At 62.5% G+C, this 110798-nt stretch carries 113 protein-coding genes, 1 tRNA gene, 4 pseudogenes and 1 riboswitch (2 of these 119 only partly in view); of the genes and pseudogenes, 48 read left to right on the forward strand and 70 right to left on the reverse strand.

What is annotated here, in order from left to right; all coding sequences use genetic code 11:
* Window positions 1–76 carry the 5' portion of a hemerythrin domain-containing protein gene (locus J2J99_RS13870; RefSeq protein WP_168300793.1) on the reverse strand. Its footprint begins 632 nt before the window's first position, so only the first 76 of its 708 coding nucleotides appear in the window; its start codon is at window positions 74–76; the stop codon falls past the left edge of the window.
* Window positions 77–284: 208 nt separating this feature from the next.
* Between J2J99_RS13870 and J2J99_RS13875 the strand changes: the two genes are divergently transcribed.
* Together J2J99_RS13875 and J2J99_RS13880 are read left to right on the forward strand one after the other, a co-directional pair.
* Window positions 285–719 carry a hypothetical protein gene (locus J2J99_RS13875; RefSeq protein WP_246735423.1) on the forward strand — a complete coding sequence of 145 codons (435 nt, stop codon included), beginning with the start codon at window positions 285–287 and terminating at the stop codon, window positions 717–719.
* Window positions 716–2062 carry a GAF domain-containing protein gene (locus J2J99_RS13880; RefSeq protein ID WP_168300791.1) on the forward strand — a complete coding sequence of 449 codons (1347 nt, stop codon included), beginning with the start codon at window positions 716–718 and terminating at the stop codon, window positions 2060–2062. Before J2J99_RS13875 ends, J2J99_RS13880 begins: the two co-directional genes overlap by 4 nt.
* Before the next feature lie 64 nt (window positions 2063–2126).
* Here J2J99_RS13880 and J2J99_RS13885 read toward each other — a convergent pair whose 3' ends face one another.
* The 21 genes from J2J99_RS13885 to J2J99_RS13985 form a co-directional block, all read right to left on the reverse strand.
* Window positions 2127–2468: an NIPSNAP family protein gene (locus tag J2J99_RS13885; RefSeq protein ID WP_168300790.1), complete on the reverse strand. Its 342-nt coding sequence runs from the start codon at window positions 2466–2468 to the stop codon at window positions 2127–2129.
* 83 nt (window positions 2469–2551) lie between these two features.
* On the reverse strand, window positions 2552–3334 hold the full coding sequence (gene fabI, locus J2J99_RS13890; protein WP_168300789.1) for an enoyl-ACP reductase FabI: 783 nt from the start codon (window positions 3332–3334) through the stop codon (window positions 2552–2554).
* A gap of 45 nt (window positions 3335–3379) precedes the next feature.
* A complete protein-coding gene (locus tag J2J99_RS13895; protein ID WP_168300788.1) occupies window positions 3380–4552 on the reverse strand; it encodes an acetate/propionate family kinase in 1173 nt (390 codons plus the stop codon).
* A 4-nt stretch (window positions 4553–4556) separates the two neighbouring features.
* The gene (locus tag J2J99_RS13900) at window positions 4557–5522 is read right to left on the reverse strand and encodes a phosphate acetyltransferase (RefSeq protein WP_205919114.1); all 966 of its coding nucleotides are present in this window, start codon (window positions 5520–5522) and stop codon (window positions 4557–4559) included.
* 47 nt (window positions 5523–5569) lie between these two features.
* Window positions 5570–7780: a DUF3141 domain-containing protein gene (locus J2J99_RS13905; protein WP_246638854.1), complete on the reverse strand. Its 2211-nt coding sequence runs from the start codon at window positions 7778–7780 to the stop codon at window positions 5570–5572.
* A 478-nt stretch (window positions 7781–8258) separates the two neighbouring features.
* Window positions 8259–9479, reverse strand: a complete 1221-nt coding sequence (locus tag J2J99_RS13910; RefSeq protein WP_168300786.1) for an ABC transporter permease — start codon at window positions 9477–9479, stop codon at window positions 8259–8261.
* Window positions 9480–9483: 4 nt separating this feature from the next.
* Window positions 9484–10623: an ABC transporter permease gene (locus tag J2J99_RS13915; protein WP_168300785.1), complete on the reverse strand. Its 1140-nt coding sequence runs from the start codon at window positions 10621–10623 to the stop codon at window positions 9484–9486.
* Window positions 10620–11324: an ABC transporter ATP-binding protein gene (locus J2J99_RS13920; protein ID WP_168300813.1), complete on the reverse strand. Its 705-nt coding sequence runs from the start codon at window positions 11322–11324 to the stop codon at window positions 10620–10622. The genes J2J99_RS13915 and J2J99_RS13920 overlap by 4 nt, the downstream gene beginning before the upstream one ends.
* Before the next feature lie 124 nt (window positions 11325–11448).
* A complete protein-coding gene (locus J2J99_RS13925) occupies window positions 11449–12672 on the reverse strand; it encodes an efflux RND transporter periplasmic adaptor subunit (RefSeq protein WP_168300784.1) in 1224 nt (407 codons plus the stop codon).
* Window positions 12673–12964: 292 nt separating this feature from the next.
* Window positions 12965–14017, reverse strand: a complete 1053-nt coding sequence (locus J2J99_RS13930; RefSeq protein WP_168300783.1) for a helix-turn-helix domain-containing protein — start codon at window positions 14015–14017, stop codon at window positions 12965–12967.
* Between the two features lie 106 nt (window positions 14018–14123).
* The gene (locus J2J99_RS13935) at window positions 14124–14705 is read right to left on the reverse strand and encodes a dienelactone hydrolase family protein (protein ID WP_168300782.1); all 582 of its coding nucleotides are present in this window, start codon (window positions 14703–14705) and stop codon (window positions 14124–14126) included.
* 105 nt (window positions 14706–14810) lie between these two features.
* Window positions 14811–15182 (reverse strand): cytochrome C oxidase subunit IV family protein, encoded by a 372-nt coding sequence (locus tag J2J99_RS13940; RefSeq protein WP_168300781.1) that lies wholly within the window; start codon window positions 15180–15182, stop codon window positions 14811–14813.
* 7 nt (window positions 15183–15189) lie between these two features.
* On the reverse strand, window positions 15190–15909 hold the full coding sequence (locus tag J2J99_RS13945; protein WP_168300780.1) for a heme-copper oxidase subunit III family protein: 720 nt from the start codon (window positions 15907–15909) through the stop codon (window positions 15190–15192).
* A gap of 11 nt (window positions 15910–15920) precedes the next feature.
* Window positions 15921–16634: a cytochrome c oxidase subunit 3 gene (locus J2J99_RS13950; protein WP_168300779.1), complete on the reverse strand. Its 714-nt coding sequence runs from the start codon at window positions 16632–16634 to the stop codon at window positions 15921–15923.
* Entirely contained in the window at window positions 16631–18400 is a 1770-nt protein-coding gene (gene ctaD / locus J2J99_RS13955) for a cytochrome c oxidase subunit I (protein ID WP_168300778.1), read from the reverse strand. Before ctaD ends, J2J99_RS13950 begins: the two co-directional genes overlap by 4 nt.
* 81 nt (window positions 18401–18481) lie before the next feature.
* Entirely contained in the window at window positions 18482–19300 is an 819-nt protein-coding gene (locus J2J99_RS13960) for a cytochrome c oxidase subunit II (protein ID WP_168300777.1), read from the reverse strand.
* 145 nt (window positions 19301–19445) lie between these two features.
* Window positions 19446–19841: a c-type cytochrome gene (locus tag J2J99_RS13965; RefSeq protein WP_168300776.1), complete on the reverse strand. Its 396-nt coding sequence runs from the start codon at window positions 19839–19841 to the stop codon at window positions 19446–19448.
* A 170-nt stretch (window positions 19842–20011) separates the two neighbouring features.
* Window positions 20012–20935 carry an MYG1 family protein gene (locus J2J99_RS13970; protein WP_168300775.1) on the reverse strand — a complete coding sequence of 308 codons (924 nt, stop codon included), beginning with the start codon at window positions 20933–20935 and terminating at the stop codon, window positions 20012–20014.
* 167 nt (window positions 20936–21102) lie between these two features.
* A complete protein-coding gene (locus tag J2J99_RS13975) occupies window positions 21103–21666 on the reverse strand; it encodes a hypothetical protein (protein ID WP_168300774.1) in 564 nt (187 codons plus the stop codon).
* Window positions 21667–21892: 226 nt separating this feature from the next.
* Entirely contained in the window at window positions 21893–23173 is a 1281-nt protein-coding gene (gene blh / locus J2J99_RS13980; protein ID WP_168300773.1) for a bifunctional sulfur transferase/dioxygenase Blh, read from the reverse strand.
* 347 nt (window positions 23174–23520) lie between these two features.
* Window positions 23521–23925, reverse strand: a complete 405-nt coding sequence (locus J2J99_RS13985; protein ID WP_168300772.1) for a hypothetical protein — start codon at window positions 23923–23925, stop codon at window positions 23521–23523.
* 247 nt (window positions 23926–24172) lie between these two features.
* On the opposite strand from J2J99_RS13985, the gene ftsZ reads away from it, so the two are divergent.
* Window positions 24173–25195 carry a cell division protein FtsZ gene (ftsZ, locus tag J2J99_RS13990; RefSeq protein WP_168300771.1) on the forward strand — a complete coding sequence of 341 codons (1023 nt, stop codon included), beginning with the start codon at window positions 24173–24175 and terminating at the stop codon, window positions 25193–25195.
* Between the two features lie 102 nt (window positions 25196–25297).
* Here the strand turns inward: ftsZ and J2J99_RS13995 are convergent, their stop codons facing one another.
* Together J2J99_RS13995 and J2J99_RS14000 are read right to left on the reverse strand one after the other, a co-directional pair.
* Complete coding sequence (locus J2J99_RS13995) at window positions 25298–26827, reverse strand: Ig-like domain-containing protein (protein WP_168300770.1); 1530 nt, start codon at window positions 26825–26827, stop codon at window positions 25298–25300.
* A gap of 422 nt (window positions 26828–27249) precedes the next feature.
* Entirely contained in the window at window positions 27250–28074 is an 825-nt protein-coding gene (locus tag J2J99_RS14000; RefSeq protein ID WP_168300769.1) for a helix-turn-helix transcriptional regulator, read from the reverse strand.
* Between the two features lie 91 nt (window positions 28075–28165).
* Here J2J99_RS14000 and J2J99_RS14005 point away from each other — a divergent pair, with 91 nt between their 5' ends.
* Entirely contained in the window at window positions 28166–29056 is an 891-nt protein-coding gene (locus J2J99_RS14005; protein WP_168300768.1) for an SDR family oxidoreductase, read from the forward strand.
* Between the two features lie 152 nt (window positions 29057–29208).
* Here J2J99_RS14005 and J2J99_RS14010 read toward each other — a convergent pair whose 3' ends face one another.
* From J2J99_RS14010 to J2J99_RS34015, 4 genes are read right to left on the reverse strand one after another with little or no spacing between them, the layout of a single operon-like run.
* Window positions 29209–29418, reverse strand: coding sequence for a hypothetical protein (locus J2J99_RS14010; protein WP_168300767.1), 210 nt, complete (start codon window positions 29416–29418; stop codon window positions 29209–29211).
* Window position 29419: 1 nt separating this feature from the next.
* Window positions 29420–29620 carry a hypothetical protein gene (locus J2J99_RS14015; protein WP_016733431.1) on the reverse strand — a complete coding sequence of 67 codons (201 nt, stop codon included), beginning with the start codon at window positions 29618–29620 and terminating at the stop codon, window positions 29420–29422.
* 57 nt (window positions 29621–29677) lie between these two features.
* Window positions 29678–29854, reverse strand: a complete 177-nt coding sequence (locus J2J99_RS34010; RefSeq protein WP_246735421.1) for a hypothetical protein — start codon at window positions 29852–29854, stop codon at window positions 29678–29680.
* Between the two features lie 21 nt (window positions 29855–29875).
* Window positions 29876–30070: a hypothetical protein gene (locus J2J99_RS34015; RefSeq protein ID WP_246735420.1), complete on the reverse strand. Its 195-nt coding sequence runs from the start codon at window positions 30068–30070 to the stop codon at window positions 29876–29878.
* Window positions 30071–30122: 52 nt separating this feature from the next.
* On the opposite strand from J2J99_RS34015, the gene J2J99_RS14025 reads away from it, so the two are divergent.
* A complete protein-coding gene (locus J2J99_RS14025) occupies window positions 30123–30296 on the forward strand; it encodes a hypothetical protein (RefSeq protein WP_020921649.1) in 174 nt (57 codons plus the stop codon).
* Window positions 30297–30522: 226 nt separating this feature from the next.
* Window positions 30523–30852 (forward strand): hypothetical protein, encoded by a 330-nt coding sequence (locus tag J2J99_RS14030; RefSeq protein ID WP_168300766.1) that lies wholly within the window; start codon window positions 30523–30525, stop codon window positions 30850–30852.
* 160 nt (window positions 30853–31012) lie between these two features.
* Here the strand turns inward: J2J99_RS14030 and J2J99_RS14035 are convergent, their stop codons facing one another.
* The 3 genes from J2J99_RS14035 to J2J99_RS14045 form a co-directional block, all read right to left on the reverse strand.
* Window positions 31013–31456, reverse strand: a complete 444-nt coding sequence (locus J2J99_RS14035; protein ID WP_168300765.1) for an SRPBCC family protein — start codon at window positions 31454–31456, stop codon at window positions 31013–31015.
* Window positions 31457–31569: 113 nt separating this feature from the next.
* The gene (locus J2J99_RS14040) at window positions 31570–31983 is read right to left on the reverse strand and encodes a GFA family protein (protein WP_168300764.1); all 414 of its coding nucleotides are present in this window, start codon (window positions 31981–31983) and stop codon (window positions 31570–31572) included.
* A 44-nt stretch (window positions 31984–32027) separates the two neighbouring features.
* Window positions 32028–32720 carry a type 1 glutamine amidotransferase domain-containing protein gene (locus J2J99_RS14045; RefSeq protein ID WP_168300763.1) on the reverse strand — a complete coding sequence of 231 codons (693 nt, stop codon included), beginning with the start codon at window positions 32718–32720 and terminating at the stop codon, window positions 32028–32030.
* Between the two features lie 279 nt (window positions 32721–32999).
* On the opposite strand from J2J99_RS14045, the gene J2J99_RS14050 reads away from it, so the two are divergent.
* The 8 genes from J2J99_RS14050 (at window position 33000) to J2J99_RS14085 (ending at window position 42552) form a co-directional block, all read left to right on the forward strand.
* Window positions 33000–34646, forward strand: a complete 1647-nt coding sequence (locus J2J99_RS14050; RefSeq protein ID WP_168300762.1) for a putative bifunctional diguanylate cyclase/phosphodiesterase — start codon at window positions 33000–33002, stop codon at window positions 34644–34646.
* Window positions 34647–34721: 75 nt separating this feature from the next.
* Window positions 34722–35228 (forward strand): hypothetical protein, encoded by a 507-nt coding sequence (locus tag J2J99_RS14055; protein WP_168300761.1) that lies wholly within the window; start codon window positions 34722–34724, stop codon window positions 35226–35228.
* Complete coding sequence (locus J2J99_RS14060) at window positions 35225–36391, forward strand: class I SAM-dependent methyltransferase (protein WP_168300760.1); 1167 nt, start codon at window positions 35225–35227, stop codon at window positions 36389–36391. The genes J2J99_RS14055 and J2J99_RS14060 overlap by 4 nt, the downstream gene beginning before the upstream one ends.
* The gene (locus tag J2J99_RS14065) at window positions 36388–38748 is read left to right on the forward strand and encodes a SpoIIE family protein phosphatase (protein ID WP_168300759.1); all 2361 of its coding nucleotides are present in this window, start codon (window positions 36388–36390) and stop codon (window positions 38746–38748) included. Before J2J99_RS14060 ends, J2J99_RS14065 begins: the two co-directional genes overlap by 4 nt.
* Before the next feature lie 3 nt (window positions 38749–38751).
* The gene (locus tag J2J99_RS14070) at window positions 38752–39312 is read left to right on the forward strand and encodes a slr1658 superfamily regulator (protein WP_168300758.1); all 561 of its coding nucleotides are present in this window, start codon (window positions 38752–38754) and stop codon (window positions 39310–39312) included.
* Between the two features lie 7 nt (window positions 39313–39319).
* Entirely contained in the window at window positions 39320–39658 is a 339-nt protein-coding gene (locus tag J2J99_RS14075; protein WP_168300757.1) for a slr1659 superfamily regulator, read from the forward strand.
* A 511-nt stretch (window positions 39659–40169) separates the two neighbouring features.
* A complete protein-coding gene (locus tag J2J99_RS14080; protein ID WP_168300812.1) occupies window positions 40170–41108 on the forward strand; it encodes a sialate O-acetylesterase in 939 nt (312 codons plus the stop codon).
* Between the two features lie 793 nt (window positions 41109–41901).
* Window positions 41902–42552: a hypothetical protein gene (locus J2J99_RS14085; RefSeq protein WP_168300811.1), complete on the forward strand. Its 651-nt coding sequence runs from the start codon at window positions 41902–41904 to the stop codon at window positions 42550–42552.
* A 243-nt stretch (window positions 42553–42795) separates the two neighbouring features.
* Here J2J99_RS14085 and J2J99_RS14090 read toward each other — a convergent pair whose 3' ends face one another.
* From J2J99_RS14090 to J2J99_RS34020, 3 genes and pseudogenes are all read right to left on the reverse strand, one after another.
* Window positions 42796–43200: a hypothetical protein gene (locus tag J2J99_RS14090; protein ID WP_168300756.1), complete on the reverse strand. Its 405-nt coding sequence runs from the start codon at window positions 43198–43200 to the stop codon at window positions 42796–42798.
* Window positions 43201–43305: 105 nt separating this feature from the next.
* Window positions 43306–46089: a bifunctional diguanylate cyclase/phosphodiesterase gene (locus J2J99_RS14095; RefSeq protein ID WP_168300755.1), complete on the reverse strand. Its 2784-nt coding sequence runs from the start codon at window positions 46087–46089 to the stop codon at window positions 43306–43308.
* A gap of 124 nt (window positions 46090–46213) precedes the next feature.
* Window positions 46214–46398: pseudogene (locus J2J99_RS34020) on the reverse strand (hypothetical protein); the annotation flags it as partial.
* Window positions 46399–46446: 48 nt separating this feature from the next.
* On the opposite strand from J2J99_RS34020, the gene J2J99_RS14100 reads away from it, so the two are divergent.
* Together J2J99_RS14100 and J2J99_RS14105 are read left to right on the forward strand one after the other, a co-directional pair.
* Entirely contained in the window at window positions 46447–47049 is a 603-nt protein-coding gene (locus tag J2J99_RS14100) for a hypothetical protein (RefSeq protein ID WP_168300315.1), read from the forward strand.
* A gap of 874 nt (window positions 47050–47923) precedes the next feature.
* On the forward strand, window positions 47924–48310 hold the full coding sequence (locus tag J2J99_RS14105; protein WP_168300308.1) for a cupin domain-containing protein: 387 nt from the start codon (window positions 47924–47926) through the stop codon (window positions 48308–48310).
* Between the two features lie 72 nt (window positions 48311–48382).
* On the opposite strand, the gene J2J99_RS14110 is transcribed toward J2J99_RS14105, so the two are convergent.
* Window positions 48383–48832, reverse strand: a complete 450-nt coding sequence (locus tag J2J99_RS14110) for a DUF4168 domain-containing protein (protein ID WP_168300335.1) — start codon at window positions 48830–48832, stop codon at window positions 48383–48385.
* A gap of 172 nt (window positions 48833–49004) precedes the next feature.
* Complete coding sequence (locus tag J2J99_RS14115) at window positions 49005–49868, reverse strand: DMT family transporter (RefSeq protein ID WP_168300306.1); 864 nt, start codon at window positions 49866–49868, stop codon at window positions 49005–49007.
* Between the two features lie 86 nt (window positions 49869–49954).
* Between J2J99_RS14115 and J2J99_RS14120 the strand changes: the two genes are divergently transcribed.
* A complete protein-coding gene (locus J2J99_RS14120) occupies window positions 49955–51379 on the forward strand; it encodes an aminotransferase-like domain-containing protein (protein WP_168300302.1) in 1425 nt (474 codons plus the stop codon).
* A gap of 276 nt (window positions 51380–51655) precedes the next feature.
* Here J2J99_RS14120 and J2J99_RS14125 read toward each other — a convergent pair whose 3' ends face one another.
* Both J2J99_RS14125 and J2J99_RS14130 read right to left on the reverse strand, forming a co-directional pair.
* Window positions 51656–52057, reverse strand: a complete 402-nt coding sequence (locus tag J2J99_RS14125; protein ID WP_168300297.1) for a response regulator — start codon at window positions 52055–52057, stop codon at window positions 51656–51658.
* Window positions 52058–52067: 10 nt separating this feature from the next.
* Window positions 52068–53759 (reverse strand): sensor histidine kinase, encoded by a 1692-nt coding sequence (locus J2J99_RS14130; protein WP_168300293.1) that lies wholly within the window; start codon window positions 53757–53759, stop codon window positions 52068–52070.
* A 173-nt stretch (window positions 53760–53932) separates the two neighbouring features.
* Here J2J99_RS14130 and J2J99_RS14135 point away from each other — a divergent pair, with 173 nt between their 5' ends.
* Together J2J99_RS14135 and J2J99_RS34710 are read left to right on the forward strand one after the other, a co-directional pair.
* Window positions 53933–54307, forward strand: a complete 375-nt coding sequence (locus J2J99_RS14135; protein WP_354565178.1) for a GNAT family N-acetyltransferase — start codon at window positions 53933–53935, stop codon at window positions 54305–54307.
* Window positions 54204–54464 carry a GNAT family N-acetyltransferase gene (locus J2J99_RS34710; RefSeq protein WP_425526063.1) on the forward strand — a complete coding sequence of 87 codons (261 nt, stop codon included), beginning with the start codon at window positions 54204–54206 and terminating at the stop codon, window positions 54462–54464. Before J2J99_RS14135 ends, J2J99_RS34710 begins: the two co-directional genes overlap by 104 nt.
* 14 nt (window positions 54465–54478) lie before the next feature.
* Here the strand turns inward: J2J99_RS34710 and J2J99_RS14140 are convergent, their stop codons facing one another.
* The gene (locus J2J99_RS14140; RefSeq protein ID WP_168300289.1) at window positions 54479–55111 is read right to left on the reverse strand and encodes a Vgb family protein; all 633 of its coding nucleotides are present in this window, start codon (window positions 55109–55111) and stop codon (window positions 54479–54481) included.
* Window positions 55112–55139: 28 nt separating this feature from the next.
* Window positions 55140–56360 carry a helix-turn-helix domain-containing protein gene (locus tag J2J99_RS14145; RefSeq protein ID WP_168300286.1) on the reverse strand — a complete coding sequence of 407 codons (1221 nt, stop codon included), beginning with the start codon at window positions 56358–56360 and terminating at the stop codon, window positions 55140–55142.
* 115 nt (window positions 56361–56475) lie between these two features.
* On the opposite strand from J2J99_RS14145, the pseudogene J2J99_RS14150 reads away from it, so the two are divergent.
* From J2J99_RS14150 to J2J99_RS14170, 5 genes and pseudogenes are all read left to right on the forward strand, one after another.
* Window positions 56476–57274 (forward strand): annotated as a pseudogene (locus J2J99_RS14150) (DUF899 domain-containing protein).
* A gap of 5 nt (window positions 57275–57279) precedes the next feature.
* Window positions 57280–57633, forward strand: coding sequence for a hypothetical protein (locus tag J2J99_RS14155; protein ID WP_168300276.1), 354 nt, complete (start codon window positions 57280–57282; stop codon window positions 57631–57633).
* Window positions 57634–57707: 74 nt separating this feature from the next.
* A pseudogene (locus tag J2J99_RS14160) lies at window positions 57708–57893 on the forward strand (DNA helicase); the annotation flags it as partial.
* Between the two features lie 333 nt (window positions 57894–58226).
* The gene (locus J2J99_RS14165; RefSeq protein WP_168300266.1) at window positions 58227–59249 is read left to right on the forward strand and encodes an LLM class flavin-dependent oxidoreductase; all 1023 of its coding nucleotides are present in this window, start codon (window positions 58227–58229) and stop codon (window positions 59247–59249) included.
* A gap of 106 nt (window positions 59250–59355) precedes the next feature.
* Window positions 59356–60261: a LysR family transcriptional regulator gene (locus J2J99_RS14170; protein ID WP_168300264.1), complete on the forward strand. Its 906-nt coding sequence runs from the start codon at window positions 59356–59358 to the stop codon at window positions 60259–60261.
* Here J2J99_RS14170 and J2J99_RS14175 read toward each other — a convergent pair.
* The 3 genes from J2J99_RS14175 to J2J99_RS14185 form a co-directional block, all read right to left on the reverse strand.
* Window positions 60224–61501: an MFS transporter gene (locus J2J99_RS14175; RefSeq protein ID WP_168300258.1), complete on the reverse strand. Its 1278-nt coding sequence runs from the start codon at window positions 61499–61501 to the stop codon at window positions 60224–60226. The two genes, J2J99_RS14170 and J2J99_RS14175, sit on opposite strands and share 38 nt — an antisense overlap.
* Window positions 61498–62148 (reverse strand): ArsR/SmtB family transcription factor, encoded by a 651-nt coding sequence (locus J2J99_RS14180; RefSeq protein WP_168300253.1) that lies wholly within the window; start codon window positions 62146–62148, stop codon window positions 61498–61500. The genes J2J99_RS14175 and J2J99_RS14180 overlap by 4 nt, the downstream gene beginning before the upstream one ends.
* 73 nt (window positions 62149–62221) lie before the next feature.
* The gene (locus J2J99_RS14185) at window positions 62222–63316 is read right to left on the reverse strand and encodes an adenylate/guanylate cyclase domain-containing protein (RefSeq protein WP_168300250.1); all 1095 of its coding nucleotides are present in this window, start codon (window positions 63314–63316) and stop codon (window positions 62222–62224) included.
* A gap of 187 nt (window positions 63317–63503) precedes the next feature.
* Here J2J99_RS14185 and J2J99_RS14190 point away from each other — a divergent pair, with 187 nt between their 5' ends.
* Window positions 63504–63728 (forward strand): hypothetical protein, encoded by a 225-nt coding sequence (locus J2J99_RS14190; protein WP_010004126.1) that lies wholly within the window; start codon window positions 63504–63506, stop codon window positions 63726–63728.
* An 81-nt stretch (window positions 63729–63809) separates the two neighbouring features.
* Here J2J99_RS14190 and J2J99_RS14195 read toward each other — a convergent pair whose 3' ends face one another.
* Both J2J99_RS14195 and J2J99_RS14200 read right to left on the reverse strand, forming a co-directional pair.
* Window positions 63810–64115 (reverse strand): GCG_CRPN prefix-to-repeats domain-containing protein, encoded by a 306-nt coding sequence (locus tag J2J99_RS14195; protein ID WP_168300248.1) that lies wholly within the window; start codon window positions 64113–64115, stop codon window positions 63810–63812.
* A 162-nt stretch (window positions 64116–64277) separates the two neighbouring features.
* Window positions 64278–64724, reverse strand: coding sequence for an SRPBCC family protein (locus tag J2J99_RS14200; protein ID WP_168300241.1), 447 nt, complete (start codon window positions 64722–64724; stop codon window positions 64278–64280).
* A 408-nt stretch (window positions 64725–65132) separates the two neighbouring features.
* Window positions 65133–65277, forward strand: a riboswitch (FMN riboswitch).
* An 80-nt stretch (window positions 65278–65357) separates the two neighbouring features.
* Between J2J99_RS14200 and J2J99_RS14205 the strand changes: the two genes are divergently transcribed.
* Together J2J99_RS14205 and J2J99_RS14210 are read left to right on the forward strand one after the other, a co-directional pair.
* Window positions 65358–65792, forward strand: a complete 435-nt coding sequence (locus J2J99_RS14205; RefSeq protein WP_168300239.1) for a 6,7-dimethyl-8-ribityllumazine synthase — start codon at window positions 65358–65360, stop codon at window positions 65790–65792.
* 170 nt (window positions 65793–65962) lie between these two features.
* Entirely contained in the window at window positions 65963–66652 is a 690-nt protein-coding gene (locus J2J99_RS14210; protein ID WP_168300237.1) for a VOC family protein, read from the forward strand.
* 272 nt (window positions 66653–66924) lie between these two features.
* Here J2J99_RS14210 and J2J99_RS14215 read toward each other — a convergent pair whose 3' ends face one another.
* Window positions 66925–67701 carry a DUF1194 domain-containing protein gene (locus J2J99_RS14215; protein ID WP_168300235.1) on the reverse strand — a complete coding sequence of 259 codons (777 nt, stop codon included), beginning with the start codon at window positions 67699–67701 and terminating at the stop codon, window positions 66925–66927.
* A 105-nt stretch (window positions 67702–67806) separates the two neighbouring features.
* Entirely contained in the window at window positions 67807–68709 is a 903-nt protein-coding gene (locus tag J2J99_RS14220; RefSeq protein WP_168300232.1) for a LysR family transcriptional regulator, read from the reverse strand.
* A gap of 186 nt (window positions 68710–68895) precedes the next feature.
* Between J2J99_RS14220 and J2J99_RS14225 the strand changes: the two genes are divergently transcribed.
* Complete coding sequence (locus J2J99_RS14225; RefSeq protein WP_168300230.1) at window positions 68896–69621, forward strand: SDR family NAD(P)-dependent oxidoreductase; 726 nt, start codon at window positions 68896–68898, stop codon at window positions 69619–69621.
* Window positions 69615–70103 (forward strand): RidA family protein, encoded by a 489-nt coding sequence (locus J2J99_RS14230; protein WP_168300226.1) that lies wholly within the window; start codon window positions 69615–69617, stop codon window positions 70101–70103. Before J2J99_RS14225 ends, J2J99_RS14230 begins: the two co-directional genes overlap by 7 nt.
* A gap of 52 nt (window positions 70104–70155) precedes the next feature.
* On the opposite strand, the gene J2J99_RS14235 is transcribed toward J2J99_RS14230, so the two are convergent.
* The gene (locus tag J2J99_RS14235) at window positions 70156–70695 is read right to left on the reverse strand and encodes a Pycsar system effector family protein (protein ID WP_168300222.1); all 540 of its coding nucleotides are present in this window, start codon (window positions 70693–70695) and stop codon (window positions 70156–70158) included.
* A gap of 127 nt (window positions 70696–70822) precedes the next feature.
* Here J2J99_RS14235 and J2J99_RS14240 point away from each other — a divergent pair, with 127 nt between their 5' ends.
* The gene (locus J2J99_RS14240; protein WP_168300220.1) at window positions 70823–74590 is read left to right on the forward strand and encodes a FecR domain-containing protein; all 3768 of its coding nucleotides are present in this window, start codon (window positions 70823–70825) and stop codon (window positions 74588–74590) included.
* On the forward strand, window positions 74590–76560 hold the full coding sequence (locus tag J2J99_RS14245) for an adenylate/guanylate cyclase domain-containing protein (protein ID WP_168300217.1): 1971 nt from the start codon (window positions 74590–74592) through the stop codon (window positions 76558–76560). The genes J2J99_RS14240 and J2J99_RS14245 overlap by 1 nt, the downstream gene beginning before the upstream one ends.
* Window positions 76561–76578: 18 nt before the next feature.
* Here J2J99_RS14245 and J2J99_RS14250 read toward each other — a convergent pair whose 3' ends face one another.
* Window positions 76579–77166 (reverse strand): TetR/AcrR family transcriptional regulator, encoded by a 588-nt coding sequence (locus tag J2J99_RS14250; protein WP_168300215.1) that lies wholly within the window; start codon window positions 77164–77166, stop codon window positions 76579–76581.
* A gap of 137 nt (window positions 77167–77303) precedes the next feature.
* On the opposite strand from J2J99_RS14250, the gene J2J99_RS14255 reads away from it, so the two are divergent.
* Both J2J99_RS14255 and J2J99_RS14260 read left to right on the forward strand, forming a co-directional pair.
* A complete protein-coding gene (locus tag J2J99_RS14255; protein WP_168300210.1) occupies window positions 77304–77861 on the forward strand; it encodes a DUF308 domain-containing protein in 558 nt (185 codons plus the stop codon).
* 161 nt (window positions 77862–78022) lie between these two features.
* A complete protein-coding gene (locus J2J99_RS14260; protein WP_168300200.1) occupies window positions 78023–79003 on the forward strand; it encodes an SDR family oxidoreductase in 981 nt (326 codons plus the stop codon).
* Here J2J99_RS14260 and J2J99_RS14265 read toward each other — a convergent pair.
* Window positions 79000–79812: a class I SAM-dependent methyltransferase gene (locus J2J99_RS14265; RefSeq protein WP_168300331.1), complete on the reverse strand. Its 813-nt coding sequence runs from the start codon at window positions 79810–79812 to the stop codon at window positions 79000–79002. The genes J2J99_RS14260 and J2J99_RS14265 overlap by 4 nt on opposite strands.
* A gap of 249 nt (window positions 79813–80061) precedes the next feature.
* On the reverse strand, window positions 80062–80814 hold the full coding sequence (locus J2J99_RS14270) for a nucleotidyltransferase domain-containing protein (RefSeq protein ID WP_168300199.1): 753 nt from the start codon (window positions 80812–80814) through the stop codon (window positions 80062–80064).
* A 273-nt stretch (window positions 80815–81087) separates the two neighbouring features.
* Between J2J99_RS14270 and J2J99_RS14275 the strand changes: the two genes are divergently transcribed.
* Entirely contained in the window at window positions 81088–81783 is a 696-nt protein-coding gene (locus tag J2J99_RS14275) for a fumarylacetoacetate hydrolase family protein (protein ID WP_168300195.1), read from the forward strand.
* A gap of 12 nt (window positions 81784–81795) precedes the next feature.
* Complete coding sequence (locus tag J2J99_RS14280) at window positions 81796–82326, forward strand: gamma carbonic anhydrase family protein (protein WP_168300193.1); 531 nt, start codon at window positions 81796–81798, stop codon at window positions 82324–82326.
* Between the two features lie 122 nt (window positions 82327–82448).
* On the opposite strand, the gene J2J99_RS14285 is transcribed toward J2J99_RS14280, so the two are convergent.
* From J2J99_RS14285 to J2J99_RS14295, 3 genes are all read right to left on the reverse strand, one after another.
* Window positions 82449–83156: a methyltransferase family protein gene (locus J2J99_RS14285; RefSeq protein WP_168300188.1), complete on the reverse strand. Its 708-nt coding sequence runs from the start codon at window positions 83154–83156 to the stop codon at window positions 82449–82451.
* Window positions 83157–83358: 202 nt separating this feature from the next.
* Window positions 83359–83760 (reverse strand): hypothetical protein, encoded by a 402-nt coding sequence (locus J2J99_RS14290; protein ID WP_010055797.1) that lies wholly within the window; start codon window positions 83758–83760, stop codon window positions 83359–83361.
* A 385-nt stretch (window positions 83761–84145) separates the two neighbouring features.
* Window positions 84146–84718 carry a transglutaminase-like cysteine peptidase gene (locus tag J2J99_RS14295; RefSeq protein WP_168300186.1) on the reverse strand — a complete coding sequence of 191 codons (573 nt, stop codon included), beginning with the start codon at window positions 84716–84718 and terminating at the stop codon, window positions 84146–84148.
* A gap of 191 nt (window positions 84719–84909) precedes the next feature.
* Between J2J99_RS14295 and J2J99_RS14300 the strand changes: the two genes are divergently transcribed.
* The gene (locus J2J99_RS14300; RefSeq protein WP_168300184.1) at window positions 84910–85953 is read left to right on the forward strand and encodes a putative sodium/potassium/calcium exchanger; all 1044 of its coding nucleotides are present in this window, start codon (window positions 84910–84912) and stop codon (window positions 85951–85953) included.
* A 269-nt stretch (window positions 85954–86222) separates the two neighbouring features.
* A complete protein-coding gene (locus J2J99_RS14305) occupies window positions 86223–86588 on the forward strand; it encodes a hypothetical protein (protein WP_168300180.1) in 366 nt (121 codons plus the stop codon).
* 195 nt (window positions 86589–86783) lie between these two features.
* Here the strand turns inward: J2J99_RS14305 and J2J99_RS14310 are convergent, their stop codons facing one another.
* The 3 genes from J2J99_RS14310 to J2J99_RS14320 are packed head-to-tail and all read right to left on the reverse strand — an operon-like array spanning window position 86784 to window position 88937.
* A complete protein-coding gene (locus J2J99_RS14310) occupies window positions 86784–87182 on the reverse strand; it encodes a Fur family transcriptional regulator (RefSeq protein ID WP_168300179.1) in 399 nt (132 codons plus the stop codon).
* Window positions 87179–87994 carry a zinc ABC transporter permease subunit ZnuB gene (znuB, locus tag J2J99_RS14315; RefSeq protein WP_168300175.1) on the reverse strand — a complete coding sequence of 272 codons (816 nt, stop codon included), beginning with the start codon at window positions 87992–87994 and terminating at the stop codon, window positions 87179–87181. Before znuB ends, J2J99_RS14310 begins: the two co-directional genes overlap by 4 nt.
* Window positions 87987–88937 carry an ATP-binding cassette domain-containing protein gene (locus J2J99_RS14320; protein WP_168300170.1) on the reverse strand — a complete coding sequence of 317 codons (951 nt, stop codon included), beginning with the start codon at window positions 88935–88937 and terminating at the stop codon, window positions 87987–87989. Before J2J99_RS14320 ends, znuB begins: the two co-directional genes overlap by 8 nt.
* A 101-nt stretch (window positions 88938–89038) precedes the next feature.
* Here J2J99_RS14320 and J2J99_RS14325 point away from each other — a divergent pair, with 101 nt between their 5' ends.
* The 5 genes and pseudogenes from J2J99_RS14325 to J2J99_RS14340 all read left to right on the forward strand — a co-directional run bounded on the left by J2J99_RS14325 (window position 89039) and on the right by J2J99_RS14340 (window position 93820).
* Window positions 89039–90067: a zinc ABC transporter substrate-binding protein gene (locus J2J99_RS14325; protein WP_168300168.1), complete on the forward strand. Its 1029-nt coding sequence runs from the start codon at window positions 89039–89041 to the stop codon at window positions 90065–90067.
* A 112-nt stretch (window positions 90068–90179) separates the two neighbouring features.
* Window positions 90180–91385 carry a zinc metallochaperone GTPase ZigA gene (gene zigA, locus J2J99_RS14330; protein ID WP_168300143.1) on the forward strand — a complete coding sequence of 402 codons (1206 nt, stop codon included), beginning with the start codon at window positions 90180–90182 and terminating at the stop codon, window positions 91383–91385.
* A pseudogene (locus J2J99_RS34025) lies at window positions 91382–91572 on the forward strand (hypothetical protein). The gene zigA and the pseudogene J2J99_RS34025 overlap by 4 nt, the downstream one beginning before the upstream one ends.
* 439 nt (window positions 91573–92011) lie before the next feature.
* The gene (locus J2J99_RS14335; protein ID WP_168300141.1) at window positions 92012–92395 is read left to right on the forward strand and encodes a VOC family protein; all 384 of its coding nucleotides are present in this window, start codon (window positions 92012–92014) and stop codon (window positions 92393–92395) included.
* A gap of 93 nt (window positions 92396–92488) precedes the next feature.
* The gene (locus J2J99_RS14340; protein WP_168300133.1) at window positions 92489–93820 is read left to right on the forward strand and encodes a hemolysin family protein; all 1332 of its coding nucleotides are present in this window, start codon (window positions 92489–92491) and stop codon (window positions 93818–93820) included.
* Here J2J99_RS14340 and chrA read toward each other — a convergent pair whose 3' ends face one another.
* Both chrA and J2J99_RS14350 read right to left on the reverse strand, forming a co-directional pair.
* Window positions 93821–95242 carry a chromate efflux transporter gene (chrA, locus tag J2J99_RS14345; RefSeq protein ID WP_168300131.1) on the reverse strand — a complete coding sequence of 474 codons (1422 nt, stop codon included), beginning with the start codon at window positions 95240–95242 and terminating at the stop codon, window positions 93821–93823.
* A gap of 1 nt (window position 95243) precedes the next feature.
* Window positions 95244–96059 carry a chromate resistance protein ChrB domain-containing protein gene (locus tag J2J99_RS14350; RefSeq protein ID WP_168300107.1) on the reverse strand — a complete coding sequence of 272 codons (816 nt, stop codon included), beginning with the start codon at window positions 96057–96059 and terminating at the stop codon, window positions 95244–95246.
* Window positions 96060–96372: 313 nt separating this feature from the next.
* On the opposite strand from J2J99_RS14350, the gene J2J99_RS14355 reads away from it, so the two are divergent.
* On the forward strand, window positions 96373–96690 hold the full coding sequence (locus tag J2J99_RS14355; protein WP_004670549.1) for a hypothetical protein: 318 nt from the start codon (window positions 96373–96375) through the stop codon (window positions 96688–96690).
* Window positions 96691–96949: 259 nt separating this feature from the next.
* Here J2J99_RS14355 and J2J99_RS14360 read toward each other — a convergent pair whose 3' ends face one another.
* The 6 genes from J2J99_RS14360 to J2J99_RS14385 all read right to left on the reverse strand — a co-directional run bounded on the left by J2J99_RS14360 (window position 96950) and on the right by J2J99_RS14385 (window position 100833).
* Complete coding sequence (locus tag J2J99_RS14360; protein WP_168300103.1) at window positions 96950–97252, reverse strand: hypothetical protein; 303 nt, start codon at window positions 97250–97252, stop codon at window positions 96950–96952.
* A gap of 100 nt (window positions 97253–97352) precedes the next feature.
* Window positions 97353–97649: a hypothetical protein gene (locus J2J99_RS14365; RefSeq protein ID WP_168300097.1), complete on the reverse strand. Its 297-nt coding sequence runs from the start codon at window positions 97647–97649 to the stop codon at window positions 97353–97355.
* Between the two features lie 127 nt (window positions 97650–97776).
* Window positions 97777–97852, reverse strand: a tRNA-Lys gene (locus tag J2J99_RS14370).
* Window positions 97853–97976: 124 nt separating this feature from the next.
* A complete protein-coding gene (locus J2J99_RS14375) occupies window positions 97977–98888 on the reverse strand; it encodes a PhzF family phenazine biosynthesis protein (RefSeq protein ID WP_168300090.1) in 912 nt (303 codons plus the stop codon).
* A gap of 65 nt (window positions 98889–98953) precedes the next feature.
* A complete protein-coding gene (locus J2J99_RS14380; RefSeq protein ID WP_168300085.1) occupies window positions 98954–99727 on the reverse strand; it encodes an NUDIX hydrolase in 774 nt (257 codons plus the stop codon).
* Complete coding sequence (locus J2J99_RS14385) at window positions 99724–100833, reverse strand: endonuclease/exonuclease/phosphatase family protein (protein ID WP_168300083.1); 1110 nt, start codon at window positions 100831–100833, stop codon at window positions 99724–99726. Before J2J99_RS14385 ends, J2J99_RS14380 begins: the two co-directional genes overlap by 4 nt.
* Before the next feature lie 196 nt (window positions 100834–101029).
* On the opposite strand from J2J99_RS14385, the gene J2J99_RS14390 reads away from it, so the two are divergent.
* Window positions 101030–101272: a hypothetical protein gene (locus J2J99_RS14390; protein WP_168300080.1), complete on the forward strand. Its 243-nt coding sequence runs from the start codon at window positions 101030–101032 to the stop codon at window positions 101270–101272.
* Window positions 101273–101279: 7 nt separating this feature from the next.
* On the opposite strand, the gene J2J99_RS14395 is transcribed toward J2J99_RS14390, so the two are convergent.
* From J2J99_RS14395 to J2J99_RS14410, 4 genes are all read right to left on the reverse strand, one after another.
* Window positions 101280–102299 (reverse strand): ABC transporter ATP-binding protein, encoded by a 1020-nt coding sequence (locus J2J99_RS14395; protein WP_168300076.1) that lies wholly within the window; start codon window positions 102297–102299, stop codon window positions 101280–101282.
* Window positions 102287–103981 carry an ABC transporter permease gene (locus J2J99_RS14400; protein WP_168300069.1) on the reverse strand — a complete coding sequence of 565 codons (1695 nt, stop codon included), beginning with the start codon at window positions 103979–103981 and terminating at the stop codon, window positions 102287–102289. Before J2J99_RS14400 ends, J2J99_RS14395 begins: the two co-directional genes overlap by 13 nt.
* A gap of 7 nt (window positions 103982–103988) precedes the next feature.
* Window positions 103989–104966 carry an ABC transporter substrate-binding protein gene (locus tag J2J99_RS14405; RefSeq protein WP_168300067.1) on the reverse strand — a complete coding sequence of 326 codons (978 nt, stop codon included), beginning with the start codon at window positions 104964–104966 and terminating at the stop codon, window positions 103989–103991.
* Between the two features lie 153 nt (window positions 104967–105119).
* Window positions 105120–105887 (reverse strand): alpha/beta fold hydrolase, encoded by a 768-nt coding sequence (locus tag J2J99_RS14410; RefSeq protein WP_168300065.1) that lies wholly within the window; start codon window positions 105885–105887, stop codon window positions 105120–105122.
* A gap of 190 nt (window positions 105888–106077) precedes the next feature.
* On the opposite strand from J2J99_RS14410, the gene J2J99_RS14415 reads away from it, so the two are divergent.
* The 3 genes from J2J99_RS14415 to J2J99_RS14425 all read left to right on the forward strand — a co-directional run bounded on the left by J2J99_RS14415 (window position 106078) and on the right by J2J99_RS14425 (window position 108977).
* Window positions 106078–106542, forward strand: coding sequence for a MarR family winged helix-turn-helix transcriptional regulator (locus tag J2J99_RS14415; protein WP_168300327.1), 465 nt, complete (start codon window positions 106078–106080; stop codon window positions 106540–106542).
* Between the two features lie 234 nt (window positions 106543–106776).
* The gene (locus J2J99_RS14420) at window positions 106777–107835 is read left to right on the forward strand and encodes an aldo/keto reductase (RefSeq protein ID WP_168300059.1); all 1059 of its coding nucleotides are present in this window, start codon (window positions 106777–106779) and stop codon (window positions 107833–107835) included.
* A gap of 98 nt (window positions 107836–107933) precedes the next feature.
* Window positions 107934–108977 carry a DUF2278 family protein gene (locus J2J99_RS14425; protein WP_168300057.1) on the forward strand — a complete coding sequence of 348 codons (1044 nt, stop codon included), beginning with the start codon at window positions 107934–107936 and terminating at the stop codon, window positions 108975–108977.
* Window positions 108978–109270: 293 nt separating this feature from the next.
* Here J2J99_RS14425 and J2J99_RS14430 read toward each other — a convergent pair whose 3' ends face one another.
* Complete coding sequence (locus tag J2J99_RS14430; protein WP_168300051.1) at window positions 109271–110491, reverse strand: aminotransferase-like domain-containing protein; 1221 nt, start codon at window positions 110489–110491, stop codon at window positions 109271–109273.
* Between the two features lie 292 nt (window positions 110492–110783).
* Between J2J99_RS14430 and J2J99_RS14435 the strand changes: the two genes are divergently transcribed.
* A protein-coding gene (locus J2J99_RS14435; protein ID WP_168300050.1) for a branched-chain amino acid aminotransferase crosses the window boundary here: on the forward strand, window positions 110784–110798 show its start. It continues 1086 nt past the right edge of the window; 15 of the gene's 1101 nt are visible here — the first part of the coding sequence; it begins with the start codon at window positions 110784–110786; its stop codon lies off the right edge, out of view.

The raw sequence follows: 110798 nt of genomic DNA on the forward strand, positions 1-110798 counted from the left end.
CCTTGTGTATGGCGCCGTAAATGTCGTAACGGCCGTTGAGATCGGGGATGCTGGTAAGTGAGAATTCATGGCTCATGATGGTTTTCCTCTCGTCGGCCGGCGCCTCCTTGTGTGCGCCGGGCTGATGAGCGGGAGATAGCCGAGGCCTTTGCGAGGCGCTTCCTAAAACCATCCTAAGCAATTGAGACGATTGCTAAGAATATCCTAAATAAATATCGTTGTCTGCCATTGGGGGAAAAGCATTGCTCGGGTCGGAACTCACAGCCTTCATAGAAAGTCCCGTCATGATATTGTTTGCGGCGCGCGACGAGGCCGGCCGGCCGATGATCGGGCGCGGTTCGGGCGTGCGCGTCGACCGGCAGAGCGGGCATCTGCATTTTCTCGCCTCCCGCAGCCAGTGGCCGAGAGCCGTTGGCGAGGCGCTGGCCGGCCGGCCGATTGCCACGACTTATGTGCGGGCGACCGACTACAAGGCCTGCCAGATCAAAGGCCGGATCTTGGAAGCGGGACCGGCGGATGAGGCCCAGCGTGCACGGGGGGAGGCCTATGTCGCAGAGCAGCTGGCGCGGATGATGGCGCTCGGGGTCACCCGTATGCAGCTCTCCAGCACGTTGTCGGACCAGGAGCTCGTCTGCCTGACGATCGAGCCGCAGGCTATCTTCGAGCAGACACCGGGGCCGGGCGCGGGGCGCAGGCTGACGCCGGAAGCCGCCAAATGATTCCGCTCGAAAGGCTGCGGGACAGTTTCGAAGGCGTCATTCCCTCCGTCATCGCCACCACCGATGCCGAGGGAATGCCCAATATTTCCTATCTCTCGCACGTGCATTACGTCGACGAGACGCATGTGGCGCTGTCTAATCAGTTCTTTTCCAAGACGGCCACCAATGTGGCGCGCAACGGGCTTGCGACTGTGATGGTGGTCGATGGCTATAGCGGCCAGCAACACGTGCTCGATCTGGTGTTCGAGCGCTCCGAGACGGAAGGTAAGACATTTGAGCGGGTGGCGATCCATCTGGCGATCCTGGAAAGCCGGATGAGCGGGATCATGAAGCTGCGTGCCGTCGATATCTACCGGGTGGAGGACTGCCGGGCCGTGCCGGCGGCCCATCACCTGGTCGAGCCTGAGCCGCTCTTTCTGCCCGACCTGATGGGCAAGGTGGCGCGGCTGACGGCACGCATGTCGGATTGCGGCGATGCGGAAACGCTGCTCGATGCCACGCTCGAAGGCCTGGGCGAGCTCTTCGGCTTCCGCCATTCGATGGTGCTGGTGCCGGACGGCGAACGCGGCGGGCTGACGACCATTGCCAGCCGAGGCTACGACCAGTTCGGTTTCGGCGCCGAGGTTCCGGCCGGGCTCGGCATTATCGGGCTTGCGGCCGAACGACGCGGAAACGTGCGGATCACCGACCTCAGCCGCGGCCAACGCTACATCGAGGCGGTGCGGGCCATGGCGGGCGTCGAGGATGCGGCGCCGATCCCGCTTCCGGCGCTAGACAGGCCGCTCAGCCAGATCGCTCTGCCGCTTGTCGCGCGAGGAAGGCTCGTCGGCGTGCTGTTTTCGGAATCGACCGAGCGCTTCACCTTCCGCCATCGCGACGAGGAGGCGCTGATCGTGATCGCAGCCCATCTCGCTACCGCGCTCTCCTTCCTGTCCGAGGAACGCGAGCGGCCGGAGACAAATGGGCGGGAAAAGGCCGACGCCCCGGCCGGCCGGGCCGGCAGCCTACCCGCTGGCGGGCGCATCGCCGTTCGCTTCTATCCGCGCGACGGCTCCCTGTTCGTCGACGACGACTATCTGATCCGCGGCGTGCCCGGGCGGCTGCTCCTGCATTTCCTCGAAGACTATGTCCGCACTGGCAAGCAGGACTTCCTGAACCGCGAGATCCGCCGCGACCGCCGCCTGCAGTTGCCCGACTTCAAGGACAACCTGGAAACCAGGCTGATCCTCCTGCGCCGGCGGCTGGAGGAAAAAGCCGGTCCGATCACCCTCGAACGCGCCGACCGCGGCCGCCTGCGGCTGACGCTCGCCGGGTGGCCGGAGATCGAGGTGGTGGAGGAGTGATGGGAGGGTGAGTTTCGGCGGTTCGCGGGCCCGACGCGAGCGCGCTCTTGGAGTTTCTGGCCCGTTATTTCGAAGGGTTGGAGAAGCCGCGGTAGAAGCGTGTCGGTTGCAGCAGCGAACTGGTGATGTTGGCGACGATCTGCCCATCCGCCTCGCTCTTCGCCTTCGCTTCCTGCCATTCGCGATCGGCCAAGAACTCGGCCCATTTCTGCTCGCGCTCCGCCAGCGACCGCCATTCGAGCAGATAGGTCAGATCGTTGCCGGAAGAACCGATCATCGTCGTCCAGAAGCCGAGCGGGCGGATGCCGAGGCGTTCCCAGATCACCAGCGTGGCGGTCTCGAAACGCTGATGCAGTGCCGGCAGCCTCCCCGGCAGACATGTATAGATGCGCAATTCGTGGATCATCGGATGCTCCTCGTGTTGGATCAGGCGAGATTGTGCATATCGTTCTGCGCCGGTAAAAGCGAGGGGCACCACCCATCAGGGACCTAATCGATAATGTGATATCCGCCATCGATATAGATGGTATCGCCGGTAATCAGCCGAGCGGCATCATGCGCAAGGAAGGCCGTTGCCATGCCGACATCGTCGATCGAGACGAGGCTGCGCGTCGGCGCCGTTTCCTGGGCCTTGTTCAACAGCTCGTCGAATTCGGGAATGCCGGAAGCCGCGCGTGTTGCGAGCGGGCCGGGAGAGATGGCGTGGACGCGGATGCCCTTGGGGCCGAGTTCGGCGGCAATGTAGCGCACTGCGCTTTCCAGCGCCGCCTTGGCCACCCCCATGACGTTATAGTTCTTCACCACCATCTGGCTGCCGTAATAGGTCATGGTGAAGAGCGTGCCGCCGCGTTTCATCAGCGGTTCGGCAAGATGGGCCATGCGGATGAACGACCAGCAGGAAATGTCCATCGTCTTCAGGAATCCGTCCTGCGGCACGTCGACGACGCGGCCCTGCAGCGTATCCTTCGGCGAGAAGGCGATCGAATGGACGAGGAAATCCAGTTCGCCCCAAAAGTCCGAGATGCTGTCGAACACGGCCTCCAGCTGACCCGGCACGGACACGTCGAGCGGCAGGAAGATCGGTGCTTCCAGCTCATCGGCGAGCGGCTCGACATAGGGTTTTGCCTTGTCGTTGAGATAGGTGACGGCGAGATCGGCGCCGAGCGCTCGGAAGGCCCTGGCGCAGCCCCAGGCGATCGACTGATCATTGGCGATGCCGACCACCAGCCCGCGCTTGCCTTCAAGAAGTTTGGCCTTCACTTCAGGAATCATCCTCAGCCCCTCTGTTCGGTCAAATGATTTCGACTGCGCAATCACTCACGCGGTAACCAGTGCGAATGTGTGCCGCGCAATCATCAGTTCCTCGTCGGTCGGCACGCAATAGACGGCGATCCTGCTGTCCTCGCTCGAGATCAGCAGCTCGCCGGCGGCGTTTCGCCCGGCATCGAGCTTCGCGCCCAGCCAGACGAGTTTCTTGGCGATGCGCTCGCGCATGACCGGCGAGTTTTCCCCGACGCCGGCGGTGAAGACGAAAGCGTCCAGACCGCCGAGCACCGCGGCGAGTGCACCGGTATTGAAGCCGATCCGATGGATGAAATGATCGAGCGCCAGGACGGCTCCCGGGGCGTCGCTGGCGAGCAGGTCGCGCACGTCGTTGCTTATACCCGACAGCCCCTTGAGACCGGACTCCTTGTAGAGCAGATCCTGCAGTTCGCCTGGCGTCATGCCGCGCTGCTGCAGGAGGTAGAGAAGGACGCCGGGATCGATCTGCCCGCAGCGCGTGCCCATCGGCAGGCCATCGAGCGCCGTGAAGCCCAATGTGCTCTCGATGCTCTTGCCTTGGTGGAGCGCGCAGAGGGAAGCGCCGCTGCCGAGATGGGCGACGATCACCCGGCCCATGCCGACCTCGGGCGCGATCGCGGCGAGCCGGCCGGCCACATATTCGTAGGAAAGGCCGTGGAAACCGTAGCGCCGCACGCCCTCGGCAAAATAATGGGCGGGGATGGCGTAATGATCCGCCATCGGATCATGGCCGCGATGGAAGGCGGTGTCGAAACAGGCGACCTGGGCAAGCTGCGGCTGGTGCTCCAAGATGGCGCGGATGGGCGCGAGATTGTTCGGCTGATGCAGCGGCGCAAGCGGCGTGTAACGCTCCAGCTCCCGCACCAGCGCCTCGTCGATCCGCACCGGGTGCATATGATCGGGTCCGCCATGGACCACGCGGTGGCCGATGGCGATCAGCCGTCCGTCATGCCGCTCCCGCAGCCATTGTCCCACCAGCCGCATCGCCGCCGGCAGATCGGGCACGGTCTCGCAAGGGTAGGATTCGTCTGCCAGCCGGTCGCCGCCGGCGCCCTTGATGGTCAGGTGCGGGGCGGTGCCGATGCCTTCCATCTTTCCCTTGACGAGCCGCGTCAGCTGCTTTGCTGCGGCGAAGACTTCGAATTTCAGGCTGGAAGAACCGGCATTGACGACGAGGATCGTATCCATGGCATCAACCACCCTGTATCGGCGCGTTGTTGCGGCGCGCTTCGGCAAAGAGCACGGCGACGGCGCAGGAGGCGAGCCGCGCCCGCACGCTGTCGGCCCGCGACGTCAGGATGATCGGCACGCGCGCGCCGAGCACGAGGCCGGCGGCATCTGCCCGCGCCAGGAAGGTCAGGTTCTTCGCCAGCATGTTGCCGGATTCGAGATTGGGGACGACGAGGATCTGGGCCCGGCCGGCGACCTCGGACTTGATGCCCTTGATGCGCGCGGCTTCCGGATCGATCGCATTGTCGAAGGCGAGCGGCCCGTCGAGAATGCCACCGGTTATCTGGCCACGTTCGGCCATCTTGCAGAGCGCAGCCGCCTCGATGGTCGAGGGGATCTTCGACGTCACCGTCTCGACCGCCGAAAGGATCGCCACGCGTGGCGTGCCGAGACCGATGGCCGTGAAGAGGTCGATGGCGTTCTGGATAATGTCGCGCTTGGCGTCGAGATCGGGGGCGATGTTTATGGCGGCGTCGGTGATGAACAGCGTTTCGGCATGGTGCGGCACGTCCATGACGAAGACGTGGCTGATCCGCCGCGCCGTCCGCAGCCCCGTCGCCGAGGAGGTCACGGCCCGCATAAGCTCGTCCGTGTGCAGGCTGCCCTTCATCAGGAGTTCGGCGCCGCCCGCGCGGATGATTTCGACGGCTTTGGCCGCCGAGGCATCGCTGTGGGAGGCATCTATGAGCTCGAATGGCGAGATGTCGATGCTGTGCGCCGTCGCGACCGCGCGTATCTTCTGCACCGGGCCGACGAGGACCGGGCGCATTAGCCCCGTCTCTGCCGCCTCGACGGCGCCGCGCAACGACGACTCGTCGCAGGGATGGGCGACGGCGGTCGTCATCTCGGGCGCAAGCTTGGCCCTGGCGATCAGCCGTTCATATTTCTCGTGGCGCCTGGTTTCGTCGGGGTTTTCCCAATCCGGCATCTGCTGTCCCCCCTGTTCCAAAGAAGCATCCAGCCGTTATCATCCGGCTATTTCGTGCGCCTGACAATCTTGAGCGGCGTGGCGCTCGGGTTGGGGCCGGCGCTTGGCCTTTCCGGTGCTGCCGGCTCTGCGACCGGCGCCTCGGGCACATCGAAGAGGTTGACGATCCTCCGCCAGCGTTCCTCCGCCTGACCGGCAAGTGCGCCGCGCACGCTCACGACAGAATGAAGCATTGACAGCGCGCGGCGGCGGGCATCCTCATCGGCCGGCAGGAGACGCGGGATCGCAGCCACAGCCGCCTGTTCATCGATGACGAGCATGAGGAACTGATCGCGGATCAGCGCCTTGAAGTCGGCAAGCGTCATCGCCGGCATAGCATCCTCGGCGCGGCGCATCCGGCGGATGGCGGCAAAGCCGCGTTCGTCGGCTGCGCCATTGGCCATAGCGACATAGAGCAGGCTGCGCGCCATGCCCTCCCGCAATCCGCCCTTGTCGATCCGGGCTCTCAGTTCTTCGATCCTGGTTTTCAGCACCTGCGCATGCAATGCCGTCTTGCTTGCGCGCCGATGCAGCTTCTCGCTCGCAGGATCGATGCCGACGGCTGCCTGCAGGAAGGGAGATCCGTAGACGGCGAGGAAAGTCGCCTCGCTCATCGCCTCGATCCCCTCGCGCCATGCGTCGAGCCCGGCGACGATCTGGCGCGAAACGATCTGCTCCAGAGCCAGGAAGGGATTGTCCTTAGCCGCGGGGCGGCGCTCTTCCTCGACATGGACAGCAAGATCGGCGATCGTCGCCGTCACAGGATTGAGGTCGGAGAGCAGCTCATATTGCAGCCTGAGCGGATGCATCTCGCGCAGCCGTTCGGCCGTCTGCTCCGTCACCATCGCGCGAACCCAGGGCTGAACGAAAGTACGGTAGAGCGACAGGTTGATTTCAGACACCTTTGCCGCTGTCGCGAAACGCCTGTCGTCGGCGGCATTGTTGCAGCCGAGTGCGCGGATATCGTCGAGCGTTCTCTGCTCGCAGCGCATGATCCAGTCGCCCTCGACGAGATCGCCACCCACGGTCGCATCGGTCTTGGCTTCGAAGATCGCCTCGTAGAGGCCGGGCGGCAGCGCATCGATCAGGTCGATATTGCTCGAAAATTCCCCATGTTCCTTGCGGGCGACGCCGGCCGACACGAAGATGCCGAGATGGCCGACAGTCTCATGCACTGTGTAGACGATCGTCTGTCCGTGCGAGCGGATTTCGTTGACGCTGTCATAGAGATCGGTAATCCAGCCGAGCGCCTGGGCCGGCGGCGTGATATTGTCGCCCTTCGAGCAGAAGACGACGATCGGCGCGCGAATGTTCCTCAGATCGACCGCCTCGCCTTTCGAGGTTTCGATGCGGCCGGCGGCGAGATTGTTGCCGACGAAGAGCTCATCGACGATGAACTGGATTTCCTCTGCATTGAGGTTGACGTGGTTGCCCCACCATTGCTCGAAGCCGAGATAGCGCGGCGCCTCGGTGTCGATCTTCGAATAGAGATTATATTGCTTGGTCCAGAGCGTATTGGCGGGGTTCTGGTTCTCGAAATTCTGCACCAGCCAGGCGCCATCGAACTTGCCTTGGCCGAGATCGCCGGCAAGCGCCGTCAGCCAGGAGCCGCCGAGCAGGCCGCCGGTATAACGCATCGGATATTTGCCGCGTTCGCCCGCCCAGTAGGAAAGCGGCGCGCCGGCAATGATGATCGAGCCAAAAAGCTCGGGGCGCATGGCAGCCAGCATCATGACGGCCCAGCCCGCCTGGCAGTTGCCGATGACGCAGGGTTTGGCATCGGCATCTGGATGCAGCGAAATGACCTTTTCCAGGAAGATCGCTTCCGACCGCGCAATGTCCTCGATCGTCTGGCCCGGAACCGGCTCCGGAAGGAACCCGATGAAATAGCAGGGGTGGCCGGCCGCGAGGGCCACGCCGATTTCGCTATCGGCCTTGAAGCCGCCGATCCCCGGCCCGTGACCGGCGCGCGGATCGACCACGACGAAGGGCCGGCGCGTCTCGTCGATCTGGATGCCTGCGGGCGGGACGATGCGCACCAGGGCATAGTTGACCGGCCGCTCCAGCGTGCGCCCGTCGAGCAGCACCTCCGGCGTGAAGCTCAGCACATGGGGTGCCGCCGCTTTGGCATGAAGCCGGTATTGATTGCCGCGTTTTCGCATCACGTCCCAGAAGAGGACACTGCGCTGGGTGGCGTCCCGGACATAATCCAGGGCCATGCCAGCCGGACCGAACTGCGTCGCAAGGTCGAACTTTGCGAGATTGGAAGGATACCACATGCCAAACATGTCAAACCTCCTGACTCACCGATCTCGACCGGGAGCTCAAAGACCTCATTGCTGAAAGCCGGTATTTTCGTTTTCGTCCGCATGAAATGCGTGGCAGCATTGCCGGCCATATGCGCTCTTAGCAGGTGCAGCATAAGCGGGGCGCGCCGCAGCGCCAACGTATTTTACGGTAGGTTACGCGCCGTTTTTAGCCCGCTTTCAAGCAGTTGCGTTCAAGGAATTGTCACAGAGGAAATGTGGTTTCCCGGGCAGCCCGACCTTTCGGAAACACAGGTCGTCCATTCTTGACGTAAGACAATTCCGATGGGACCGCAATCCTGCGCTCAGAGCCGGGTGACGCCGCGTTCGGCGCCGCCCGGGCCATCGCCGGCCGCGCTGCTTCCATGAGGCGGAGCCGATCCGGAGCGTGTCAGGCATTGGCCCGCAACGCGGCGCCGAGCGGCAGCCGCGCGGCCGCCAGCGCCGGCAGCGCGCCGCCGATCACCCCGACTGCCAGCCCGAGCAAACCCGCCACCAAGAGCACATCCGGCGTCACGACCAGCTGAAACGCCATCTTGGTGTTGTTGGCGCCCATCGTGCTCGCCTGCCAGCCGTCAAAGGCGAGCCGGGAGGCGATGGCACCGATTGCCGCTCCGACAGCCGAGAGCAGCACCGCCTCCGCCCAGGTGGCGGCAAAGGCCGGAAGGCGGGCAAAACCGAGGAGGCGCAACGTCGCGGTCTCGATGGCGCGGTCGGAAACCGAGCTCATCATCGTGTTCAGGGCGCCGGCGGTCGCGCCCACCGCCATCAGAAGCGCGATCGGCCAGCCGAAGAGGCGGATCAGGCTTTCCGTGCGTTCGGCCTGGCCCGCATAGAGATCGGCCTCGGAGACGGCAGCGAGCGGCGGACCCGGCAAGGTGGACAGCCGTTTCCGCAGCGCCGCCAGCGCCCTTTCCGGATCGCCGCCGGCAAGCCGCACCCGCAGACTCTGCACCTGCCCCTGCCGGTCGAAGGCCGATTGCACCGCCTCCATATCCGCCCAGATCTCGGATTCGAATGCGCTGCCGCCAGATGTGAAATGGCCAGCGACCCGCCAGTCGACCGCGCCGAGCCGCACCGTGTCGCCGACGGCAAGGCCCGGAAAGGCATCCGCGAGGGCCGCGCCGACGACGATCTCACGCCCGCCCGGCGCAAACAGCCGCCCCTCTGAAAGCCGGGCGCGTTCGCGCATGGCAGGTCCGCCCGGATCCATACCCCTCAGTGACAGCGTCTGCTCGACGCCGTCGGCGCCCTTAATATCGACGGCCACGACCACCTCGCGCGACATCGCCGATCCGCTCGCCCAATCGCCGGGATCGGCACGGGTAATCCCGGTGTCGCCACTCGCCGCCGCGAGGCTGCGGATCGCCTCGGCGGGCACGTCCGAGCCAGCCTCCTGGTTGGTGCCGCCGGCTAGGATGACGGCGATGTCAGGGGAGCCCGCCCCGGCAAGCGCTGCCTCGAAGCCGCGCGCCATCGCCAGAAATCCGGCGAGCACCGCCACGACGAGCACTACCGACAGCACCATCGACAGCGATATCGCGCGCCGCCTCGGCAGGCTGCCGAGATTGACTCTGATCATGAGAAAGATCTGCTTGAGCGTTGATGACATTGGATTATCTCGTTCTGAAGGCGTTGATGATGGGCAGCCGCATGGCGCTGAAAGCGGGCAACAGTCCGGTCAGCAGGCCGAGCCCAGCGATGATGGCGGCGGAGTTCAGCAGCACCGCCGCACTGAAGACGAGGCCGAATTCCGGCCCGATCAGAAATGTCGCGAGCTTGGCGAGGATGAGCCCGCCTGCGCCGCCGACAACGAAGATGAACAGCGTCTCGCCAGCGACAAGCGCCATGATCCGCTCGCGGGAAAAGCCGAGCACCTTCATGACGCCGATTTCGAAGCGACGTTCTCTCACCGCAAACATCATGGTGTTCACCGCAATCATCAGGATCGTCACAAAAGCGGCGCCGACGACGAGGCCAACGATCCGGCCGATATCGGCGAATTGCCGGAGGAACGCTTCGAGGAACTGCTTTTCCGATTGTGTCCTGGTCTCAGCAGTCGAATTGGCGAAGAGCGCATCGATGCGCGCCGCGAGCACGGCCGGCGAAACGCCCTGGCGCGGACGCACCACGAAGGCATCGACCGTGTCCCGGTCGCGGGCGCGGGCCTCATTGAGCGCATCATTGCGGGCGATGATGAAATAGGTATCGGTGGTGGCATCGGCGCCCTCGAAGATGCCCGTGATCGTAAAGCTCCAGTTGCGGCTGCCGTCGGCCCTGATCAGCTGGCTGGTGATGCCGATGCGCTGGCCGACAGACCAGCCCTGCGCCTCTGCGAGAGCCCGGCCGACCAGCACCCTGTCGCCGCCTTCTGCGAGCGCCGCGATCAAATCAGGCGTAAGTCCAAGTTCCCTCCCATTGGCCGCGGCGATCGCTTGCGGATCGACGGCGCTGACGGCAACCACGTTCTTTTCGACCTCGACGAAACCCCGCATCCGCGCCGTGTAGGCGACGGCGGCGACATCGCCCTCCGCGGCGATCCGGCTGAGATAGGCAAGCGGCAGCGGCAGCCCGCGGCCGGATTTGTTGAAGACGCCGAGCAGATTGTCGCTGGCGGCGGCCGCCCCCTGGCTGCCGGCAACGAAGCTCGCCGTCAGCCCATAGATCAGGAAGGCCGTGCCGACCGAAAACATCAGCAAGATGGCGCGCAGCCGCTTGCGCCAGGCATTACGCCGCATGAGCTGGAAGAAGGTCATCGGCCCGCCCTTTCGTCGCTGACGAATTCACCCTTGTTGAGATGCAGCGTGCGCCGGGCGAAGGCGGCGGCCTCGGGATCATGCGTGACCATGATGATGGTCTTCTGGAGGTCGCGATTGAGAAAGCGCAGCATCTCCAAGATATCATTGGCCGATTTTCGATCGAGATCGCCGGTCGGTTCGTCGCACAGAAGAAGTTCTGGATCGCCGACGATGGCGCGCGCGATGCCGACACGCTGCTGCTGCCCGCCGGACATGCTCGTGGGAAACTGCCGTTGTCGCCCGGCAAGCCCGACGAGCTCCATGACCGTATCGACGCGGGCCCGCCGCTCCCGTCGCCCCATCGGCTTCAGAAGCAGGGGCAGCTCGATATTCTCCGCCGCATTCAGCATCGGCAGCAGATTGTAGAACTGGAAGACGATGCCCATGCTGTGCGCCCGCCAGGCCGCCCTGGCGCCCTCGCCCATCTGCTCGAGATGGCTGCGTCCGATCCGGATCTCTCCGGCATCGGGGATGTCGATGCCGCCGAGCATGTTGAGCAGCGTCGATTTCCCCGAGCCGGACGGCCCCATCACCGCGACGAAGTCGCCGCGCGGAATGGAAAGGTCGAGGCCGGAAAAGATCGGGATGGTCTCCGTCCCGATCCTGAACGCCTTTCTGACGCCGGCAAGGGCGATAAAGTGGTCTTTCGTGTCGGTAATCGCATTGCTCCTTGGTGATGGAATATCGCTATCGTAGAGGGCGTCCTCGACCTTCGAGGCCCCTGCGGGGCACCTCAGGATGCGGCCGGAGAGAGGGCCAGCCATACGGCACTCCGGTCAGCCCTCATCCTGAGACGCCGAGCCCAACGGCCGGAGCCTCGAAAGACGGCGGCGGGTGATGATCGCCCGCGCTGCCCTCACCAACCACAAGCCGGATGCGCGCCGCCATCGCGGGCCGTATGCCGGAAGGCGGCGCCGTAAGCGACAGCCGCAGCGTCACCGTCCCCTTCTCCCGGGAAATGACGGGCGCGATCTTCGCCACTTCAACCGCGAATGGCCGATCGGGAAAACCGTCGAGCACCGCCTCACCTGCGAGCCCCGGCCGCATCAGCGCTATATTGGCCTCGGCCACATCCGCATCGATGACCAGGCTTGCCGTATCGGTAATCGCGAGTAGGCTTTCATTCTCCCGCACGCTGTCCTCGCGCGACAGCACGGTATCGCCGACATGGGCACCGAGCCGCGTCACGGTGCCTGAAATCGGCGCGGTCACGACAAGCGCCTCGACCTGCTCGCGCGCCCTGTCGATAGCCAGCATGGCCTTAACGAGATCCTGCCGGGCCTGCTCCGCGCCATTCTCGGCGGTGTCGAAAGCCGTTTTCGCCTCCTCCAGCGCCTGCGCCGACATCGCATCGCGCCCGGCAAGCCGCTCGATGCGCGTGAGAGAAGACCCCGCCTGCGCAAGCGTGATCTTCCTCGCCTCAAGCGCCAGCTCCGCCGCCCGCTCCGATATCTCCGCGCCCCGAAGCGCAAACCGAGCGCCCACATCGTCCAGCCGCACCAGCACCTGCCCCACCGCGACCTTGTCGCCCGTCTCGACCTCGACGGCGACGATCCGGCCCTCATATTTGGAAAAGACGATGGCGGTGTCGGGGGCCACGACGGTGCCGGAGCCGGTAACTTCACGGGTCGGCAACGTCATGCGGTTCGCCCCATCATTAACTGGAGCCGGCCTGCCCTCGACAGCGGCACCGCCTCCGGCCGGCGCCTCGCCTTCATGAGCGGATGTCGCAAGCTGGCCGCCCGAAAATGCCGCAATCGCGGCTTCGACACATTCCAGCGTCTGAGGTCCAGAGAGAGGAACCAGGGCCAGCGATGCCGCAGCAAGGAGGAGCATTGTCCAAGGGATGATGCGCCGCCGGGCAAGAGGCTCCGGCGGCTCGGTCTTGAAGGCCGCCGGCTCGGTCGAAAGCGATCTCAGCTTGGCGGCAAGGTCTCGGTCATGTTCTGATGTCGTGTTCATGCCGACAAACATCGCCGACGCGGCCGAAATCGCGACCTCGAACACGATCCGGGACGTCCTTGATCGCGATTGAGTACCCGGCAGTGCCCCCGTCCTTCGAGGCCCTGCGGGGCAGCTCAGGATGAGGGCGGAGAGAGGGCGGCTTGCCTCGTCGGAGGGAAGAACAGCATGCCAGCGGCCCAGACTGTGAAACACGGCACACCGATCACACCAGCGACGCGGCACCACGATCAGCCCTCATCCTGATGTGCGGGGGTCAGAGGCCGAAGCCTCGAAGGACGGCGGCGGGTGGCTGCGCACCACAGCCCGGCCATTCTCGATGAAACAGCGGTGGCCCCTACCCCTCCGCCTTCCTCTGCCGCCAGGCCACTGGCGTCATATCCGTCACCCGGCGGAATTCACGGTTGAAATTGGACTTGGTCTGGAAGCCGACCTCGAACATCACCTCGGTCACCGGTTTTTCGGTTCCGGCAAGCAGGCGGCAGGCCTCGCCGACCCTGTAATCATTGACATATTGCGAGACGTTCTTGTCCATCGCCCGATTGATCGCCGCCGAGATCTGGCGCGCGGGTATGCCGGCCTTGCGGGCCAGCCGGTCGAGATTGAGATTGGCGTCGCGATAGAGCTTCTTTGCCTCCATCAGCGCATCGACAGTTGCGATCGTCTCCCTGTCCTCGGTCGTTTCGGGCCTCGGCGCCGTATCCACCGTTTCAGCCGGCGCCCGGCTGCGGCTGGCCGCAGCCGCGGCAATACCGAGAATGACGAGGGCGACAAGATTGCCGATGCTGATTAGCGTCAGCGCGTGCTCGCCATACGCCCAGGTGAAGTCGAAGAAGACGAAAGCATCGACGGCGGCCGACAGGCACAGCGCCGCCGCCGCGAAAATGATCGCTCGATAGGCCGGCACCGCTCCCTCGAAAGGCGCAAGCCGGAGCGCATCCGCACCCGACCGCATCAGCAGCAGGATCGCCAGGGCGTAACCGACGAAGATGAGCACCAGCGTGATGTCGATCGCTTCCCGCCAGAATACCATCAGCAGCAGGATGACGGCGGCGGACACGGCATGCAGCACAATGCGCGCCGGCAATGACCGCCGGCTCGTCCTTACCAGCCTGGAAACGCCGGCATAGGCAAGCGGCGGCACCATCGCCGCAATGACCGGTGCGATCACGCCGACCGCCTGCACCCCATAGCCCCAGCGCAGACCGGAAAGGACGGATTGCAGCACGGAGAGCAGGATGAGCGCCAGAAACGGTCGGTTGGGCTCCCCCTCCTCGTCTCGTTTGAAGACGATGACGAAAAGGATAAGCAGCAGAACGGCAACGACGAAGGGGAGCGGAATGAACAGCATGGACCTGCGGGATCGGAAGGGCGAATGGATGGCCATCATCGCCGACATCGTCGTCCGGCGCGACCTCCATCATGTTTTAGGACCCGATTTTTTGCGCGCATTTTTGGATCGGAGTCCACCGAGTGAGCAAGCCGGGAACGCCGGATCAACGGCGATCCAGGAATTCAATGACGCGCGCGGTGAGGAGCGCGGTCGCATCCGCGTCATAGGACGGCAGCGAGCTGTCGGCGAAATAATGCTGGTCGCCAGGGTAAAGGAAAAGCTCGGCGTCCTCGACCGTCGCGACGATCTCGCGGGCGGCATCGATATCACCCTCCCCGACGAAGATCGGATCGTTGTCCATGCCGTGGATCTGGACCGCGACTCCGTCCGGCCAGGGTCCGAAGGCCCATTCGCCGCTGATCGGCAAGCAGGAATAGAAAAGCAGAGCTCCACAGGCCCCGGGCCGCGTTTGTGCCAGCTTCTGCGCCGGCAGCACGCCGAATGAGAAACCGGCATAGACAAGTTCGGCAGGCAATTCGTCAGCGACCCGGACGCCGCGCTCCCGGATGGCGTCGAATCCGATCTCGCCAATATAGGTAAGCCCCTCTTCGATACTCCTGAACGTGCGTCCGCCGAACAGGTCAGGCGTGTGCACGACATGGCCGGCCGCTCTGATATCGTTGGCGAAGGCGTGCACTCCAGGCGTCAGTCCCTGCGCGTGATGGAACAACAAGATTTCAGCCATAGGCGCCTCCGGCCGAGATCGGCACATCTGATAGGTTCTGAGCAGTCCGGATTTTGGCTCGCGGCGGTCGTCTCCGATGTCGTACCTCTGCCGCGATGACCGGTTCTATGGCGTCGCGCCGAAGAAGGCGAGCCGGGTGAAGATGGTATAGTTCGATTCCGATACCATCAGCGCGACGAAGACCAGCACCAGCACCGGCGGCAGCAGGATGGCGTAGACGAGCGCCAGCCGTTCCCATGCCATGTGCATGAACACGGCGACGATCAGTCCGGCCTTCAGCATCATGAACAGAAGAATCAGAAACCACCGGAGATAGCCCTGGATACCGAGATAATCGACCATGTAGGAAAAGGCGCTGAGGACGAAGAGCAGGCCCCAGACAACGAGATAGAGCCGGATCGGGTGCTGCTGTCCCTGGACTTGTGTATGCAGGGCTTCGGCCTGCGGGCTTTGCCCATGCGCCGTTGTCTCGCTCATGACGACCTCACCACAGATAGAAGAATGCGAAGATGAAGACCCAGACCAGATCGACGAAGTGCCAGTAGAGCCCCATGATCTCGACCGCCTCGTAGCGGCCTTTCCGGCTGGTGAAAAAACCGCGCCGCTCGACGTCGAAATCGCCTCGCCAGACCTTGCGGGCAATGATCAGCAGGAAGATGACGCCGATCGTGACGTGGGTGCCATGAAAGCCGGTGATCATGAAGAAGGTCGATCCGAATTGTGCTGCCCCCCATGGGTTCTCCCAGGGCCGTACGCCTTCGGTGATCAGCTTGGTCCATTCGAAGGCCTGCATGCTGACGAAGGTTGCGCCGAGAGCGGCCGTCAGAAGCATCAGTATCGCGGTCACGCGGCGATCGCGACGATAGCCGAAATTGACCGCCATCGCCATGGTGCCGCTGCTCGAGATCAGCACGAAGGTCATGATCGCGATCAGGATCAGCGGCACGTCCTCACCGCCGATATGCAGCGCGAAAACTTCGCTCGGATTGGGCCATGGAACGGGCGTCGACATCCGGGCGGTCATATAGGCGATAAGGAAACAGCCGAAGACGAAAGTGTCGCTCAGGAGAAAGATCCACATCATCGCCTTGCCCCAGGAGGCGGTCTTGAAGGCGCGCTGATCCGAGCTGAAATCGGCGGCGACGCCGCGAAGGCCCGCCGGCCTGACGTCTGCCCCGCCATGTGTCTCGATAGTCTGTGCCATCTGCAAACCCCTTAGTTCAGTAGTGTGCGGCAGAGATCGACGAAGTCGTTCGCCCAGCCGGCGAAGAGCGCGAAGAGCAGGAGCCAGACGGCGAGCATGAAATGCGAATAGATGGCGGAAAGATCGACGCTGAGGCGCAGCCTGTCCGATGCGACCTCCGTTGAGAATGCCCTGACCGTCGTGTGCGCGAGGACGGCAAGGCCGCCGAGAATATGCAGGCCATGCAGGCCGGTGAGCATATAGAAGAAGCTGTTGGCGGGATTGTCGGCCAGCACGTAGCCGGCCGCCGTCAGCTCCCGCCAGGCCTGGATCTGCCCCGCGAGAAAGAAGACTGCAAGAGCAAGCGCGGCGACAAGCGCCGGCCGCAGGGCCTCCATGCGGCCATGCCCCGCCTCACGTTTCGCCCATTGCAGCGAAGCACTGCTGAGCGCAAGCGCCGCGGTATTCACCCAGAGGAGGCGCGGAACCGGCATCCCCCACCAGTCCGTCGACGCTGCACGCATGAAGTAGGCGCTGACGGCAAGGCTGAAGAGCGCGCCGACAACGCCGAGAAACACGAAGAGGCCGATCTTCACTGCCGGTACCGGCGGCCGGTCGGCCCCGTCATGGGCCGGCAGCTGAACCGATCCCGTTTCGAGCCACGGCTTGGAGGCCAGCCGCTGCCCGGCCAGCCACCAGACGATGATGGCGGCGATGGCTGCCAGGAAAATCAGCGTGATGCTCATGCCGGAACCTCCCGGGTGGCGCCATCGCTTGCCGGAACATTCTGCGGAATGAAATCCTCGGCCGCCCCCGGCACGCTGTAATCATAGGCCCAGCGGTAGACAACCGGCAGATCCCTGCCCCAGTTGCCATGCGCGGGCGGCGTCTGCGGCGTCTGCCATTCGAGCGTGGTCGCCCGCCATGGATTGCCGCCCGCCTCCCTGCCCCGGAAAAGGCTCCAGACCAGATTGAACAGAAAAACCATCTGGCCGGCGCCGACGACGAGCGCCATGAGAGTGATGAAGACGTTCAGCGTATGGGCCGAAGGCGGAACGAAGGCGGTCTCTCCCATCTCGAAGTAACGGCGCGGCACGCCGAGCAGACCGAGATAATGCATTGGAAAGAAGATCGCATAGGTGCCGAGGAAGGTGATCCAGAAGTGGATCTGGCCCAGCGTCTCGTCCAGCATGCGCCCGGTCACCTTCGGATACCAGTGATAGATCGCCCCGAAGATGACGAGGATCGGCGCAACCCCCATGACCATGTGAAAATGCGCGACGACGAACATCGTATCCGACAGCGGCACGTCGACGACGACATTGCCGAGGAAGAGGCCCGTCAGCCCGCCGTTGACGAAGGTGACGATGAAGGCGAGCGCAAACAGCATCGGCAGCGTCAGGTGGATGTCGCCGCGCCAGAGCGTCAGCACCCAGTTGTAGACCTTGATCGCCGTCGGAATGGCAATGATCAGCGTCGTGGTGGCAAAGAAGAAGCCGAAGGCCGGGTGCATGCCGCTGACATACATGTGGTGCGCCCAGACGACGAAGCTCAAGCCCCCGATGATGACGATCGCCCAGACCATCATCCGGTAGCCGAAGATGTTCTTGCGCGCATGCGTGCTGATCAGATCCGAGACTATGCCGAAAGCCGGCAGCGCGACAATATAGACTTCCGGATGCCCGAAGAACCAGAACAGGTGCTGGAACAGGATCGGACTGCCGCCGCCGTGCTGCAGTTGCGTACCCATCTCGACGATGGCGGGCATGAAGAAGCTGGTGCCGAGCACGCGGTCGAAGAGCATCATGACGCAGGCGACGAAGAGTGCCGGAAAGGCAAGCAGCGCCATCACCGTCGCGGTGAAGATGCCCCAGACGGTGAGCGGCATCCGCATCAGCGTCATGCCGCGTGCTCGCCCCTGCAGCACCGTCACCACATAATTCAGCCCGCCCATGGTAAAGCCGATGATGAAGACGATCAGCGAGATAAGCATCAGCAGGATGCCCCAATCCTTGCCGCCCGGCGTGCCCGAAAGAACGGATTGCGGCGGATAAAGCGTCCAGCCGGCTCCCGTCGGTCCGCCCGGGGCGAAAAAGCCTGCGGCGAGGATCAGCACCGCGAGCAGATAGATCCAGTAGCTCAGCATGTTGGCGTAGGGAAATACCATGTCGCGCGCGCCGACCATCAGCGGAATGAGGTAATTGCCGAAGCCGCCGAGGAAGAGCGCCGTCAGGAGATAGATCACCATGATCATGCCGTGCATGGTGATGAACTGGTAATAGTGATCGGCATCGATGAAGGCGAAATAACCTGGAAACGCCAGTTGGATCCGCATCAGCCAGGAAAGCACCAGCGCCACCAGGCCGATCGAGATCGCGGTGATCGAATATTGCACGGCGATGATCTTGGCGTCCTGGCTGAATACATATTTTGTCCACCAGCTGTGGGGATGATAAAGCTCGACATCCTCGACTTCGGCGGAGGGGATGCTGCCGGATGGAATCTCGACCATGATCTCTCTTCCCTTTCCCGATGCGGCCTCCGGCCGTCTTCCCCCGGTTCCCTGAACCGGCCCTGCAACCACGTCGCCGCGTCAGTTTGCCGGCGGCGGCGCTCCCGATGACGCCGTCAGCTGGGTGAATGTCTGCTGCTGCCCGAGCCAGGTCTGGTAGTCCGCGTCGTTGTCGACCACGACGGTGCCGCGCATTTGCGGATGCCCGACGCCGCAGAGTTCGGCGCAGAGGATCTCGAAGGTGCCAGTCCGCGTCGGTGTCAACCAGAAATAGGTGACCATGCCAGGGATCATGTCCATCTTGGCGCGGAATTCCGGCACGTAGAAATCGTGAAGAACATCGATCGAACGCAGGAGGATATGCACCGGCTTCCCGATTGGGAGATGCAGCTCGCCGCCCTCGACGATCACGTCGTCGAGGCCGCTTGCGTCGTTCTTGTCGAGGCCGAGCGGGTTCTCGGGCGTGACGTCGCGCGTCTCGGCGCGGCCGAGTTTTCCGTCCGCCCCCGGCAGGCGGAAGCTCCACAGCCATTGCTGGCTGACGACCTCGACCGATGCAGCATCGGCCGGCACCGATATGAACTGGTTCCAGACGATAAGGCCGGGCGCCAGCATGGCGGCGACGCCGACCGCCGTTCCCGAGGCGAGCAGCACCTCCAACCTGCGGTTTTCAGGCTCGTAATGCGCGGTGTTGCCGGGCTTGTGGCGGAAGCGGTAGACGCAATAGGCCATGAACAAAATCACCGCCACGAAGACGATGCCGGTGATCCAGAATGTGATGACGAGGGTGCTGTCGATATAGGTCCAGTTGGACGCGATCGGCGTCCACCACCACGGGCTCAGCACATGAAACAACACGGAGCCGACGACAATCAGGACGAGGATCAGCACGACAGCCATTTCCGCTCCTCCCCGAGCAGGTTGACCGTGAAACCGCATTCCATAAAAAGTCCGCGTTTATTATCGCACAGATAGAAAATATCTGCAATTACGGCAATTTAGCCATCCGCCACCGGCCGCGACCCGTCATTTGGGGTATTGCCCGTCACTGCGAATATTGCTTGAGATAGGCAATGAGATCGGTGATCTCCTGATCGTCCTTCACCCCGACGAAGGCCATCTTCGTGCCCTTCACCTTGGCTTTCGGATTGTGCAGATAGTCCCGCAACGTTGCCTCGTCCCACACGAGACCGCCCTCGCCGGCTTCCTTCATCGCGCTGGAATAGGCAAAGTTGGGATGCGTTCCGGCTTTACGGCCGAACAGCTTGTTCAACGACGGACCGACTTTGTTCGTATCGGAATCGGCGACGTGACAGGTCGCGCATTTCTTGAAAACGGTGGCGCCAGCCGTCGCGTCCCCCTCCTGCGCCCCGGCGGGACCAGGGGAAAGGGCAGTGACGGATGTGGCGATCAGCAGAACAACACGATAAGTCCACGGCAAACCTTATCCTCCTCAAGGTCGCCAGCCACTCGCACCCTCCGCATCATTCGCGTTTGAGTGGTGGTTGTCATGCCTTAAAGATTAGTCCTTCGCCGGAGCAAGTCAATCGGTCTCACAATTCGAAGCATCTGAGCGCAGTCTGATATCGCGTCGATCCCAAGCCTATTGGCCTATACGCCGATCGAAACCGCCTCCTGCACCGCCAATTCGGCCATGGCAAGGGCCGCTTCCCGGGTCGCGGCGGCGGCGATGAAGCGGCCGTTGTGGCAGAAGCTCGCGCCCTCTACGCCGCAAACCTCCTCCAGCTCTCCATTGGCAAGACCGGCCCAGGCCTTAGGCAGGTCGGCCCTCAGCGCGAATCCCTCGTCGGCGCGGCGGATGCCGGTTACGCACCAATCCTTTTCGCGCGGATGGACGACGAACAGCAGGTGATCGGCACCGGCCTTGATGATGGCCGGACGGAAGGGCATCCCCCTCGGCAGTTCCAGAACACGCCCTTGCCCGGCAGTGTCGATTGCCTGACGCACGATCGCCTCGGCCCGCAATTTTGCACCACTCTGGGCGATCCTCGCCTCGACGAAACTGCGGGCGATGGCAAGAGCCGCGCCGAAAGCGCGATCGTCAGCCTCGGGCTCCGCTTCGTCGAAAACCGGTTTCAGGGTCTCGAGCAGCGCCGGCAGCGTCAAGTTCGCCAACGGCCCGGAGGGGCTGAGCGCACCATTGTCGGTCAGATCGATCGGCAGCACGAAGCTCGCATCGAAAGAGCTATGCATGGCTTCGAGATGGTCTGCGGGAAGGCCGCAAGCGGCGAGATACTCGCGGCCGTAATGTTTCCAGATCAGGCCGAAGGAGCTGTAGGGTTGGCCATCGTCGCGCAGCGGCGCGCCGCGCTGGTGATGATCGAATATGCCGGCATCAGCGTCATAAACGCCGCCGACATCATAGATGATCCGGTCCTGCCCTGGCGTGATCCACTCGGGCGCCCGGCTGCGGATCAGGCGCGCCTGCGGGAAAAGCCGCGTCAGGATAACGCTCGACAGCAGTTCGTCGGCATGGAAGCCACCGGAATGGGTGACGAGGAAATCGGGGATCATGGAAATTGTGCGCCTTGTCGTTCGCGGCAGGTCCGCTTGCGGGTCCGAACCAGATAGCCGTTGCCGGCCACGATCTCAACCCGTCTTTGCGCATTCCGAAGGACGCCGGCCCGTTGCCGGAAGGCGCGTGGTAGTCTTGGATCGACGACAAGTGTGGAGAGGAAAACCTAACGCAGCACCGGTGCCGGCTGTGCCGCGACAAACGCGCGGCTGGCCGCCGCGCCGGCATGAAGGCAGATGAGTCCGATCGCGGCCAGAGTATTGATCAACAGAACCTCGGCGACAACGGCTGCCGAAAACGCCGCGTCGCCTGACGGAAGCACCGCCGTCGCGGCAAAAAGCATGCCCTCATAGGCAACGAAGCCTGCGAGGAAGGCGCCGGTCATGGTGACGGCAAGGCCCGCCGCAAGGCGAAGCACCCCGAGCGCTGCCGCAAGCGATGCAAATGCAGCAACACCGATCGCCAGTCCCCAGGCAAAACTGCCGAAGGTCTCGGGATAGCCGAGGACGAGATATCCCACCGTCTGGTTGGCAAGCCAGGCCAGCAGCACCGCCATCAGCGCCATTCGCCGGGGAAGAACGACTGCCGAGACCGCCGTCAGCGCCACGAACGGCGTGACGCAGGCAAAAACGAGGCTAAGAGCGACGCTGGCTCCGGCAATGACAGCGACCCAGGCGGCGGCAAAACCCGGTGCGGCAGGGCGCAGGGGAAGCTGATTTCGTTCGAGCATCGCAGAACTCCCTTCGGATGCGCGCAAGCGCCTGATAAAAATGATAGCGAAATTGCTGAAAAAAACCAGCGAAGCCGTCGTGTCCACCAAGATCATCTTGGGCGCGGGATCCACCAACGTCCCTGATGCTGATGAGATGACCCGCAGGGGTCTCGAAGGGTCATGCTGAAGTGCGCAGTCCGGAGGCGGAGCCTCGAAGGACACGCACAACGCGCTCCTTGCGTTCCTACAACGCATCCAACGGGATCTTCAAATACCGTCTGCCGTTCTCCTCCGGCTCCGGCAACCTGCCCGCCCGAATATTCACCTGCAGCGCATGCAGCATCAGCTTCGGCTTCGGCAGTGTGCGGTCGCGCGCCTGCCTGAGTGCGACGTAGCCCGCCTCGTCCTTGCCTGATATGTGGGGATTGTCGCGTTTCTGGGCAGCGACCGTGCTCTCCCAGCGCGGGTGGCGGCCGTTCGGCTGGTAGTCGTGGCCGGAAAAGAGGCGGGTATCGCCGGGCAGCGACAGGATCGCCTGGATCGAACGCCACAGAGCAGCCGCGCTGCCGCCCGGAAAATCCGTGCGCGCCGTGCCGGAATCAGGCGTGAACACCGTGTCGTGCACGAAGGCGGCGTCGCCGATCAGATAGGTCACGGAAGCAAGCGTATGGCCGGGCGAAAACATCACCCGGGCCTCCAGCGCGCCGATCGCAAACGTGTCACCGTCGGCAAACAGCCGGTCCCATTGCGAGCCATCGGCGGCAAGGGCTTGCCAGTTGTAGATCTCCTTCCAGAGAGCCTGCACCTCGGTGACATGGGCGCCGATCGCCGTCGGCGCGCCGGTCCTGCCCTTCAGGTAATGGGCGGCGGAAAAATGATCGGCATGCGGATGGGTGTCGAGGATCCATTCGAGCGCCAGGTGCTCGGCCGCGATATAAGCGAGAATGGCATCGGCGCTTGCCGTACCCGTTGCCCCCGAAGTCTCGTCGAAATCGAGCACCGGGTCGATGATAACGCAGCGCTTCGTCGCCGGATCGGTCACGACATATTGCACGCTTGATGTGCCAGCATGGAAGAAGGCCTTCACCTGAGGCGCCTGCCCTGCCCACATCTTCAGAAAGCGGAGCGCATTGGAAAGATCGAAGCCGTACTCCTTGCCCAACGCTTCAATTTCCCCCGCACTCATCCGCCCGTCGAGCGCCTCGGCGAGCGCATAAAGGGTCAGCGCCCGCGCACCGCTCTTGCAATGCGCAAGCACAGGCCCCTTGGCATCCGCCATCGCCGCCCGGAAGGCGATAATATCGGCCTCGGTGATCTCGGCGCCCTTCACCGGCACGAAGCTGTAGGAAAGGCCGGCGGCCGCCGCGGCCGCCTTTTCCGCCGCATTGCCCGGCTGGCCGGGATCTTCGCCATCCGGCCGGGCATTGATGACGCCGGCAAAGCCACGCGCCGCGAAATCGGCAAAATCCGCGGGCTCCGGCTGACCTGCCACCGATATGAGCTCATTGACCTTCACGGCTGTCATCGAAGCCCCGCCCCGTCCGCATCAATCAGATCACATGTATATTAGCACGATCTCACGAGTGTATTGCCGAGCGCAAGAAGAGTTATCCGTCGCATGGCGCCGGCTAGGCCCGGGCTCGGCTCCCGCCTCAAAACGACAGTGCCGCAGGACCCGCTTGATGTCGGCTAGCACGTCGCCGAATGACGGCACGGCGGCTGCCCACCCGACAGCAAAAAAGCACCGCCAATCAAAACTGACGTGAACCGTGCGCGGTCAATCTATTTGAACCGCGGCTCAAAGTTCGCTGCCTCCGGTTCGAGCGTCGCCGATCGGCGGCCCTCGCCGGTCGCAACCGCGTCATAAAAAGACTAGTTCTGGCCCTGCAAGCGGTCCATGACCTCCAGCAGCAGGTCGGCACAAGCTTTCATCGGCTCGTCCTCTGCGCATCTCAGATCAATCCGGGTGTTTCCGTCCTCGATCTGGAAATGCGCAGCCTTGGACGGTGGCGGCATTCGATGCCCCCGGAAACCACGGAAACCCATGTCGCCCCTCGAACCATGCCATCGGTAATCGGGGCGATCTCTCGACCGTCCATCCGGTTCGCCCATCATCCGCTCGTCGTCGCCGGGAGCAGCCGGAGGCGGTGGCGGCGGCGCGCTGGGCTCAGCCGCTGCCGGCGGAGTTCCAGCAGATGACGGGGCTGGCGGTTGTTGTGCGAAGGCGGTGCCGGCGAGTGCGGCAAGAGCAAGGCTTGATAGCAAAAGTCTTTGCATGGGATCGATCCTTTCGGAGCCGTGGGCATGCCTATAAACACCGCGGCTGGCCTTTGGTTCACACACTCTTCCGCTGTGAGCGAAATCCGCAGAGGATGTGGCAGCGATCCCGACGGCAACAATCACAGGTGTGTCGCCGCCCCGGACTTCTTTCGCCTCGCCTCCGCCTTGTTGCGCGTTTATCCTCATCGTCGATTCGCTGTCCGCGACGAGGCGCGGGCGCAAGATTGCATCAAAGGAGAGTGCGATGACGGACGCCAAGAGCGGCATTTCGGGATTACGGCCGCATATTACGGTTATCGGCGTCGGCGGGGGCGGCGGCAACGCCATCAATAACATGATTGCGGAAAAGCTGGCGGGTGTCGAATTCGTCGCCGCAAACACGGACGCCCAGGTTCTCGCCACCTCAAAGGCGTCGCGCCGGATTCAGCTCGGGGCGAATGTGACGGAAGGCTTGGGTGCCGGTTCGCTGCCTGAGGTCGGTCACGCAGCCGCCGAGGAGTCGATCGACGAGATCATGGATCACCTGGCTGGCTCGCATATGTGTTTCGTCACCGCCGGCATGGGCGGCGGTACGGGCACCGGCGCGGCCCCGGTCATCGCGCGCGCCGCACGCGCGGCTGGCATCCTGACGGTTGGCGTCGTCACCAAGCCCTTCACGTTCGAGGGCAATCGCCGCATGCGGACGGCCGAAGTCGGCATCGAGGCGCTTCGTCAGGCCGCCGATACTGTCATCGTCATTCCCAATCAGAACCTCTTCCGCATCGCGGACGCGAAAACCACCTTCGCCGATGCCTTCATGACAGCCGACCGCGTGCTCTTTGCCGGCGTCGGCTGCATCACCGATCTCATCGTCAAGGAAGGCCTGATCAACCTCGATTTCGCCGATGTGAAGTCGGTCATGCAAGGCATGGGCCGCGCTATGATGGGCACCGGCGAAGCCGCCGGCGAAAGCCGGGCGATGAAGGCGGCGGAAGCGGCAATCGCCAACCCGCTGCTCGACGATATTTCCATGAAGGGAGCCAGGGGCGTGCTGATCTCGATCTCCGGCGGTTCGGATATGACGCTGTTCGAAGTCGACGAGGCGGCAAGCCGTATTCGCGACGAAGTGCAGGACGACGCCGATATCGTCGTCGGCGCGATCTTCGACCGCAGCCTGGACGGCAGGTTCCGCGTTTCCGTCGTGGCGACCGGCCTGGAAGCTAGCGCTCCCCCGCTATCGGCGCCCAATCACACGGCCGAACAAGTCCAGACGCGCACGTTGCAATAACACGCCCGCAGTATCCTGGCTTGCTCGCGGCTCCGGCCGGACAAACGTCGCTCCATCGCATAAAGTACGCGATAGGGCGACGTCACCGTTCGGGGGCCAAGGCTATCGGGCGAACAATATCTCCGAGATGTTGTGCACCACGGAGATTTCGTCGGTCATGGAGTTGGTGATGTAGATGGCATCCGCCGCCGCGTCATAGGACACGTTGGTGGTGGAGTCGTCTCCTGGTATGGCGATGTTGACATCGATTGCCGTCTTGATGCCGGTCTTGAAATCGAATGCCGTGCTCATGTGCTCGCTGCCGGACGAATCGCCGAAGAAGAACGTGCCGTCGACGGCAAAGCCGTAGCCGAGTGCGCCCGCCGCGAAGGTCTTGGATTCGATCGGGTTCAGCGTGTCGGGGTCGATCTTGGAGACCTGCCAGGTGGAATCATCGATCCGGCCGACGACGTAAATGCCGGTCGAATCCTGCATCGTGTTGACCGCAGTGAAGCCGTCCCAGTCGAACGTACCCGCTCCATTCTTGCCGATAAGGCCAGGGATCGGGTCGCCCTTCTGATCGAGCGATCCGTCTGCGGCATCCCACTTTGCGAGATAGGTCTGATCCGGGAAAGGATCCTCTTCCCCCCTCGCCTCGTTGGTTCTTCCGATGATTGCGCCGCCGCGGACCGTAAAATAGGTTCCGCCGATATCATATTGGCCAAGGTCATAGTCGCCAAGAGAGATGGCGCCGCTGGCGTTGTCGGCCTCGAATGCGGAGGCGTTGTCGTAGATGTAAACCATGGAATCGTCGGGGAAACCATGGCCGGAGCTGACGTAATACCTGCCCGTCAGCGGATCGATCGCAACCCCTTGGAGTTCGTAATGGTCGAGGAAAGGCCGCACCGCCTCCGCCTGCGCCTCGACATGATCCGTCTTGACCGACTTGCCATCCGTGACGCCGTTCACCGTCAGTGAGATCACGCCGGCATCCGTGTGTCCGGTGCCGTCGGAGACCTTGTAATATTCAAGCGTCTCCGTGACATGCGCGCCGTCGTTGAGCCCTGCTTTCACGGCCGGGTCGAGATCATAGGTGAAGCTTCCGTCGGCTGCGAAGTGGAAGGTACCGAACTCGCCGGAGACCTCGGTGCTGCGATCGGTGCTGACGCTGGCGCCGTCGACCGAGCGCAGAAAGAGATGGCCCGCCTCCCCGTCGAGGTCGTTGGCAAGCACGTTGCCTTCCATCGCGCTGCCTTCGCGGAAGGTGAAGCCATCGTCGACCGCGACCGGCGGGCTGGTCACGCCATGAATGTCGAGCGTGAAATGGCCGACATCGGTATTGCCGGCGCCATCGGACATCTTGTAGCCGATCGTCTCGCGCAGCGTCATCCCGTCCCGGAAATCCAGCTTGGCCGCCTCGTTCAGCGTATAGGTATAGGAACCGTCGGCCTTGACGTGAAACATGCCGTACTCGCCGGCGATATCGGTGACCTGCCCGCTCTGCTTGGCGACAATCCGCTCGCCGTCGAAGAAGCTGAGCGCCATGTGGCCGCTGGCGCCGGCCACGTCATTAGCCAGCAGATTGCCTGAGATTGCGTCGCTTTCGGAGACGCTGAGGTAATCGTCGATCGCTGTGGGTGCAGACACTGTCATGGATATCTCCTTCAAGATCCATTTCGCCGGTCAGCCGGAAGGAAAGCAGCCTACGCGGCGTGGGTCAAATGATTTTCTAGTGAAAGTAGTATTTTAGGCTTTCACAGCTTTATTGTGTTATGCATCTCGGCATGGGAAGCGGAGGGCCAGGAGGCGAGTTTGGCGACGAAGCGATAAGGCAGGCGGGGATTCTTTCACGCGTCCCCTCGCCTCACTTCCTCCACCAGACCCCTGATCTTCACCATATCCGTCGTCGCGAACCAAGCGGAGATCGGTCAACTTCAGGGTTTTCGCCGCCAGCAGCAGCTTGGCATTGGCTGATGCGGCAATCCGCAGGCTCATGCGCTCATCGTCTTCAACGGGCGCTCTCGGCATGGCACGCTCTGTGCTTATTCGAAGCGTAGGTATGATCCTGACGCATGTCACCCCAGCACCTGCCTGATCTTCTCTGCATCCTCCGCCGTCGCGGGATTATACACCACCATGCTGAGGTCGGGCCGGCCGTCGACTTGAAACGCCGAATATTCGAAGGAAAGCAGCCCCAGCACCGGGTGTTTGATGTGCTTGGCGCCCTCGCCGTGGGTGCGCACGTCGTTGTCGCGCCACATGGCCAAGAATTCCGGGCTCTTGCGGCAGAGTTCGTCGACCAGCGGCTCGACTTGCTCCGCAGCCCCCGCACGCGCCGCATCCACCCGGAAGGCGGCGACGACGAGGCGGGCCACACTTTCCCAATCATATTGGGCGGCGCGCACGCGCGGGTCGAGGAAGATAAAGCGCAGCACGTTGCGCTCTTCCGGCGGCAGCGCGCCGTAATCGGTGAGCAGCACGGTCGCCGCGCGGTTCCAGGCGACAACGTCCCAGATGGCGTTGCGGATCAGCGCCGGGCTCGGGTCCAGCGCATCGAGCACGCCCTGCAGGCGCGGCGTCACGCCTTCCTGCCTGCGATAGCGTACCTCCGGCGGCCGACCAAGGCCGATGAGGAAGAGATGCTCACGCTCGACATCGGTCAGCATCAAGGCGCGCGAAATCCGGTCGAGCACGTCGGCGGAGGGCGCGCCGCCGCGGCCCTGCTCCAGCCAGGTATACCAGGTGGGGCTGATATTGGCGCGGCTCGCCACCTCTTCACGGCGCAGGCCCGGCGTGCGCCGTCTCTCCCCCGCGAAACCGAAGGCGGCCGGATCGAGCTTGGCGCGAAGGCCCCTGAGATAGGAACCCAGCCGGTTTTCGGAGGTAACGAATTCGCTCATCCTGTTAGCCATTATACCATGATAAGGTCACTACTTTACCATGATAGCGCTCTCGCCGATACCTGTCTCCAGCCTACCAGGAGATATCGACATGCGCATATTCGTCACCGGAGCCACAGGCTGGGTCGGCTCGGCCGTCGTCAACGAACTGATCGCCGCCGGCCATCAGGTACTCGGCCTCACCCGCTCGGAAAAAGGCGCCAAAGAACTGGCGGCCGCCGGCGCTGCGATCCATCGTGGCACGCTGGAAGATCTGGAAAGCCTGAAGTGCGGCGCGGCCGAAACCGACGGCGTGATCCACACCGGCTTCAACCACGATTTCTCGAACTTTGCCGAAAACTGCGCGCTCGACCGGCACGCCATCGAGGCGATCGGCGAAGCCCTCCAGGGCTCCGACCGGCCGCTGCTGGTGACCGCAGGCCTCGGCCATGCATCCGGCCGTATCGCCACCGAGAACGACCCGCCGATGCCGACCACCGAGACCTATCCCCGCGCCTCGGAAATCACCGCCGTATCGCTTGCGGCGCGTGGGCTGCGCGCCTCCACCGTCCGGCTGCCGCCCTCCGTGCACGGCCATGGCGACCATGGCTTCGTGCCGATCCTGATCGAGACCGCCCGGCGCACGGGCATGTCCGCCTATATCGGTGAAGGCCAGAACCGCTGGCCGGCGGTGCACAGGCGCGATGCCGCCCGGGTCTATCGCCTGGCAATCGAGCGCGGAGCTGCTGGCGGGCCGTTCCTCGCCGTCGCCGAACAGGGCGTCGTCTTCAAGGAGATCGCCGAGCTGATCGGCCGTCGATTGAACGTGCCGGCCATCTCGCTCTCGCCGGACGAAGCAGCGCAGCACTTCGGCTGGTTCGGAATGTTCGCCGGCCTCGACGTGCCGACGTCGAGCGCGAACACCCGCGCATTGTTGGGCTGGGAGCCGGAACAGCCCGGGCTGCTCGCAGACATCGATCATCCGGCGTATTTCGGCGGATAGGCTACCGGTGATGGAACGCGGAAGCAGGCGAGACGTTGCCACGATTCCGCTTCTCCCTCGGGGGAGAAGATGCCGGCAGGCGATGAAGGGGCCACGCGGCACACCTTCCAATATGACAGCCGCGAAGCACGAGCCGGCGCGCCGCAAGCCTGCTACCGCATCCGCCCTTCATTCATGTCGGCCGGATCGTAATTGACATCCCAATCCTTCTTCGGCTTCTTCGTCCCCGGCGGATCCCTGTTCACCGTAGCGTCCTCCGAGCCGGTGATGACGGTCGGCTTGGCGCTGGCGACGCCGCTGGCTTTGCGGTCGGCGCGGGATTTGGCGAACTGGCCGGCGGCGTCTTTTTCGGGGTGGGTCATCTCATTCGCCTTTCTGCTTCATCGCGTCGCCCAGATCCTTCATCTCGGGGTCGCGGTTGTTTTCGCCTTTCGCGTCGCGGTTCTTATCGGGATCGTCTTTGGGTTTCAGGTAGCCGCGCGGGGTATTGCCCTTCGGGCCTTCCCAGCGTGGGGATTGATCGGTGGTGCCGGGCGCACCGTCTCTGGGGGTCGTCATGCCCATTGTCGTTTCTCCTTGGTTGAACAGGGAAAACCGCAAAGTGCGGCAACTGTTCCCGGCTTATCGAAGCGAGGCGAGCCTCGTGCAGCCAAAGGCAAGCAGCGCGACGGCGGCATTGACCGCATGCGAATATTCCCACTGGCGACGCAGCGTCTCCCAATCATCCGGCTGCAAGGTCGCTGCGTTCGCCGGCTGGGTGAAAAGCATGAAGATGACGAGGTTGAGCACGATCGGCACAGCGGCAGCGTCCGAGAGCGTCTAGGCCGGCGCATCGGCCTTGAGCACGATGGCATTGCCGATATTGGCGAGGAAGGCGAGCGCCAGCAGCAGGCCGACGATCCGCCAGTCGGCGCCGGCGCGATGAGCGCCAGGCAGGTAATGATGACGGCAAGGAATCTGATGAGGGCGGAACCGGCGCCGGCAGGCGAGCTTCCCCGAAAATATGGAACTCACTCCTGCCCGAACGGTTCCCCTGAAGTCCCCAACCCGAGACATGGAGCCCGACATGAGCAAGACGAACGTCCGCGAACTTCAGAAACGCGCCGAACAGCAGGTCAGAAATACCAGCGCCGGCGGCCACCTCGGTGGCACCTATTTCGGCCAGCAACCCGACGGAAAAACCGCCTCGGATACGACCAACGACAGCGCCAAGGCCCGGCCGAACGACGGCAGCAATTGAGCAGGCACGGCCTCAAGGACAAGATATCCGACCAGCTCATCGATCACTCACCGCGGGGCTGCGCGGTGAGTGATTCTTGGAACAGACGTGAGCGCGGCCGGCTTTCCTCCAACGTCTACCATCTTCAGCGCCTGTCATTGAACGGCGTCGACCATTTCGTCGAGATGTCGTGAAACTTCTTGTCCCCGATCGACTTTCTACAACGAGGCGAAACAAGGAGCTCCAAATGTCCGGCGAAGCCGAAAACAACGCTAAAACCGCCATCGTTCCGGTTCAGAGCGCGTCATTAGCCGAGCAAGCCGCCACCGCGGCGGCGCTTGAAGACATGCAAAAGGCAAGCCTCGAACCCCTTCAGGCCGCGCCGGCGCCGGCGCCGGCAGCGGCGCGATTTTCCTGGCACCTCGATCCGCAGGAAATGGCCAAGCTGATCTCTGATCTATGGACACTGCCAATGGTCTTCTGGTCGACGGGCCAATTCTTAGCCTATTCCCTCTGGCTGTCCTCGCTGCCTCCTGCGGCCGAAACGATGGATCCGATCGGTCAACGCATGGTTTAGCAAAGCGATCGATCGCCGGCCATCACTCCAGAGCTCTATGGAACGTCGCCTTTCCGCCCTCATTCCAGGCATATTTCCGGATGAGGGCCGGAGAGGCAAAGCGCCGGCGCCAGGAGCAGGCGCAGCCGGGTGGCCGCTTTTCAAGCCCAGCGCAGGCGGTTTATCCCTTGATATCCGGCTCGACGACCTTGGCGAGGTTGCGCAGCGATTCCTGCCAGCCGAGGTAGCAGGCCTCGGGCGGGATGACGTCGGGCACGCCGGCCTGGGTGATGTTCACTTCTGTGCCGACCGAGACTTTTTTCAGCGTCACGGTCACGTCCATTTCGCCCGGCAGGTTGGGGTCTTCGAACTTGTCGGTATAGCGAACCTTTTCGCCCGGGACGAGCTCGAGGAATTCGCCGCCGAAGGCGTGGCTGTTGCCGGTGGTGAAATTGCGGAAGGACATTCTGAAGGTGCCGCCGACTGCCGGTTCCAGATGATGCACGGTGCAGAGAAAACCGTTCGGCGGAAGCCATTTGGCGAGTGCGTCTGCCTCGATGAAGGCGCGATAGACCTTTTCCGGGCTGGTCGCGAGAACGCGGTGCAGGCGTATGGTGTTCGGCATGGTCGTGATCCTCTGATGGACGGAATGAACGAGCTAAGGACGGACAAGCCTCTGCCGATCCGACATGGGATCGATCTTTTCTTCGAGGAAAATCGCTCGGAGCCGTGCGGGTATCAGCTCGGCATGCCCTCGAACTGCGGAAGGTGCAGCGGCGTTGCCCAGGCCAACCGCCGTTTGGTGAACATCTCGACTCCCGGCTGTATCAGTTCTGGCCGGTCCAGACTGCCGAGGGTGATAAAGACCAGGCCGGGGAAACTTTCGAGGTTGCTGCTGAACAGCCTCGCCCCGCAATCGGGGCAAAAGTTGCGATCCAGCCCTTTGCCGGAATCGGCGATGTAGTGAAATGCTTTCGGGTTGCCGGCCACCAGGGTGAAATCATCCTGCGGCACGGCAAAGAAGGTGGCGGCCTCGCCGCCCGAGGCCTTCTTGCAATCCAGACAATGGCAGTCGGCGACAAAGGTCGGATCGGTATCGAAGGTAAACTGCACCGCGCCGCAGGCGCATTTCCCAGTATACTTCTTGCTCATGCCAAGCGCCTTTCCTCTGGTGTTGGAATGCCGACCCATTGGCCTCAGGCCGCAGCCTGCTCGCCCAGCGCATTGAGCAGCAGGCGAGCGGCCTGCTTCGAAGAAGCCGGGTTCTGTCCGGTGATCAACCGATCATCCTGGACGACATGCACGGCCCAGTCTTCCGTCGCCGAAAACTTCGCCCCCTGCGCTCTCAGCACGTCTTCGAGCAGATAGGGCACGACCTCGACGAGATGCACGGCGGCCTCCTCGGAATTGGTGAATCCGGTGACCGTCCGCCCCTTGGCGATCGGCCCGCCATCGGGCGCCTTCACCTTCGTCAGTATCCCCGGTGCGTGACAGACGAGCGCCAGCGGTTTTCCGGCCGCAAGCGTCTCCTCGATGAGGGCGTGGGCGTTGCCGTCGTTGGTCAGATCCCAGAGCGGGCCATGGCCGCCGGGAAAGAACACCGTGTCATAATCGGCCTGGTCGACGTCAGACAGCTTCAACGTGTTCGCGAGGGCGGCTGTGGCTTCCGGGTCGCGTTCAAACCGTCGCGTGTCTTCCGTCTGAAAGGCCGGCTCGTTGCTCTTCGGATCGAGCGGAGGCTGGCCTCCCGCCGGCGAAGCGAGCGCCACCTCGGCCCCGGCGTCACGGAAGACGAAATAAGGAGCGGCGAGTTCCTCGAGCCAGAAGCCTGTTTTCAGGCCGGTATTTCCCAGCCGATCATGCGATGTGAGAACCATGAGAACTTTCATTGCCCAGCTCCTTCGGCCCGACCCGCGGACAAAGCCGTCCGCGTCCGTTCAACGGTGACATACTGCCTGCAATCTCATGCTGAATGCCGAAATCATAGATCGGCCGCCCGCGCGACACAAGCCTCAGCCCTCGACTGGAACCCACCGCGATCAAAACCGCGCGGAGGTTAAGGATTGTTAATCGGAAATGCCTAATGTAAATCTTACCGAGCATAAGTTGTGTGGGAACGGAGTTGCTATATTATCTGGTAGGATATTCGATTAGGGAGAACCTCCTGCATGCGGAAAGTTCCTGCTGCCCGTTTAGCCCTCGGAAAGCCGGAGGCAGAGAGCTTGATCGACCGGCTGTTGTTCTTTGACCGCGATTTCAATCCCATCGAGGATCTGCACGGCAATGTGCTGCCCTCATCCGTCAAGCCAGCCGCGTCCTTCTGGGAGCATTTTCCGGAGCTGGACAAATCAGCAATTACGCTCGCTCTCCGTTCGCTGGATGATAATTCCCAGCCTTTGCGCATATCGGGCGATCTCGGCGCCCCCGGCGCAAACGGCTTGACGATATACCGGATCGGCGACCTGTTTGCCGTCGTCCGATCCGAGGAACGAATTGACGACGAACGCGCAACGCTTTTGCATCTGGCGACCCATGATCCGCTGACCGGACTGCCGAACCGGCGCCAGTTCAGCGAAGATCTGACCGCCCTGTTGCAGGAAACCCAAGGCGCGAGCGAGACTCTGTCGCTGATGCAGCTCGACCTTGACGATTTCAAACCCGTCAACGACACGCTCGGGCATGCCGTCGGCGATAAGCTTCTTCAATCGGCGGCAAGGCGTATTCTTGCCTGCCTTTCCAGCGATGACAGAGCCTATCGGCTGGCCGGTGATGAATTCACGGTGATATCGGTGGGCTCGGGACATCCCGCCAAAGCGCACCGTTTGGCGGACGATCTGGTTGCCGCGTTCAAAAAGCCCTTCATGCTCGATGGCATCGCCGTCTTTGTCGGCACCAGCATCGGCATATCCACGGCTCCACCGGACGGGACAACTCCGGAGGAGCTCATGAAGGCGTCCGACCTTGCGCTCTATACTGCCAAGAAAGAGGGGCGCGGTCGGGCAAAAGCCTTCGACCCGGCAATGCTTGAACTGCTGGAGCAGCGGGAACTGCTGCGCCGCAGCCTGCGCATGGCCCTGGTGCAACAGCAATTCTATGTCGAATACCAGCCCATCGCAGAGGGCGGGTGCATCGTCGGCTTCGAAGCATTGCTGAGATGGCACCATCCCCTGCTCGGAAAGATCCCGCCGGCGTCGTTCATTCCGATGGCCGAGGCGGATGGAATGATGCCCGAGATCGGCGCGTGGGTTTTGGAGCAGGCATGCCATGAGGCGATGAAGTGGCCCGAGAGCTGCATCGTCGCCGTCAATCTGTCAGCGGCGGAGTTCCTGACAAGCGGCCTCACCGACCGAATTTCCCAGACGCTGGACCTTGTCGGACTTCCGCCCGAACGCCTCGAGCTCGAAATAACCGAAAGCGTGCTGCTCGAGCGGACCGTCAACAACATCGACACCCTGAACACTCTCAATGTGCTGGGCATCCGGATTTCTCTTGATGATTTCGGGACGGAATATTCGTCCCTGAGCTATCTGAAAACATTCCCTTTCGATACGATCAAAATCGACAAATATTTTATCACCGATCTCGAAACCGACCTCAAAAGCCAGGCTATCGTCCGCTGCATCGTCAACCTTGCGCATGACCTCGGCATGCAGGTGACGGCCGAGGGGGTCGAGACGCCGGGTCAGGCGGAATGGTTGCACAGCGTCGGCTGCGACAGGCTGCAGGGCTATTTGTTGAGCAGGCCGCTTGCCGTGGAGGCAATTGACGAATTCATTACCCGCGCGGACGCATCCAAGATCCACGCTCGACGATAGTGCTTTACCGGCTTTTCGCCATGCTTATAGATCGCATGCAAATCTGACGCTCCAGACAGACGAAAGGAGGGTGTATTGGAAGAGGAAGCATCCCGCTTCGACGACCACGCATTTGTGCCGATGGTATCGCTGGAAATGAACGTTGCGATGTTCAAATCTCAATGGCAGTTTTGCGACGAGATCACCGAATATCTCTCCGACATTCTCGGCCAAGGTCACAGCGATCCCGCGCGCTACGGCAACTTTCTTTCAGTCGCGGCAAATGAACTCATCGAACTCGCTTTCCGTGCGACAAACGGACGCGGCAAGATAAGTTTCAACCTCGCTCGCAGCGCCACCTACAATCGGCTGCGAATTGCGTTCCCTTGCGATGAGGAGTTTCGCCGCAAGCACGTGGAGGCAGGATCCGGCGAAATCCAGCCTCGCCTCGACGACGGGTCCGGTCACCTGGTCACGACATCCGATGGTGCTTTGCTCAGCAATTTGGCGACTATATTCGGCGCCGCCATCCATATCGAGAAGGACGGCGCGGACAGGATCGGTATCATCGCCGATTTCCCCTCGGCCGAGGATTTTCAATGACCCTGCTGCCCTTCACCGTGCGGTTTGATCCGACAAATCAGGAGGTCGTTCTGTCCGGCAAGATGCGGCCCGAAAGTGCTGCCGAGATTGCCGATGCGCTCGAACTGGTCCGGCAGAGTTTGGAAAAATACAGCGGCATCGTCTACCTCAACGTCAAACGTCTGACGCATATCAACATGACGGCCTTCACCGCTCTGTGCGACATCCTCGCGGCCGGCTGCCGAACGAGGCCGGAACGGAACATCAAGATCGTTACCTCGAGCGTGATGGCATGGTCTGCCTCGCTGTTCGAAATGCTGGCGACATCGCTGCCGAACCTGTCGGTCGAGGTTTACGATTCGGCGTTTTATCCCGGCCAGAGTTTTGTCGAGGACGAGTCCTTCATTCCCATCCTGCGCACGCAGACGAAAATGACCTGGAGGCATGAGCGCGAACTCTTGCCGCGCCACGGTCTGCGCAGCGGACTTGCTATGGCGGATATCTGCTGCGGCATCGGTGATTTCGCGGCCCTGGTTCAGCGGGAATTCAAACCGGCGCGCCTTGTCGCACTGGATCATTCCGTGCGCAGTCTCGACTATGCCCGCAGGGTCGCAGCCGACTTCGATCTGCAAGGCATCGAATATACCTATGGCGACGCCTCCCAGATGCTTCTCAAAGACGATCAGTTCGACTTTGTCACCTGCCGGCACTCGCTGCAGATTTTCGACCGCCCCGAGATGCTGCTGCGGGAGCTTTATCGCATCTGCAAGCCCGGCGGCCGTGTTTACATCACGAACGAAAAGAATTCGCACTGCCTGGGCGAGCCGCACGCCGAATCGATAAAATGGACTTACGAGGAAGTCGCCAAGCTGTTCAGCCACTTCGCCATGGATGTCGAGATGGGACCGAAAAGCCGCCATCTTCTCCTCAACGCCGGCTTCGATGACATCAAGGTCGACTGCTTCATGGTGACGAATCTCGACGGCGATCCCCAGGACTTCGCAGACATCATCGAAGCCTGGGAAAATGTCTATGCAGGCGAGATGGCGGTGCGCCGCGGCGACTCGGCGGATTTCATTCGCCGTTTCCGGCAGGGATTCAAGGATCACGTCTTTGCCGCCCTTCACCCCAAGGGTTATGCCGGCTGGCCGATCTGGGCAGCCTCTGGTCGAAAGCCGCTATGATGGACGAGCACGTATCGAAGAGACCGGTGGGACTTGGCTCGTTTCGAGCAAAGTTCATCCTGGTCGTCGGCGGCGCCGTCCTCTTTGACCTGCTGGTCAGCGGTGGCCTGGCACTCTGGAACGTTCAGAGGCTGTCGCGCGATGCAACGCTCGAGGTTGGCCAGGGCCTTGAAGCCGCAAGTCAGGAATATATCCGCACCTATGCCGACTCCACTGCGGCCCAGGTGAATTTGCTGCTGCGGCAGGTTCACAATGACGTCGACACTCTTGCAGGCGTGCTGCAGTCGCAGATCGACAATCCCGCTCGCAATTCCGATGTCGGCACGGCGATCGCCCGCACATCTCCCGGCAGCGTCAGCCTGATTTACGACGAAAGGGGAAAATGGTCTCAGAACGCGCCCGGCTCCGCTTCGGTCGTCAGCGTCTGGGGTTACCTGCTCGGCGAGGACCACCAGCCGAGGCCCGACATTGCGCGCGATATAGAGACAAGCGCGGTGCTCGACCTCGTTGCGCCCAGCCTGCTGCAGCATGGCGCCTCAAAACTGCAGATGTATTACATCGGATCGAAAGAACGGCCGATCTTCAGGACCGCGCCCTACACCGACCAGGCCCAGACCTTCGACCGGCTCTATCCCGGCCACAACGACGCGAATTTCTGGGACTTCTTTTTCCCCGGGCTTTATGAGTCCTGGCAGAGCTGGGCCAAGAATGGGGAAAGCCGGCCGGTCGCCGAAGACATCACCCAGACGGCGCCTTATACGGATGCCATTACCGGCAAGCTGATCGTCAGTTTCTTTCATCCGCTCTGGACAGCCGACAGGAAGGATGTCGCCGGGACGGCCGGCGCCGATATTACGCTCGATCAACTCGCCCAGACCGTGGAAAACGTCAAAGTGGCACAGTCCGGCTTCGGATTCCTGGCAATGTCCGACGGAAACGTTGTGGCAATCAACGCCACGGGCGAAAAGACGCTCGGCCTGGTTTCTGCGAGCGATGCCAGCGGAACCGGCGTGACCGGGCTGGAGCGCTCCCTGAAAGGAAGCTCACAGCCGGCCATCGCGAAACTGGCGCTCGACCGCGAACAGGGCATTCAGCACCTGCTGTTGCAGCGAGACGGCAAAGAAGTTCCCTATATCGTCATCGTCAAGAAACTCCCTGCGACCAATCTCTGGTCTAGCGGCCCGGTTCGGCAAGAGGCGATGCTGCTTGGAGTGGTTGTGCCGGAACGGGAAATCGACGCCTCCCTCTATGCCGCCCAGGCCAAGATTTCCGAGGCCACCAACCGGATCGTGATCTACCAAATCCTGGCAATCCTGATGTCGCTGCTGATCGTGACGATCGCTGTGTTTGCGGCTTCGAAGCGCATCACGAGCGGGATCAGCGCCCTTGCCGGCGCCGCCAAGCGGATCCAGGCGCAGGACTATTCCGTCAGAGTGGCGATAACGAGCAAGGATGAGGTCGGTGCCGCCGGTGAAGCCTTCAATAGGATGGCCGAACAGATCAGCTATCACACCGAAAATCTCGAACAGCTGGTCGAGGAACGAACGGCCCAGATCGAAGATGCCAAGGAAGAGATCTCGGCGCTGAACGCACAGCTTCAGCGGGAAAACCGCCGGCTTGGAACGGAACTCGCCGTTGCTGAGCGAATCCAGCTCATGGTTCTGCCGCTGCAACAGGAACTGGAAGACTTTCAGGACATCGAGATCGCAGCCTATATGCGACCCGCGGAAGAAGTCGGCGGTGATTATTACGACGTCCTGAAGAACGGCAGGCGGTTGAAGATCGGCATCGGCGACGTCACCGGCCATGGGCTCGAAAGCGGCGTGCTGATGCTGATGGTCCAATCCGTCGCCCGCGCCCTGCAGGAAGCAGGAAACACCGACGCTGTCGAATTTCTGGCCAATCTGAACAGCGCCCTGTTCAAAAACATCGAGCGGACCAGGATCGACAAGCATCTGACCCTCGCCTTTCTCGACTATGACGGCAAAGACATGATCCTGTCAGGACAGCACGAGGAAGTCGTGATCGTGCGGGCGAACGGCGAGATTCAACGCATCGACACCATGGATCTCGGCATCCCGATCGGGTTGGAAGCCGATATTTCCGCTTTCATCAAAACCCGCGAAATCGCGTTCGAGAAAGGCGACCTGATACTCCTGCACACCGACGGCGTGACAGAAGCCGAAAACGATGCGGGAGAATTGTTCGGCATCGAACGCCTGTGCCGAGAAGCGCTCCGCTTGAAGGATCAGAGCGCTGAGAAAGTCGTTTCGGAAATTGTCGCGACTTTAATGCTCTTTATCGGATCACAGAAGATCTACGACGACATCACGCTTCTCGCAGTGCGGCATAGGTGAGACATGACGGCCAAAACATACGGTCTCGAATCTCTAGTGGACATCAGCTTGGATTCAGGCGCTCGCCTCACGCTGAGCGATGGGCCGCTTCAGCTTGGATGGCGGCATTCGGGAATGACGTCGGACTTCATCGCCGAGATCATGGCTATGCCCTATTCCCGTTCGCGGAAGGATTACCTGCAGGCGCATCATGACATCGGATATCTCAGTAACGAGCTGATCGAAAACGCAGTCAAATTTCGACAGCCCGGCGAGATCTTGATCGAAGCCGGCATGGTCGAGGGAAGCTTTTTGATCAGGGTGCGGAACGCCATCGACAGTGAGACATCGTCTCGCTTTCAACAGCTCCTGCAACGCCTGCAATCCAAGGAACCGAGCGTTCTGCTTCTTGAGCAAATCGAAACCAACGCCATATCGTCAGCAGGCGGTTCCGGCCTGGGTTTGCTGACCCTTCTGAGCGATTACGATGCAAGAATGGCATGGACATTCGAAGAAAATAACGACCAGCACATCATACTGACGACGACGGCAGCCGTGGCGATGCCACCCTCCTCCAATTTGTGAGCCAAGAATGGAAATCAGCGACGAAAACTTCCGCGTATGGGCGGAGAAGAATGAAGTCTTTTTCGACGGCGTGTTCCGCCTGGCGGGGCCTGATGCCTATGCGCCGATTTATTCATTGATAACAACCCTCCTTCACGATGGGCACAAGCAGGTGACCTTCGACCTGACCGGTCTCGAATTCCTCAATTCCTCGGGCATCAATCTCCTGGCGAAACTGACGATCGAAGCAAGGAAAATGGGCGACCTTCTGCTTATTGTGAAAGGCACCAACCAACATCCCTGGCAGGCGAAATCACTGCCGAATCTGAAGAAGTTGCACCCGCTTCTCGATTTGCGCCTGGCCTGAGTTGGAGCGAACCCGTTTCGGCCGGAGTTTGAGGGGTGATGACCACCCCGATCTCCGCCATGCTCGGCCTTGAGCTGCCTCGAGCCGAGCATCCATACGGTTCACTAGGCCAGCGGCATGGGTCCTCGGGTCAAGCCCTGGTCAAACTTGGCCGCCTCAAAAAGCATGCCGCATCTCTGATGGTAACCGGTGCTCCGCTCCCAGTCGTCCCGCCGCCCTGATCTGCGGCCGCAACTCCATGAACGAGCAACTACCTCCGTGAAAGTGTATGCTGTAGCCGGCACAATCTCTCACCCAATCGGATGATTGGAATTACTGGTCCGGACTATAGCCTAAAACCTTCCGACGACTCGACGCGAGATGTCGGTGATCGGGCTCGATCTTCGCGACGCACTTTTTATTTAAGGAGCATGCCCGAGCAAGCAGATGTGGCTGGTGTAAAGGAGCCTTCATGGATGGAGCAGCCATGAACGGTCCGTAGGCCCATCGGACGATGCCCAAAGGCAACAACATGCGCAAAACAAAAGCAATCGGCCTAACGGCCTTGATCGCCCTGTATCTTGTCGGCGGCTTCAGCGCGAGACATGGAATCTTTCCTTGGCCGCAGCTTTCCGCGTTGAGGAAAATGGTTGGCGCAGAGAAGGCGGCGGCGTCAAGCCGTTATACTTTCGACGACAAGGAACGACTCATCGGGGATGAATCAAAAGCGTCCGTGACCTGCCCGACGCAAACTGATCGAACTGCTGTCTTGCTGCTTCTTGGTCAATCGAACGCCGCCAACGAGGGCGGACAACGGTACCGGTCACATTATGGGGCTCGCGTGGTAAACGCCTTTGACAAACGGTGCTTCATCGCGGCATCGCCGCTTCTCGGATCGACCGATGCCAAGGGAGAGTACTGGACGCTTCTCGCCAACGAATTAATCGAATCGGGACAAAATGACAGCGTCATCCTCGCACCTCTCGCCTATTCCGGATCTGAGGTCGCCCGATGGGCGGCAGGCGGTGACCTCAATGCTGTGCTGATCGAAACAACGAAACAGCTTCAGGCTTCCGGCTACCGGGTAACGAGCGTTCTCTGGGTGCAAGGAGAAAAAGACCTCGTTATGGGAACCACTGCGGAGGCCTATCGGGAATATTTCCTGTCGATGGTCGACACATTGCGTCAGCACGGCGTCGAGGCACCGGTTTACATTTCGATCGCATCGAAATGCCTCGAACCGAGCAACGGCGGCTTCAAGGAGCATTTTGCAGACAATCCGATCGTACGGGCGCAACTGTCCCTGCCAAAAAGCGGGCACGGTATCCGAGAGGGCGTAAATTCTGACGCGCTACTCGACGGAGACGACCGCTACGACGATTGCCATATCGGGGGCACCGGCGCGGAGAAGGTCTCGCTGGCCTGGCTGAACCTGCTGCGCGGCGATCGCCGACCAGAAACCTCGCGATAGTCTTCGCGCCCTATACAAATCAGACAGGATTCTACTCCACGTAAGCGTTCCGGCCCACTTGCTAGGGGCTGTCCCGTTCCGCGAGCGCGGTGAGCGCCGGACTCAAAAAATGCCCCGCCGAGACGGGGCAAGTCTGGCAACGAACCACACGGAGGAACACCGTGCGATCCTACTGTATTAACGAAAGGGCGCCTGCGAAGTTCCCTTAGGGTTCCGGACTGAGGGTCGCTACTCGCACCACTGATTCCTTTGGTAAGGTCGCGCGAATCTTCCTGCAGGACCGGAGTTCTACAAGCGAAATGCCCCGCCAGGACGGAGCATTTCGTATTACATGATGCCGCCTTAGCGATACCGCACGGAGGGGCGCGGCAATTTAAGAATGACATAGTCCGAAAAATCTTCAATTTACCTGAATTTACTAATCCGTCCGCGGAACTAGTCTTGCATTGAGATCAACTTGACTTAGGGTCTGACCCAACATTTCTGACATTACCTACGCGGCTCGGAATTGGCCAAATCGTCATCCGGTCACGTGAGTCCGGATCCGCAGACAGCCAACGCTCATCGCAGAGGCGGCGCCTCTGCAGGTCCTATCCTTTTGAGCCGCAGAGATCGGCCGAGACGATCGGCGCAACCACTCCGGCGATCAGGAGCGGCTGCGTCGCCTAGGACCATAGACGGTACCCTGAACCGGACCTCAGTCCGATGTGCAAGGCGCGATAGCAATCTATCCTTCAAATTAGTTCACGTCGTGCGGCGCACGGCATCTGATGGTTCCATTCGGAGGAGAGCGATGCGGATAGCAACCTTAGCGTCCCTGGCTGTGCTTTCGCTGGCAGTTGCAGCAAGCCCGGCAACAATTGTCGGGCTCGACATGGCTGCACTTGCAAAGGACGGCGGCAATGGTGGCGGGGGCGGCAGCGGCGGCGGACATGGCGGCGGCAACGGCGGCGGTCATGGCGGCGGCAACGGAAACGGTGGCGGGCGGAGCAGCGGTTCCGATCATGGCAACTCCAAATCGCAATCCGTGAGAGGCAAATCATCAGAGGCGCCGGGTAAATCCCAATCCGGCAAGACGGACATCGCAACCACCAGCAAGAAAGAGAAGAATCTTTCGGCGCAGATGGCCGGCCTGAATTCCTTGAAGCGGAATTACCGGGCTCTGATGAACACATCCGACCCGCGCATGGCCGCCATCTCGGCCTATGCCGTGGCTTATGCCCAATATGAAATCGATAACGGAATCGAGCCTTCTGCCGACGATCCCCTGCTGGGCGATCAGGCGCTGGAGGATGCCTTGGCTTCAGCAACCAAGACCGGCGAGGTCAGCCCGGCGGTTCTGGACGAAGCCAAGACCATTCTCGGGGTTGGCGACGCCGACGGCAAGATTGATCAGATCCGTACCTCGCTCGAGAACGCCGCGTCGGCGACGTCAGATGAATAGCCACGAGTGAGTTGCGAGCGGTGCGAAGCCACCGGAATAGCTTCGCACCGAACTATAGGAGCATTTCCGATTTTGTTTGAGTTCGGAAATGCTCTATTTTTTTGCCAACTCACCGGCAGGCCCAAAAAGGCCGCGATCTCCGCACCGACACTGAAGATATCCGTCCTTAAGGTGCCTCTCATTCGGCTGCCGCAATCAACCGGGTCGAGACCCGTGGCTCGATCCCGGTTGGGCTAGGGGCAGTTATCGGTACGAATGCATGACGGAACTCCGATCCTTCGCTCCATATATCTCCGCAGAGCCGCAAGTTGGCTGGACGATCGCGTAGGTCGCTTCGGCAGATGCGTTCGATCGTCGCAAGGCCACAATCGCATCCTGGGGTCCTTTCCAGCGATCAGGAAGTTTCGAACGCTCCCAGATAGCGGACAGCTGCCCAGATCCGGCACTGCCTTTCAAAATCTCGGTCACCTCGAACGTCACCCGCACCTTGGAGCGCATTTCCAAGAGGTCATAGCTGATCAGCGTTCCGCGAATGATCAGATCGGCCTCGAACAGACCGGAGAACATTGGACGAGGCACGGCGCACGCATGCGCGCTCACCGGGGCGGTGCTGATGACTAGCAACGTTGACAGCAGCAATCGCTTCATTCAGCCACCATATTTATGCGAAAGCTTTATCGAACCCCAGTCATGACAATGCGTCAAGCTCGTGAGGCGTTTCGGTGCTGGCCTGCTTTCCGAACCCTCTCACTCTCAAGCCGCCTTCCCAACCACCGCCTCGCCCATCGCCTGCGGCTTGCCGAGCAGATAGCCCTGCGCCTCGTCGCACTGTTCTTCGAGCAGCGTATCGAGCTGCGCCTGCGTCTCCACGCCTTCGGCCAGCACCGGCACTTCAAGGCTGCGGCCAAGCGCCAGGATGGCGCGGACGATGGCCTTGGATTGGGGGCTGGTCTCGACCTCGGCCATGAAGCTCTTGTCGAGCTTGATCTTGTCGAAGGGGAAGGAGCGCAGCGTTTCCAGCGAGGAGTAACCGGTGCCGAAATCGTCGATGGCGATCGAGACGCCGAGCGCCTTGATCTCCCGCATCGTGCGCAGCGCCTTCTCCTTGTCGACGATGATCGAGCTTTCGGTGATCTCGATTTCAAGACGGTGCGGGTTCAAGCCGGTCTCAGCGAGGATGGCTGAGATGACGGCAGCCATGTCGGCATGGCCGAGCTGGACCGGCGACAGGTTGACGGCGATCTTGTAGCCGTTGTTCCAGCTCGCCGCCTCCCGGCAGGCTTCCCTGAGCACCCACTCGCCGATCGGCAGGATCGCGCCGCATTCCTCGGCAAGCCCGATGAAATCCATGGGCGGAATGTTACCGCGTTGGTGATGCCGCCAGCGCAACAGAACCTCGTAGCCGGTGATCTCGCCGGTGCGCACCGATTTCTGCACCTGATAATGCAGATGCAGCTCGTTGCGGTCGATCGAGGCCCAGAGGTCGTTAGCAAGCGCGCGGCGGCGGCGCGCATTCTCGTCCATGGCCGCCTCGTAGAAGCAGACCCTCTGCAGCAGCGATTGTTTGGCGCGGTACATGGCAAGATCGGCGTTGGCCAGGAGGCCGTCGACGCTATCGGCATCGCTCGGATAGATCGCAACGCCGAGGCTGGCGCCGGTCTTGATCTCGAAGCCGTCGATGGCAACGGTGCCGGTGAGCGCGCCTTCCAGGCGCCCGATGAAATCGTGGAGCGCACTCAGCTCATCGAAGCGCTTGGTGGCCGCGAACTCATCTCCCCCGAACCGCGCGATGAACTCGCCCTCCTGCCGCGCAGCATCGAGGCGCCGGGCAAGCTCGACCAGCACCTTGTCGCCGGTGGCGTGGCCGTGCTGGTCGTTGACCTCCTTGAACTTGTCGAGATCGATGCCGATGACGGCGACATTGCCCCTCACCCGGTCGGCGATCATCATCTCTTCCGCAACGCTCTCGCCGAATTGCAGCCGGTTCGGCAGGCCCGTCAGCCCGTCATGCTTGGCGAGGAAGGCGACCTGCTCCTCGGATTTCAGCCGATCGGTGATGTCTTCGAAGGTGACGACCCAGCCGCCATTGGCAAGCATTTTGACATGCTGCTGGATCGAATTGCCGCTGGCATATTTATGGACGGCGCTGCCGACGCCGGAGCGGATCAGCGCCATGTTCCTGATATAATGCGCCTCGGCGAGTGCCGCCGCTTCCGCCGCACCGTCGATATTGGCGGCATAGCCGACGTCGACGATCTCACGATAGGTCATGCCGGGCCGCACCGAACCCTCGGGAAAGCGGAAGATTTCGAGATAGCGCTTGTTGCAGAGCACCAGCCGCTCGTTTTTGTCGAACATGCAGATGCCCTGCCCCATGTTTTCGAGCGCGACATCGAGATTGCGGGTAACCTCGGCGATCCGGTCGGCATCCGCCTTCTGCTTGCTGTTGTCCTTGGTGATCTTTGCAAAGCCGACCAGCTCGCCGGCCTCGTCATGGATCGCGTCGATGACGACATGGGCCCAGAAGGACGAACCGTCCTTGCGATAGCGCCACCCCTGGGCTTCGAACTTGCCCTCGCTGCGGGCGGTCTCGATCGCCCGCAACGGCAGGCCCTTCCGGCGGTCTTCTTCCGAATAGAACAGCGAGAAATCCTTGCCGACGACCTCTTCGGCGCTGTAGCCCTTGGTGCGCTCGGCGCCGGCATTCCAGTTGCTCACCTTGCCGTCGGGATCGAGCATGTAGATGGCATAATCGGTGACGCCCTGCACGAGCAGCTTGAAATTGCGCTCCGCCCTCGCCGCCTTGGTCTCCGAGCGCACGGCGAAGATGGCCGCCGCAAAACCCGCCGCCAGCAGTGAAAAGGTGACGGCGGCGATCGTCACCACCATGATCGCGGGCGAAATCAGCGTCGCGGGATCGAGCGATACCACGCCCGGCGTGACCGTCACGCCCGCCATCGCGGTGAAATGCAGCGCGACGACCCCTGACGTCAACAGAAGTGTGGGCGCAAGCCCGCGCAAGATCGGCCGCTCGCCCCTGCCCGCAAACCGAAAGGCGGCGATCGAAAAGGCGATTCCGAGACCGATCGACGCCGTCACGAACTGCTTGTCCCAGGAAATCGTTCCGGGGAATTCGATGGCCAGCATGCCGGTAAAATGCATCGACGCAATGCCGGCGCCGAAGAGCACGCCCGCCAGAATATTCGCCACCCACCTGTCATAGCCGATCTTCGCCGCAACCGCGCCGGCCGTCGCCACGATCGCGACCAGCAGCGAGACCAGCGTCAGCCCGGCATGATAGCCGACGACGACACCGGGATCATAGGCCAGCATGGCAACGAAATGCGTCGCCCAGATCCCGAAACCACCCGCCGCCCCCGCCGTCAGCAGCCACACCCACCGCGCAGCACCCGCGCACGATGTCGCCCGATCGAGCAGAACCATCGCGCAATGGCTGGCGAGAAAGCAGATCAAACCCGCAAGCCCGACAAGCGTGAGATCATGCTGCTCGGTGATGCATGTCAGAACGGTGAACATGGAAGAGGACCCTCGATTTGCGGGTCACACGCTATGGGGCGGGCGCTTAAGGAAGGTTGAAATGAAGCGGGCGGCGAGTGCGGAAATGCCGGTGTTTGGGAGGGTTGGGCGTGGGGTTGTAAGATTAGGGTTTATCGCGGGTGTCTTGGTATGGTGAATGGATTTTCGACTGATGCGGAGGGCGAGGTTCGGCGAAATGGGACTTCGCCTGCCCCACCGCGACAGGGTGCAGGCAGATCCGATACGCGTCGATCAGGCCAAGTTCGGTCAGGCTGTGGGGAGCTCCGGGCCGGCGACTTCGATCTCCCCAATTTCACCCAAGCACTGTGGTAGCGGACGTGGATGAGGGAATCCGGGATGCCGATCTTGCTAAGAAATCTGTCGTTACTGGTTGGAATAACGTTGGCGGTGCCAGCCTTTGGCAATTGCTTAACCGCCAATGAGACCAAACAGGGCGTGCTGCTGACCAGAGAAGCGCCTTTCTATTCCGTCTTCTACAAGCCGGACGGCCCGGTCCTCACCGAACAACGGCTGATGGAGCGCGACGGCTCGCTGCAGCCGGTGTCGGCTGTCTATGTGCACCCCTTGCTCGTCGAAAAGAGAGTGAGCGCCAGCGGGACGCATGAGCTGAAATACGCGAATGCGATTGCGTTGGACGATCTACCTGAGAAGAAGAACTGGCAATCCGACACCACGCTTTTCATCAATGGCAAAGAATCCGATTCGGGCACGACTTCTATGAGGTTCGACGGCTGGGGAGAGGAAACGATTGCATCTTGTTCCTACAAAGTCTGGGCCATCAACAGCCGTCTGAAACTGACGGAATTGCCTCCGATCATTTTCGAACAATACTATTCCCCCGAGCTTCATCTCGTTCTTCGTTCGGTAAGGCTGAGCACCGCCAACCAGCCACTGAGCGAGGTTCGATTTGATCGGTTCCAAATTGGCTGGGGCAACTAGGGGGACGTCCCCTCTATCATCTCAGAAAGCCCGCTGGGCGCTCCGTCCCTGCCTAAGGCTCTCTCGTCGCGAGTCGATCGTGATCCGAATTTTGTCGGTAGCTATACGGTCGAGCCGGACGAACTAAGCGCATCAACCAGCGTTCGACGTCGGGTTCGATCGGGGCGGAAGCCGGCGGACGGCTCGGCCGGACTACACCGTAAATGCACAGCAGCAACGTCTGCATGATGCAAGAAGCGACGCAGCGTGCTTCGAGGCTCCGTCCTCTCGGGCTGCGCACCTCAGCATGAGCGGCGTTGAAGTATACCGCGCTGGTAATCGCAGGCGCAGATGGATAGCACGCTCTCAAAGAGAGCCTGATCCTGAGGTGCCCCACAGGGGCCTCGAAGGACGAGGCGGGTGTGCGGACATCAGGTGCAATAAGCCAAGCCCGCGCTCCGGACCAGCGCACGCAGCACCATTTCTTCATCGCCCTTCAGCGCGCCTCACACTCACTCCTCCAACTCAACAATCGCACACCCATACCCCTCAAGCTCCAGCCTCCCCGCCACCAAGTGACGCAGAAGATATTTGATTTCGAGTCATCGGGCGGGGTGACGGATATTGCGACGCTTAATGTGAGAGGTTCTTCTACGTCTGTGGCTTGAGGTGAGAGGGCGCGTAGGGATCTCGAGGAAGTCGCGGCGAAGGCGCGTGCAAAATCCGCGACGCGGTCCGCGTAAGAAGAGTCCCGTTCTTACCGGAAACCCCAGCCGGGTTGCGGATACATTTGCTTACAGAAATACCGCTTTCCCGACACATGCCTGGTTCAATCATCGACTGAAATGGCGATGCGGCCGATGCGCCGCAATGTCAATTCAGGAAGGATGACACGATGAAAATGACCCAGGCGATAGCGCTCGCCCTTCTCCTCGGCGGCGCGGCGACGGCGCATGCGGAACAGCCGCTGCAGCGCACCGACCTCGTCAGAAGCGATATCGATGCACCCGGCCACGAGGCCGTTCAGGTGCGGGTCGATTTCGCCCCGGGCGTTCTTGCGCCCAAGCACGCGCATCCGGGCGAAGAAATCGCCTTCGTTCTCGAGGGCACGCTGGAGTACCGGCTCGACGGTCGGGAGTCGGTGACGCTGAAGGCTGGCCAGTCGCTGTTCATTCCCTCCGGCCTGGTGCATTCGGCCAGGAATGTCGGCAGCGGCAAGGCTTCGGAGCTGGCGACCTACGTCGTCCGCAAGGGCGAAGCGCTGGTCGTGCCCGCCAAGTGAAGCCATGCCGGCATTGGGGCGGGCGCGGGCAGCACTCTCCGCGTGGCCCCCGCCCCTTGGCTCAGTTTAAGCCTATTGCTGCGGCTGCGCCGGCGGCGGGGTGCCGATCTTTTCCAGAACCTTCTTGGCGAGCGCCGGGTCGCTCTGCGCGGCCGTCAGGATCGACGAATATTCCTCGACCGAGATGTCGTTGGAGGCTTGCACGGTGTCGACCATCTGCTGCTTGGCTTCTTCCTGCAGCTTCTGCTTGGCAGCCTGGTCCTTGGTCGCGTCGATCTTGGCCGAATATTGCTGCCGGACCTTGTCGACCTGCAGATAGGCAACGGCAAAGGCTTCCAGCTTCTGATCGCTGACGGGCGTCGCCGTACCAGTGCCCCCGCCCTGCCCCTGCATCGGCGCCTGGCCCTGTGCCGGCGGTTGCTGTTGCGCCTGGGCAAGCTCGGTCGCAGATGCCGGGCTGAATGCAAGCAGGCTGAACACCGCGGCGGTCATCGTTGCGAGGGATGTGTAACGAGTGATCATTTTCATTCCTTTTCCGGTGATTTGGACGGCAGCAAAGCCGCTTCGGTCGATCGCTCAGCGCTCAAAAAGGCTGGCGAGGTCGCGACGATGAAGCCGGAAAAGGGCTCGGTGCGGCGGTAACGGGGCCATTTTCTGACCATTGAGCGGCGGCTTTGTGGCCCGGACTCAACCGCTACCGCGCAAACCGGCGCGCCCCGGCGACGCAGAGAATGACGGCGACCGTCACGGCGAGCATGATCCACGTGACCGGTTCGTGCAGCAGGGTTGCGGCGAGCGCCAGGCCGAAAAACGGCTGCAGCAGCTGCAGCTGGCCCACGGCGGCAATACCGCCTAGCGACAGGCCGCGATACCAGAAGATGAAGCCGATCAGCATCGAAAACAGCGAGACATAGGCAAGACCGATGAGTGCGGGCGTTTCGATGCCGGCAAAACTCGCCGGCCGATGCAAGAAAGCGACCGCCACCATCACCGGCAGCGACAGCACCAGCGCCCAGGAAATCACCTGCCAGCCGCCGAGCGTGCGTGAAAGCCTGCCGCCTTCGGCATAGCCGAGGCCACAGGCGACGATCGCCGCCAGCATCAAGAGATCGCCGACCGGCGAGGCCGTCAGGCCCTGCGTCAAGGCAAAACCCGCCACCAACGCGCTGCCGAGGCCGGAGAAGAGCCAGAATGCCGGCTTCGGCCGTTCTCCGCCGCGGATCACCCCGAAGATCGCTGTCGACAGCGGCAGCAGACCGATGAAGACGATGGAATGGGCCGACGTGACATGCTGCAGCGCCAGCGCCGTCAGCAGCGGGAAGCCGACCACGACGCCGAGTGCGACGACGACGAGGGAGATGAGATCGCGCCGGCTCGGCCGCTTTTCGCGGAAGGCGATCAGCAGGCCAAGCGCCAAAATTCCGGCGATCGCCGCCCGCGCGACGGTGAGGAAGACCGGATCGAACTGCATCACCGCCACGCGCGTCGCCGGCAGCGATCCGCTGAAGATCAGCACGCCGATAAAACCATTGATCCATCCCGATGCCATGCGGTCCATGATGCACTCCTTGTCTTGTCGCCCCCTTATCGGCCGGTATGGCTGGTTATGACAGGGACAGTCTGATACGGTTCGGCAAAACTGTTATGGTGCAGGAAGCAGTACGGATGGATGAGGGCACAGCGGCGCGCACCCGCATCGACATGGTCGTCGCGACGATCCGCCAGCGCATCGCCGGGCGCAGCCTGACGCCGGGCGCCAAGCTGCCCTCGGTGCGGGGGCTGGCGGCGACGTTGAAGCTGTCGACGTCGACCGTCGTCGATGCCTATGAGCGCCTGGTCGCCGAAGGCGCGATCCTGGCAAGGCCGGGTTCCGGCTTCTATGTCGCCAACCAGGCGGCGCCCTTTGCGCTTGCCGAGGCCGGACCGAAACTCGACCGTGCCATCGATCCGCTCTGGATATCGCGGCAATCGCTGGAGGCAGGCGAGAGTGATCTGAAGCCCGGCTGCGGCTGGCTGCCGCCTGCCTGGCTGCCCGAGGAAGCCGTGCGCCGTGGGCTCCGGACGCTTTCGCGTGCCGATGGGCGGGCGCTTGCCGACTACGGCCAGCCGCTTGGCCTGCCGCCGCTGCGCCAGCTGATTTCGCGGCGCATGGGCGAACGCGGCATCGAAGCCTCGCCCGATCAGATCATGCTGGCCGAATCCGGCACCCAGGCGATCGATCTGCTCTGCCGTTTCCTGCTGGAAGCGGGCGATACGGTGCTGGTCGACGACCCTTGCTACTTCAACTTCCATGCGCTGCTGCGCGCCCATCGGGCCAAGATCGTCGGCGTCCCCTACACCCCGTCCGGCCCCGATATCGAGCTGTTTGCCCAGGTGGTCGCCGAACACCGGCCGCGGCTCTACATCACCAACTCCGCCATTCACAACCCTACCGGCGCGGTTCTGTCCCCCGTAACCGCCCACCGGCTCCTGAAACTCGCCGAACAGTTCGATCTCACTATCATCGAGGACGATATCTTCGCCGATTTCGAATATTCGCCGGCGCCTCGCCTGGCCGCCTTCGACGGGCTCGAGCGGGTCATCCATATCGGCAGCTTTTCGAAGACCTTGTCTGCTTCCGCCCGCTGCGGCTTCGTCGCCGCCAAGGCGGAATGGGTCGACGGCCTGACCGACCTCAAGATCGCCACCTCCTTCGGCGGCGGCCGGATGGCAGCGGAACTGGTGCTGAACGTCTTGAGCGACGGCAGCTATCGCAAATATATGGAGACGCTGAGAAACAGGCTTTCCCGGGCGATGGGCGAGGTCTCGGCCCGGCTGAAAGACCTGGGCATAACGCCTTGGCTGGAGCCGTCTGCCGGGATGTTCCTCTGGTGCCGGCTGCCCGATGGCGTCGATGCGGCCGACGTGGCGCGGGCCGCGCTGGAGAGAAAGATCGTGCTTGCCCCCGGCAATGCTTTCAGCCTGTCGCAGTCGGCGACGAATTTCATGCGGTTTAATGTGTCGCAGACACTGGATACGGGGGTATTCGAGGTGCTGGGGGATGTGCTGGGGAGGCAGATGAAGGGGTGAGCGAACGCACTCGCCGATGCCCGTCGCTCGCGCTCCGGGCATTCGCTCCTATCGTCGCTCACCCCCTCATCTGCCTGCCGGCATCTTCTCCCCGCTGGGGAGAAGGGGTGTGCGGCAGCGTCTCGCCCTTCCTAAAGAAGCGTGGTTGGTAAACAAGGAAGTGGCCGCACGCTCCCCTCTTCGCCCCACCGGGGGAGAAGGTGGCCCGCAGGGTCGGATGAGGGGGCGGCACGGCACGCCCTTCATCATCATCACCCCGCTTAACACCCCCACACCTCAAAACGACCGATTGAGCGCCTTGTCGTTCTCCAGGCGCGTCACGCAGCCCTCCAGCTTGGCGAGCAGCAGGTCAAAGTCGAGCGGTTTGGTCAGATAGTCGGCAGCTCCGGCGCGCAGGCCGGCGAGCGTGTTTTCCCGGTCGGTCAGCGCCGTCAGCATGATAAAGGGAATGTTGGAGAGTTCCGGGTGATTGATCTGGATTTCCGCCAGCAGCTGGTGCCCGTCCATGACAGGCATGGAAATATCGCTGATGATGATGTCGGGCCATTTTGACAGGATCATTTCCAGGCCTTCGGCGCCGTTCGAGGCCTCAAGCGTCTTGTAGCCGGCTTCGCTCAACTCTTCGACGAGGAGATTCCGGATCTCGATTTCGTCTTCTATGCACAGGACGGTGACCATGAGCTCTTCCTTAAGCTGCGACTTGTTGATCCGACAATAGAATCTCTATTGGCAGAGAAATGGTGAATGTTGTGCCCTTGCCAAGCTCGCTCGTCACTTCGACGCTGCCGCCATGCAACTCGACGACCTGCTTGACGAGGTTGAGGCCGATGCCGGTTCCGGCAATGCCCGTGGCGCTGCGAGCCCGGTAGTAGGGTTGGAACAGCTTGGGCAGATCATCCGCATCCATGCCGATGCCACTGTCGGCAATGGCGATTTCCACCATCTTTTCGTCAACCCGAGCGCGAACATAAATGTCAGGCGCATTGGGCGAATATTTGACCGCATTAGAAATCAGGTTGCTGAAGACCTGTTCCATCGCGCTGCGATCGAAAGTCATTACGTCAGGCATCAGCTCGAGATCGAGATGGAAGACGTGCGAGCGGCTGAGCTCGCGCTGTCTGTCACAGCAGCCGGCGAGCAGGGCCTTCAGATCGCCTTCGCTCCGCTTCAGGATGATCTGTCCGGTTTCCAGCCGACCGCTGGCGAGAATGCTCTCCATCAGATCGACCATGCGCACCACCGCGCTTCGGATCACCCCGGCTTTTTCGCGAACGTAGTCGCCGCTGACATTGGTTGTCGAGCGGCAGAGCCGCTGGGCAGCGGCATCGATGATGGCAAGCGGGGTTCGAAATTCGTGCGACGCCATGGCGACGAACTGGCGCTGGAGCGCGTTCACCTGTCGTTCGTGTGCCAGCAGGCGGTCCAGCTCCGCCCTTTGCCTTTCGATTTCGGCCGTCCGATCGGCCACTATCTCTTCCAGGTGATTACGGTGGTGGGTGAGCTCAGCCTGGCTGTCGATCAGAGTCAGCGACGTGCGATGCAGTCCCCGCCCAAGCCAGAACACCGCGGCGATCAGCAGCGCAAGGCAGCCGAGCCCGGCCGGCGCGATCTGCTGAAGCAACATGAGGCCCGGCCGGATCGGCTTCCAGACAAGATGGCCGACCGTACCGCCGCCATGAGAGGATACAGGCACCTGCGCTCGCGCGCCGCTCTTCGACGCGGCAAGATGCATCCCTTCGAGCCGCGCATAGTGGGCGATCCTTTCGACGGCCGTTGCGTCGATGAACTTGACCGAGATGGCGATGAACTCCTGGCCCGCCTCGATTTGCATCCTTGTCGAGCTCGGCAGAATGGGACGCGCGCTCGTAATCGCCGGCCTGCTGCCGATCATCAGCGTGCGAACCCTGGCCATCTGGCCAAGCGGTTCGCCGCCGGGCTTTTTGGGCTCGAGGAGAGCAGCCCGCATCTCGCCGGCCAATGCCGTCATTTCCTCGCCGTCATCGCTACCGAGGCGCGGCGGCATGGCGTCGGCTCCGTCGCGAAACGCAAACATCAGGCGGTTGCTATCGTCGAAGATGTAGGTTCTGTCGTGCCCGAAATACCGGCTGGTCCAGCGGCCGACATTGTCGAGCAGCCATTCGTGGTTCCGCTGCTTGGCATAAAGGAAGGCGTCGTCCCATTTGGTGACGCTTTCCTGCTCCCGGGGAAGCGCGTTGATCTGCTCTTCTAATCCCTGGGCCACGAAGTCCGCCTGTCGGCGCAGGTAGAAATCATCGACCTTCACCGCGGCAAGCCACGCAAATCCGCACAGCAACATGGCCGCCGCGCAGGTGAGTGTCACCAGGACCAGGGTAATGTGCGATGTGAGCCTGACCTTCAATCCCCGCAGCCCTTTGATGGCGCCCCTTTACCTGAAAATTGACACGCAAAGGTTGACGGACCATGAATTGCGCTCGGCGCACGGTTAGGCATGGCCCATGACTAATGCCCTTGCCTGCCTTGCCGCTCAGCCGCAGATTGGCACCATCATCTGCCCTTGAAGGAGAAGAGAGCATGGGCGCAGGAGCGTTGGATATGTCGAGCGTCAGGATCGAACCGATCGCTCCCGCCCATATCGATAGCTTTCATCGCGCGCTCGACACCGTCGCACGGGAGAAGAAATACCTTTCGATGTTGGAAGCAACTCCCTTGCCGCAGACCCGCGAGTTCGTGATCGGCATGACTGCCAAAGGCAACCCGCAGTTCGTTGCCTTGATTGCAGACGAGGTCGTTGGCTGGTGCGACATCAGCCGGCATTACTTCCCATCGCACGCCCATCGCGGAAATCTCGGAATGGGCATCCTTCCCGCCTATCGGCAGAGGTCTGGGACGAATGCTCATCGAAACGACATTGAGAGCCGCGCAAGAGATCGGTTTTATCAGGGTTGAACTCGATGTTTACGAAGACAACAGCCGCGCGATCGCTCTCTACGAAAGAATGGGGTTCGTGCGCAAGGGCATAATCCGGCGCGCGGCGCGCATCGACGGCCGGTTCATCGATGCGATCGGCATGTCGCTTTTGTTCGATAAGGATCGGTCGGCATAAATCGGCAGGCGCCGTTACCCCGGCCGGCGCACCGCCCGTATTCTACCGCTGCCCCCTCCGCCGCAGAAGAAGCGGTCGGCGCCGTCGGATTCGAGGCCGGAGACGCCGGCGCCTTCCGGCATATCCAGCCGTTCCAGCACGTCTCCGCTATCGGGATCGATGCGCCTGACGTCGCTGTCGTCGCCTTCCCAAGTGCCGTGCCAGAGCTGGCCGTCGACCCAGGTGACGCCGGTCACGACGCGGTTGGATTCGATGGTGCGCAGGATCTTGCCGGTCTCTGGATCGATCTGGTGGATCCTGCGGCCGCGATGCTGGCCGACCCAGAGCGTGCCCTCGGCCCAGGCAAGGCCGGAATCGCCGCCATTGCCGGGCGCGGGGATGGTGGAAAGGATGCGGCCGGTCTTCGGGTCGATCTTGTGGATGACATCCTCGGCGATCTGATAGAGGAATTCACCGTCGAAGGCCGTTCCGGCATGGGAGGCGACCTCGATCGAACGCACCACCTCGCCGCTTTCCGGATCGAGCGCGTTCAGCCTGTCACCCGAGGCGAACCAGACGTGCCGGCCGTCGAAGGTGACGCCGTTGACGCGGTCAGCGCCGGGAAAAGGCCCGTATTCACGCAGGATCGTTGCAGCCGATTTCTTCATCTCTTCCTCCTCATGGATTTGCCCCATCTTAGTCGCTCGGCAGCGGACCGGGGAGTAACAAGATCGTCGGGAAAGTTGCGAGTGGCGGGCTCAGCCAGCGGCGCGCCCGCCCGCGCCCGAGCGATTGCGCCTTGCCCTCCCCGGCCAGCACATCCAGCGCCCGCTGCACGGTGCGCGGGCTCGCGCCGAGCGCGATCGACAGCGCCGAAGTCGACCACGCCTCGCCATCGGCCAGAAAGGCGAGCACCGCCGCATGTGGTCCTTCGACGAGCGGTGCCAGCACCGCGATCTCGCCGGCGCCGCGCGGCGTGAGGTGAAAGCCGCGCTTCGTCGCCGAAACCTCCGCAAGGCCCTGCAGGGCGGCGCGCAGCCGGCCGATCTCGACGCGCAGCCGGGCGCGATGCGATTCATCGGCATGCTTCCCGCGGAAGGCACGCGCGATCAGCGCACCGCGCACGACATCGCCAGGCCATGCCTCGGCAAGCGCGCGGGCAAGGGCGAAAAGCACCGGCCGCGTCGCCAGCGGCACGACGGTATCCCCCTTGCGCACGACATGGCGGCAAGCATCGACGACCAGCGTCTCCCCGGAAAACAGCGCCTCCACCTCGTGAAGCAGCAGCGGGCGCTCGCCGTCAGGTGAAATCAGCCGCGCCGCCGGCATGTCGAGCACACGAGCGGCGGCTTCGACCTCCGCCGTCAGCGCCGGGATATCTGCTTGCTGCGCCGAAAGCCTTGCGCGCTCGAGCGACGCGCGCGCCGCCTCGGTCCGGAGTCGACGAACCGCGATGCCGGATGCCACGAGCTCATGGGCGGTCCGCAAGGCCGGCGGCAACGGCGTCGGGTCGAGCGCGCCGAGCGCTCGCTCGGCCTCATCGAGCCGACCGATCAGCACCAGCCGGCGGATGGCGATATTGCCGGCATGGGCGGCATTGACCCTGTCGCCGCGGGCCTGAAGCGTTGCCCGCGCCGCCTCCAGCGCCTTGACCGGCCAGATGAGGTCGCGAGAGGCGAGCGCGATCTCGGCCTCGGCGACGACGCAGCGGGCGCGGGCGACCGCCTCGCGCGGGCCGAAGGCGCGCGCCGCACCCTTCAACAGCGCCTTGGCGCGGACGAGATCGCCGAGTTGTGCCATGGCGATGCCGCGCAGCGCCAGCGCCGGCGCATCGTCGCGCAGCGCCACCCGCTTCAGCGCGCCGAGCGCGTCCCCAGATGCCAGTGCCCGCGCGGCGGCGGTGATCAGCGAGTCCATTCAAATCCCGTCATACTTGTCACTCCCGCCATTTCCTGCCCGTCGGTAATCTTCTCGCAACCGGCCGGATAAGCCGCCGGATGCTACGACAATTGGCAAGCAAAGGAGAAGACCCATGACCGGTGAACTGAACGCAACGCGCGAGCGCTGGCTGGCGGCAAGACTCGACCTGCTCGAAGAGGAGAAGGAACTGACGCGGCGAAGCGATGCGCTGGTCCTCAAGCGCCAGCAATTGCCGCGGGTGAGGATAAATAAGCGATACCGCTTCGACACCGAGAACGGCAATGCCTCGCTGCAGGATCTCTTCGGCGGGCGCTCGCAGCTGCTCGTCTATCACTTCATGTTCGGCCCGGATTACAGCGCCGGATGCCCCTCCTGCTCCTCGATCGCCGACGGCTTCAACGGTTTCTTCGTCCACCTCGAAAACCACGACGTCGCCTTCTGGGCGGTCTCGCGCGCACCGCTTGCAAAGCTTCAGGCCTTCAAAGCAGCGCATGGACTGGAGCTTTCCCTGGGCTTCCTCCGCCGGCAGCGATTTCAACAGCGATTTCAGCGTCTGGTTCAGCGCCGAGCAGCAGCTGCGCGGCGAGATCGAATACAACTACCGCCGCGAACCGCCCGCCCCTGAACCGCGCGCAGCCAGGCCCGTTGCCGAGTGGGAGCAGCCGGATGGCGAAAGCCCGATCGGGCAGATTGCCGCCATGACCGGCACCGACGTGCCCACCTATGTCCGCGACCGGCCGGGTGTCAGCGCCTTCGAGCTGATCGACGGCGCCGTCTACCACAGCTATTCCAGCTACGCACGCGGACTGGATGGGCTCTGGGGCATGTACCAATGGCTCGACCGCGCGCCCAAGGGCCGCAACGAAACCGGCATCTGGTGGCGCCACCACGACCGCTACGGCAAGGGGTGAGACCGATGCTGCTCTCTAGCCACGGCTCGAAAAGCGGCAGCGAAACCGGCCGCAGCGCGGCCTTCAATACGGCCGAATGGCTGTCGATGTCCGCGACCGCTGACGGGGCGGCCGCCAAGCCGGCCAAATCCGCCCGGAGCTGGCCGGCCGCCGAATGGCTGTCGCTCGCCGCCGCGCCGACCTTCGCGATCATGGCACTGCTGACGGCCGCCACCGGCAGCACCGAAATGATATGCATGACGGCACCGGATGCCTTTCCGATCAGCGGAATGGTGCCGATGTATCTGCTGATGAGCGGCTTTCATCTCGCGCCATGGCTGCGGCTTGTCGCAAGTTGGCAGGCCGTGAGCCGCAGATAACCGATCATCCGCCCTCCTGCCGGCATCTCCCCCTTGTGGGGCGATTCCGGCAGGGCAGAGGGGCCACTTGGCCCATGCTCGACCAGAAGCGGGAAAATCCGGAACTCGCGGCCCAGGTCGGCACTCTGAAGGTTTTCGCGCGCCAACACGGCATGATCACGGTCTTAATCGCTCAGATCGACCGATTCTTCGAGATGGCGCAAAAAACTTTGCCCGGCATCGGCGACATCAGGCTGTCAAACCCGCTTGACCTGCATCTGCCCCGGTCGCAGGTCTCACGCCTGGCCCGCGACCGGGTGTTTGCGAGCGGACCGATTCGCGCCTCCGGCGTGAAAGCCAGGTGGCGGACCTCGCTCCGCTGCGCCCCTTTAACTTAGGGCGGGCATGAGCGGACGCGATAACCCTTTCGAGTATTCTGGTCGATGTCTGCTAGCTGTAGAGCGCCCACCGGGCACGACGAGACCGAGGGGAGGCTCGGCACCAGGCACACGACAGCGCCGATGCGCCGCACCTCGGTTCCGATTGTCATGCAACCCGAAACTGTGCCATGACCTGTCGACCTCAGACACAACGGATCAAGGTGCGGTATCAGCATGAAAAAGATCGGATTCCTTTCGTTCGGGCATTGGACGCCCTCGCCGCAATCGCAGACGCGCTCGGCGGGCGACGCGCTGCTGCAGTCGATCGACCTTGCCGTCGCAGCCGAGGAACTCGGCGCCGATGGAGCCTATTTCCGTGTACATCATTTCGCCCGCCAGCTGGCCGCCCCCTTCCCGCTGCTGGCCGCTGTCGGCGCGAGAACCAGCCGGATCGAGATCGGCACCGCCGTCATCGACATGCGCTACGAGAACCCGCTCTATATGGCCGAGGATGCCGGTGCCGCCGACCTGATCGCCGGCGAGCGGTTGCAGCTCGGCATCAGCCGCGGCTCGCCCGAGCAGGTAATCGACGGCTGGCGTCATTTCGGCTATGGCCCGCCAGAAGGCCAGAGCGATGCCGACATGGCGCGGCGCCACGCGGAAGTCTTCCTTCAAGTGCTGGGCGGCGAAGGTTTTGCCAAGCCGAACCCGCGGCCGATGTTTCCCAATCCGCCTGGCCTCCTGCGTCTCGAACCGCATTCAGAGGGCCTGCGCGAGCGGATCTGGTGGGGCGCCAGCTCCAACGCCACCGCCGTCTGGGCGGCAAAACTCGGCATGAACCTGCAGAGTTCGACGCTGAAGGACGACGAGACGGGCGAACCCTTCCACGTCCAGCAGGCCGCCCAGATCCGCGCTTATCGCGAGGCCTGGAAGGAAGCCGGCCATACCCGCCAGCCGCGCGTCTCGGTCAGCCGCAGCATTTTTGCGCTGGTTGATGAGCGCGACCGCGCCTATTTCGGCTATGGCGGCGATGAAGGCGACAAGATCGGCTTCATCGACGAGAAGACCCGGGCGATCTTCGGCCGCAGCTACGCCGCCGAGCCGGACGTGCTGATCCGGCAGCTCGCCGAAGACGAGGCGATCGCCGAGGCCGACACGCTGCTGCTCACCGTGCCCAACCAGCTGGGCGTTGCCTACAACGCCCATGTGATCGAAGCGATCCTCACCCACGTCGCCCCGGCGCTCGGCTGGCGCTGAGGCGGCGTCGGGACCTTACTGCCGCGTCGGGCGTTGATGCTCCGAGCCTTGAATCGATCGCGTGACGACCGACTTATGGCTGTAGTCAAACCGCTCGAGCTGCCTGATGCCGCGTACGAACCTCAACGATATCCTGATCTTCATGGCCGTCGTCGATGCCGGAAGCTTCATCGCCGGCGGCCAGGCCATGGGCCTGTCCCGATCGGCAGCGGGAAAGGCCGTCATCCGCCTGGAAGATCGCCTCGGCGCGCGCCTGCTCAACCGCACCACGAGAAGGCTGAGCCTGACCGACGAAGGCCGGGTATTCTATGAACACGGGCTGGAAGTTCTCGCGTCGGTCGACGTGGCGGAAGCGAGCGTGGTGGGTCAGAGCGGCGCGCCACGGGGCGTTCTCAGGCTCACCGTTCCCGATGCCTTCGGGCGGCTCGTCGTGCTGCCCATTGTCGAAAAATATCTTCTGGCCTGGCCCGACATCCAGGTCGAGGTGAGCTTCACCGATCGCAAGGCCGACATCGTCGAAGAAGGTTACGATCTGGCGATCCGGATCGGCGCGATTCCGTCGACATCCGACACCCGGCTGGTCTCACGCGTCATCGCCGCCGACAAGGCGCGGCTCTGCGCCTCGCCGTCCTACCTCGCCGACCGTGGCGAACCGCACCACATTGACGATCTTGCCGCCCATGAGTGCCTGTTTTTTTCCAGCGGCGATCAACGGCAAGGCTGGCGCTTTCGCGGCGAAGGCGGAGCCTGGGTCAAGGCGCGGGGGCGCAGCCGCCTGAGGCTCGACAGCGGCGAGGCGATCCGCGACGCCGCCGTCGCGGGCCTCGGCATCGCTCTCCTGCCCGACTTTGTCGTCGCCGGCGATCTCGCCGCCGGCCATCTCCGCCATGTCCTGCCGAAGCTCGAAACCGACGAGGCCAAGATCGTGGCCCTCTATCCCGACAAGCGCCAGCAGGAATCGCGGGTGCGCCGCTTCATCGACCTGATGGTCGAGGAGCTGGGGCATCGGTGACCGCAGCGGTTTCCCCGTCGAAACCGCGGAAGCTCTTCAGCGCCAAGGGAGCGAGCGTGGCTGCAAAATAGAGAAGGCCGGTAAGCAACAGCGCTGCAGCAAGACCGATGGTGCTGATCAGGGCACCGCCGACGAGGCCGCCGAAGGGGATGAGGGCGAAACACAGGGCCGCATTCAGCGCACTGACGCGGCCGGTCAGCGGCTTGGGGATGCGCTCGAAGATGACTGCCGAAAGGATCGGATTGAGGAAGCCCGAGGCAAATCCCGCGATGGCCAAGGTCGCAAAGACCAAGGGGAGTGGGACATCCAACGCGGGCACCAGAAAGCGCGGAAATCCGGTCAGAAGAAAGGCGACGGTGTAGACCGTGAGACGCGGCAGCCGTTCGCCGATAACAGCCGCAATTGCCGCACCGGCGATGGAGGCGCCGGTGAAGGCTGCGAACATCGCACCCAGCATTTCCGGTCCATTGCCGGAATCCCGCGTCCAGACCGGCAGCAGGACGGCATGATAGGCCTGGTCGAGCAGATTGGTGGTCGCCACCATGGCGATGATGCTAACGAGTACGGCGTCACCGCGCAGAAAACGCCAGCCTTCGCTGAGATCGTCGCGATAGGACGCTGCTGCGCCCCATCGGGCGCCGGGCGGACCCGGTATTCTGGGCATGCGTCGCGGGCTCGGTATGCTCGCTGCCACGATCAGGGCGGCGGCGGCGAAGGTGGCGGCGTTGGCGAGCAGCGCCTGGCCCGGACCGATCAGGCCGATCAGGGCGCCGGCCCCGGCAGCACCGGCCGTCGATGCCAGACGCTCGATCGCGCTGACAACACCGGTCACGCGCTCCAGCGGCACCTCCGCGAGCGCGGCGATATCGGGAACCATCGCCTGTTTGGCGGCATCGGACGGCCCGCGCAGCATGCCCATGGCAAAGACGACAGGCAGCAGCGCCGGCATGCCGAGCAGGCCGAAGAAATCAAGGAGCGGCACCAGCGCCACGACAGCGACCGAGGCGAAGTCGCAGCAAACGGCGATGCGCTTCGGCCCGACTCGATCGATCAGCGGTCCGCCGAGGGCCTTGGCAACGACATATGGCAGCATTTCCATCATCGCCGTCAGGCCCGTCAACACCGGACTGCCGGTCGTGCTCAGCACCAGCCAGGGAATGGCGATGGTGGAAAGCCGCGTACCGGAAAGTGAAAGCGTCTCGGCCGCGGCGAGCGCCAGGAAGGGCCTCTCCCTTCTCATGGCCCACCATCCCCATCGCGATGCGGAATCCGGCCCGGATAGGGGAAGGCGTGCAGCATGACATAGAAAGGAACCATGTCGGGTTGCTGAGACGCCGCCTCGCCCAGCGGCGGCGCCGCCCGCATCGCCTCCAGGATGATATCGGTCAGCCGTTTCGTCAGGGCTTCGGCCTGTGCCGCCGTCATCGGAATAATGATGTCGTCGGCAGCCGTAGCCTTGCGCCATTCGGCCGGCAGCTCGGCATATTCCTCCAGCGCCTGCTGCATCTGGCCGACCTGCACGGAGAGAGCGGCCTGGTTGAAGGCAAGATCGAGATCGAGCCCTTCACCCTCGGCTTCGCGCGGCGGCACCGAGGTCAGCTCGTGGCTCGCGCGCCACCAGCGGTCACGCCGCGAGGCATGCGGCGCTTCCTCGATGAAGCCGTATTGGGCGAGCTGGCGCAGATGATAGCTCGTCGCACCGCTGTTCAAGCCGAGCCGTGCAGCGAGCTGCGTCGCCGTGGCAGGACCGTCGATCCGGAGCATGCCGAGCATGCGCAGCCGGACAGGATGCGCCAGCGCCTTCAGCGCAGCCGGTTCGGGCACGACCCGGCTGACGGACCGGGAAGCAGCAGCATCTGTGGAAGGCTGAGGGCGCGGGCTTTTCATATCCTCAAACTAGCATCGCAAACATATCTTTGCAAAATTTACTTTGCAGAAAATAACGGAGTGCTCCTCGGACTCAACCCTCGGGCAGGGTGAAGACCGCACAAGGATCGGCGATCCCGCGCAAGGCGTGTTCTCCGAGCGGCACGAGCGGCGCCGATGTGTTCGCCGCCACTGCCCCCGAGATCAGCACGCTGCGGCCGAGCGGCTTGCAGAGCCCTTCGAGGCGGCTGACGAGATTGACGACAGGGCCGATGGCAGTGAAATCCAGCCGGTCGGCGGCGCCGATGTTGCCCCACAGGATCTCGCCGAAATGCAGCGCGGCGCCGAAGGGCAGCGGCGCCAGCCCTTGCGCCCGGCGCACCTGGTCGAGATGGGCCATGCCGGCGCGGCTGGCGGCGATGGCCCGCAGCGCCGCCTCGCAGGCGTCACGGTCCCCCTGAGCCTTGCCTGACTCAGCCGCGACCGGGAAGATCGCCAGCACCCCGTCGCCGATGAATTTCAGCACCTCGCCGCCGAAGGCGTGCACGGCGCCGGCGACGCGGTCGAACCAGGCATCGAGCGTCGCGATCATCGCGTGCGGCTCCGTCACCTCGGAGAGCGCGGTAAAGTCGCGCAGGTCGGCGCAGAGAACGGCTGCGCGGATGGTCTCCCCGGTGCCGCGGGCAAGAGCCCCGGCCTGCACCCGCGCGGCACTGCGCCGGCCGAGATAGGCTTCGAGCAGGGCGGCCCGCGCCTCCCGCGCAGCAAGGGCGGAAAGCGGGGCGGCGGCAAAGCGCGCCACCTCGCGCAGACGATCCGCCTCGGCCGGGCCGAAAGCGCCCGTCCTAGCCCCATTGCCGATACCCGCCCAGCCAAGCAGCGGGCTCTCCGGCGAGGCTTCTATCCTTTCCTCCCAGACCGGACCGAGCACGGCCAGCCACTCGCGCCCGGCCTCGACCGGCGGGGCCGCAGCGAAGGCCAGCGCCTCGATAACGGCCCCAGTCTCCGCCCGCCACAGCCAGGTGCGCCGCGCGATGATCGGATGCGGCACCGAGAGCGTCAGCGCGCCGCCGGCAAGCGGCAGACCGTCTGAAAGCAGCCGGCGCCCAAGCTCGGCGAGGAACCGTTCGGGACCGGGCGAGTCAGCGGCCTCGTCAACCAGCCAGGCAAGGGAGGAAGGCAGATCCATGACTTAGGATGACATCGCCGGCAAACCTCCGCAAGCCGACGCTTCCACGCCCGCCCTCCCTCGGCTTACAGGCAACAACACCGTCAAAAAATCCGCCAGTTTGGTGGAAATCAGAGAAATAACACTTTAAACTTGCACGGCCTCGATTCCATTGTAATGTCCTGTCATCCGCCATTGAGGGGTTGCGATGGGCACGACATTCTGGCCGAAAGATCCGCTGGACGGAAACGACATGACGTTGCTGACGTCGATCCTGCGGCGCTGGTGCGCGCGCTATGGAATCGAGTTTACGGCGGACGAAAGCCGTCTGAAGGCGAAGGAACTCGTCGAATGGTTTGAGTTCGGCGTCAAGGACCCGGCAGAACTCGAAGAACTGATCGACGGCAAGCATTGGCTCGTCAGCCGGATCTGAACGGGAAACGCTCGAAATGTCGTGAAAAGAGGCCGGGCGAAATCGCGCCGGCCTCCATCGACATGCCCCTGATCGAGGCCCTTAATCGTCCCAGCGACGGTCACGGTCCCAACGCCGCTCCTCGCGCCAGCGCGGACCATCCCAATGGTGGTGATGCCGCCGTTCCCAGCCCCAGCGCGGCGGACCACCATAGAAGGCGACCGGTGGCGGGCCTCCCCAGTTGCGCCGGCATTCACCCCAGCGCGTCAGATGCCAACCGCGACCACAGGCATAGTCGACCTGTGTGACATTGCTCTGAACTTTGAATGTCCCGGTCGGCATCGCCTCAGCTGTGCCAATCGAGAGGCTGCCAGCGAGCACGGCAGCCGCGATCAAAAGTACCTTCATCGAGAACTCCAATTCAATCCAGCCGCACCGACTCTAGGGCCGCCAGATTGAACCTGCGATGAATTGGACGTTCATCTTTGCGGGCGCGCCAACCGCGGTCGCGGAGGCCGTCCCTTCAGCGACGACAAGCAGTTGGACGTTCCGATGCCCGCAAAAACACGTTCATGTCCTGCCGTAAAACGGATCGGGGCCGGGATCGCGCCCGGCGGCGACTTCGGTCAGCCGCTCGAGATAATGCGCCCAACCTTCCGCATGGCTGGCGCACTGCTCGGCGCTCGGCAGACCGCTATGGGTCAGCCGCAGCAGCGTCCCATCGGGCTGCTCGATCAGGTCGATCTCGACCAGGCTCGAGCCCGGCGGCACCACCTCGCTGCCATCCCAGCCGAAACTATAGGCAAGGCGGTGAACCGGCACGACCTCGCGAAACGAGCCGCGCGCAAAGCGGGCGCCGGTGACGTTAACGAGATAGAGACCGCCCGGCTGCGGCTCGACCTGAGCCTCCGTCCCCATCCAGCGCAGAATCTTTTCCGGATCGGTCATCAGCGCGAACACTGCGGCCGGCGGCGCTGCGATATGCGCTTCGCGGTGAACGACGAAGGCTTCTGGCATGTCTCCCTCCCGTGATTGTTATGGCCTGCCCGTCTCTGTGGAGAGGGCGCTTCCTGCTGGTTTGGCGTCATTCCTCATGGAAGGTAGGCGCAAACAAATGCGCAGCAAGGCCTTCGCCTGCGGCCGGCGCGTCTGCACTCCGTTGCATTTAATCTAGTACTGGCGCCAGCCTCGCCCTTGGCGCCGCCCATCGAGATCAGGCGCCAAGCAGCATCCTCACTCGGGCAAAGCCCGGGCCACAGGGATGCGAGAGGTCGGAGAAGCGTTATCGCCCAAGCGCCACTCCCTCGGACTTCGGTGCGGCATCCTCGAACCGTCTCCTATGCCGAGAGGGCCAAGCCTCGAAACCGCACCGCCACCAAAACCAATTCCCCTATTGCCAGCCTCTCGCCCTGCCCCTATTGTCCGCGCCGTTCTCAGGGCGGGGTGGAAGTCCCTACCGGCGGTATGCAGTTTCGATTGCGAGCCCGCGAGCGCCTTCCGTAAGGAGGGGTCAGCAGATCAGGTGAGATGCCTGAGCCGACGGTCATAGTCCGGATGAAAGAGAACGTGCGTTCCTGCTGCCCTCGCCGGCGGCCGGTAAACGTTCGTGATCGCCTTGGGTGAAGTGTCTGTACGCCAAAGGAGATTACCATGACACCCACCCGTTATGCCTTCGTCAAAGCCGGCTGGCATGCCGATATCGTCGACCGTGCCCTCGAAGGTTTCCAGCAGCTTATTCCAGCTGAGCAGATCGACGTGTTCGATGTACCGGGCGCCTTCGAAATGCCGCTGCTGTCGCGTGATCTCGCGGCCAGCGGCCGCTATGGCGCCGTCATCGCCGCCGCCTTCGTCGTCGACGGCGGCATTTACCGCCACGAATTCGTCGCCCAGGCCGTCGTCGACGGGCTGATGCGCGCCGGCATGGACACCGGCGTGCCGGTGCTGTCCGTTTCGCTGACGCCCCATCAGTATCAGGAGACGGAACACCACACCCAGATCTACCGCGCGCACTTCGTCGAGAAGGGCCGCGAGGCGGCGCGGGCCGCCCTGATGATCGGCAAAACGCGCGCCGCTCTCGCTGCATAAACCGCGGCGAACAGAAGGCGGCGGGAACAGCGCCCGCCGCCTTGCTGCGAAACCGCCGATGCCCGCCACCAAGACGGAAGAATTGATTCGACGCCCTTGCCGCGCTGTGATCCACTCGACCCCGACATGTATCGCCATTCTTAATGCGTCCAAACCTCAAGGAGCTGAAGATGAGCAATGCAATGCGCAGTGAACCCCCCATCGAAAATCCGAAAACGCGGCCTGTCGACACCAAGCTCGAGGTGGTCGTCATCCCCGTTTCCGATGTCAACCGCGCCAAACGTTTCTATGACGGCTTGGGCTGGCGGCTCGACGCCGACTTCACCAACGATGCCGATTTCCGGGTGATCCAGTTTACGCCACCCGGCTCCGGCTGCGCGATCATCTTCGGCAGGAATGTCACCGCTGCGGCGCCGGGCTCCGCCCAGGGCCTCTATCTTATCGTCTCCGACATCGACGCCGCCCGCCGCGATCTCATCGCCCGCGGCGTCGAAGTCAGCGACGTGTTTCATGACGCATCAGGCGTCTATGCCGGCAAGGACGAACCCTATCTCTTTGGACGGCTGAGGATCGCAGGCCGTGATCCCGAGCATCGCAGCTACCGCTCCTTCGCCTCCTTCAAGGATCCCGACGGCAACGGCTGGCTGTTCCAGGAAGTCACCACGCGATTGCCGGGACGCATCGACGCCGACGAGACGGCCTTCTCAACGTCGAGCGACCTGGCGTCGGCCCTGCGCCGCGCCGCCGCCGCCCACGGCGAACACGAGAAACGCAACGGCGGCAAGCACGACGAGAACTGGCCGGACTGGTACGCCGAATATATGGTCAACGAACAGGCCGGCAGGGAACTGCCGCTATAGGCAGTTTCAACAAACGCTTGCGCATTCTCCAACGCCCCTGTCGAGGGAGCGGCATCCTCCAACGTCCCCCATCCTGAGGCGCGGAGGCCAAAGGCCGGAGCCCCAAAGGACGCCGCTCCAACGCTGGTGCTTGCATTCATTCCGCCGGTGCCCCCTCGTCCTTCGCGGCGATCCTATGGACCGCGTCCCGGGATGAGGCTCTGCTGGACGCCGCCGCTTGACGGCGGATGCCGGCTTGTCCGTCAGCGCCATCCCGCGCAGATCACCCTCCATCATCGCTCAAACAGATCCCGCCACTGTTTTTCGCCGATCAGGCAGTCCGTTGCCGGCTCCGTGCCGGCGATCGGCTGCACTGTCGCCGGCGCAGCCAGGCCGCTGATCTCCATCACCAGCTTGCGGCGCACGGCGACGGCGAAGTCCTCGATCTTGCGGACCGGCAGCACGAAGGCGCCGGGGCCGCCGATGACGCAGTCGGCATAATATTTGTCGAGCCCGTCAGGCGCATCGGAAGGCCGCAGCATGAGGGCGAGGCCGTTGATGACCATGCCGGATGCCACCGCCTGGTCGCGGACGGGCGTGACGGGATTGCCGGAATTATTCGGGCCGTCGCCGGAAACATCGATCACCTCCCGCCTGCCCCGGAAGGGGCTGGCGATGATCATGCTGACGCCCTGGGCAATCGCGGTGGAGATCGAGGTGCGCCGTTGCGTGGCGATCGGCCGGGCGTCGAGCTTGTCGGCAAAGGCGATCGCATCCTGCTGCGTCGCGATCACCTGCCAGTCGATCACCGAATCTTGGACGACATAGCCCGCCCATTCAAAATAGCTGATGGCAATGCGGCCGGTGAGCCCGCCCTTCACCGCGTCGATGAATTCCTTGTGCTTGAGCGCCTCGACATAACCCTGGCGCTGAATGCCGAGCTCCTCGAAATCCATCGACCGCGACGTGTCGACGGCAAGCACCAGCGTCACGTCGACCTCGTTTGCCGCAGCCTGCGCCGTCGGCACGACACCGGAAAGACCCATGAGCACGGCAAGTGACGTCAGCATCGGCAATATCCCCGCGCCGTTCCAAGCCGGCAGACTTTACCACAGCTTGATCGGGGCAGGATGCGCCGCCACGCGCAGGGCTTCAATTTTCGGTGATGAAGTCGCTCAATGCAGCGGCAGCCACAACGGATTTTTCCATGCCTTCAGCGCATCGAGAAAAACCCGCAGGCGCAGGGGCAGGAAGCGGCGCGTGGGGTAAACGGCATGCACGAAGATTTCCGGGGACGACCAGTCCGGCAGCACGCGGATGAGCGCGCCGCTTCGGATCTGCTCGTCGCAATAAGTCGAAGGCAGGAGACCAATGCCGTGGCCACGATAGGTGAAGGCGCTGACCGCGGCGAAATCACGGCTCGATGCCGGCCCCGACACGCGCACGTCAACCGATTTGCGGCCGCTGATGAGATGCCATTCCGCTTCTCCGTTGCGCCCGTTCAGGAGCACGCATCGATGGTCCTTGAGGTCTTCGGGCTTCGTGGGAAGCGCCCTGCCCCTGAGATAGTCGGGCGCGGCGACCAGATAGCGCACGCTCTTGCCGAGCCGCTGCGCGACGATGGTGGAATCCTTGAGTTCGCCGAAGCGGATGCCGAGATCGATATTCTCCGCGACCAGATCGAGGAAGAGGTTGGTGACGAAGAGATCGACCTGGATCTCCGGATAGGCCTTCAGGAAATCGGAGATGAGTTCGTAGAAGACCTCCTGGCCGAAAATGACCGGCACCGAGATCTTCAACAGACCTTCCGGCTTTCTCTGCGTTTCGGTGAGCGCCTGCTCGGCGTCGATGAGATGGGCGAGTGGCTCGCTGCACCTGTCGTAATAGGCCCGCCCCTGCGCGGTGAGGCTGAGCTTGCGGGTCGTGCGCTGGATCAGCGTCACGCCGAGCTGCTCTTCGAGCGATGTCACCTTGCGGCTGACGGTCGAGACAGGCATCCCGAGCGAATGGGCAGCGCGGCTGAAGCTGCCATACTGCGCCACCTTGACGAAAACGACGATGTCGTTGAGATCGGCCATGCCGCTATTTTTGCACTGATGCAAAAGAGAATCCAGATATTTCCATCTAATCGGGCAATCAGGTTTTCGCCATATTCACCTTGCGAAAACAACCAGCAACCCGATGGCGGCGCGATCGCGGCGGCCCCATCGCGAGCAACCCGCCTTGCCAGGCCTGCGTTGCCCGACCAGATTATGGAGTTCAACATGACCAGGCAAAAGACTGTCATCGTCACGGGCGCCTCGCAGGGTATTGGTGCAGGCCTCGTCAATGCCTTCGTCGAGCGCGGCTATAATGTCGTCGCCACCTCGCGTCAGGTCAGCGCCTCGGATGCCTTTCAGGCTTCAGACAGGCTGGCGCTTGTCGACGGCGACATCGGTGATCCCTGTACCGCGGCGCGCGTTGCTAAAACCGCGATCGATCGTTTCGGCTCGATCGACGCGCTCGTCAACAACGCCGGCATCTTCCTCACTAAACCCTTCATCGATTACACGATGACGGATTTCCGCAAGCTCTCCTCGACCAACCTCGAAGGCTTCATTCACCTGACCCAGCATGTCATCCGTCAGATGCTGGCCCAGAAGACGGGCGGCAGCGTCGTCAGCATCACCACACCGCTGATCGACCATCCGATCGCCGGCTTCTCCGCCTCCGTTTCGATGATGACGAAAGGCGGTATCGACGCGATCTCCAAGAACCTTGCGATGGAATATGCAAGTGAGGGAATCCGCGTCAACACTGTCGCCCCCGGCGTCGTCGACACGCCCCTGCACAAGGATAATCCAAAAGATTTCCTGAGGACGCTGTCGCCGATGGCAGGCATTTCGAATGTCGATGAAATCGTCGACGCAGTGGTCTTCCTCACTGAAGCTCCGCGCGTCACCGGGGAGGTGCTGCACGTCGATGGCGGCGCACATCTGGGCAAATGGTAAACCGTGAGAATGCGCAGGCAGCCGGCGCGGAACATCGGCTGCAGGAACTCGGCATCACCCTTCCCCCGCCGCCGACACCCTTCGGGACCTATGTCGAGGCGATGAGAACCGGCAATCTGGTCTTCTTCAGCGGCATGCTGCCGGTTGTCGGCCACGAGCCCCGCTATATCGGTCGTGTCGGCGGCGCGCTGACATCGGATGACGGCCGCAGCGCAGCCGAGACGGCGACGCTGAGCGCGCTTTCCGCTGCCCGGGATTGCCTCGGTTCGCTGGACAGGGTCGTGAGGGTCGTCAAGCTCGGCGTCTACATCGCCACCGAAGGCGATTTCCGCGATCATCCCAGGGTCGCCGACGGCGCGTCCGAACTGCTGCTTGCGGTTTTCGGCGACGAAAAGCTATCCGGCCGCGTCGTCCTCGGCGTCGCCAGCCTGCCCCTCGGCATGCCGGTCGAGATCGAACTCGTGATCGAAGTCGCGGATTGAATGGTCAGGGCGCGCCTCTCGGCGCGCCCTGCATTCTTGCCCTCGCCTGCGCTCAGCCTGCCGCCAACAAGAGCACATAGGCAATGACACTCACCATCAGCCCGCGAAAGGCGAAGGTGACGCAGCGGTATTTGTTGCGGGCTATGGCGGAGAGGATGTTGGCGTTTTCGAGATACTGGTCGAACAGATAGCGCTCGTCGCGGCGAAGAGCCGCGTCGAAAAACATGTCGCGATGCTTCGGCCAGGCGCCCCAGAACAGCGAGGTGGACGTGCCGAGATGCCGCGGCAGCACGACGAGAATCGCCGACAGGATCGAAAAGACCGAGGCTGCGGCAAGCAGGCCGGAGAAGAGCACGCTGCCCGAGGTGCCGCCGGTATAGCGCGCTAGGCTGAAGACCGCCCTCACCTCGCTGGAGCTGACCAAAAAGGCGAGCATAAAAGTAAAGATATAGGCGGCCTTCTGATCGGAAATCTTGATCTGATCATAAAATATGTCGTTGATTTTCTTGATGTGGTCGAAATACTCGGCGCTGACGTCTCCGCTCGACGGCCTGCTCAGCATAACCTCCGTGGCACTTTCGAATTCGCTCACCTGAATACTCCACCCTCAAAGTGTTTCCCTGATAGTACACTTTGGAACGAAAGCAAGAACACGTGTGCAACATGCTTGACTTTTCCACTCTACACGGACAAAGGGGAAGCGGGTATGGGGCGGAGTCATGCGCGGTTATTCCAATAACATCTGTCGCGTCGGGGTGGCGCTGGCGTTTGCAGTGCCCGGCTTCGGGCTGCCGGCGATGGCCGATCCCGTGCCGCGCGCAACGCCGGTCGCCGGCTCCGTCATCGCCCGCAAGACCGGCGAGGAGGTCCGCTTCATCGACGTGTCGGACTGGCGCGTCGTCGATATCAACCAGGATCTTCTGACCGGCGACGTGCTGCGCACCAATGCCAACGGCCAGCTAGCCATCGTCTTTTCCGATCACACCCAGGTCCGCCTCGGCCGCAATTCCTCGCTGCAGGTCAAGAAGATGGCGGCGAGCGGCGATACCGTCCTTAGCCTGCAGTCCGGCACCATCTGGGCGCGCGCCGAGCGCGGCGGCCAGGGCCTGACGGTCGAGACGCCTGCGGCCGCAGCCGCCATCCGCGGCACGGACTGGACGATGACCGTCGAGGGCGCCAAGACCTCGATGATCGTGCTGGAAGGCCGCGTGGCGCTCTCCAATCCGCAGGGCAGCGTCGAGGTGAGCGAAGGCGAAGGGGCCGTCGCCACCATCGGCCAGGCGCCGACCAAGATCATCAGCGTCAATCCCGACGACCGCGAACAGATGCTGTTCTATCTGGACCTGCGCGACGGCTTCGACCTGATGCCGACATCGCCGCTGCGGGCCGACCGCATGGCCGCGGAGCGCCGCCGCCTTCTGGCGCTGCCGCCGGAGCGGCGCACGACCGAAGACTGGCTGGAGCTTGCCGAAGTGCAGAGCGCCTTCGACGGCCGCCAGGCCGCGGCCGCAGCCTTGCAGAATATTCGCGGCCGCAAGCTGACGGTGGCCCAGCAGGCGCGCGTCGATCTAATCGACGCCACGATCGCCGGGTCGGAGAAGCGCTATTCCGATGCCGCCAGGCTCTTCCAGAAGGCCCTGCCGCATCTCGACCCGACACGCCGCAACATGGCGCAATTCGGCGGCTATTTCGCTCGTTCGCTCGCCGACCCCGCCCATGCCGAACAGCCGCCGGCCAACACCACCGGCCCCTATGGCGCGATCATGGAGGCCTATACGACGGGCTTCCTGAAGAACCCGCGCGCAGCGATCGAGATCATCAAAAAGGCGGAACAGCGCTATCCCGACGATCCGACCCTGCCGGCGATCCGCGCCCAGCTGGCCGAGCTCACCGATGACCGCGAGCAGATGAAGGAAGCGATAGAGCGCTCGCTGTCGCTCGACCCCGATCATCCGATGGCGCTGTCGGCCCGCGCTGGCTACCGGGCGACCTATGAAAGCGATATCAACGGCGCGCTCGCGGACCTGAACCGCGCCATCGCGCTTGCCCCCGGCGCATCGGGCACGCTGAATTCACTCGGCCTGCTGCAAAGTTCTCGCGATGCCAATGGCGAAGCGGAAAAAGCCTTCAAGAAGGCGATCGAGCTCGATCCGCAGGACCCGCTGCTGCGTGCAAACCTGGCCATCCTCTATCTCGACCAAGGGCGGATGAAGGAAGCCAAGCGCGAGATCGAGACGGCGATCGCCCTCGATCCATCATTCGATATCGCCTTGCTCGCCCGCGGCCGCTACTACCTGCAAACCGGCGAGCGCGAAAAGGCGCTGCAGGACCTGCTGGCCGCCAGCACCGCCAATCCCGGGCATTCGCAGTCGCAGTTGATGCTCGCCGCCGCTCACTACGAAAAGGGCGACCGCATCCCGTCCCAGCAGGCGCTCGACAATGCCGACCGGCTCGATGACAACGATCCGGCAATCTCAGCCTTCCGCACAGCGGTCGATATCGACGATTACGACGCCGACGGCGCGATCCGCAACGCCCAGGAATATCTGCGCCGCTCGCGCGCGCGCGGCGGTGATTACAGTTCGCTCGGCGCCAATGCGAGCGCCGGCTCGACACTCAACAACGCCTTCCGCCTGCAAGGCCTGGATGCCTGGGGCCGCTATTACGGCGATGCCGTCTTCGATCCCTTCAAGGGCACCGGTTATATCGACCAGGCGATCAAGGGCAGCATCTTTCCTTTCGTCAACGCAACGAGCTTCAGCGACGACAATATCATCCAGTACCGCGGCAACGCGTCGAGCTACTCCTCCTTCATCCAGGGCCTGCTGCTCTCACCGCACATGCTCTCCGGCCGTTCGCGCTCGGCGTCGCTGTTCGACGTGCCCTTCATCGAAGGCTCGCTCGGCGGCGGCATCAACAGCGTCGACGGCCATACGCGCCGCATTGGCGAGGCCGAAATCCAGGGTTATTCGAATGCGACGATCCCGATCAGTTTCTACGGCAACCTGACCTGGGAAGAGCTGGCGCTGGACGGTGACTACCGGGACTTCGGCGGATACGCGCTGGACAAAAAACTGCTCGCGGGCAACGCTTATCTGACGGCCACGCTGACGCCGGATGACCGTATCGTCAGTTTCATCAATCATGGCAAAGCCTACGGGCCGCTGAATGCTCTGACGACAAGCACCGCATTGACGGACCGGCTGAATGAAGAATTCTTTCTGCCGTTCTTCGGCGGTGTAATACCGACGTTGGATCTACCTCTCTATCAAAACAGATATGATGAGGGCGAGACGACGATTGGCGGCATCGGCTGGAGCCACACTTTCGGGTATCGGAATGTGCTCAATACCGCCCTCCTCTATTCCGAAGGAAAAGCGAAAAGCGTTTTCGACCAGACGTTTGATGCCTCCGAGCTGACCGGCGTTCCCCCTCCAGATCTTTTTCCCTTCATGGAAACGAGCCTGGAGAGTTCCTCCAAAACCTACATAGCCGCGATCAGCCACAGCATCGGCGATGACACGCTGACCTGGCGATACGGTATCGAAGGCGGATGGACCGATAGCAGCAACAAGACGACGATTCATCTCGATGACATTTTGGGTTTGGTGGGGGAGCGGACATTTGGCCCGGACGACGAGAGCAGCCGCGTCAATATCGGCCGCGCCTATATCGACCTCCTTCATGAGATCACGCCTGCTCTGAAGGGTGAATACGCACTGTTCGCCACGCGCCTGGAAGGCGACGGCACGGATGTCAGCCGGCTTGAACCCCGTTTCGGCATTGCCTGGCAGCCTGTGCAAAATCAGTGGCTGCGCGCCGCCTTCATGCGCCAGGGCCTCGACACGGGCGTACCATCACTGGCACCGATCGGCATCCTTGGCCTGCAGGCCAACCAGTTCTCGGTCGGAGCAGAGGGTTACGCGGATACTGTTGCCCTGCAATGGGATGCCGAGTGGACGGACCGCTTCTTCACGTCGGTCGAATATCAGCATCAGGAACTGCACGATTTCTCGATTGGTCTGCCGGTCACCGGCCTCGCGCTCGTCGACAGCCAGACTTACGGGCGCGGCACCATCGACCGCGCCGCCGTTACGGCCAACTTTGCTCTGGGGTCCGGCTTCGGCCTCTCGGCGACCTATGCCTACATGGATTCCGAGAACAAGGATCCGACGACCTTCAACTACCACGGCGATCTGCCTTTCATTCCGCAAAATTCCGGCCAGATCGCGCTGACCTGGGTCAATGAAGCCAAGGTCAAAGCCACTGTTGCTGCAAACTATATCGGCGAGCGCTCCGGCGATCTGGTTGGCACGAAACTCGACGATTACTGGAGTCTGGACGCCCATCTCATCTGGGAGCCCTTCGACAAGCGAATCGCGCTCGAGGCTGCCGCCTACAATCTGCTCGACGAAGATTTTGAGGTTCTGCCCGACACCCCCGGCTGGGGCCGCGCCTTCAAGGGCACGCTCAAAGTCCGCTTCTGATGCGGGCGCGGGACAAGGCTCGGCACGCCAGGCAGATCAGGAGCCGTCATCTGAGGCTGCTGGTGCTGTCGCTGACCACGCTGATCGCCATCTCGCTCCTGTCGCGCCTGCCCGCCTGGCTACTGCTGGAGTTCAGAAGCTTCGACTATCTTTCGACCGTCGACGATCCCCGTCCGCCACCCGGCGGACCCGTCATAGTGGCGATCGACGAACCCTCGCTCGCCGATATCAATGCGCAATGGCCCTGGCCACGCAGCCTTCATGCCGAGCTCATCAGCCAGTTGCGCGCCGCCGGCGCCCGCGTCATCGGCCTCGACATCATCATGGCCGAGCCCTCGAATCCGGATAATGACGCGGCGATCACCAGGGCCGTCGGCCCCGATGTCGTGTTGGCCGGCGACGAGACGCTGATCGAGACGCCGCAGGCCTCGCAATTGATCCGCGCGACACCGCTGCCGCAGCTGACGGAAGCAGGCGCCGTCACCGGCATCGCCTCGATCGATCTCAGCGGCGACGGCATCTTCCGGCGCATTCCAGGCTATGAGGATGGCTTTGCCGCCATGGTGGCAAAGGCCTCTGGCGTGGCGCCCGAAGCGCTGCCGGCCGGCCGGCTGATCCAATCCTTCGGGCCGGCCCGCAGTTATCCCACGGTTTCCTATTACCAGGCGCTCGACCCGACGAACCTGCTGCCGCCGAATTATTTCAAAGACCGTGTGGTGCTCGTCGGCTTGAGCTTGCAGAATGCACCCGCCATCGACAAGGGCGGCGTCGATGCTTTCGGCACACCTTATACCGTCCACACCGGCAAGCTCGTCTCCGGCGTCGAAATCCAGGCAACGATCTACGACAATATCCGCGGCGGCCTGTCGATCGCCGAAGCCCGGCTGCCGACAGTTGCCGCCTGTATCCTGATATCGGTGCTGCTGGCCGCCGCCACCGTCTGGCGCTCGACGGGATGGCTGACAGTCGTGAACAGTGTGGCGGCCCTCCTCGCCTTCGCGGCCGTCAGCGCCGCCGGCATCCGGCTTGCCCATGTCTTCGTCTCGCCGCTCGGCCCGACGGTCGCCTATATCTCCGTCGTCTTCGGCCAGGCCGCCTTCGATTTTGCCGAGGAGCGACGCAACAAGCGCCAGATCACCCGGGCCTTCGCCCAATATATCTCGCCCGATCTCGTCAAGCGGCTGTCGAACGATCCCTCGCAGCTGAAGCTCGGCGGCGAGCGGCGCACGCTCTCGGTGCTGTTCTCCGACGTGCGGGGCTTCACCACCATCGCCGAGACGCTGAAGGACGATCCGGAGCAGTTGACCGGCCTGATCAACCGGCTGCTGACGCCACTCTCCGACGTGGTGATGGATCACGGCGGCACGATCGACAAATATATGGGCGACTGCATCATGGCCTTCTGGAATGCGCCGCTCGACGATCCTGACCATGCGCTTCACGCCGTCCGCGCTTCGCTCGCCATGCAGGCGGCCATATCGCGGCTGAATGCCCAGCTGGAACGGGAGGCGGCGGAACTCGGCCGCAAGCCGCACGTCCTGAAGATGGGCGTCGGCATCAACACCGGCGAATGCATCGTCGGCAACATGGGCTCGACCCGCCGCTTCGACTATTCCTGCCTCGGCGACAGCGTCAACCTCGCCTCCCGCCTCGAAGGCGCCTCGAAGAATTATGGCGTCGCCTTGCTGCTCGGCGAAGAAACCGCAAGGCTTGTTGCCGCCGACTACACCGTCGTCGAACTCGACCGCATCATCGTCAAGGGCCGCACCGTCCCCTCGCCCGTCTTTACCGTCGTGCATAAGGCCGACGCCGCAGCGCTTGCCGCCCATCAAGCCTTCATCGAGACGAAATATGCCGGGACGCTGGCGCCATCCGATGCCGTTTTTGACAGACTGACGGCCTTTATTCCTGAGCTTGCGGCCTATTACATCATCGTGCGGGATGCCTTGACCGCCGACGGTAAGGAATGATGTAGCGGTGGTCACCGCTCAGCAATTCGACGCCCGCAGCCTAGCAATCTCAGGTCCAACCACCGCGATGAACAATCCGGAATCGCCGAGAGCCCTCGCCGAGAGCATCGCCCCATGAACCGAGGCCATCAGCATTTGCGCCTGCTCTTCCGGCCGCTTGTCCAGCCGAAACAGGCCCTGCTCCACGCCGGCCTGCAGCACCGAGGTCAGCCATGCCGCCAGAATTCGGAAATGGGCGCGCACGCGTGAGGCGACCTCGTCGGGCAGCATCTGCATTTCGCTGGCAAGCATGGCGCAGACGCAAAAGGGCTGCGAGCCGTTCTCGATGCAGGAACGCCAATAGTCGATGTAGAAGTGCAACTGATCGGCAGGGCTTGCGGCCTCCTCGCGCAGCGACTGCAATCCCGCCTGCGCCTGCTTGGTGTAGCGGTCCACCAGCACTGCGACCAGCTCGGCCTTCGCAGGGAAATGATGGTGGATGCTGGCCTTGCGGATGCCGATCGCGTCCGAGATGTCGGCATAGCTGAAGCCGTTATAGCCGCCCGCCACGATCAGCGACTGGGCGATATCGAGGATCTTATCCGATGTCGAAGCTATTGACTTCATAGCGCCGCCTACCTTCTGGTAGGGAGCTTGTCAAGCCTTGGCGCTTGGATATCCCCTCACAAGAAGGTGTCCGCCGATCGTATTGACACCGGCTCGCCGTCTTCCTACTAGTAGGTAGGCAAACAAGGAACCTGCCCATGCAAACCGAATCTTCCAACCAGCCTAACTGGCTGCGATCCTATTATTTTACCCGCGCCGCATTCTCTCTGATCTGGATTGCCGCCGCCATTCTCTCGGGCGGGCAATCCGGCCTTGCCGCCTTTCTGCTGGTGACCTATCCCCTGTGGGACGCTGCCGCCAATCTGGTCGACGCCAGGGTCAACGGCGGCCTCAAGGCCAACCCTTCGCAGGCATTGAATGTCGTTGTCAGCACCATCACCACGCTCGCCGTCGTCATCGCCCTCGGCAAAAGCAGCCATGCCGTTCTCGCCGTCTTCGGGGCATGGGCGATCCTTTCCGGACTCTTGCAGCTCCATACCGGCGTCAGGCGCTGGCGCATCTACGGCGCCCAATGGGTGATGATCCTCAGCGGCGCGCAATCGGCGCTCGCCGGCGCCTTCATGATCAGCCGGTCTTTCGGCGCCGCGTCGCCGACCGTTCTTGACATCGTTCCCTATGCAGGCTTTGGCGCCTTTTATTTTCTGCTTTCCTCGCTCTGGCTTGTCGCCGCAGCCTACCGCAAGGCACAGGCATAAGCGCTGCATGATATGACGGCGGCAAGTTCGACCCCATTTGCCGCCGTCGAAACGACGAGCTCGGACGATCGCGGTGCACGAGATTTGCGGGAGACGATCAGCTTCTTTCGCGCTATGAAGAGCCATCCTTGATCCCGCCCACAGATCCCGAGGTCACGCCCATGGCATTGAACGTTCTCTTCATCGGCGGCACCGGCCAGATATCCTATCCCTGCGTCGAACGCGCCGTCGCCGCGGGCCACCATGTCAGCGTCTACAATCGCGGCTTGAGAGACGCCGCCCTGCCCGCCGGCGTCACATCGATCGTCGGCGAACTGGGGTCGAGCGCTTACGCCGATCTCGCCAAGGCCGGACATGATGTCGTCTGCCAGTTCATCGCCTTCACCCCCGATCAGATCGGCCGCGACATCGAGGTCTTCTCGGGCAAGTGCGGCCAGTACATCTTCATTTCCTCGGCTTCCGTCTATGAAAAGCCGCCGCGTCATTACGCAATCACTGAGGAGACGCCGGCGGTTAATCCCTACTGGCCCTACAGCCAGGCCAAGATCGCCTGCGAGGAACTGCTCAAGAAGTCCAGCAATCTCGCCTGGACGATCATCCGCCCTAGCCACACGGTCCGAACCGGCCTGCCGATCATGATGGGCGACAGCGACGTCATGGCAAGGCGCATGCTGGACGGCGAGCCCATCATCGTGGCCGGCGACGGCCATACGCCCTGGACGCTCACGCGCTCGGTCGATTTCGCCGTGCCCTTCGTCGGCCTGTTCGGCAAGCAGGCGGCGCTGAAGGAGATTTTCCACATCACTTCCGACCGCGCCCATATCTGGGACGATATCCAGAAGACGATCGCCAGACTGCTGGGCGTCGAGGCGAAGATCGTCCACGTGCCGACGGATACGCTGATCAAATACAATCCGGAATGGGTCGGCCCGCTGCTCGGCGATAAAGCCTGGACCGCAATCTTCGACAATGCGAAGGTCAAGCACGTCGCCGGCGACTTCACCTGCGCCGAGAGCCTCGACGAAATCCTGGCCGAGCCGATCATGCATCTCAAGCAGCGCCTGGCCAAAAGCCGTCCGCCGAGGAGCGAACTCGATGCGCTGATCGACAGGATTTGCGCCGAGCAAAGTGCTTTAGGCTAGACAACAGCCACGATCACATGCGCCTGAATCTTGGCGGCAACCGGGCCGCTGCCATGCCTAGCTGCGATCACGGATTCGGCATAGTCGGTCGCAGCCTCCAATTTCGTCGCGTCCCTCGCGGTAATCTCATTGCGAAGAAGCGTTCCTTGGCAATAGGCAACGGCCGGAATGCGCGGCGAGGATGCGCGGCTCTCTTCGGCTCTCGTTTCGATCACCACCTCGTAGAAGCCTGCGCGCTCCAGATCGGAACGGATCAACTGCTTGTCGTGGTAGCCGTGCGGCGTGCGCGCGAGGAAGCGCGGCGGGTCGTTCGGAAACATCCTGGCGAGCGCATTGGTCACATCGCCGGCAAACATATTCTCTTCGATGCGGTCCCATACGCTGAGCAGAAAACGACCGCCCGGCTTCAGCACCCGCCTTGCTTCGCGGTAGGCAGACAGCCGGTCGGGAAAGAACATTGCGCCGAACTGACAGCAGACGAGATCGAAATACGCATCGTCAAAAGGCAGCGCCAGGGCGTCTGCCTGACGCCACACCATGCGGCTATCCGGCGCCTGGCGGGACGCGGCGTAATCGAGCATCGGCTGATTGAGGTCGGTGACGACATAGCTTGCATCAGGCGACAGTCTCGGCGCCAGGGCACGGGTGACCACCCCGGTGCCCGCCGCGGTTTCCAGGACGGCCTGCGGAGAGAAGGACGCTGCCCGCTTTGCCAGATCGGCGGCATATGGATCGAAGATCAACGGCACCATATAGCGGTCGTAATTTTCGGGAACCGAGCCGGCGAACACCTTATCCGTTTCCAGCATTGCCATCACCATCCATCCGCTACTGGCTGTTGAGACTAGCATGGAATAGCGTGGCCGGGATCAATTTCTAGGAAAAATATCAGTTCGCCAGAGTCAGGCCACCGTCGAGGCTACACGCCGCGAGCCTGCTCCTTGAATCCACCGACAGTCTGCGCGCGCCACTCGTCCTTCGAGCCCCCTCGGGGCGCCTCTGAATGATGCTCCTCGCAGGGCTTGCCTTTCATCGGGCACAGCACCCTCCATCAGCGACTATTCCACACGCCGTGCCTCCAGCGGAGCCTCCAGTCTGAAGCCGTCGAAGTGACGGCCGCCATGGGAGGCAAGCACCCGGTCGGCCAGCGCCAGGAAGCGGCCGCCATCGCCCTGCGCCGCCAGGCTGAAAGCTACGTCGAATTCGGCTGCGAGCTCCGCATCGAGCTCGCGCATCAGACGCGGCGCCCATTTTCCCCGTCCGGCCCAGGCGCCGCGTCCGAGCAGAATGAGATCTGCGAGCTTCTGGTAGAGCTGCGCGGCGATGGCGGCAGTCTCCTCCGGCGGGCGCTTGCCCCTGAGATCGTCGGCAAGATCGGTCACCTGATAGCGCAGCATGTCGTAGCTCGCCCCGGCAAGCGGTTTCGGCCCCGCCGCCAGCACCGCCGCCGCCTTTGCCTGGATGATGCCTGCGCGTCCGGTATCCGCTCCAACGATGCGACCGGTGGCGACCATGTTGACCATAATGGGGCAGCCGCCCTCGGCATCGACATGAAGATAGTGCGCCAGCGTCTCTTCGTCGTGGATGAAGGCTTCGACCGGGAAGCCCTCATGCGTGAAGGATTCCCGCCAGGCCCTTTCCAGCGACGGAAACACGACGACGAGATCGATGTCCGAAAACGCCGTCCCTTCGCCGCGCATCAGAGAGCCGGTGGCGTAAGCGAAAGCCGCCCCGGCGTAACTGTTGGCGACGCAGCGGCGGGCGGCAGCGAGCACCTGCTCCGCAAGGTTGGTTTTTTGCAGTTCGTCCATGATCTCGTCCTCGAATGCCGGAGGCGAGCGGGCAAACAAAAACCCGCTCGTTTCCGGCGGGTTGGGTCTCGGCAGCAATGAACGGAAATTCAGTTCACGCGTCTGCTACCCACCGCCGAGGCGGTGGTCGTAGACGTCGAAATTGCAAATATCCTGTTCATGGCGGCGAGGATATCGCTCGGCGGCGATAGCGTCAATCTGCCGAGAACGCTTCCCCGCCCCGCCCTTTTCCGTCTAAGATGCGCCAAAGACTCGTCAACAGGAAGGCCCGCCATGCCCCATCCCGCCACCGTCATTCCGCGTCCCGCACCGGTTCTGCTGCCGGTTGAAGGCAGCGACGAACGCTTTCCGGTGCGCCGCGTCTATTGTGTCGGGCGCAATTATGCCGACCATGCGATCGAGATGGGCCATGATCCCAGCCGCGAGCCGCCCTTCTTCTTCCAGAAGAATGCCGACAACCTGCTGCCGGCAGGCAACGCGTTCCCTTATCCGCCGCTCTCGACCGACGTGCATTACGAGGTCGAATGCGTGCTGGCGCTGAAATCGGGCGGTGCCAACATCGAAGCCGCGCAAGCGCTGGACTGCATCTACGGCTATGCCGTCGGCATCGATTTCACCCGCCGTGACCTGCAGGGCGAGGCCAAGAAGCTCGGCCGCCCTTGGGAACTCGCCAAGGCCTTCGAACATTCCGCGCCCGTCTCGGCGATCGTGCCGGCGAGCCGCATCGGCCATCCCGGCGCAGGCCGGATCTGGCTGGAACAGAATGGCAAGCGTGTCCAGGACGGCGATCTCAATCAGATGATCTGGAAAGTACCGGAGATCATCGCCGAACTTTCTAAACTCTTCGTGCTGGCGCCGGGCGACGTCATCATGACCGGCACGCCGGCCGGCGTCGGCGCAGTCGCACACGGCGACCGTATCACTTGCGGCATCGACGGCGTCGCGGCGCTGTCGGTCGAGGTCATCTGACCGGAGGAAATCATGCCGATTTACGCTCTTGGCGGATTGACGCCGAAACTGCCGCCAGCCGGTCTGCATTGGATCGCCCCCGACGCCCATGTCATCGGTCAGGTCGAACTTGGCGAGAATGTCGGCATCTGGTTCTGCGCCGTGCTGCGCGGCGACAATGAGTCGATTACGATCGGTGAAGGCAGCAATATTCAGGAAGGCGTAATGGCGCATACCGATATGGGATTCCCGCTGACGACGGGAAAGGGCTGCACCATCGGCCACCACGCTATCCTCCACGGCTGCACGCTCGGCGACAATGTGCTGGTCGGCATGGGCGCGACCATCCTGAACGGCGCCAAGATCGGCAACAACTGCCTCGTCGGCGCCAATGCGCTCGTCACCGAAGGCAAGGCGTTTCCTGACAACTCGCTGATCGTCGGCGCACCGGCGCGCATGGTGCGGGTGCTCGATGAGACGGCGGCAGAAGGCATCCGGCGTTCGGCGGAAAATTACGTGAAGAATTGGCAGCGATTTGCGCGGGATCTGAAGCAGATTGGGTGATTTGCGGAAGCAGGGGCCGCCATCGTGCTTCGGACCCCCTTACGGGCACTTCAGGATGAGGGCGGAGAGAGGCCGCGCTTGCCTTGCCGAGGACAATCGCGGGTCGGCACGCTGGCGCCTCCTCACCAGATACCGGGAACCCACCGCCAGCGCACCCGATCCATATATTCCTCGTAGCCCTTAAGCCCACGGCGCAACTCCATTTCCTCCCCCAGCGTCCGGCCGAACAGCATAACGACGAGCAGCCCCACCGGGATCAGCGCATAGAGCGAGCCGAGCGACAGCGCCATGCCGGCGCCGAGCACGATAGCAAAGGCATATCCGGGATGGCGGATGACGGCGTAGGGTCCGGTGTCGATCACCTTGTGATCGCGGTCGGTCTGGATGCGCACCGTCGGCTCGAAATGCCGGTTGACCGATTGCGCCCAGGTCAGGCCGAAATAGCCGGTGATCAGCAGGACATAGCCGGCGAGCACAACCCAGTCGGATTGCGGCGCCCAATGGAAACGCCCGTCGTCGAACGCGCCGACCGGAAGAATGGCGACAAAGAGAATGATCGTCAGCGTCGCCACTACCGCATCCCAGCGCTTGGTGCCCCTCTGATATCGGCTGCGCGCCGCAAACAGCTCGGGATTCGTCCGCCAGATCCAGACGATGGCAATTGCTGTCAGCGCAAGAAAGGCGCCGAGGAAGATCCAGCCACGCGGCCAATCAAGCCTCCCGGCCGGCCAGAAGAGGGCGGCAAACAGCACCGCGACGGTTACGGCCAGCGATCCAATCGATGGCGCAGCCGCCAATGAGCGGCCGGGTGGATTGTCCTTTTCCGTCATGACCACTCCTAGCATCATCGGGCCAGGCACCCGCGACTGCCGACAGCGGCCGCAACCCTACGCGGAATTTGGGAGGCTAAACGTGCGCAACAACCCGTGGGCGATGCAGCAGATGAAGGTCGAGACCAATTGCAGCGACGCCTCTGCAGTCAGCCGCGTTGTCGGAAGCCGTTGCGGCAACGAATATCGCTCAAAACCTGCCTTATTCCGCCGCTTCCATGAATTGGCTCGCTCCAGAGGAGGCGGCAAGCGCGCGAACCCTGGCTTCCGTCTTGGCGATCAACTGATAGAATTCGTCCTGTGCTTCGACGTCCAGCTGTATGACGGCATTGACATCATCGGGTGTATCGCAAACACAGGCGACCGCCGATATCGGACAAATGCCGCCGGGATAACGCTTGCCTGTCCCCGTATAGGCGCGACGGCCCCAGCGCTCGGAATAGACCGTTTCCTCCCGATCGAGGTGGAGGATCGTTCCCTTGCACGCGGTCACAATGGCCGCCTTGCCGTAAGCGAACCAATGATAGTTCAGCTTTCGGAGAATATATTTGCCAGTGATGTCTTCGCCAGCCAGTTCGGCAGGGTCTTCTATCATTCTGATCATGACGACGTCCTCAACGTCTGTGCAATATCCTTCAACTCCTCCCGCGCAGCAAGTCAAAAAACGCTGCTTTTGGAGGCACTTAGTCACAAAGTGTTTCCGATTCTTACATCATCCACGTTTTAGGTCGCCTTTCGGATGCACAATTCTTCGTCGAATTTACTGCAACCTGCACCCGTTTCGGCTTTGCCCGCGCTCGCAGTGATGTTCATTGTGCTTCTCCACCCAGGTTCGATATGTCTCGATAACGGCCCGAAAACCGCACCGGTCTCCGCCGATCGGGAGCATCGAAGAGACAGGGGACGGTGCAGGACACTCTCTGCCGGATGGGGTCGCAGGCGAGCGAACCGGTTCGCCGGGCATCTTGGCGTTTGCACGACGCGACTGGTTAGGAGAATTCGCCGGCGCGGGGACCGGCAAGCGTCACCCGCCAGCCGGTTCGCGACTGAAAATCCTGGGTGGCCAAAAATGTATAGCCCGTCGTGCGCCAGAGCCTGACGGCGCTGGAGAGATTGTCGAGCACGTAATCGCCACCGTCTGTGCGGGCAATAAGAACGACATGATTTTGATCATGCGGGCCGATGACCACGGAAAGCGCCAGCCTGTTTGACGGAAAACCAGCGTCGATCAGGTCCTTCATCTTCTGGAGGGCATAGTCCTCACAGTCGCCTCGGCCGGCAACCGGCAGAGTCCAGACATCCCCGAGGGGAGACGGACGGTCTTCCGCGGGAATAATGCGTCCATTGACGGCTCGATTGACCTTTTGAAGCAGCGCTATGCCTGCTGCATCGTGCAACTGTTGGGCCGCCACCCTGCCGCACAGCCACTTGTACTTGGAGCAAGCCGCCGCGAATCCCACGGGCGCGCCGATACTTCTCGTCACAGGTAAGGAGGATCCGGCAACAGCCTGAAAAGGCACAAGAACGGACAAAATTGCAGCGAGAGAAAAGAGACGATTCATAGCCGATTCCCCTTATTTCCGCCTTCAGAATAACATGATCGAGATAATAATTTATTAAAATTTTATACTTGCGAATTTAACCGTAATATCGAATAGAGACAGACTAGATAGCCTTTATTATTTGCGTTAATAGATCGTTAGTATAAAAGTTCTCCCCATTAACCTCCAGTTAACCTTGGGAGACGATTGAAATGCGCAGCAGAGCATCGAAATTCAGCGTCGCCGTTGCTTTCCTTCTGGCAAGCAGCAGCTTGACCATGGCCGCCCCGGCAGTCGTTAATTGCAATACCGCCGTGCGTGGCACGCTCGAATACCGGCTGTGCATGCCGACTAGATCAATTCCCACCGGCAGCAAATTCAATCCGAACGACAGCGATCGCAGCAGCCGAAGCATTGGCGGCAGCCAGAAGACGACGAGCACCAGTTCCAGTGCCGAGTCCGGCGACCATAGTGGGAGTGGCAATCAGGTTGCGGATGAAGGCGGAAACGACACCGGCGACAACACTGGTGACGACAATGACCATGGCCACGACCATCACGGCGGCAAGGATCACGATCATGGCAAAGATGGCCATGGCAAGGACAACCATGGTGGCAAGGACCGCGATCATCATAGCGACGACAAGGGCGGCAAGGATCACGGGCACGGCAAGGACGGGCACGGGAAGGATAACCACGGCGGCAAGGAAGGTCACGGCAAGGGCGACAACGGCGGCTCCGGCAAGAGCGACAACGGCGGCTCCGACAAGGGCGACAATGGCGGTTCCGGCAAGAGCGACAATGGTGGCTCCGACAAGGGCGACAACGGCGGTTCCGGCAAGAGCGACAATGGCGGCTCCGGCAAGAGCGACAATGGCGGCTCCGGCAAGAGCGACAATGGCGGCTCCGGCAAGAGCGACGATGGCGGCTCCGGCAAGACCGACAATGGCGGCTCCGACAAGGGCGACAATGGCGGTTCCGGCAAGAGCGACAATGGCGGTTCCGGCAAGAGCGACAATGGCAGTTCCGACAAGAGCGACAATGGCGGCTCCGGCAAGAGCGACAATGGCGGCTCCGACAAGGGCGACAATGGCGGTTCCGGCAAGAGCGACAATGGCGGTTCCGACAAGAGCGACAATGGCGGTTCCGGCAAGAGCGACAATGGCGGCTCCGACAAGGGCGACAATGGCGGCTCCGGCAAGAGCGACAATGACGGCTCGGGCAAAGGCGGTTCCGGCAAGGGCGGACCGAACTGAGCTTGTCATCGCAGAAACGCGAAAGGTGAGGCTGGTCTCCGGCCTCACCTTTCTTGGATTATCGGCCCGAGCACCAATCGGCGGCTATTACCGTTCTGAAAGAGACATGGCGACAAACCGGGCGGGCTGGCTTCCTCCCGCAGATTGATAGTTTGACGATCGACCTTGTGTTTTGCCGCTCGCGCTCGATATGAGTCTCATTAGCCAGACGCCCGCCCCTATTTAATCCTGGGAAAAACGGGTCTGCGCCCTGCCAGCAGGAGACTCTCATGGTCGAGGCGATCACCCCGATCTCCGCCACCGCCGCATCCGAGCCCACCAAGGTTGGAACCAGCACCTCTATCGGTTCGGAGCCCGACAACGCCTGGGTTGCCGCTCGCCAGTCGCAGATCACCGCCGATCGGCGGGCATCCCGAGAGATGGCGCAGAAGCAAAGTGCAAACGAGCTCATTCCCCACGCGGATCTGGCTGGTGAAGACGAAAAGCATCAACGCAACCGGAGTGCGGGATCGCAGGAAGAGGAAGAAGCCAGCGAAACTGTGGAACAACCGACCTTGTCGGGTGAAAGCGAGCGGATCGGCACCCGCAACTTCGATGATGACACGCCCTTCGGCGAGCGCGAGGCGATCGTCTAGTGTGGAAGACGGCAAGAGCTGTCTCCGTTCGCCGAGCGGAAAATCTGTCGGGGACGCCTCCCCACCTGTGCTCCTCAGGGCTTCGCCCAAGGGATGTCACAGCAATGGGGGTGAGGAGGCGCGCACTTCCCGCTAAATTTCTCTCGGTGCAATCCGATAAGACGCCGACGATGGCTTTTGTAGCGAGACACGCCCTTACGCCGCACAAGCCTCGCACAGACCGCGGATCTCGATCGTCGTTTTCTCGGGCTTGAACTTCTGCCCGCGCACCCAGGCCATCAGCCGGTGATCGACTTCGTGGTCGTGGAATTCCATAACCTGGCCGCAGCTTTCGCAGATAGCAAAGGCGACAATTCCGTGGCTATGGCAGTTATCGCCGGGATGGGCGCAGGCGACAAAGGAATTGATGCTTTCGAGCCGATGCACGACGCCGTATTCGAGCAGCTTTTCCAGCGCTCGGTAGACCTGCAGCGGGGCGCGAAAGCCGTGGTCGCGCAGCTTGTCGAGGATCGTATAGGCGCTGAGCGGCCCGTCGGCCTTCTCGAGCACGTCGAAGACCAGCGACTGGTTCTTGGTCAGTTGCGGTGTTGTCATGAGCCTTGTCCTTGCATTGCTGCGCGGTGGCGCCTGACGGGAAGCAGGCTGAAAATGAAAAGGACGAGCGCCGCGACCACGATCGAAGGGCCGGAGGGCGTGTCGTAGGTGAGCGACCCGAACAACCCGCCGACGACGGCGGCCGCCCCGATCAGCGAGGCAAACACTGCCATGATCTCCGGCGTCACCGAGAAGCGCCGCGCCGCAGCCGCCGGAATGATCAGCAGCGAGGTGATCAGCATGATACCGACAATCTTCATGGCAATCGCAATGACGACGGCCATCAAGAGCATGAAGAGCAGCCGCGCCCGCTCGGGTCGCAGTCCCTCGGCCTCGGCAAGCTCCGCATTGACCGTTGCCGCCAGAAGCGGCCGCCAGAGCCAGGCGAGCGCCGCCAGCACGAACAAGCCGCCGCCCCAGATCAGCGCGATGTCGGTGGAGGAAACGGCAAGGATGTCCCCGAACAGGAAGGCGATGAGATCGATCCTGACCCAGCTCATGAAGGCGACCATGACGAGGCCGATCGCCAGCGTGGCATGGGAGAGGATGCCGAGCAGCGCATCGGCCGACAGCGCCTGGCGCTTCTGCAGGAAGAGCAGCAGCACCGAGACGAGAGCGGCGACGGCGAAGACGGCGAGCGTCAGATTGAGTTCGAAGAGCAGCGACAGCGCCACGCCGAGCAGCGCCGAATGGGCGATCGTATCGCCGAAATAGGCCATGCGCCGCCAGATGATGAAGCAGCCGAGCGGCCCGGTCGTCAGCGCCAACCCGACGCCGGCCAGGATAGCGCGCACGAAGAAATCATCAAGCATGGCGGCTCTCCCCGCTGCGGGAATGGGCATGCCCATGCGCATGATCGTGTGCGTGATGATCATCGTGAGCATGGGCGTGGCCATGCCCGGCATGCGCGTGCTCATGGGTACCCTGTGTGTGTTCATGGGTGCCATGAACGTGATGGCCATCCTCGGGGTGGCAATAATCCGTGACCGACCCATCAGCATGGCGCACTCGCCCGTCAGGTAGATGCGTGTGATCGTGGTGATGGCTGTAAACGGCAAGCGTCTGCGCCGCCCGGCTGCCGAACAGGCGCACATATTCCGGGCTGCGGCTCACGGTCTCAGGCGTGCCGCGGCAGCAGACATGGCCGTTTAGGCAGATGACCGTATCGGTCTCGGCCATCACAACATGCAGATCGTGCGAGATCAGCAGGATGCCGCAGCCGCTCGCATTGCGGATCGATTTGATGAGGTCGTAAAGCGCGATCTCGCCGGAAAAATCCACCCCCTGTACCGGCTCGTCGAGCACCAGGAGATCGGGCTTTCGGGCGATCGCCCGGGCCATCAGCGCCCGCTGGAATTCGCCGCCGGAGAGGTGCTGCACCTCGGCATCGCGCATATGGGCGATACCGGCGGCTTCGAGGGCTGCGTGCATCTCGCGCTCCGGCAGCGGCCCGGTCAGCGTCATCAGCCGGCGCACCGTCAGCGGTAGCGTCCAGTCGATAGATAGCTTCTGCGGGACATAGCCAACCTTGAGACCAACCAGCCGCTCCACCCTGCCCTCGTCAGGCTTCAACACGCCGATCGCCGCCTTGGCGCTCGTCGATTTGCCGGAGCCGTTCGGCCCGATCAGCGTGACGATTTCACCGCGCGAGACCGAAAAATCGACGCCGCGCACCAGCCAGCGGCCGCCACGCAGGACGCCGACGTCTTCGAGCGAAACCAGCTGTTCGCCCCTCTTGTTTGCGGGAGAGAGCATCAAATTTTCCGACAGCGCTGTTGCATCCTGCTATTGCACACGTTATAGCATAACGCAATTGATGTAATAACATAACATGCGCAATTCAAGCGGAGCACCTGATGAAACGCGCCCTACGGACTGCCCTGAAAACGTCAGCCCTTAAATTCCCCGCCGTCCTCTTCATCCCGGCTTTAGCGATCCCGGCCTTGCTCTTTGCCAGCACGATGCGGGCGGCTGACGCGCCGGTCGTCGTCACCTCGATCAAGCCGATCCATTCGCTGGTTGCGGCAATCATGCAGGGCGTCGGCGAACCGGAGCTCATCGTCGATGGCGCCGCCTCCCCCCACACCTATAATTTGAGGCCTTCGAACGCGCGCGCCCTGCAGGAGGCCAAGGTAATCTTCTGGACCGGCCCCGGGCTCGAAGCCTTCCTGGAAAAGCCGCTGCAAGCGCTGGGCCCGAAGGCGACCATAGCCGAGCTCGACAAAGCGCCCGGTCTCGTCAAGCTGCCCTTCCGCGAAGGCGGCGCTTTCGAACCGCATGACGATGGTGATGGCGACGATCACGACCATGCCGGCGAAACGGGGCATGACGATGATCACGATCATGATCATGGCCACGAGCACGGCGTCTTCGACACGCATCTCTGGCTCGACCCGATGAATGCCAAGGCGATGGCCGCCGAGATCACCACGACGCTGGTCGCCGCCGATCCCGCCAATGCCCTGACCTACCAAGCCAATGCCAAGACTCTGGACGAGAAGCTGACGGCGCTGGACAAGGAGATCGCGACCACGGTCGCCCCCGTCAAGAAAAAGCCATTTGTTGTCTTCCACGACGCCTACCAATATTTCGAGCACCGCTACGGCATCCGCGTCGCCGGCTCGATCACCGTCAGCCCGGAGACCATTCCGGGTGCCGAGCGCGTTTCGGAAATCCACCGCAAGGTCGGCGAACTCGGCGCAACCTGCGTCTTTGCCGAGCCGCAATTCGAGCCGCGCCTCGTCAAAGTCGTCATTGAGGGAACCAGCGCCAGATCCGGCGTGCTCGACCCCGAGGCGGCAACGCTGACACCCGGCCCCGATCTCTACTTCACCCTCATGCGCGGCATCGCCGAGAGCATGAAGGCTTGCCTCTCCAGCGCATGATCGCCGTGCGATCTCGCTCAGAGGGCTGATGCGGAAAGAGGCGGATGACCCCGTTCCGTCTTTTTCGGCCTGTCGGATGTAATGATATAACATTGACATAGATGAGATTCCCATGGACAACAGACTTCCGGTGACGGTCCTTTCCGGCTTTCTCGGCGCCGGTAAGACGACGCTGCTGAACCACGTGCTCGCCAATCGCAAAGGCCTGCGCGTCGCCGTCATCGTCAACGACATGAGCGAGGTGAATATCGACGCCGCCTTGGTGCGCGATGGCGGGGCCAATCTCTCGCGCACGGAGGAACAGCTGGTCGAGATGACCAATGGCTGCATCTGCTGCACGCTGCGCGACGACCTTTTGAAGGAGGTCCGCGATCTCGCGACCCAGGGCCGCTTCGATTATCTGCTGATCGAATCCACTGGCATCGCCGAGCCCCTGCCCATTGCCACCACCTTCGAGTTCCGCGATGAAAACGGTGTTAGCCTCTCGGAGATGGCGCGACTGGATACGATGGTGACCGTCGTCGACGCCGCCAATTTGCTCGCCGATTACGCCTCAGCTGAATTCCTCGCCGACCGCGGCGAGACGGCTGGTGATGGCGACAACCGGACCATCGTCGACCTCTTGGTCGAACAGATCGAATTCGCCGATGTCGTGGTACTGAACAAGATCGGCACGGCAAGCGAAGAAGCGCTCGGCGCCGCGCGCAAGATCGTCACCGGCCTCAATCCGGATGCGAAACTGATCGAAGCGGATTTCGGAAGAGTGGCCCTGACGGAGGTGCTCGGGACAGGCCGCTTCGATCTCGACAGAGCCGAGACCCACCCGCTCTGGTACAAGGAATTGCACGGTTTCAAGGACCATGTGCCGGAGACCGAAGAATATGGCATCCGCTCCTTCGTCTATCGCGAGAGACGGCCCTTCCATCCGGCAAAATTGCAAGCCTTTCTCGATAAGACATGGCCGGGTGTGGTGCGCGCCAAAGGCTTCTTCTGGCTGGCCACCCGCCCGCACCATGTCGGCGAGATCAGCCAGGCGGGCCCGATCGTGCGCACCGGCAAGATGGGCCTCTGGTGGGCGGCTGTCCCGCGCGAACAATGGCCGCAGGAGCCTGGATTCCTCAACGCCCTCGGCCCCAATCTCGATCCCGTCTGGGGCGACCGCCGCCAGGAAATCGTCTTCATCGGCGCCGATCCGATGGACGAGGTCTGGATCAGGAGAGAACTCGACGCCTGCCTGGTCGAAGGCGATACCTTCATGCCGGAGCGCTGGCGCGACCTGCCCGACCCCTTCGCCAGTTGGAACAGGCAGGCGGCATGAAGGCGATGGCGATCAAACGCTATCGCTGCATCTGCGATTGCCGCCGATCGAGGGGCTGCATCCGTTGACGCGTGAGCGGGAGGCTGGGGCCGAAAGACCGAAGGGGTTGCCCGGCGTAATCGCTACGCAAGTAATGCCGTTCCGTCGGAAGGCGTCTACTAGAAACACTCCCGCGGGAACGGAATGATCGGAGAATTCACGATTGGCATAGGCGAAAGGTACCGGCAAACGCACTAATTTGAGCTTTCCCGGCCGGGCCTCTCCTTCACCGCCAAGGCCGCAGACAGGGCACGCCCAATATTTTAGGTGAGATTTAAACTTCAGCGAAGGACGTCAGAAAACTGCCCTCGCGGCCATCCGTCTTCAGATGAGCGCTGTGCTTCCGCCGCCGGCTTTCGTGCTGGCGCTTCCCGGCTCCTGCTGCGCACCGTCTGGAAGCCGTCCCCTGGATGATCGTCATGCTGGCGACCGGTTCGGCCTCACTTGCCGCGGCCGGCGCATGGTGCGAAGATCGAATTCGATTTTCGGGAGGATTAGGCGCAGATTTGAAACAAGAGCGTCCGCCGCGCGGCCCGTCGGGCTGCGCCGGATTGCTCCGCAATAGCGAAAACACCTTGGAGGAAATCATGCCCGGCATCAGCATGCGTTATATCGTCGACGACGTCGACGCCGCGGTGGAATTCTACACCAGGCATCTCGGCTTCTCCGTCGCCCTTCACCCGGCACCAAGCTTCGCCATTCTGACCAGGGACGGCTTCCGGCTGTTCGTCAGCGGCACGACGGGTCCGGGCGGAGCTTCCCAGGCCATGCCGGACGGACGAACACCGGAACCCGGCGGATGGAACCGCATCCAGATCGAGGTCGCCGACCTCGAGGCGGAAGTCGCCAGGCTGCGCGAGGCCGGCGCGCGTTTTCGCAATGAGATCGTGCAGGGCGTCGGCGGCAAGCAGATCCTGCTCGAAGACCCCGCGGGAAACCCGATCGAGCTCTTCGAAGCGCCGAAGAGATGACCGCCGCGGCGGCGCAAGAACGACGGCTGCGCCTTGTCAGCCGTGCTCCAGCGTGTAGTTTCGGATTCGCGTCAATTCAGAGGTAAGGGAAATATGGCCGAATCCGCGGGCGGGCTCTTCGACTATGTCGGGATACTAGCCGTGTTCTTTCTCGTCGCCGCCAATGGCTTCTTCGTCGCCGCCGAATTCGCCCTTGTGTCGGTCAGGCGCAGCCGGGTCGCCGAGCTTGCCGCCGCAGGCCGCATGAACGCCTCCGCCCTCCAGCGCGCCGTCGACAACCTCGACGCCAATCTCGCCGCCACCCAGCTCGGCATCACCATATCGTCGCTGGCGCTCGGCTGGGTGGGCGAGCCGGCGCTTGCCCATCTGATCGAGCCCCTGCTCTCCTGGCTGCCCGAGCCATGGGCCACGACCGGCGCCCACACCGTCGCCGTCGTCGTCGCTTTCGTCATCATCACCGCGCTGCATATCGTGCTCGGCGAGCTCGCACCCAAAAGCCTGGCGCTGCAGCGCAGTGAGGCCACCTCGCTGGCGGTGGTGCGTCCGCTCGGGCTTTTCCTTGTATTGTTCAAGCCGGCGATCTTCACCCTCAACGGCATGGGCAACCTCGTGCTGCGGGCAGTCGGCCTCCGTGCCGGAACCGGAGAATCCTCGTTCCACTCGCCGCAAGAGTTGAAATTGCTGGTCGCCGAAAGCCAGGAAGCGGGGCTTCTGAACCCGGTGCAGCAGCAATTGGTCGAGCGGGTATTCAACATCGGCGACAGACCGGTCTCCGACATCATGACCCCACGTCTTGACGTCGAATGGTTCGATGCCGACGACAGCGACGCGGAGATCCTGAAAACGATCCGCGAATGCAGCCACGAGCAGCTGCTGGTCGCCCGCGGCTCGATCGACGAGCCGATCGGAATGGTGTTGAAAAAGGATCTTCTCGATCAGGTGCTCGACGGCGGCAAGGTCCGGCCGCTGGAGGTGGTCAAACAACCCCTGGTGCTGCACGAGGGCACCAAGGTCGTGCGCGTCATCGACAGCTTCAAGGCCTCGCCCGTGCGCCTCGCCATCGTCATCGACGAATATGGCAGCCTCGAGGGCATCGTCACCCAGACAGATCTACTGGAAGCCATCGCCGGCGATCTTCCGGGCGCCGACGAGGAACCCGACATCGTCGTTCGGGAAGACGGCTCGCTGCTGATCGACGCGATGATGCCGGCCTTCGACGCCTTCGAGCGGTTGGGCCTCAAGGATCGGCCCGAGGCGGACTTCCATACGCTCGCTGGCTTCGCGCTGCATCAGCTCCAGCATATCCCCGAAGCCGGCGAAACCTTCCTCTTCGACGGCTGGCGCTTCGAGGTGATCGACATGGACGGCATGCGCATCGACAAGATGCTCGCGAGCCGCATTGCCGCGGATGGAGCGGAGGCTTAATCAGGTCATCGCCAGCGTCCAGAGCATGCCGGCGGCGGCGCAGCTGAGCAGTGTCGCGATGACGGAGGTCTTGAATCGGAAGATCGCGATCGCGGCGGCGGCCGACAGCGCCATCGCTGCCGGCACAGCCGATTGCAGCACGGGAATGTCGAGCCGCAGGCCACCAAGGCTGACGACGGCGACCTGGGCAAACAGCGTGTGCAGCCCAAACCAGATGGCAAGGTTGAGAATGACCCCGACCACCGCCGCCGTTATCGCCGACATTGCCCCTGCCAGCGCGATATTGCCGCGCAGTCTTTCGATGAACGGCGCTCCCAGGAAGATCCAGAGAAAACACGGCACGAAGGTCACCCATGTCGTCAGCATCGCCGCAAGCGTGGCAGCCAGCATGGGATTCAGTGATCCGGGATTTCGATAGGCGCCCATGAAACCAACGAACTGGACGACCATGATCAGCGGTCCGGGCGTCGTTTCGGCCATGCCGAGGCCATCGAGCATCTCGCCCGGCTTCAACCAGCCGAAGTGCTGCACGGCTTCCTGGGCGACATAGGCAAGGACGGCATAGGCGCCGCCGAAGGTGACGACAGCCATCTTGCTGAAGAACAGGCCGATCTCGGCAAAGACGCTGCCCACCCCGAAGATCGCGTAGAAGGCAGCGACCGGAATGAACCACAGGGCAAGCAGAACCGTCGACATGCGTAAGGACCAGGCGAGATTCGGGCGCGCATGGGCCGGTATGTCCTCGCCCAGCACTGAATCGGCATCCGATAGCACCGGCCCGCTGCCGGCCTTGTGCCCGCCGCCGGTCTTGAAGGCGGCAAGCCCGGCCTGGCCGCCGAAAAAGCCGGTGATTCCCGCTGCGAGCACGATCAGAGGGAACGGCACATGAAGAAAGAAGATGGCGACAAATGCCGCTGCCGCGATCGCGACCATGATCTTATTCCTCAAGGCCCGGCCGCCGATGCGAATGACGGCCTGCACGACGACGGCAAGCACGGCCGCCTTCAGGCCGAAGAACAGGCCGGCGACGATGCCGACGTTGCCATAGGCGGCATAGATGTAGCTGAGACAGAGGATCGACAGAAACCCCGGCAGCACGAACAATATTCCGGCAATGAGGCCGCCCGCGGTCCGGTGCATCAGCCAGCCGATATAGATGGCGAGCTGCTGCGCCTCGGGGCCGGGAAGCAGCATGCAATAGTTCAGCGCATGCAGGAAACGATGCTCGCCGATCCATCGCTTCTCGTCGACGATGATCCGGTGCATGACGGCGATCTGACCGGCCGGGCCGCCGAAACTCAGGGCCGCGACCCGCAGCCAGACCCGCAAGGCTTCACTGAACGAAACGCTGTGATAATGCCCCTCGTCCGCATGTTTCTCCGCCATTTCGCCAGCGGGCGCATTTCCTGTCATCTCGGCCATCTCATGCCCTCTTTTTCGGAGCGGGCCAGTTGTGGGTCTCCTCCGTCGCGTCGCGGCACCAGCGGAAGAAGGCGTCATAAAGAAGCATGCCGGCCTCGAGCTGTTCCAGATCGTCGGAATACATCCTCGACAGGCCGAGCGACGCGGCAAGCAGACCGGGCGCCTCGGGTGCGAGATCGAGTCTTGCGGTATCGGCGGCGCGGACGATCTTCGCCAGGCGCAGCAGTGGTTCCGACGCCAGCCCGAACTCTTCGACCATCACGTCGAAGGTGCAGAGTTCGCCGCGATGGCTCCAGAACACCTCCTCAATATCGAAGGGTGTTGCCCCGAAGCGCGTTCCGACGTCCAGAACATCGGGCGTCGGCACGAACAGAAACAGCGCGTTCGGATCGACGAAACGCCGGATCAGCCACGGGCAGGCGATGCGGTCGATCTTCGGCCGAGCCCGCGTCACCCAGACGGTGCGTCCCTCCAGGTCGCGGCGCGGCAGCTTTTCCGCCGGCACCGCCGGTCCTTCGGCGATCCATGCGTCGAAGCCGCCCTCGAGGCTCTCGGCCTCCATTCCGGCGTGGCGGAGATAGGCGGCGACCCCGTGGCTGAGCTTGCCGCCTCTCTGACAGACCACGACGACGGCATCGGCCTCGACGCTGCCTGCCCAGACGACGACATCGGCATGGCTGCGCCGGATCGAGCCCGGCACCAGCCGCGGATCAAGCGCAAAATCCTCTTCGGTGCGAACATCGATGATGCAAGGCGCACCCGGCGTGCCGATGAGGCGGCTGAGTTTATCGGGAGAAATTTCGAGAAATGACGGCATGACGCGTCCCTCCGTTGATCGGTTCTACTGGACGCGATTCTTCAGCATGGCGCCTCGTGGGGTGATCGCGACCCCATGCAAAATCATTCGCAAAGAGACCCGGCCATGTCAAGCGCTCGGTCGGCCCCTGGCGGCGGAGCTTCTCTGCCGGCGCCAGACCGACCGGCCAATTCAGCAGATCCGGCGAATATCAGCTGCCAATCCTTGGGGCGTTCCATGCCGGAAATCCCTGATATTATTCGCCTCGCGGCCCCAGAATGGAACAAAAAGCGCGTTGCGCCATTTCCTTGTCACCGCAAGAGGAGAAAGTACCATGACGTACGACCCCAATAATGCCAACGACCCGAACCGCCCGCTGAACCCGAATCTGGACCTGCGCACGACGCCGACCGCGCGCAGCAGCAATACGTGGGTTGTCTGGGTTGCTGCATTGGCCGTGATCGCTGTCGCTGCATTCGCCTATTCGCAGTGGAGCAGCAGCCCCGGCACCTCACCGGACACGACCGCCTCCACAACCCAATCCGAGCCGGCGCCGGCCAAGCCGATCGCTCCGACCGACAACAGCGCAACGCCCGCACCCGCACCGGCACCAGCCCCGGCCACGCCGCCGGCTGCCCCTGCCCAGCAGTAAGCGCAGCGTCGCAGAAAGAAGCCGGCCCGCTGTCGGCTTCTTTTCCGCGGCAGGCCTTGAACGTCGCCAAGCAAGTCCCATCTAAGGGCTATAGAGTTTGTTTCTGACGGTTGACCACGGAGGTACTGGCAGCCGTTGTCGAGACAAATCGAGGAAGGTCGGTGCGAGTTTCGCCCGGCCTTTTTTCTTGCCCATGGAGGCGAAGGCACGCCGAAACCGACACGATTGGGCAAATTCGAGTTGGCGCCTCATCCCAATCTTATTTGGGGATCCTGTTATAGAATGATTGGGGATCGTAGACGCACTCGTAATCGAGACGGCACATTTTGCCGTTGGCGTCCCTAACCGTTGCCGTGTCGTACTTGTCACCCAGATTGCACCTGGCCGGCGGATAACGGAAGCTGCGACCGCCGATGCCCATGCGCACGAAAACCGCCTTGTCCTTGCGGATGATCTGCGCGAGCTCCGCGCAGCTGTGATCCCTGGCATTGACCTCCACCGCCTCGACGGCAAGCGCTGCAGACGGAAATAGCAGGGCGACGACCATGGCAACGTTTTTCATGTAAACTCCTGAATGTGAAACCATGATGAATGACGATAAAGGCGAGCGGCCTTCCGAACGCAACAATCTCCAGCGACTCAATCGACAGCAGAATCCGGCTCTAAGGAAAATTATAGGGCGATGCCGGATCGAAGACGCAGGCGTAATCGAGAACGCACGACTTGCCCTCTCTGTCGCGGAAACTCGTCGTCGAGCGCTTGTCGCCCATGCTGCACTGCGCCGGCGGATAGCGGAAACTGCGGCCGCCGAATCCGACACGGACAAACACTTTTTTGTTCTGCCGGATGATCTGCGCAATCTCGCTGCAGCTGTGATCGTTGGCTCGGACCTCCATTGCGCCTGCGGCCAAGGCCGGCAGCGGCAATGATAAGGCGACGACCAATATTATGGTTCTCATTGGCCCCTCCACTACGCGCGGAAGATAGGGCGCGGCGATCACCGCTGCCAGCCCTGGGCATGCCGTCGCATCGGAACAAGGCCGACGAATTCGGCCCTGACACAATAATCAATCTTATCAAGAAGTTTGGTGGGTGATGTAGGGCTCGAACCTACGACCCGCTGATTAAGAGTCAGCTGCTCTACCAACTGAGCTAATCACCCGTTCGCGCTTGGTTGCGCGGTGTGACGGGGCGTATAAACACGATCGGCAGGCTTGTCCAGCGCATCGGCGAAAATTCTTTGGTTAATCTCAAAGATTTTTGCGCATGGCTGAAATGCAATAAAATCAGAGGTCGAGCGTGCCGCTCGCCAACCGCACCGCCTGGCCGCCGATCCGCGCGTTGGAAATCGCCCCGCCGTCGACATCGATATGCAGGTGGATGAAAGAGGGGCGGCCCATCTCGACGCCCTGTTCGATCATGATCGGGTGGTGCCCGTCCGTCAGCCGGTCGAAATGGCGGATAGCGCCGGAAAGTGCGGCTGCCGCCGCGCCGGTGGCCGGATCTTCGACGATGCCCATGCCGCTGGCGAACATGCGCGCATGGAACTTCGCCACATGGTTGACGCCGCCACGGCAATAGACATAGGCCGAGGCAAGCGCGCCATCGACGAAGGGCACGATCTTTTCCCACAGCTGCGGATCGAATTCCACCCGCTGCGCCGTGCCGACATCGTGCACCGGAATGAGCAGGAACGGCACCCCGGCGCTCCAGACCGAGGGAACGTGATTTTCAAAGCCGATCTCAGTCACTTTCAACGACAAAGCGTCGGCGATGCCGAGCTTGTCTAGCGGCATGACGGCCTGCTGCGATTTGCGCGGCAGGTCGAATTCGGCAAAGCTCGCCTCGCCCTCCCTCAGCCGCACCGCGCAGCGGACCGGCCCGACATTTTCCTCGAGCACCGTAACGAGATCGAGCGCCGCTGCGCCGTGTGCCCGCTCGGCGAGCGCAATCGCCGTGCCGACCGTCGGATGGCCGGCAAAGGGCAGCTCGCGGCCCGGCGTAAATATCCGGAGCTTCGCCGCATAGGCGGGATTGGTCGAAGGCTGCACGAAAACCGTCTCGGAAAGATTGATCTCCCGAGTGATCGCCTGCATCGCCTCGTCGCTGAGATCGTCTCCGTCGAAGACCACCGCCAGCGGATTGCCTGCAAGCTTTCGATCGGTGAACACGTCATAGACGCTGTAGCTTCGCGCCACATCGGCCTCCTTGAATCGATCATCGCGCCGTCAACCTGCCCGACCACGCGGTCGAGTGCAAGGCGCTAACGCCGGTTACCCTTTCCGAAATACCAGTCGATGACGGGCAGCATGGCGACGTTGTAGGGATGGGCCGCCGGATCGGCCGAACGGATCGCCACCGCACCTGCGATTTCTTTGTCCTCGGCAACCAGCATGTGGGCCTCGATCCGCTTCACCATCTCGTCGGCCGTCATATCGAAGCGGAAGAGCCTGAGCAGGGTCACCGTGCGCCTGGCATGGCTGGCAAAGAGCCCTTCCCCCGCGACCGCGTCGACCAGCTCCAGTCCGGTCTCCTCGTGAACTTCGCGGCGCATGTTGGCCTCGATGTCACAGCGCCCGTCGATGATATCCTCCGGTTCCAGCGAGCCGGCCGCGAAATAGACCTGGCCGGGATTGGCGGTATGCGCGCCCATGCGGATCGCCACGAGCGCGCCGTCTGCGCTTTCGAGCACGGGATAGGCGAAGATGTGCAGGCCGCCCTGGCGTTGCGGCTGCCGCCGCCACCACATGAAGGCGGAAAAAGGAGTGACGTAGCCTTCGCCCGCGATCCCCTCTTGGCTGAACGACAGCCGCTGTTGGAACACCAGGCGGCCGTCGAACAGCGCCGGGTTGGCGGCGGTTTCCTTCGCCCAGTTTTCACGGATCGCCGCCTCCTCGGCGACGACGAAGGGATGGGCGCCGGGCAGCACGCGCAGGTCGACGCCGGCGATCGGGAAAACCGCCGCTTCCGGCGGCCAGCCCGCGAAATCATCGGAAATATCGCTCGTCGGAAATTTCAAGTTCAAATTCGTTTTCATGGGAGATCCAGTGTCATGACGACGGGGCAATGATCGGATGCTTTCGGCCGGTCCCAGCCAGTGCGTGGATACAGCTCCACCTCCTGGCCTGGCGGAAAGGCGGTGCGGTAGGGTTGGCCGTTGCGGATGATCTCGGGCAGACGGCCGCTATTATGGGCGGCAAGCGCAGGCGAAAGCCAGATATAGTCGAGCTGGCAAAGGTGCTGCTCCTGCGGTCCGCGCGCGTGATAAAGCGTCCAGCGGTCGAGAGGTTGACGTCGTGTCATGACATTTTCGGCAAAGCCGTCTTGGCTGAACGCGTCGAGCGCGCTTTCGGCCTCCAGCCGATGCTCGAAACGATAACCGGCGCCGCGCCGGCCGACAACGTCGACGCGCTCCTGATAATCGTTCATATCACCGCAGATGGCGAAACTCTTCTTGGCCGTGTGGCCGGCGCCGAACCTGTCCTCGATGATGCGGCGGACGGCACGCGCCTCGGCGCGCCGGAGCGGCAGCGTCGATTGCCGCCCGTCCAATCCGTCGCGCGGATTGCCCATCGATTTGAAATGCACGACGTAGAGCAAGAGCGGTCGGCCGCCGATCAGAAGATCGAGCTCCAGGCAATCGCGCTTGAAGATCTTGTCGTCGATGCGATTGGTGAGCGCCAGGTCCTCATCGAAGAGATCGAAGTCGCGATAGGTCGTCATCGCATGGCTTCTGATATCCCTGACTTCGATCTTCTGGCCGTCGCGCGTTTCCTCGCGCATCAGGACGGCGACGTCGATGCCGCGGCTGTCATTGCCCTCGACCAGGAATTTCTGACGATAGCCGTTTCCGACCATGCGGAAGAGATAGCCGTATTCGAAGGCCTGCAGGGCGGCCATATTGTCGATTTCCTGCAGGCACAGAATATCGGCATCCGCATCGGCGATGGCGAGCGCCGTCATCTGCCGGGTGTCGTCGGTGGCGGCGATCACGCGGGCCTGCTCGAGCTGCTGATAGACGCCCTCGCTATTGACCTCGACAAGCTTGATGACGCGGTCCTGGCGCAGTTGGTTGCGGAAGCCGGTAAAATCGAAACGGGTCAGCAGGTTTTCGACGTTGAAGGTGGCGAGGCGAAGCGACATGGTGGGAGTCCGGTTGCGGGCAGTACCTTAACCGGCAATCGCCGCAGGGAAAGGTGGCGGGCCAAGAAAAGTGCGGACAAGTGCCGTTCTGAACTATCGGGCGACGGCTCCAATAGGGGGCGTGGCGGAGATCGGTGAAGTCATATAATTTCTGATAGTATTTAGAAGTTCTGCGTACCCCGGAGCCGTAAAAGTCATGACACCCGAAGAGAAAGTGATCCTGGAAGCACTGGCGTCTATGTGTGAACAGTACATAGGCGAAGACAATGGCTACCTGAATCACAAGGCGATGCACGCGGGCGAACTGGCGGTAGAAGTTCTAGCTGCATACGGACTGCTTGAGCCAGCTCCACAAGGCGGCCGTTGGACCGAAAAGGGAATGCTTCTTCTTGATGATTCGTCGGGATTCAATTCTTTGATCTCCTCGTTGAAGCCGTAACCGAGCATCAAAGCCGCCAAGCCGCGCGGATGACGGCGCGCACGGCTTCGCCTGGCACAACCGCCACGCGGCTGTAGGCGCGCAAGGTCTGGCCGTTGCCGAGCGTGAGCTTCACGGCGTAGCGCTCGCCCTCGAACAGCACGGATTCGACAGCCGCCGGAGCCCCCTCGCCGCCGATCATCACGTCTTCCGGGCGCACGAGAATATCGGCGCCGTCGGTGTTGACCGCCTGGAGCGCGTCCTTGAGCTCGTCCCATTCCAGATGGCGTTCGCTGCCCATGACAGGCAGCGTCAGGATCGCGCCGCGCCCGATCAGGCCGCCGACGATGCGGCCCTTTGGCCGGGCATAGATCTCGGCCGGCGGCGCCACCTGCAGCAGGCGGCCTTCGGACATGACGGCGACGTCGGTCGCCAGTGCCATCGCTTCGCTCTGGTCGTGGGTGACATAGATCATCGTCGCACCGGAGCGCTGGTGAAACTCGCGGAAGGTCTCTTCCATCTCCTGCTTCAGGTGCCGGTCGAGATTGGCGAGCGGCTCGTCGAGCAGCACGACGTCGGGCGAAGTTACCAGACAGCGGGCGAGCGCTACGCGCTGGCGCTGACCGCCGGAGAGATCGGCCGGCCGCCGCCCGGCATAATCGCCAAGCCGGACGGTGGAAAGCGCTTCGCCGACCTTCGCCCGGTATGCGTCGCCCGAGACGCCGCGCACCCTCAGGGGATAGCCGACATTGTCGGCGACGCTCATGTGCGGCCAGAGCGCATAGGACTGGAAGACCATCGCCATGTTGCGCTTTTCCGGCGGCAGCGACCCTGCGGCATCGGCAAGCAGCCGCTCGCCGAGATGGATCGAGCCGTCGGAGGGCGTCTCGAAGCCGGCGATCATGCGCAGCACCGTGGTCTTGCCGCAGCCGGAAGGCCCGAGCAGCGCCAGGAAGCCGCCCTCGCGCACATCGAGCGAGAAATCGCTGACGGCGGCGCGCCCGGTGCCGAAATCCTTGGCCACCCGGTTGAGGATCAGTTGCGCCATGGGACCACCCCTTTCGGCAGGCGTTTCGTCAGGAGTTCCAGTAGCAGCATCAGGACGACGACCATGAGGACGACGAGGACCGACAGCGCCGCGGCAAGGTCGGAGCTGCCGCTGTCGTCGAGATTGTAGATGGCGACGCCGAGCGTCTGGGTGCCGGCCGACCAGAGCAGCGCGGAGATCGTCAGTTCGTTGCAGGCGATCAGGAAGACGAGGATGACGGAAGCGCCTGCGGCCGGAGCAATCAGCGGCACGATGATATCGGATAACCGTCGGCAGAAGCCGGCGCCGGAAAGCCGCGCTGCCTCCTCCAGCGCCGGATCCAGCTGGTGGAAGGCGCTGACGACGGGCTTCAGGCTGATGGCGAAGAAGGAGGAGAAATAGGCGATGAGGATGATCCAAATGGTGCCGTAGAGCGAGATGTGGAGGAAGGGGATGGGCGCTGCGAAAACTAGGATGAAGGCGACCGCCATGACGATGCCGGGCAGCGAGTGAGGTATCTCGATCAGGCTCGCGATGATGCGGGACGCCGCATCCTTGCGCCGCGTCAACATATAGGCGGCAAGCACGGTCACCAACAGCAGACACACGGCGGTAGCGCCGGCAAGCGAGATCGAGTTGACGAAAGCCGTGCGCGTCACCGCCTGCCGGAAGAGTATCTCCTCAAAGGCATGCAGCGACATGGTCTTGAAGGTGAGCGGCACGCCGTAGGCCGGCACCAGCGCGCCGGCGATGAGCGCGAAGAAGGGTGCGGCGAGCATGAAGAATAGGATTGCCCAGAGAAGCGGCGTGAACGCGAACCGCCAGGCGCCGAGCTCGAAGGCGGCGCTGGCACCTGACAGACCGATGACGCGGTAATCGCGGCCTCTGAGCGCCCGGTCCTGGATCATCAAGCCCGCCACTGAGATCATCGCGATAATCGCCGACAGCACGGCGACATCGCCGAAGGTGCGGCTGGTGAAGGCGGAAAACTTGGTGAAGATGAGCGTCGGCAGCGTGAAGATCGAGGCGGGGATGCCGAGGATGGCGGGGATGCCGAAATTGCCGGTGCAGGAGACGAAGGAAATCGCTGCGCCTGCGATGATGCCGGGCAGCGACAGAGGCAGGATAATGTCGCGGAAGACCCGAAAGCTGGATGCGCCGGAAAGCCGCGCGGCCTCCACGCCGTCGCGCGGCAGCGTCATCAGCCCGGCCCGGAGCGCGAGATAGACGAGCGGCGCATGCTGCACGCCATAGAGAAGCGCGATGCCGCCGACCGAATAGAGCGGCTGCGGTGAGCCGAGCGGCGGAGCGATGGCGAGCGCCTTCAGAAGCGGGCTCGATGGCCCCGACAACTGCACCCAGGCAAGTGCCGTCACCTGCGGCGGGATCATCATCGGCAGCACGAAGAAGAAGCTGAGCAGCCCCTTGCCGCGAATATCCGTCAGCGTTAGCAGGAAGGAGAAGAGGCAGCCGACGACGAGCGAGATGATCGTGCCCAGAATTGATGTGACGAGAGTGTAATAGGTCGCTGACCAGAGCGACGGCGCGCTCAGCACATCGATCACGCCGCCATTGGCGAAGGCCGCGATCCCGACCATGGCGAGGCGGGCGAGCGGCAGCACGCTGAGGATCAGGACGGTGATGACGACAAAAGGAAACAGCCAGGCGGGCTGGCTGTTCCCTGCTCTGACATAGCCTGGCATGAAGAGGTCAGTTCGAGCCGTAGATGCCCGAGAAGGTCTTCAGATCCTGGTCGGTGTTCTTCAATGCTTCAGCCGCATTGACCGGCAGGACCTCGATCGTGTCGCGCGCCGGAAAACCTTCCGGCAGCTTCATGCCGTTGCGGGCCGGGATATAGCCGAGCTTGAGAAAACCTTCCTGGCCCTTTTCGGAGAGTACGTAATCGACGAACTTCTTGGCGGCCTCAGCATTCTTGCTGCGGGCGAGGATGCCGACCGGCTCGGTAACGGCCGAAACGCCTTCGCTCGGGAAGACGAATTCGACGGGCGCGCCCTTGGCCTTCTCGCGGATCGGCAGGTAGTCCACGACCATGCCGTAAGCCTTCTCGCCCGAGGCGACCGACTTCAGGACGGCGCCGTTGCCGCCGGCGGCGATTGCGCCGTTTTCGGCGAGCGACTTGTAGAAGTCCCAGCCGAGGCCAGGAACCGCGGCAAGCGTCTGGGCATGAATCAGGGCCGCACCCGAAGCAAGCGGGCTCGGCATGGTGACGAGGCCCTTGGCTTCTGGCTTGGTCAGATCCTTCCAACTCGTCGGCTTCATGCCGGCCGAAGTGTTGTACATGATGCCGGTGGTGATCAGCTTGGTCGAGTAATAGTAGCCGTTGGCGTCATAAAGCGTGGCGTCGTATTGGGAGGCTTCCGGCGACTTGTAGGCGAGCAGCTCGCCCTCTTCCTTCAGGCGCTCCAGCGTCACCATGTCGGCGATCAGGAGAACGTCCGCGACCGGGTTGCCGGACTGGATTTCGGCCTGCAGCTTGGCCATGATCTTCGGCGTGCCGTCGCGCACCCAGTCGACCTTGATATCGGGATTGGCGGCCATGAAGCCGTCGACTGTCGCCTGCGCGTCTTCGTTCGGCTGGCTGGTGTAGAGCACGAGGTTTGCGGCATAAGCCGGAATAGCAAAAAGGCTGACGGCAAGAAGGGCCGCGGCGGAAACGATCGTCTTCATGGGAGGGGGTCCTCGTGATTGCGTCGCCCCTCCCATATTAGGGGTCGTTGACAGAGATGTGACAGGCGGCCGCAGCTCGAGAACTGCCGCCAGTTCCATGCCACTGGCGCGGCAGGACCACCGCAAGACGCGCCATGGCCCTCGGATCGAAAGTTATTTCGCTGCTTCTTCGATGAGTTCCGCCACCTTCTGCGGATGCGACACCATCACGACGTGGGAGGCGCCATCGACGACGACGGTCCGCTTGGACCCTGCCCGCTCGGCCATGAAGCCAAGGGCTGCGGCAGGGATGTTCTTGTCGCCGGTGCCGTAGACAAACCAGGACGGCAGCTTCTTCCAGGCGGGTTCGCCAGATTTTTCGGTCAGGGCCGCTTCGGTGATCGGCCGCTGGGCCGCCGCCATCAGGGCCGCCTGCTCGGCCGGCACGTCGCTGGCGAACTGGTCATGGAACTTGGCATGGTCGATATAGAGATCGACGCCGCCTGGGCTGAGCTTCACCGGTGCTGCGAGCGCTCCGGCCAGCGTGCCGCCCGGAAACTTGCCGGCGAGATCGGCAACCGATTCCCCGGGCTCCGGCGCGAAGGCCGCGACATATACGAGCGACTTGACGTTGTCATGGCCATTCGCTGCGGTCGAGATCACTTGCCCTCCATAGGAATGGCCAACGAGAACAACAGGGCCGGCAATGCTGCCGACGACGTCGGAGACATAGGCGGCGTCGCTCGAAACGCTGCGCAGCGGATTGGCGGCAGCCACGACCTGGAAGCCGTCCTTGCGCAGGATTTCGACGACGCCGTTCCAGCTGGATGAATCGGCAAAGGCGCCATGGACGAGGACGACGGTCGGCTTGGCCGGCTGCGCAACGGCAACACCGGAAAACAAAGCACCCGCCAGGGCAACGGCGGCAGCAAATTTGAACATTGTCATTTCCTTTCGTCGGTCGGGTATCACAGTAGCCAAAGCGGGGTCGACGTGCTTTCCGGCCTTGGGCTCACCATTTAATTTGTACGCGATTTATTTTCACGCGATCTATCTAGGCCATCTCTTTCGGCGCGTCAATAGCTTGCAAACAGATCGCGCACAAATTATATTGAGACCATAGGAGAGCATGATGAAAGACACCACATCGAATGATCTCGCCGACGTGCCCCAGATCGATGAAATGCTCTGCTTTTCAATTTATTCGGCCGGCCACGCCTTCAACCAGCTTTACCGTCCCCTGCTCGACGAAATGGAACTCACCTATCCGCAGTTCCTCGTCATGATGACCTTGTGGGCGCGTGACGACCGCACGGTGAAGGATCTCGGCGAGACGCTTTTCCTCGATTCCAGCACCCTCACCCCACTGCTGAAGCGGCTGGAAAATGTCGGCCTCGTCACCCGCAACCGCAATCCCGCCGACGAACGCCAGGTGCTCCTGCGCCTGACGAAAGAAGGACAGGCCCTGAAGGGCCGCGCCGCCCATGTGTTCGACTGCATCGGCAAGGCCGTCGGCCTCGACGTCGAGACTGTCGGCAAGATCAGGGACACCATCGCCGCGATCCGCGACAGCATTCACGACAGGAACAAGGACTAGGCCTGACGCGAGGCGGCCTCCCTTCGCCGCTGCGACGATTTCCGTTCGACAAGCCGATGGCATATTGTACGATCCGTCTGTCGGCGACACGCGCAATCGGTCATTGCCGCCACGCGGTCCGAAGATGCCGGCGCCCGCAATCTTGCTAAACCTCACGCAGGCGTGAACGCGCCGCCATTGCCATTTCGTGGCGCAGAGGTACGTCAATCGTGGCTTCCATGAGGGAGGAATTTAATGGAATATCGTCTGCTCGGCCGTTCCGGCCTGAAAATTTCGACTTTGACCATGGGCACGATGACCTTCGGCGGCGTCGGCTGGGCGAAGATGGTCGGCGATCTCGGCGTCTCCGAGGCGAAGAAGATGATCGACATTTGCATCGATGCCGGCATCAATCTGATCGACACCGCCAACGTCTATTCATCTGGCGAATGCGAAAACGTCATCGGCGAGGCGCTCGCCGGCAAGCGCCCGCAGAGCGTACTCCTCGCCACCAAGGCCCGCTTCGGCATGGGCGACGGTCCAAACGACCGCGGCCTCTCGCGTTACCACCTGATCCGCGAATGCGAGGCGAGCCTGAAGCGCCTGAAGACCGATGTCATCGATCTCTACCAGGTGCATGAATGGGACGGCCAGACGCCGCTCGAAGAGACGATGGAAGCGCTCGACACCCTAGTCCGGCAGGGCAAGGTGCGTTATGTCGGCTGCTCGAATTATTCCGGCTGGCACATCATGAAGGCGCTGGGCATCGCCAACGAGCACCGCTACCAGCGCTTCGTCAGCCAGCAGATCCACTATACGCTGGAAGCCCGCGACGCCGAATACGAACTGCTGCCGATCGCGATCGACCAGGGTCTCGGCGTGCTGGTCTGGAGCCCGCTGGCCGGTGGCCTGCTTTCCGGCAAGCACCGCCGCAACCAGGCAGCACCCGAAGGCACGCGCCAGTTCGCCGGCTGGACCGAACCGCCGATCCGCGACGAAAACCGCCTCTGGAACATCGTCGAGACGCTGGTCGCGATCGGTGACGAGCGCGGCGTCTCGGCCGCGCAAATTGCCCTCGCCTGGTTGATCGGCCGCAAGGCGGTCACCTCGGTCATTATCGGCGGGCGTACCGAAGCTCAGTTCCGCGACAATATCGCCGCCGCCGAACTGAAACTCACGGAGGAGGAGCGCAAGCGCCTCGACGCGGTCAGCCTGCCGCCGGTCCTCTATCCCTATTGGCATCAGCTGAACACGGCGAGCGACCGGTTGAGCGAAGCCGATCTCGAACTTTTCGGCCCGCATCTTCAGCAATAATGTTGGACGCCCAGCTCTGCACGGTGAAAGCTAAACGTCACAAAAGATGCACTTTCACCGTGATACCATGAGATCCCGCCACCGTAGCGAGGCTCTCCATGCTGAAGAATTACAAGGTATTGAAAGGTACTGCGAGCGCGATTGCGCTCGATGACGACAATGATCCTCATATTGAGGTTCGCATCGAGGCAGACGGCGTCAGCTACCGCATTGCCCTCAACGTCCGCTCGAAGGAATCGCCCCACGACCTGCTCTACGCCAATATCGTCGATTTCAAACACGCGGCGCTGACGGAGGCGCTTGAAGCCCTGCCGATGGGCCTGACCGACATCCGCAAGGACCACCCTGAGCTTGCGATCGACTATGTCCGCAGCGGCCTGATCGAGCGCGAGGACATGGATGTCGCACCTTTCCAGCTCTCCGGCCCGAAGAACGACCTCCGGGAGTTCATCGAGCCGATCGTCGAGGAAGGCATTGCCGATCCCGACATCCATTTCTATGCCTTCGGCGAAGCCTGGGGCCCCGAGCACAACAAGCCCGACCAATATTTCGATTTCGAACCCGGCAACGGCATCCACGACATCCACATGAACCAGGGCGACAATGGCGGCTTCAAGGCCACCAACGGCCCGAACCAGGATGGGGCGCTGCTCGTCCACTTCACCGATACCGACGAATGGTCGGCGATCTTCCTGTGCTTCCAGTCGCAGAACTGGAACACCGATGCGGCCACCGGTCATCCGATAGCCGAGGATCGCGGCGGCCAGGGCCGCGGCGAACGCACGCGCCGGCCGCAGCCGGTCGTCGCCTCATCGCTACGCATCATCGCTGCGCTGATCAACCCGGTGAACGGCGCAGGCGGCACCGAGGCCGAAACGGTGACATTGATCAACCGCTCCGACATTTCGGTTCCGCTCGACGGCTGGAAATTGGAAGACGAAAACGGCCGGACCCAGACGCTGTCGGGGACGCTTGCCCCGGGCCAGATCCGCACCATCGCGCTCGACGCCGCGGCCGGCGGTCCACAGCTCGCAAACCGTGGCGGCGACATCATCCTGCGCAACACCGACGGAGCGGTGGCCGACCGCGTCGGCTACAGCAAGAGCGAGACGGCGAACGAGGGCTGGACGACGATCTTTTGATTGGCGCTCCGGCTGGTTAGTTGCCCCGAAAGCGTGGCGATGGAGGAAGATCAAGCGGGCCTCTCCCTTCCCGCCTGAGTACCGTATGGCACCCTCATCTTCTGCCCGCATCTTCTCCCCGCAAGGGAGAAGTGGGATCGCGGCACCACCGCGGCTTACATCTCGTCGGTAGCTCGAAGGAGCCGGCGCAATTGCGTCACGCTTCCCCTTCTCCCAAGCCGCGGGGAGAAGATGGCCAGAAGGGCCAATGAGGGGGCCGCACGGTATGTCCGCTGCGGCACCCCCCGCTGCCATCACACGCCGATCTCGTCTTTAATCAGCTTACCCAACCGGCCAACACCATCCTCGATCATCTGCTGATTGGCGCAGGAGAAGCTGACGCGGAAGGTGTTGGCGCCGGAGCCGTCGGCGAAGAAGGCCTTGCCGGGCACGAAGGCGACCTTGGCGGTTTCGAGTGATTTCGCCAGCAGCTTGGCGCCGTCCATGCCTTTCGGCAGGGTGATCCAGATGAACATGCCGCCTTCCGGCTTCGTCCAGCTTGTGCCCTTGGGCATGTATTTCTCAAGCGCCGCCAGCATGCAGTTGCGCCGATGGCTGTAGGCAGCTTTGATCTTGGCGACCTGCGCATCGAAACCGCGCTCGGCGACATCGGCAATGGCCATCTGGTTGATCGTCGAGGAGTGGAGATCCGCCGCCTGCTTCATCAGCACCAGTTTGCGGATGACCGGCGCATTGGCGACGATGAAGCCGACGCGAAGACCGGGCGCCAAAGTCTTGGAGAAGCTGCCGCAATAGATCGTCCGGGTATCGTTGATATTGCCCTTTTCGGCGATCTCCAGCGCCAGGATCGGCGGGATCGGCTCACCATCGTAACGCAGCGACTGATAGGCCGCATCTTCGATGACGGCGACGTCGAGCTCCTCGGCAAGCGCCAGCACCTGCTTGCGGCCGGCGAGATCGACCGTTTCACCGGTCGGATTGGAGAAATCGGCAGAGAGATAGGCGAACTTCACCTTGCCGCCGGCGGCGGCTGCCGCCGCACGATAGGATTCCGGCGTCCGGTTGCCGCCCGGAGTCAGCTGATCATAGGCAGGCTCATAAGCGTTGAAGGCCTGCAGTGCGCCGAGATAGGTCGGCCATGTCACCAGCGCGGTATCGTTCGGCGACAGGAACAGCTTGCCGAGATAATCGAGACCCTGCTGCGAGCCCGAAACGATGAAGACATTGTCGAGTTCGCACGAGATGCCTAGATCGGCCATCTGTCGGACCAGCCATTCGCGCAGCGGCTTATAGCCTTCGCTGACCGAATATTGCAGGGCCGAATTGACGGCGGCGCCCGCGAAGATATCGGCATAGGCCTGCTTGAATTCCTGATCCGGAAACAGCGCCGGATCAGGAATGCCACCGGCAAAAGAGATGATGTCGGGTCGGTCGAGAAGCTTCAGGAGCTCGCGGATTTCGGATGCGCGCATGCGCGACGAGCGCGATGCAAAGATGGTGTCCCAGTTCAGCATGGGGTTTCCTCTTATTTTCTGTACCCCCGACAAACCATGCAGCGAAAATTATGTCAATATTACTGACCTATCTTCTTGTCATGGTGACAAGCCGTGGATGTTCGGGATCTCGCGTGATGTTGGAACCATCCGATAGTGCAGGCGCTCGGTCCCGTATTTGCCGCTCGACTCCAGCCCCATCAAGCGACTATTCCTCTCATCAAAGCCGGAACGGCTGATTCAGACCTTTCCAAGACCAACTTGGCGGCGGTAGTGTCGCCGCCACTATTCAATTTACTATCAAGGTGCAGCAATGACCGTGACGTCG

Source organism: Rhizobium binae, from assembly GCF_017357225.1.
Classification (GTDB): Bacteria; Pseudomonadota; Alphaproteobacteria; order Rhizobiales; family Rhizobiaceae; genus Rhizobium; species Rhizobium binae.

Excerpts from the sequence above, each read along its gene's own strand:
- J2J99_RS13875 (WP_246735423.1), top strand. The coding sequence starts at position 285 with ATGATATTGTTTGCGGCGCGCGACGAGGCCGGCCGGCCGATGATCGGG.
- J2J99_RS13880 (WP_168300791.1), top strand. The coding sequence starts at position 716 with ATGATTCCGCTCGAAAGGCTGCGGGACAGTTTCGAAGGCGTCATTCCC.
- J2J99_RS13885 (WP_168300790.1), bottom strand. The coding sequence starts at position 2,468 with ATGATCCACGAATTGCGCATCTATACATGTCTGCCGGGGAGGCTGCCG.
- fabI (WP_168300789.1), bottom strand. The coding sequence starts at position 3,334 with ATGATTCCTGAAGTGAAGGCCAAACTTCTTGAAGGCAAGCGCGGGCTG.
- J2J99_RS13895 (WP_168300788.1), bottom strand. The coding sequence starts at position 4,552 with ATGGATACGATCCTCGTCGTCAATGCCGGTTCTTCCAGCCTGAAATTC.
- J2J99_RS13900 (WP_205919114.1), bottom strand. The coding sequence starts at position 5,522 with ATGCCGGATTGGGAAAACCCCGACGAAACCAGGCGCCACGAGAAATAT.
- J2J99_RS13905 (WP_246638854.1), bottom strand. The coding sequence starts at position 7,780 with ATGGCCCTGGATTATGTCCGGGACGCCACCCAGCGCAGTGTCCTCTTC.
- J2J99_RS13910 (WP_168300786.1), bottom strand. The coding sequence starts at position 9,479 with ATGTCATCAACGCTCAAGCAGATCTTTCTCATGATCAGAGTCAATCTC.
- J2J99_RS13915 (WP_168300785.1), bottom strand. The coding sequence starts at position 10,623 with ATGACCTTCTTCCAGCTCATGCGGCGTAATGCCTGGCGCAAGCGGCTG.
- J2J99_RS13930 (WP_168300783.1), bottom strand. The coding sequence starts at position 14,017 with ATGATGGCCATCCATTCGCCCTTCCGATCCCGCAGGTCCATGCTGTTC.
- J2J99_RS13935 (WP_168300782.1), bottom strand. The coding sequence starts at position 14,705 with ATGGCTGAAATCTTGTTGTTCCATCACGCGCAGGGACTGACGCCTGGA.
- J2J99_RS13940 (WP_168300781.1), bottom strand. The coding sequence starts at position 15,182 with ATGAGCGAGACAACGGCGCATGGGCAAAGCCCGCAGGCCGAAGCCCTG.
- J2J99_RS13945 (WP_168300780.1), bottom strand. The coding sequence starts at position 15,909 with ATGGCACAGACTATCGAGACACATGGCGGGGCAGACGTCAGGCCGGCG.
- J2J99_RS13950 (WP_168300779.1), bottom strand. The coding sequence starts at position 16,634 with ATGAGCATCACGCTGATTTTCCTGGCAGCCATCGCCGCCATCATCGTC.
- ctaD (WP_168300778.1), bottom strand. The coding sequence starts at position 18,400 with ATGGTCGAGATTCCATCCGGCAGCATCCCCTCCGCCGAAGTCGAGGAT.
- J2J99_RS13960 (WP_168300777.1), bottom strand. The coding sequence starts at position 19,300 with ATGGCTGTCGTGCTGATCCTCGTCCTGATTGTCGTCGGCTCCGTGTTG.
- J2J99_RS13970 (WP_168300775.1), bottom strand. The coding sequence starts at position 20,935 with ATGATCCCCGATTTCCTCGTCACCCATTCCGGTGGCTTCCATGCCGAC.
- J2J99_RS13975 (WP_168300774.1), bottom strand. The coding sequence starts at position 21,666 with ATGCTCGAACGAAATCAGCTTCCCCTGCGCCCTGCCGCACCGGGTTTT.
- blh (WP_168300773.1), bottom strand. The coding sequence starts at position 23,173 with ATGACAGCCGTGAAGGTCAATGAGCTCATATCGGTGGCAGGTCAGCCG.
- J2J99_RS13985 (WP_168300772.1), bottom strand. The coding sequence starts at position 23,925 with ATGCAAAGACTTTTGCTATCAAGCCTTGCTCTTGCCGCACTCGCCGGC.
- ftsZ (WP_168300771.1), top strand. The coding sequence starts at position 24,173 with ATGACGGACGCCAAGAGCGGCATTTCGGGATTACGGCCGCATATTACG.
- J2J99_RS13995 (WP_168300770.1), bottom strand. The coding sequence starts at position 26,827 with ATGACAGTGTCTGCACCCACAGCGATCGACGATTACCTCAGCGTCTCC.
- J2J99_RS14000 (WP_168300769.1), bottom strand. The coding sequence starts at position 28,074 with ATGAGCGAATTCGTTACCTCCGAAAACCGGCTGGGTTCCTATCTCAGG.
- J2J99_RS14005 (WP_168300768.1), top strand. The coding sequence starts at position 28,166 with ATGCGCATATTCGTCACCGGAGCCACAGGCTGGGTCGGCTCGGCCGTC.
- J2J99_RS14010 (WP_168300767.1), bottom strand. The coding sequence starts at position 29,418 with ATGACCCACCCCGAAAAAGACGCCGCCGGCCAGTTCGCCAAATCCCGC.
- J2J99_RS14015 (WP_016733431.1), bottom strand. The coding sequence starts at position 29,620 with ATGGGCATGACGACCCCCAGAGACGGTGCGCCCGGCACCACCGATCAA.
- J2J99_RS14025 (WP_020921649.1), top strand. The coding sequence starts at position 30,123 with ATGAGCAAGACGAACGTCCGCGAACTTCAGAAACGCGCCGAACAGCAG.
- J2J99_RS14030 (WP_168300766.1), top strand. The coding sequence starts at position 30,523 with ATGTCCGGCGAAGCCGAAAACAACGCTAAAACCGCCATCGTTCCGGTT.
- J2J99_RS14035 (WP_168300765.1), bottom strand. The coding sequence starts at position 31,456 with ATGCCGAACACCATACGCCTGCACCGCGTTCTCGCGACCAGCCCGGAA.
- J2J99_RS14040 (WP_168300764.1), bottom strand. The coding sequence starts at position 31,983 with ATGAGCAAGAAGTATACTGGGAAATGCGCCTGCGGCGCGGTGCAGTTT.
- J2J99_RS14045 (WP_168300763.1), bottom strand. The coding sequence starts at position 32,720 with ATGAAAGTTCTCATGGTTCTCACATCGCATGATCGGCTGGGAAATACC.
- J2J99_RS14050 (WP_168300762.1), top strand. The coding sequence starts at position 33,000 with ATGCGGAAAGTTCCTGCTGCCCGTTTAGCCCTCGGAAAGCCGGAGGCA.
- J2J99_RS14060 (WP_168300760.1), top strand. The coding sequence starts at position 35,225 with ATGACCCTGCTGCCCTTCACCGTGCGGTTTGATCCGACAAATCAGGAG.
- J2J99_RS14065 (WP_168300759.1), top strand. The coding sequence starts at position 36,388 with ATGATGGACGAGCACGTATCGAAGAGACCGGTGGGACTTGGCTCGTTT.
- J2J99_RS14070 (WP_168300758.1), top strand. The coding sequence starts at position 38,752 with ATGACGGCCAAAACATACGGTCTCGAATCTCTAGTGGACATCAGCTTG.
- J2J99_RS14075 (WP_168300757.1), top strand. The coding sequence starts at position 39,320 with ATGGAAATCAGCGACGAAAACTTCCGCGTATGGGCGGAGAAGAATGAA.
- J2J99_RS14080 (WP_168300812.1), top strand. The coding sequence starts at position 40,170 with ATGCGCAAAACAAAAGCAATCGGCCTAACGGCCTTGATCGCCCTGTAT.
- J2J99_RS14085 (WP_168300811.1), top strand. The coding sequence starts at position 41,902 with ATGCGGATAGCAACCTTAGCGTCCCTGGCTGTGCTTTCGCTGGCAGTT.
- J2J99_RS14090 (WP_168300756.1), bottom strand. The coding sequence starts at position 43,200 with ATGAAGCGATTGCTGCTGTCAACGTTGCTAGTCATCAGCACCGCCCCG.
- J2J99_RS14095 (WP_168300755.1), bottom strand. The coding sequence starts at position 46,089 with ATGTTCACCGTTCTGACATGCATCACCGAGCAGCATGATCTCACGCTT.
- J2J99_RS14100 (WP_168300315.1), top strand. The coding sequence starts at position 46,447 with ATGCCGATCTTGCTAAGAAATCTGTCGTTACTGGTTGGAATAACGTTG.
- J2J99_RS14105 (WP_168300308.1), top strand. The coding sequence starts at position 47,924 with ATGAAAATGACCCAGGCGATAGCGCTCGCCCTTCTCCTCGGCGGCGCG.
- J2J99_RS14110 (WP_168300335.1), bottom strand. The coding sequence starts at position 48,832 with ATGATCACTCGTTACACATCCCTCGCAACGATGACCGCCGCGGTGTTC.
- J2J99_RS14115 (WP_168300306.1), bottom strand. The coding sequence starts at position 49,868 with ATGGACCGCATGGCATCGGGATGGATCAATGGTTTTATCGGCGTGCTG.
- J2J99_RS14120 (WP_168300302.1), top strand. The coding sequence starts at position 49,955 with ATGGTGCAGGAAGCAGTACGGATGGATGAGGGCACAGCGGCGCGCACC.
- J2J99_RS14125 (WP_168300297.1), bottom strand. The coding sequence starts at position 52,057 with ATGGTCACCGTCCTGTGCATAGAAGACGAAATCGAGATCCGGAATCTC.
- J2J99_RS14135 (WP_354565178.1), top strand. The coding sequence starts at position 53,933 with ATGGGCGCAGGAGCGTTGGATATGTCGAGCGTCAGGATCGAACCGATC.
- J2J99_RS14140 (WP_168300289.1), bottom strand. The coding sequence starts at position 55,111 with ATGAAGAAATCGGCTGCAACGATCCTGCGTGAATACGGGCCTTTTCCC.
- J2J99_RS14145 (WP_168300286.1), bottom strand. The coding sequence starts at position 56,360 with ATGGACTCGCTGATCACCGCCGCCGCGCGGGCACTGGCATCTGGGGAC.
- J2J99_RS14155 (WP_168300276.1), top strand. The coding sequence starts at position 57,280 with ATGCTGCTCTCTAGCCACGGCTCGAAAAGCGGCAGCGAAACCGGCCGC.
- J2J99_RS14165 (WP_168300266.1), top strand. The coding sequence starts at position 58,227 with ATGAAAAAGATCGGATTCCTTTCGTTCGGGCATTGGACGCCCTCGCCG.
- J2J99_RS14170 (WP_168300264.1), top strand. The coding sequence starts at position 59,356 with ATGCCGCGTACGAACCTCAACGATATCCTGATCTTCATGGCCGTCGTC.
- J2J99_RS14175 (WP_168300258.1), bottom strand. The coding sequence starts at position 61,501 with ATGAGAAGGGAGAGGCCCTTCCTGGCGCTCGCCGCGGCCGAGACGCTT.
- J2J99_RS14180 (WP_168300253.1), bottom strand. The coding sequence starts at position 62,148 with ATGAAAAGCCCGCGCCCTCAGCCTTCCACAGATGCTGCTGCTTCCCGG.
- J2J99_RS14185 (WP_168300250.1), bottom strand. The coding sequence starts at position 63,316 with ATGGATCTGCCTTCCTCCCTTGCCTGGCTGGTTGACGAGGCCGCTGAC.
- J2J99_RS14190 (WP_010004126.1), top strand. The coding sequence starts at position 63,504 with ATGGGCACGACATTCTGGCCGAAAGATCCGCTGGACGGAAACGACATG.
- J2J99_RS14195 (WP_168300248.1), bottom strand. The coding sequence starts at position 64,115 with ATGAAGGTACTTTTGATCGCGGCTGCCGTGCTCGCTGGCAGCCTCTCG.
- J2J99_RS14200 (WP_168300241.1), bottom strand. The coding sequence starts at position 64,724 with ATGCCAGAAGCCTTCGTCGTTCACCGCGAAGCGCATATCGCAGCGCCG.
- J2J99_RS14205 (WP_168300239.1), top strand. The coding sequence starts at position 65,358 with ATGACACCCACCCGTTATGCCTTCGTCAAAGCCGGCTGGCATGCCGAT.
- J2J99_RS14210 (WP_168300237.1), top strand. The coding sequence starts at position 65,963 with ATGAGCAATGCAATGCGCAGTGAACCCCCCATCGAAAATCCGAAAACG.
- J2J99_RS14215 (WP_168300235.1), bottom strand. The coding sequence starts at position 67,701 with ATGCTGACGTCACTTGCCGTGCTCATGGGTCTTTCCGGTGTCGTGCCG.
- J2J99_RS14220 (WP_168300232.1), bottom strand. The coding sequence starts at position 68,709 with ATGGCCGATCTCAACGACATCGTCGTTTTCGTCAAGGTGGCGCAGTAT.
- J2J99_RS14225 (WP_168300230.1), top strand. The coding sequence starts at position 68,896 with ATGACCAGGCAAAAGACTGTCATCGTCACGGGCGCCTCGCAGGGTATT.
- J2J99_RS14230 (WP_168300226.1), top strand. The coding sequence starts at position 69,615 with ATGGTAAACCGTGAGAATGCGCAGGCAGCCGGCGCGGAACATCGGCTG.
- J2J99_RS14240 (WP_168300220.1), top strand. The coding sequence starts at position 70,823 with ATGCGCGGTTATTCCAATAACATCTGTCGCGTCGGGGTGGCGCTGGCG.
- J2J99_RS14245 (WP_168300217.1), top strand. The coding sequence starts at position 74,590 with ATGCGGGCGCGGGACAAGGCTCGGCACGCCAGGCAGATCAGGAGCCGT.
- J2J99_RS14250 (WP_168300215.1), bottom strand. The coding sequence starts at position 77,166 with ATGAAGTCAATAGCTTCGACATCGGATAAGATCCTCGATATCGCCCAG.
- J2J99_RS14255 (WP_168300210.1), top strand. The coding sequence starts at position 77,304 with ATGCAAACCGAATCTTCCAACCAGCCTAACTGGCTGCGATCCTATTAT.
- J2J99_RS14260 (WP_168300200.1), top strand. The coding sequence starts at position 78,023 with ATGGCATTGAACGTTCTCTTCATCGGCGGCACCGGCCAGATATCCTAT.
- J2J99_RS14265 (WP_168300331.1), bottom strand. The coding sequence starts at position 79,812 with ATGCTGGAAACGGATAAGGTGTTCGCCGGCTCGGTTCCCGAAAATTAC.
- J2J99_RS14270 (WP_168300199.1), bottom strand. The coding sequence starts at position 80,814 with ATGGACGAACTGCAAAAAACCAACCTTGCGGAGCAGGTGCTCGCTGCC.
- J2J99_RS14275 (WP_168300195.1), top strand. The coding sequence starts at position 81,088 with ATGCCCCATCCCGCCACCGTCATTCCGCGTCCCGCACCGGTTCTGCTG.
- J2J99_RS14280 (WP_168300193.1), top strand. The coding sequence starts at position 81,796 with ATGCCGATTTACGCTCTTGGCGGATTGACGCCGAAACTGCCGCCAGCC.
- J2J99_RS14285 (WP_168300188.1), bottom strand. The coding sequence starts at position 83,156 with ATGACGGAAAAGGACAATCCACCCGGCCGCTCATTGGCGGCTGCGCCA.
- J2J99_RS14290 (WP_010055797.1), bottom strand. The coding sequence starts at position 83,760 with ATGATCAGAATGATAGAAGACCCTGCCGAACTGGCTGGCGAAGACATC.
- J2J99_RS14295 (WP_168300186.1), bottom strand. The coding sequence starts at position 84,718 with ATGAATCGTCTCTTTTCTCTCGCTGCAATTTTGTCCGTTCTTGTGCCT.
- J2J99_RS14300 (WP_168300184.1), top strand. The coding sequence starts at position 84,910 with ATGCGCAGCAGAGCATCGAAATTCAGCGTCGCCGTTGCTTTCCTTCTG.
- J2J99_RS14305 (WP_168300180.1), top strand. The coding sequence starts at position 86,223 with ATGGTCGAGGCGATCACCCCGATCTCCGCCACCGCCGCATCCGAGCCC.
- J2J99_RS14310 (WP_168300179.1), bottom strand. The coding sequence starts at position 87,182 with ATGACAACACCGCAACTGACCAAGAACCAGTCGCTGGTCTTCGACGTG.
- znuB (WP_168300175.1), bottom strand. The coding sequence starts at position 87,994 with ATGCTTGATGATTTCTTCGTGCGCGCTATCCTGGCCGGCGTCGGGTTG.
- J2J99_RS14320 (WP_168300170.1), bottom strand. The coding sequence starts at position 88,937 with ATGCTCTCTCCCGCAAACAAGAGGGGCGAACAGCTGGTTTCGCTCGAA.
- J2J99_RS14325 (WP_168300168.1), top strand. The coding sequence starts at position 89,039 with ATGAAACGCGCCCTACGGACTGCCCTGAAAACGTCAGCCCTTAAATTC.
- zigA (WP_168300143.1), top strand. The coding sequence starts at position 90,180 with ATGGACAACAGACTTCCGGTGACGGTCCTTTCCGGCTTTCTCGGCGCC.
- J2J99_RS14335 (WP_168300141.1), top strand. The coding sequence starts at position 92,012 with ATGCCCGGCATCAGCATGCGTTATATCGTCGACGACGTCGACGCCGCG.
- J2J99_RS14340 (WP_168300133.1), top strand. The coding sequence starts at position 92,489 with ATGGCCGAATCCGCGGGCGGGCTCTTCGACTATGTCGGGATACTAGCC.
- chrA (WP_168300131.1), bottom strand. The coding sequence starts at position 95,242 with ATGGCCGAGATGACAGGAAATGCGCCCGCTGGCGAAATGGCGGAGAAA.
- J2J99_RS14350 (WP_168300107.1), bottom strand. The coding sequence starts at position 96,059 with ATGCCGTCATTTCTCGAAATTTCTCCCGATAAACTCAGCCGCCTCATC.
- J2J99_RS14355 (WP_004670549.1), top strand. The coding sequence starts at position 96,373 with ATGACGTACGACCCCAATAATGCCAACGACCCGAACCGCCCGCTGAAC.
- J2J99_RS14360 (WP_168300103.1), bottom strand. The coding sequence starts at position 97,252 with ATGAAAAACGTTGCCATGGTCGTCGCCCTGCTATTTCCGTCTGCAGCG.
- J2J99_RS14365 (WP_168300097.1), bottom strand. The coding sequence starts at position 97,649 with ATGAGAACCATAATATTGGTCGTCGCCTTATCATTGCCGCTGCCGGCC.
- J2J99_RS14380 (WP_168300085.1), bottom strand. The coding sequence starts at position 99,727 with ATGAAAACGAATTTGAACTTGAAATTTCCGACGAGCGATATTTCCGAT.
- J2J99_RS14385 (WP_168300083.1), bottom strand. The coding sequence starts at position 100,833 with ATGTCGCTTCGCCTCGCCACCTTCAACGTCGAAAACCTGCTGACCCGT.
- J2J99_RS14390 (WP_168300080.1), top strand. The coding sequence starts at position 101,030 with ATGACACCCGAAGAGAAAGTGATCCTGGAAGCACTGGCGTCTATGTGT.
- J2J99_RS14395 (WP_168300076.1), bottom strand. The coding sequence starts at position 102,299 with ATGGCGCAACTGATCCTCAACCGGGTGGCCAAGGATTTCGGCACCGGG.
- J2J99_RS14400 (WP_168300069.1), bottom strand. The coding sequence starts at position 103,981 with ATGCCAGGCTATGTCAGAGCAGGGAACAGCCAGCCCGCCTGGCTGTTT.
- J2J99_RS14405 (WP_168300067.1), bottom strand. The coding sequence starts at position 104,966 with ATGAAGACGATCGTTTCCGCCGCGGCCCTTCTTGCCGTCAGCCTTTTT.
- J2J99_RS14410 (WP_168300065.1), bottom strand. The coding sequence starts at position 105,887 with ATGTTCAAATTTGCTGCCGCCGTTGCCCTGGCGGGTGCTTTGTTTTCC.
- J2J99_RS14415 (WP_168300327.1), top strand. The coding sequence starts at position 106,078 with ATGAAAGACACCACATCGAATGATCTCGCCGACGTGCCCCAGATCGAT.
- J2J99_RS14420 (WP_168300059.1), top strand. The coding sequence starts at position 106,777 with ATGGAATATCGTCTGCTCGGCCGTTCCGGCCTGAAAATTTCGACTTTG.
- J2J99_RS14425 (WP_168300057.1), top strand. The coding sequence starts at position 107,934 with ATGCTGAAGAATTACAAGGTATTGAAAGGTACTGCGAGCGCGATTGCG.
- J2J99_RS14430 (WP_168300051.1), bottom strand. The coding sequence starts at position 110,491 with ATGCTGAACTGGGACACCATCTTTGCATCGCGCTCGTCGCGCATGCGC.